The sequence below is a fragment of the Leifsonia sp. TF02-11 genome (assembly GCF_017565305.1).
Classification (GTDB): domain Bacteria; phylum Actinomycetota; class Actinomycetes; order Actinomycetales; family Microbacteriaceae; genus Leifsonia.
The window spans coordinates 1-112,232 of record NZ_JAGEKP010000006.1; the positions used below are offsets into that span (position 1 = coordinate 1).

Annotated in this window: 94 protein-coding genes, 1 tRNA gene, 1 other RNA gene and 1 pseudogene; 34 read left to right on the plus strand and 63 right to left on the minus strand. The window is 70.5% G+C overall.

Features of this window, described 5'->3' with window-relative positions:
• The 19 genes and pseudogenes from JNB50_RS09825 to ffs all read right to left on the minus strand — a co-directional run.
• Positions 1 to 219 (minus strand): annotated as a pseudogene (locus tag JNB50_RS09825) (UDP-glucose 6-dehydrogenase); the annotation flags it as partial.
• Positions 219 to 893 carry a thymidine kinase gene (locus JNB50_RS09830; RefSeq protein WP_208039958.1) on the minus strand — a complete coding sequence of 225 codons (675 nt, stop codon included), beginning with the start codon at positions 891 to 893 and terminating at the stop codon, positions 219 to 221. The gene JNB50_RS09830 and the pseudogene JNB50_RS09825, both read right to left, overlap by 1 nt.
• A 28-nt stretch (positions 894 to 921) precedes the next feature.
• Positions 922 to 1,596 (minus strand): response regulator, encoded by a 675-nt coding sequence (locus tag JNB50_RS09835; protein WP_208039959.1) that lies wholly within the window; start codon positions 1,594 to 1,596, stop codon positions 922 to 924.
• Complete coding sequence (locus JNB50_RS09840; protein WP_208039960.1) at positions 1,593 to 2,804, minus strand: hypothetical protein; 1,212 nt, start codon at positions 2,802 to 2,804, stop codon at positions 1,593 to 1,595. The genes JNB50_RS09835 and JNB50_RS09840 overlap by 4 nt, the downstream gene beginning before the upstream one ends.
• On the minus strand, positions 2,801 to 3,997 hold the full coding sequence (locus tag JNB50_RS09845; protein ID WP_307794675.1) for an ATP-binding protein: 1,197 nt from the start codon (positions 3,995 to 3,997) through the stop codon (positions 2,801 to 2,803). The genes JNB50_RS09840 and JNB50_RS09845 overlap by 4 nt, the downstream gene beginning before the upstream one ends.
• Before the next feature lie 163 nt (positions 3,998 to 4,160).
• Entirely contained in the window at positions 4,161 to 5,270 is a 1,110-nt protein-coding gene (locus JNB50_RS09850; protein ID WP_243768326.1) for an Rv2578c family radical SAM protein, read from the minus strand.
• Positions 5,271 to 5,324: 54 nt separating this feature from the next.
• The gene (locus JNB50_RS09855; RefSeq protein ID WP_208039961.1) at positions 5,325 to 6,950 is read right to left on the minus strand and encodes an ABC-F family ATP-binding cassette domain-containing protein; all 1,626 of its coding nucleotides are present in this window, start codon (positions 6,948 to 6,950) and stop codon (positions 5,325 to 5,327) included.
• A gap of 281 nt (positions 6,951 to 7,231) precedes the next feature.
• Entirely contained in the window at positions 7,232 to 8,734 is a 1,503-nt protein-coding gene (locus tag JNB50_RS09860; protein ID WP_208039962.1) for a malate:quinone oxidoreductase, read from the minus strand.
• Between the two features lie 154 nt (positions 8,735 to 8,888).
• A complete protein-coding gene (locus JNB50_RS09865) occupies positions 8,889 to 9,962 on the minus strand; it encodes an aspartate-semialdehyde dehydrogenase (protein WP_208039963.1) in 1,074 nt (357 codons plus the stop codon).
• 85 nt (positions 9,963 to 10,047) lie between these two features.
• The gene (locus JNB50_RS09870) at positions 10,048 to 11,334 is read right to left on the minus strand and encodes an aspartate kinase (protein ID WP_208040041.1); all 1,287 of its coding nucleotides are present in this window, start codon (positions 11,332 to 11,334) and stop codon (positions 10,048 to 10,050) included.
• Between the two features lie 168 nt (positions 11,335 to 11,502).
• Entirely contained in the window at positions 11,503 to 12,099 is a 597-nt protein-coding gene (gene recR, locus JNB50_RS09875) for a recombination mediator RecR (protein ID WP_208039964.1), read from the minus strand.
• A 4-nt stretch (positions 12,100 to 12,103) separates the two neighbouring features.
• On the minus strand, positions 12,104 to 14,572 hold the full coding sequence (locus JNB50_RS09880; RefSeq protein WP_208039965.1) for a DNA polymerase III subunit gamma and tau: 2,469 nt from the start codon (positions 14,570 to 14,572) through the stop codon (positions 12,104 to 12,106).
• 35 nt (positions 14,573 to 14,607) lie between these two features.
• On the minus strand, positions 14,608 to 15,876 hold the full coding sequence (locus JNB50_RS09885; RefSeq protein ID WP_307794676.1) for an acyl-CoA thioesterase/BAAT N-terminal domain-containing protein: 1,269 nt from the start codon (positions 15,874 to 15,876) through the stop codon (positions 14,608 to 14,610).
• On the minus strand, positions 15,873 to 17,180 hold the full coding sequence (locus JNB50_RS09890) for an acyl-CoA thioesterase/BAAT N-terminal domain-containing protein (RefSeq protein ID WP_208039966.1): 1,308 nt from the start codon (positions 17,178 to 17,180) through the stop codon (positions 15,873 to 15,875). Before JNB50_RS09890 ends, JNB50_RS09885 begins: the two co-directional genes overlap by 4 nt.
• A complete protein-coding gene (locus JNB50_RS09895) occupies positions 17,177 to 18,490 on the minus strand; it encodes an acyl-CoA thioesterase/BAAT N-terminal domain-containing protein (protein WP_307794677.1) in 1,314 nt (437 codons plus the stop codon). Before JNB50_RS09895 ends, JNB50_RS09890 begins: the two co-directional genes overlap by 4 nt.
• Before the next feature lie 63 nt (positions 18,491 to 18,553).
• Positions 18,554 to 19,747: an acetate/propionate family kinase gene (locus JNB50_RS09900; protein ID WP_208039968.1), complete on the minus strand. Its 1,194-nt coding sequence runs from the start codon at positions 19,745 to 19,747 to the stop codon at positions 18,554 to 18,556.
• Entirely contained in the window at positions 19,744 to 21,882 is a 2,139-nt protein-coding gene (pta, locus tag JNB50_RS09905; protein ID WP_208039969.1) for a phosphate acetyltransferase, read from the minus strand. The genes JNB50_RS09900 and pta overlap by 4 nt, the downstream gene beginning before the upstream one ends.
• 2 nt (positions 21,883 to 21,884) lie before the next feature.
• Positions 21,885 to 23,315 (minus strand): DUF1254 domain-containing protein, encoded by a 1,431-nt coding sequence (locus JNB50_RS09910; RefSeq protein ID WP_208039970.1) that lies wholly within the window; start codon positions 23,313 to 23,315, stop codon positions 21,885 to 21,887.
• Positions 23,316 to 23,454: 139 nt separating this feature from the next.
• Positions 23,455 to 23,551, minus strand: an RNA gene (gene ffs / locus JNB50_RS09915) — signal recognition particle sRNA small type.
• 99 nt (positions 23,552 to 23,650) lie between these two features.
• Here ffs and JNB50_RS09920 point away from each other — a divergent pair.
• Positions 23,651 to 23,738: transfer RNA gene (locus JNB50_RS09920), tRNA-Ser, on the plus strand.
• A 49-nt stretch (positions 23,739 to 23,787) separates the two neighbouring features.
• Here the strand turns inward: JNB50_RS09920 and JNB50_RS09925 are convergent.
• A complete protein-coding gene (locus JNB50_RS09925; protein WP_208039971.1) occupies positions 23,788 to 24,708 on the minus strand; it encodes a DMT family transporter in 921 nt (306 codons plus the stop codon).
• Between the two features lie 31 nt (positions 24,709 to 24,739).
• On the opposite strand from JNB50_RS09925, the gene JNB50_RS09930 reads away from it, so the two are divergent.
• Together JNB50_RS09930 and JNB50_RS09935 are read left to right on the plus strand one after the other, a co-directional pair.
• Entirely contained in the window at positions 24,740 to 25,309 is a 570-nt protein-coding gene (locus JNB50_RS09930; RefSeq protein ID WP_243768327.1) for an XRE family transcriptional regulator, read from the plus strand.
• 58 nt (positions 25,310 to 25,367) lie between these two features.
• Positions 25,368 to 25,895 (plus strand): hypothetical protein, encoded by a 528-nt coding sequence (locus JNB50_RS09935; RefSeq protein ID WP_208039973.1) that lies wholly within the window; start codon positions 25,368 to 25,370, stop codon positions 25,893 to 25,895.
• Positions 25,896 to 26,289: 394 nt separating this feature from the next.
• Here JNB50_RS09935 and JNB50_RS09940 read toward each other — a convergent pair whose 3' ends face one another.
• A complete protein-coding gene (locus tag JNB50_RS09940) occupies positions 26,290 to 26,646 on the minus strand; it encodes a hypothetical protein (protein WP_208039974.1) in 357 nt (118 codons plus the stop codon).
• Positions 26,647 to 26,951: 305 nt separating this feature from the next.
• On the opposite strand from JNB50_RS09940, the gene JNB50_RS09945 reads away from it, so the two are divergent.
• Positions 26,952 to 27,992, plus strand: a complete 1,041-nt coding sequence (locus JNB50_RS09945) for an ATP cone domain-containing protein (protein WP_208039975.1) — start codon at positions 26,952 to 26,954, stop codon at positions 27,990 to 27,992.
• Positions 27,993 to 28,005: 13 nt separating this feature from the next.
• Here JNB50_RS09945 and JNB50_RS09950 read toward each other — a convergent pair whose 3' ends face one another.
• Positions 28,006 to 28,701 carry a TetR/AcrR family transcriptional regulator C-terminal domain-containing protein gene (locus tag JNB50_RS09950; protein WP_307794678.1) on the minus strand — a complete coding sequence of 232 codons (696 nt, stop codon included), beginning with the start codon at positions 28,699 to 28,701 and terminating at the stop codon, positions 28,006 to 28,008.
• Positions 28,702 to 28,767: 66 nt separating this feature from the next.
• Between JNB50_RS09950 and JNB50_RS09955 the strand changes: the two genes are divergently transcribed.
• Together JNB50_RS09955 and JNB50_RS09960 are read left to right on the plus strand one after the other, a co-directional pair.
• Positions 28,768 to 30,354, plus strand: coding sequence for an amidohydrolase (locus tag JNB50_RS09955; protein WP_208039977.1), 1,587 nt, complete (start codon positions 28,768 to 28,770; stop codon positions 30,352 to 30,354).
• Positions 30,355 to 30,471: 117 nt separating this feature from the next.
• On the plus strand, positions 30,472 to 31,860 hold the full coding sequence (locus tag JNB50_RS09960) for an APC family permease (protein ID WP_208039978.1): 1,389 nt from the start codon (positions 30,472 to 30,474) through the stop codon (positions 31,858 to 31,860).
• Between the two features lie 60 nt (positions 31,861 to 31,920).
• Here JNB50_RS09960 and JNB50_RS09965 read toward each other — a convergent pair whose 3' ends face one another.
• Positions 31,921 to 32,859, minus strand: coding sequence for a sugar-binding transcriptional regulator (locus tag JNB50_RS09965; protein ID WP_208039979.1), 939 nt, complete (start codon positions 32,857 to 32,859; stop codon positions 31,921 to 31,923).
• Between the two features lie 103 nt (positions 32,860 to 32,962).
• On the opposite strand from JNB50_RS09965, the gene JNB50_RS09970 reads away from it, so the two are divergent.
• The 10 genes from JNB50_RS09970 to JNB50_RS10015 all read left to right on the plus strand — a co-directional run bounded on the left by JNB50_RS09970 (position 32,963) and on the right by JNB50_RS10015 (position 46,041).
• Positions 32,963 to 34,036 (plus strand): NAD(P)-dependent alcohol dehydrogenase, encoded by a 1,074-nt coding sequence (locus JNB50_RS09970; RefSeq protein ID WP_208039980.1) that lies wholly within the window; start codon positions 32,963 to 32,965, stop codon positions 34,034 to 34,036.
• Positions 34,036 to 35,604: a sugar ABC transporter ATP-binding protein gene (locus tag JNB50_RS09975; RefSeq protein WP_208040043.1), complete on the plus strand. Its 1,569-nt coding sequence runs from the start codon at positions 34,036 to 34,038 to the stop codon at positions 35,602 to 35,604. The genes JNB50_RS09970 and JNB50_RS09975 overlap by 1 nt, the downstream gene beginning before the upstream one ends.
• Complete coding sequence (locus tag JNB50_RS09980) at positions 35,601 to 36,587, plus strand: ABC transporter permease (RefSeq protein WP_208039981.1); 987 nt, start codon at positions 35,601 to 35,603, stop codon at positions 36,585 to 36,587. Before JNB50_RS09975 ends, JNB50_RS09980 begins: the two co-directional genes overlap by 4 nt.
• Positions 36,588 to 36,622: 35 nt before the next feature.
• Positions 36,623 to 37,672 carry a substrate-binding domain-containing protein gene (locus JNB50_RS09985; protein WP_208039982.1) on the plus strand — a complete coding sequence of 350 codons (1,050 nt, stop codon included), beginning with the start codon at positions 36,623 to 36,625 and terminating at the stop codon, positions 37,670 to 37,672.
• A 311-nt stretch (positions 37,673 to 37,983) separates the two neighbouring features.
• On the plus strand, positions 37,984 to 38,622 hold the full coding sequence (locus tag JNB50_RS09990) for a response regulator (RefSeq protein WP_208039983.1): 639 nt from the start codon (positions 37,984 to 37,986) through the stop codon (positions 38,620 to 38,622).
• Positions 38,619 to 40,328: a hypothetical protein gene (locus JNB50_RS09995; RefSeq protein ID WP_208039984.1), complete on the plus strand. Its 1,710-nt coding sequence runs from the start codon at positions 38,619 to 38,621 to the stop codon at positions 40,326 to 40,328. Before JNB50_RS09990 ends, JNB50_RS09995 begins: the two co-directional genes overlap by 4 nt.
• A gap of 78 nt (positions 40,329 to 40,406) precedes the next feature.
• Positions 40,407 to 41,078, plus strand: coding sequence for a GAP family protein (locus JNB50_RS10000; RefSeq protein WP_208039985.1), 672 nt, complete (start codon positions 40,407 to 40,409; stop codon positions 41,076 to 41,078).
• Positions 41,079 to 41,107: 29 nt separating this feature from the next.
• Complete coding sequence (locus tag JNB50_RS10005) at positions 41,108 to 42,688, plus strand: carboxylesterase/lipase family protein (protein WP_208039986.1); 1,581 nt, start codon at positions 41,108 to 41,110, stop codon at positions 42,686 to 42,688.
• Positions 42,689 to 42,719: 31 nt separating this feature from the next.
• Positions 42,720 to 44,456: an amidohydrolase gene (locus JNB50_RS10010; RefSeq protein ID WP_208039987.1), complete on the plus strand. Its 1,737-nt coding sequence runs from the start codon at positions 42,720 to 42,722 to the stop codon at positions 44,454 to 44,456.
• A gap of 58 nt (positions 44,457 to 44,514) precedes the next feature.
• Positions 44,515 to 46,041 (plus strand): MFS transporter, encoded by a 1,527-nt coding sequence (locus JNB50_RS10015; RefSeq protein WP_208039988.1) that lies wholly within the window; start codon positions 44,515 to 44,517, stop codon positions 46,039 to 46,041.
• A 77-nt stretch (positions 46,042 to 46,118) separates the two neighbouring features.
• Here the strand turns inward: JNB50_RS10015 and JNB50_RS10020 are convergent, their stop codons facing one another.
• The 8 genes from JNB50_RS10020 to JNB50_RS10055 form a co-directional block, all read right to left on the minus strand.
• Complete coding sequence (locus tag JNB50_RS10020) at positions 46,119 to 47,318, minus strand: AAA family ATPase (RefSeq protein WP_208039989.1); 1,200 nt, start codon at positions 47,316 to 47,318, stop codon at positions 46,119 to 46,121.
• A 42-nt stretch (positions 47,319 to 47,360) separates the two neighbouring features.
• Positions 47,361 to 49,490: an RICIN domain-containing protein gene (locus tag JNB50_RS10025; protein WP_208039990.1), complete on the minus strand. Its 2,130-nt coding sequence runs from the start codon at positions 49,488 to 49,490 to the stop codon at positions 47,361 to 47,363.
• Positions 49,491 to 49,568: 78 nt separating this feature from the next.
• Positions 49,569 to 51,083, minus strand: a complete 1,515-nt coding sequence (locus JNB50_RS10030; protein ID WP_208039991.1) for an alpha-N-arabinofuranosidase — start codon at positions 51,081 to 51,083, stop codon at positions 49,569 to 49,571.
• 28 nt (positions 51,084 to 51,111) lie between these two features.
• Positions 51,112 to 52,395: a family 1 glycosylhydrolase gene (locus JNB50_RS10035; protein ID WP_208039992.1), complete on the minus strand. Its 1,284-nt coding sequence runs from the start codon at positions 52,393 to 52,395 to the stop codon at positions 51,112 to 51,114.
• Positions 52,392 to 53,282, minus strand: coding sequence for a carbohydrate ABC transporter permease (locus JNB50_RS10040; protein ID WP_208039993.1), 891 nt, complete (start codon positions 53,280 to 53,282; stop codon positions 52,392 to 52,394). Before JNB50_RS10040 ends, JNB50_RS10035 begins: the two co-directional genes overlap by 4 nt.
• Positions 53,279 to 54,226, minus strand: coding sequence for a carbohydrate ABC transporter permease (locus JNB50_RS10045; protein ID WP_208039994.1), 948 nt, complete (start codon positions 54,224 to 54,226; stop codon positions 53,279 to 53,281). Before JNB50_RS10045 ends, JNB50_RS10040 begins: the two co-directional genes overlap by 4 nt.
• A gap of 61 nt (positions 54,227 to 54,287) precedes the next feature.
• Complete coding sequence (locus tag JNB50_RS10050; RefSeq protein ID WP_208039995.1) at positions 54,288 to 55,529, minus strand: ABC transporter substrate-binding protein; 1,242 nt, start codon at positions 55,527 to 55,529, stop codon at positions 54,288 to 54,290.
• Positions 55,530 to 55,640: 111 nt separating this feature from the next.
• Positions 55,641 to 56,675, minus strand: coding sequence for a LacI family DNA-binding transcriptional regulator (locus tag JNB50_RS10055; RefSeq protein WP_208039996.1), 1,035 nt, complete (start codon positions 56,673 to 56,675; stop codon positions 55,641 to 55,643).
• Between the two features lie 111 nt (positions 56,676 to 56,786).
• Here JNB50_RS10055 and JNB50_RS10060 point away from each other — a divergent pair, with 111 nt between their 5' ends.
• Together JNB50_RS10060 and JNB50_RS10065 are read left to right on the plus strand one after the other, a co-directional pair.
• Entirely contained in the window at positions 56,787 to 57,020 is a 234-nt protein-coding gene (locus tag JNB50_RS10060) for a hypothetical protein (protein ID WP_208039997.1), read from the plus strand.
• A complete protein-coding gene (locus JNB50_RS10065) occupies positions 57,017 to 57,583 on the plus strand; it encodes a hypothetical protein (RefSeq protein WP_208039998.1) in 567 nt (188 codons plus the stop codon). The genes JNB50_RS10060 and JNB50_RS10065 overlap by 4 nt, the downstream gene beginning before the upstream one ends.
• A 13-nt stretch (positions 57,584 to 57,596) precedes the next feature.
• On the opposite strand, the gene JNB50_RS10070 is transcribed toward JNB50_RS10065, so the two are convergent.
• Positions 57,597 to 58,205, minus strand: coding sequence for a GNAT family N-acetyltransferase (locus tag JNB50_RS10070; protein ID WP_208039999.1), 609 nt, complete (start codon positions 58,203 to 58,205; stop codon positions 57,597 to 57,599).
• Between the two features lie 17 nt (positions 58,206 to 58,222).
• On the opposite strand from JNB50_RS10070, the gene JNB50_RS10075 reads away from it, so the two are divergent.
• Entirely contained in the window at positions 58,223 to 59,086 is an 864-nt protein-coding gene (locus tag JNB50_RS10075; RefSeq protein ID WP_208040000.1) for an aminoglycoside phosphotransferase family protein, read from the plus strand.
• Positions 59,087 to 59,124: 38 nt separating this feature from the next.
• Here the strand turns inward: JNB50_RS10075 and JNB50_RS10080 are convergent, their stop codons facing one another.
• Both JNB50_RS10080 and JNB50_RS10085 read right to left on the minus strand, forming a co-directional pair.
• On the minus strand, positions 59,125 to 59,814 hold the full coding sequence (locus JNB50_RS10080) for a phosphatase PAP2 family protein (RefSeq protein WP_208040001.1): 690 nt from the start codon (positions 59,812 to 59,814) through the stop codon (positions 59,125 to 59,127).
• 71 nt (positions 59,815 to 59,885) lie between these two features.
• On the minus strand, positions 59,886 to 61,115 hold the full coding sequence (locus JNB50_RS10085) for a multidrug effflux MFS transporter (RefSeq protein WP_208040002.1): 1,230 nt from the start codon (positions 61,113 to 61,115) through the stop codon (positions 59,886 to 59,888).
• A gap of 238 nt (positions 61,116 to 61,353) precedes the next feature.
• Here JNB50_RS10085 and JNB50_RS10090 point away from each other — a divergent pair, with 238 nt between their 5' ends.
• Positions 61,354 to 62,559: a Gfo/Idh/MocA family protein gene (locus tag JNB50_RS10090; protein WP_208040003.1), complete on the plus strand. Its 1,206-nt coding sequence runs from the start codon at positions 61,354 to 61,356 to the stop codon at positions 62,557 to 62,559.
• 86 nt (positions 62,560 to 62,645) lie between these two features.
• Here JNB50_RS10090 and JNB50_RS10095 read toward each other — a convergent pair whose 3' ends face one another.
• From JNB50_RS10095 to JNB50_RS10140, 10 genes are all read right to left on the minus strand, one after another.
• Positions 62,646 to 63,827 carry an ROK family transcriptional regulator gene (locus tag JNB50_RS10095; protein ID WP_208040004.1) on the minus strand — a complete coding sequence of 394 codons (1,182 nt, stop codon included), beginning with the start codon at positions 63,825 to 63,827 and terminating at the stop codon, positions 62,646 to 62,648.
• Positions 63,828 to 63,843: 16 nt separating this feature from the next.
• On the minus strand, positions 63,844 to 66,132 hold the full coding sequence (gene yicI / locus JNB50_RS10100; RefSeq protein WP_208040005.1) for an alpha-xylosidase: 2,289 nt from the start codon (positions 66,130 to 66,132) through the stop codon (positions 63,844 to 63,846).
• Positions 66,133 to 67,038 (minus strand): carbohydrate ABC transporter permease, encoded by a 906-nt coding sequence (locus JNB50_RS10105; protein WP_208040006.1) that lies wholly within the window; start codon positions 67,036 to 67,038, stop codon positions 66,133 to 66,135.
• Positions 67,038 to 67,991, minus strand: a complete 954-nt coding sequence (locus JNB50_RS10110) for a carbohydrate ABC transporter permease (RefSeq protein ID WP_208040007.1) — start codon at positions 67,989 to 67,991, stop codon at positions 67,038 to 67,040. Before JNB50_RS10110 ends, JNB50_RS10105 begins: the two co-directional genes overlap by 1 nt.
• Positions 67,992 to 68,079: 88 nt before the next feature.
• Positions 68,080 to 69,390: an ABC transporter substrate-binding protein gene (locus tag JNB50_RS10115; RefSeq protein ID WP_208040008.1), complete on the minus strand. Its 1,311-nt coding sequence runs from the start codon at positions 69,388 to 69,390 to the stop codon at positions 68,080 to 68,082.
• A 206-nt stretch (positions 69,391 to 69,596) separates the two neighbouring features.
• Positions 69,597 to 70,796: an ROK family transcriptional regulator gene (locus JNB50_RS10120; RefSeq protein ID WP_208040009.1), complete on the minus strand. Its 1,200-nt coding sequence runs from the start codon at positions 70,794 to 70,796 to the stop codon at positions 69,597 to 69,599.
• Between the two features lie 67 nt (positions 70,797 to 70,863).
• Positions 70,864 to 71,991: a Gfo/Idh/MocA family protein gene (locus JNB50_RS10125; RefSeq protein WP_374222262.1), complete on the minus strand. Its 1,128-nt coding sequence runs from the start codon at positions 71,989 to 71,991 to the stop codon at positions 70,864 to 70,866.
• Positions 71,976 to 72,668 (minus strand): ThuA domain-containing protein, encoded by a 693-nt coding sequence (locus JNB50_RS10130; RefSeq protein ID WP_208040010.1) that lies wholly within the window; start codon positions 72,666 to 72,668, stop codon positions 71,976 to 71,978. Before JNB50_RS10130 ends, JNB50_RS10125 begins: the two co-directional genes overlap by 16 nt.
• Complete coding sequence (locus JNB50_RS10135) at positions 72,665 to 73,861, minus strand: Gfo/Idh/MocA family protein (RefSeq protein ID WP_243768328.1); 1,197 nt, start codon at positions 73,859 to 73,861, stop codon at positions 72,665 to 72,667. Before JNB50_RS10135 ends, JNB50_RS10130 begins: the two co-directional genes overlap by 4 nt.
• Positions 73,862 to 73,976: 115 nt before the next feature.
• On the minus strand, positions 73,977 to 74,942 hold the full coding sequence (locus JNB50_RS10140; protein WP_208040011.1) for an acetylxylan esterase: 966 nt from the start codon (positions 74,940 to 74,942) through the stop codon (positions 73,977 to 73,979).
• Positions 74,943 to 75,021: 79 nt separating this feature from the next.
• Between JNB50_RS10140 and JNB50_RS10145 the strand changes: the two genes are divergently transcribed.
• From JNB50_RS10145 to JNB50_RS10155, 3 genes are all read left to right on the plus strand, one after another.
• A complete protein-coding gene (locus JNB50_RS10145) occupies positions 75,022 to 76,056 on the plus strand; it encodes a substrate-binding domain-containing protein (protein WP_208040012.1) in 1,035 nt (344 codons plus the stop codon).
• A gap of 81 nt (positions 76,057 to 76,137) precedes the next feature.
• Positions 76,138 to 77,331 (plus strand): xylose isomerase, encoded by a 1,194-nt coding sequence (xylA, locus tag JNB50_RS10150; RefSeq protein ID WP_208040013.1) that lies wholly within the window; start codon positions 76,138 to 76,140, stop codon positions 77,329 to 77,331.
• A 113-nt stretch (positions 77,332 to 77,444) separates the two neighbouring features.
• Complete coding sequence (locus JNB50_RS10155; RefSeq protein WP_208040014.1) at positions 77,445 to 78,872, plus strand: xylulokinase; 1,428 nt, start codon at positions 77,445 to 77,447, stop codon at positions 78,870 to 78,872.
• A 193-nt stretch (positions 78,873 to 79,065) separates the two neighbouring features.
• Here JNB50_RS10155 and JNB50_RS10160 read toward each other — a convergent pair whose 3' ends face one another.
• The 7 genes from JNB50_RS10160 to JNB50_RS10190 all read right to left on the minus strand — a co-directional run bounded on the left by JNB50_RS10160 (position 79,066) and on the right by JNB50_RS10190 (position 88,867).
• A complete protein-coding gene (locus tag JNB50_RS10160) occupies positions 79,066 to 80,223 on the minus strand; it encodes a glycerate kinase (RefSeq protein WP_208040015.1) in 1,158 nt (385 codons plus the stop codon).
• Between the two features lie 286 nt (positions 80,224 to 80,509).
• Positions 80,510 to 81,898 carry an MFS transporter gene (locus JNB50_RS10165; protein ID WP_374222263.1) on the minus strand — a complete coding sequence of 463 codons (1,389 nt, stop codon included), beginning with the start codon at positions 81,896 to 81,898 and terminating at the stop codon, positions 80,510 to 80,512.
• A gap of 176 nt (positions 81,899 to 82,074) precedes the next feature.
• Complete coding sequence (locus JNB50_RS10170; protein ID WP_208040046.1) at positions 82,075 to 83,055, minus strand: LacI family DNA-binding transcriptional regulator; 981 nt, start codon at positions 83,053 to 83,055, stop codon at positions 82,075 to 82,077.
• A gap of 194 nt (positions 83,056 to 83,249) precedes the next feature.
• Positions 83,250 to 84,554: an amino acid permease gene (locus JNB50_RS10175; protein ID WP_307794681.1), complete on the minus strand. Its 1,305-nt coding sequence runs from the start codon at positions 84,552 to 84,554 to the stop codon at positions 83,250 to 83,252.
• Positions 84,555 to 84,717: 163 nt separating this feature from the next.
• Positions 84,718 to 86,853 (minus strand): glycosyltransferase family 39 protein, encoded by a 2,136-nt coding sequence (locus tag JNB50_RS10180; protein WP_208040018.1) that lies wholly within the window; start codon positions 86,851 to 86,853, stop codon positions 84,718 to 84,720.
• 3 nt (positions 86,854 to 86,856) lie between these two features.
• The gene (locus tag JNB50_RS10185; protein WP_208040019.1) at positions 86,857 to 88,164 is read right to left on the minus strand and encodes a bifunctional glycosyltransferase family 2/GtrA family protein; all 1,308 of its coding nucleotides are present in this window, start codon (positions 88,162 to 88,164) and stop codon (positions 86,857 to 86,859) included.
• 91 nt (positions 88,165 to 88,255) lie between these two features.
• A complete protein-coding gene (locus tag JNB50_RS10190) occupies positions 88,256 to 88,867 on the minus strand; it encodes a glyoxalase (RefSeq protein WP_208040020.1) in 612 nt (203 codons plus the stop codon).
• 168 nt (positions 88,868 to 89,035) lie between these two features.
• Here JNB50_RS10190 and trxA point away from each other — a divergent pair, with 168 nt between their 5' ends.
• Positions 89,036 to 89,419: a thioredoxin gene (trxA, locus tag JNB50_RS10195; RefSeq protein WP_208040021.1), complete on the plus strand. Its 384-nt coding sequence runs from the start codon at positions 89,036 to 89,038 to the stop codon at positions 89,417 to 89,419.
• Positions 89,420 to 89,489: 70 nt separating this feature from the next.
• On the opposite strand, the gene JNB50_RS10200 is transcribed toward trxA, so the two are convergent.
• Both JNB50_RS10200 and JNB50_RS10205 read right to left on the minus strand, forming a co-directional pair.
• The gene (locus JNB50_RS10200) at positions 89,490 to 91,862 is read right to left on the minus strand and encodes an arylsulfatase (protein WP_208040022.1); all 2,373 of its coding nucleotides are present in this window, start codon (positions 91,860 to 91,862) and stop codon (positions 89,490 to 89,492) included.
• 135 nt (positions 91,863 to 91,997) lie between these two features.
• Positions 91,998 to 92,966, minus strand: a complete 969-nt coding sequence (locus tag JNB50_RS10205) for an aldo/keto reductase (protein ID WP_208040023.1) — start codon at positions 92,964 to 92,966, stop codon at positions 91,998 to 92,000.
• 89 nt (positions 92,967 to 93,055) lie between these two features.
• Here JNB50_RS10205 and JNB50_RS10210 point away from each other — a divergent pair, with 89 nt between their 5' ends.
• Entirely contained in the window at positions 93,056 to 93,217 is a 162-nt protein-coding gene (locus JNB50_RS10210; RefSeq protein ID WP_208040024.1) for a hypothetical protein, read from the plus strand.
• 180 nt (positions 93,218 to 93,397) lie between these two features.
• Complete coding sequence (locus JNB50_RS10215; protein ID WP_055917737.1) at positions 93,398 to 93,604, plus strand: hypothetical protein; 207 nt, start codon at positions 93,398 to 93,400, stop codon at positions 93,602 to 93,604.
• Between the two features lie 53 nt (positions 93,605 to 93,657).
• Here the strand turns inward: JNB50_RS10215 and JNB50_RS10220 are convergent, their stop codons facing one another.
• From JNB50_RS10220 to JNB50_RS10235, 4 genes are read right to left on the minus strand one after another with little or no spacing between them, the layout of a single operon-like run.
• Positions 93,658 to 93,927, minus strand: a complete 270-nt coding sequence (locus JNB50_RS10220) for a hypothetical protein (protein ID WP_179607928.1) — start codon at positions 93,925 to 93,927, stop codon at positions 93,658 to 93,660.
• A gap of 42 nt (positions 93,928 to 93,969) precedes the next feature.
• On the minus strand, positions 93,970 to 95,082 hold the full coding sequence (locus tag JNB50_RS10225) for a glutamate--cysteine ligase (protein WP_208040025.1): 1,113 nt from the start codon (positions 95,080 to 95,082) through the stop codon (positions 93,970 to 93,972).
• A gap of 59 nt (positions 95,083 to 95,141) precedes the next feature.
• Positions 95,142 to 95,684: a GNAT family N-acetyltransferase gene (locus JNB50_RS10230; RefSeq protein ID WP_208040026.1), complete on the minus strand. Its 543-nt coding sequence runs from the start codon at positions 95,682 to 95,684 to the stop codon at positions 95,142 to 95,144.
• 44 nt (positions 95,685 to 95,728) lie between these two features.
• Positions 95,729 to 96,004: a hypothetical protein gene (locus tag JNB50_RS10235; protein WP_208040027.1), complete on the minus strand. Its 276-nt coding sequence runs from the start codon at positions 96,002 to 96,004 to the stop codon at positions 95,729 to 95,731.
• A gap of 121 nt (positions 96,005 to 96,125) precedes the next feature.
• Here JNB50_RS10235 and JNB50_RS10240 point away from each other — a divergent pair, with 121 nt between their 5' ends.
• On the plus strand, positions 96,126 to 96,950 hold the full coding sequence (locus JNB50_RS10240; RefSeq protein WP_208040028.1) for a hypothetical protein: 825 nt from the start codon (positions 96,126 to 96,128) through the stop codon (positions 96,948 to 96,950).
• A gap of 24 nt (positions 96,951 to 96,974) precedes the next feature.
• Here the strand turns inward: JNB50_RS10240 and JNB50_RS10245 are convergent, their stop codons facing one another.
• From JNB50_RS10245 to JNB50_RS10255, 3 genes are all read right to left on the minus strand, one after another.
• The gene (locus JNB50_RS10245) at positions 96,975 to 97,394 is read right to left on the minus strand and encodes a VOC family protein (protein WP_208040029.1); all 420 of its coding nucleotides are present in this window, start codon (positions 97,392 to 97,394) and stop codon (positions 96,975 to 96,977) included.
• Between the two features lie 107 nt (positions 97,395 to 97,501).
• Positions 97,502 to 98,647, minus strand: coding sequence for a cystathionine gamma-synthase (locus JNB50_RS10250; RefSeq protein WP_208040030.1), 1,146 nt, complete (start codon positions 98,645 to 98,647; stop codon positions 97,502 to 97,504).
• 37 nt (positions 98,648 to 98,684) lie between these two features.
• Complete coding sequence (locus tag JNB50_RS10255) at positions 98,685 to 100,049, minus strand: cystathionine beta-synthase (protein ID WP_208040031.1); 1,365 nt, start codon at positions 100,047 to 100,049, stop codon at positions 98,685 to 98,687.
• Positions 100,050 to 100,120: 71 nt separating this feature from the next.
• Between JNB50_RS10255 and JNB50_RS10260 the strand changes: the two genes are divergently transcribed.
• A complete protein-coding gene (locus tag JNB50_RS10260) occupies positions 100,121 to 100,789 on the plus strand; it encodes a metal-dependent transcriptional regulator (protein ID WP_208040032.1) in 669 nt (222 codons plus the stop codon).
• Positions 100,790 to 100,862: 73 nt separating this feature from the next.
• On the opposite strand, the gene JNB50_RS10265 is transcribed toward JNB50_RS10260, so the two are convergent.
• The 3 genes from JNB50_RS10265 to JNB50_RS10275 form a co-directional block, all read right to left on the minus strand.
• Positions 100,863 to 103,142: a LuxR C-terminal-related transcriptional regulator gene (locus tag JNB50_RS10265; protein WP_208040033.1), complete on the minus strand. Its 2,280-nt coding sequence runs from the start codon at positions 103,140 to 103,142 to the stop codon at positions 100,863 to 100,865.
• 76 nt (positions 103,143 to 103,218) lie between these two features.
• On the minus strand, positions 103,219 to 104,460 hold the full coding sequence (locus JNB50_RS10270) for an Nramp family divalent metal transporter (RefSeq protein ID WP_208040047.1): 1,242 nt from the start codon (positions 104,458 to 104,460) through the stop codon (positions 103,219 to 103,221).
• Between the two features lie 113 nt (positions 104,461 to 104,573).
• Entirely contained in the window at positions 104,574 to 106,448 is a 1,875-nt protein-coding gene (locus JNB50_RS10275) for an ABC transporter ATP-binding protein (protein ID WP_208040048.1), read from the minus strand.
• A gap of 340 nt (positions 106,449 to 106,788) precedes the next feature.
• Here JNB50_RS10275 and JNB50_RS10280 point away from each other — a divergent pair, with 340 nt between their 5' ends.
• The 6 genes from JNB50_RS10280 (at position 106,789) to JNB50_RS10305 (ending at position 111,963) form a co-directional block, all read left to right on the plus strand.
• On the plus strand, positions 106,789 to 107,379 hold the full coding sequence (locus tag JNB50_RS10280) for a helix-turn-helix transcriptional regulator (RefSeq protein ID WP_208040034.1): 591 nt from the start codon (positions 106,789 to 106,791) through the stop codon (positions 107,377 to 107,379).
• Positions 107,376 to 108,665, plus strand: coding sequence for an ABC transporter substrate-binding protein (locus tag JNB50_RS10285; RefSeq protein WP_208040035.1), 1,290 nt, complete (start codon positions 107,376 to 107,378; stop codon positions 108,663 to 108,665). The genes JNB50_RS10280 and JNB50_RS10285 overlap by 4 nt, the downstream gene beginning before the upstream one ends.
• Before the next feature lie 87 nt (positions 108,666 to 108,752).
• A complete protein-coding gene (locus tag JNB50_RS10290) occupies positions 108,753 to 109,790 on the plus strand; it encodes a carbohydrate ABC transporter permease (RefSeq protein ID WP_208040036.1) in 1,038 nt (345 codons plus the stop codon).
• The gene (locus JNB50_RS10295; RefSeq protein WP_208040037.1) at positions 109,790 to 110,704 is read left to right on the plus strand and encodes a carbohydrate ABC transporter permease; all 915 of its coding nucleotides are present in this window, start codon (positions 109,790 to 109,792) and stop codon (positions 110,702 to 110,704) included. Before JNB50_RS10290 ends, JNB50_RS10295 begins: the two co-directional genes overlap by 1 nt.
• Positions 110,705 to 110,708: 4 nt before the next feature.
• Positions 110,709 to 110,945, plus strand: a complete 237-nt coding sequence (locus JNB50_RS10300; RefSeq protein ID WP_208040038.1) for a hypothetical protein — start codon at positions 110,709 to 110,711, stop codon at positions 110,943 to 110,945.
• Positions 110,946 to 110,955: 10 nt separating this feature from the next.
• Positions 110,956 to 111,963, plus strand: coding sequence for a LacI family DNA-binding transcriptional regulator (locus JNB50_RS10305; RefSeq protein ID WP_208040039.1), 1,008 nt, complete (start codon positions 110,956 to 110,958; stop codon positions 111,961 to 111,963).
• Positions 111,964 to 112,232: the final 269 nt, after the last annotated feature.

The window sequence follows — 112,232 nt, forward strand, 5'->3', positions numbered from 1 at the left end:
CACCGCCGCAAAATCCGTCGTGAACGACAACCGGCCACTGGCCAACGCCGAACCCAACACCTCCGACAGACCCGGCTCGAAGAACGGCGCCCGCCCCGCCGACAACGCCGCGACCTTCACCCCATCCACATCCACACCCACCACGGTGTGACCCAAATCAGCCATCGCCGCAGCATGCACCGCACCCAAATAACCGACACCGATCACCGAGATGTGCATCAGGTGAAGTCCGAATCCGGTTCGCTGTCGTAGGCGGTCGCCGCACTCACGGGCCAATGCCTCCGGCCGTTGTTGAGGACGCCCTGGCTCTCGTCCAGGTAGCAGTTGCCGCACAGCGCCTCGTAGCTGACGGCGGCTCCGTCGATGGCGACCTGGTCGCCGTCGAACACGAAGACACCGTCGATCTTGCGCGCGTTGAAGATCGCCTTGCGACCGCAACGGCAGATCGTCTTCAGCTCCTCGAGGCTGTGCGCGACCTCCAAGAGGCGCCTGCTGCCCGGGAACGCGACCGTCTGGAAATCGGTCCTGATGCCGTAGGCGAGCACGGGGATGTCGTCGAGCAGCGCGATCCGCAGCAGATCATCGATCTGCGCTTCCGTCAGGAACTGGGCCTCGTCGACCAGCAGAGCGCTCACGTCACGGTCGAAACGCTTGATCGTGCGTTCCCTGTGCTGCTGGAACTTGCCGTACGCGTCGGTCTCCGGGGCGATCAGGAAGTCCACCTGCCGGGTAACACCGAGCCGCGACAGGATGCCCATGTCGCCCTTGGTGTCGATCTCGGGCTTGGCGAGCAGGACACGATGCCCGCGCTCCTCGTAGTTGTACGCTGCCTGCAGCATGGCCGTGCTCTTGCCGCTGTTCATCGCGCCGTAGCGGAAATACAGTTTTGCCACGGAGCAATCCTATGCGGGCGCCGGCACCCTACGTGAGGTAGCCGTCCTCCGCGGCGCGGCGGATGAGGTCCGCCCGCGAGCTTGTCGGCCTGCCGACCTTGCCGTACTTCTCGCGCACACGCCGCAGGTAGGTCTTGGCGGTCTCGTACTGCACGTTCATCGCACGCGCGACCTCCGATGTCGTGCGCCCGTCCGCGTACAGCACCAGAGCCTGCCGTTCGCCGTCGCTCAGCTTGGGGCGGGAAGCCTCCGGAACCGTCGGCCGCGGACGCCAGACCGGCTTCTGTTCCGCGGCCGAGCCGTCCCTGCCCATGGCGGCGAGCGACACCGCGATCAGCTCCGACATCGGCTGGGTCTTCGTGACGTACGCGACAGCGCCCGCGGCGAGCGCCGCATCCCGATCCTCCTGCGTGTCCACCGCGCTCAGCACCACGACCTTCGCCCCCGCCGCACGGCACGTGCGCACGCGCGCGCCGATCGACACGGACTCGCGCAGCTGGAGGTCCATGATCACCAGGTCGGTCGGGAAGGCGTCGCTGTGCACCAGCTCCAGCCAGCTCCCTGCGCGCACCACGAGGTCGAACTCGGGCGCATTGCGCTCGATCCAGGTGGCGAGACTGTCGAGGAGGATCTCGTGGTCGTCGAGGATGGCGAGCCGGATCGGCGGGGACGACGGTGCAGGGTGTGCTGTGGCGGTACTCATGGTGCTCGCCTTTCAGGGTATGCGAATCGCACGGTGAAGCCTCCATCGCGCACCCGCATCGACGCCACCATCGACACGGACTGCAGCGCGCTGAGGAACGGCACGAGCGCCGACCGGAGCGTGCGTCGCGGCTCCTCCGCTCTGCCCGTGAGCAGGAACGCCGGGCAGTCGGGGTCGGAGACCGCGATGTTCACGCTCGACGGGTCGAGTCCGGGGAGGTCGGCGACGGTGTCGATCAGGGCGCCGACGATCGCACGCTGCTCCTCGCTCAACACCCGGTCGAGCCGATCGGGATCGTCGACCCGTGACCAGCGGTTCTGCTCGTCCGCCACGCCACGGCGGGCGAGCGCCAGATCCACCGTCTCGGCCAACCAGCTCCGGTCGACGGCCTCGACCGCCGCGCTGCGCAGGCGTGTCGCGATGATCCGCGCCCGATCGCGGTCTTCTTGGGTGATCCGACCGGCAGCCAGCAGCTCGGTCAGGAAGGGCACGGCCTCCGCGTTGAGCGCGGTCGCCCGCTCCTGCGCCACCATCCGTTCGGCGACCTGCCTCAGCTCACTCTCCAGCCGGAGCTGCCCTGCGCGGGCGACCTCGCGCCAGCGCAGAGTCTCGCCGGTCATCGTCCAGGCATAGCCGGAGCCGCCGCAGGCGAGAGCCAGCACCGGCGTCGCGGCGACCGTGGCGTAGACGGCGGGGTGAGTGACGACGATGAGGGATGAGGCCTGCGCTGCCGCCAATCCGCCCAAGACGAGCGCGGAGGCCACGGCGGTCGCGAGCACCTCCGGCACCGGCCGGTAGAGAGGCATCGCTGTCAGCAGCAGAGCGACCGCGATCTGGCCCCAGTCGTCCTGAATGCGCTGGTTGTGACCCCACACCGCCGCGTCGAAGAGCACCGCGGAAGACAGCGCGACCCCGACGATGGCGAGGTGCGACCACAGCCCGACGGGCGGGAAACCCGGATGCGTACGGATCGCGGCGACCGCGACCGCTAGCGCCAACACGACGATCGCCCAGATGGCGAGCGCGGGACTCCGGAGCTGCGATTGGTGCACCAGCGTCGAGTACACCGCGTACCCCACCGCGACGACGCCGATCAACGGCACCAGGAGCCACGCGGACTGAACGCCGAGCGGATCCAGCCGCTGCGGGGTCCGCTCGACCGGCACGGACCGGTAGCGGACGATCGTCTCGTCGATCACGGTGTTCATGCGTTGTCCGCCGTCGGCACCGTCATGATGACGGTCGTGCCGACATCCTCGCTCGAGTAGATGGTCACGGTACCGCCGACCTTGCTGATGCGGTCGTGCACCGACTGCCGCAGGCCCAGCCGGTCGCCGCCGGGGGCTGCCACGGCGAACCCGCTGCCGCCGTCCACGACCATGACGGAGACCGACCCGTCACCGGACGACACGGCCACCTCCGCGGTCGCGCTGCCCGAGTGCCGCAAGACGTTCACCAGGCACTGCCGCACGGCGAGGCCGACCGCGCGCCGCGAATCGTCGGCCAACCGGGCGACCGCGTCCCTGTCCCCGGAGACATCGACGGCGAGTCCCTCATCGCGGGCGTCCTCGATGGCGCGCCTCAGCTCGCTCCTGTACCAGGGGTCCCCGTCGGCGGTACCGGCCGGCGGCACGGCGGCCGCGGGGAGGGTTGCGCCGCCGAGCGCGAGCAGGTCGGACTCGATGCGGGCGCGGAGCCGCTGCGGGAGCTCACCGGGCTCGGTCGCGGCGATGGCCGCGAGCTCGCTCAGCACGGTGTCGTGGAGGTTCGCGGTCGACTCCGCCAGCTGCTCGCGGCGCAGGTCGACGAGACGGGCGTCGCGAACGGCACGGTGGAGGGCCGACTGGGTGCGCGACCGTGATCCACGCGTGAGCCCGTCGAAGGCGAGGACGCCGACGAGGAGCAGGTAGGCGCCGAGCGAGATCGCATCGGGCCGGAAGACGCGCCCCGCCGCGGTCGCCCCGACGATCACGGCGCCCTCCGCGAGGGCGAACCCGAGGGTCGCCCAGAGGATCCCGACGAGCGCGCCCGTCCCCGTTCCGCCCACCAGCGTCATCGCGACGACGGGCAGGGCGACGACGAACAGGTTGGTGTCGCGGTAGGCCGGCGTGCTCTCGAAGAGGAGGTAGACGTACAGGAACGTGCACACGGCACCGACGAGCAGGTACGTGACCGTCAGGACCACCGTGCGGCCGCGCGAGAGCAGGAGCAGCAGCAGGATCATCGGCACGAGCACGAGCGTGCTGATCCAGGAGGCGGTGCCGCTCGTCCCTCCCACCGTCGAGATGGCGACGTTGACGATGGCCATCACTAGGCACACCAGCGCCGTCCACCGAGCCGCTGCGGCCAGCGCCTTGGAATTGGCCGCCCGCGAGAGGTGACTGGGAAGACCGAGCGACACCGGGCTCCTTGGGCGCGAGTGGATGGCCGACGGAACCCGCCGGAGGGCAACGCTCGACCGCGACGGCCCCAGAGGGGATTATGGCAGTTCACCCGGCCGCTGTGTACCCCGGGCATGCAGGCTTGTTGTACCCCGCGGACGCGGGAACACGACGGGTGGCCGTTCAGAACAGCGTCGGCTGCACCCCCAGCGTCACCAGCGCCGACTCGGGGGCGACCTCCTGTGGCGCCACGCGCTCAACGATCTGCCGTTCGCCCTCTCCGTCGCGCAGCATGCCGAGCGCCGACGAGCGGACCCCGCCCGTGAGCGGATCTTCCTGCCCCCGCTCCAGGCCGTGTGCGCGGATGAGCGGCTTGATACGCGCGGCGAGCCACGCGCGGTACTCCTTGGGCGCGTACGTGCCCCGGCCGTACATGGCGCGGTACTGCGGGAGAAGTTCGGGGTGCTCGCGCCCGAGCCAGAGGTAGTACCACTCCTTGACCCCCGGCTTCAGGTGCAGCGCCGTGTAGAGAACGCTGGTGGCCCCGGCCTCCTTGGCCTGCCGCAGGGCCTCGTCGAGGTGGGCTCGCGTGTCGGTGAGGTACGGGAGGATCGGCATCAGGAAGACGGAGCAGTCGAGGCCGTGCTCGCGCACGGCGGTGACGGTCGCCAACCGCGCCTTGGTCGTGGGCGTCCCCGGCTCGACCGACTGCTGCAGTTCGTCGTCGTAGACGGCGATCGACATGGCGAGGTCGACGGGGACGCGTCGCGACGCTTCGACGAGCCGGTCGAGGTCACGCCGGAGCAGCGACCCCTTGGTGAGGATGCTGAACGGAGTGCCGGAGTCGGTCAGCGCGTCGATGATCCCCGGCATGAGCGCATAGCGCCCTTCGGCGCGCTGGTAGGGATCCGTGTTGGTGCCGAGTGCGACCGGATGGTGCCCCCAGCTCCGCTTCATCAGTTCTTTGCGGAGGACATCGGCCACATTGACCTTGACGATGATCTCCTGATCGAAGTCTTTGCCCTGGTCGAGCTCGAGATAGCTGTGGGTGGGTCGGGCGAAGCAGTACACGCAGGCGTGCGAACAACCACGGTAGGGGTTGATCGTCCAGCCGAAGGGCATCGGGCCTCCCCCGCCCGGGATCTTGTTGAGCGCCGACTTGGCCAGGATCTCGTGGAACGTGATGCCCGCGAACTCCGGCGTGCGCACAGACCGCACCAGGTTGTTCAACCGGGCGAGACCGGGCAGGGCCGACGGCGTCTCCACCGCCAGCTCCTGCCCGCTCCACCTCATGGGTCTATTCGAACATATGTTCTAATGTTCGTCAAGCGATCAGGCCTCCACCGATCACAGCGCAACCACCTCCCCGCTCCAGCGCTCGCGCAGCCAGCGGTCGTGGCTCGCGACCACGACGGCGCCAGGGTAGCCGCCCAGAGCCTCCTCCAGCTCGGTCGCGAGACCGAGCGAGAGGTGGTTGGTCGGCTCGTCGAGCAGGAAGACGTGCGGCGGTCGCGCCATGATGAGCGCCAGCGCCAACCGGCGCTGCTGCCCGACCGAGAGCAGTCCGACCTCCCTGTCCAGATCGCGCGGGGCGATCAGCCCCAGCCCGGACAGCGGTACGGTCTCCGCCCGCCGCTCGCCGAGCGCCAGTTCGTAGATCCGCCGCGGCGTCTGCGTCGGGTCGGCGAAGCGCACGTCCTGCTCCAAGAGTTCCACCCGCAGACCGCGCCGGCGGTGCACCGTCCCCACGAGCGGGACGATCCGCCCGGCCAGCACCGAGAGCAGCGTCGACTTGCCCGCGCCGTTCGGCCCGGTCACCAGCACGCGCGAGTCGGCCTCGACCGCGAACCTCCCGAGCGTCAGCCGCCCGGGCACGTGGAGGTCGTCCGCCTGCAGAAGCGAGCCGGCCTCCTCGCCCAGGCGGGGAGAACCCAGACGTTGGAACCCCGCGGGGATCCCGGAGAAGCTCAGCGCCTTCGGCGGCTTGCGCACCTGGGTCTTCGTCAGCTCGTCGAGCCGGCCGTCGGCGTTGCGGATCCGCCGGCTGATCTGCCGGTCCAGGGTGTTGCCCTTGTAAGACTTGACGAACTTGTCGTTGTCCCGCACCTTGCCCGACCAGGCGATCGAGCGTGCTGTGACATCGACGGCGTGCTTCAGAGCCGCGAGCTCGGTCTGCTCGTCGGCGTACTGCTTCTCCCAGCGTGCCCGCTCCGCGGCCTTCTCGGCGAGGTAGGCGCTGTAGCCTCCGCCGAACACCGTGGTGCCGGTGCGCGTCGGGTCCAGGTCGAGCAGGGCGGTGGCCGCCGAATCGAGGAAGGCGCGGTCGTGGCTCGCGAAGAGCACCGGACCGTTCCAGCCGACGAGCTGCGACTCCAGGAAGGCCGCCGCCGCGTCGTCCAGGTGGTTGGTCGGCTCGTCCAACAGCAGAGCGTCGGGCCTGCCGAGCAACAGCGCGGCCAGCGCGAACCGGCTGCGCTGCCCACCCGATACCTCGGAAAGCCGCCGGGCCAGCGGGATGGCACCGACGCCGAGGCCGTCGAGCAGCGCGTCGCGTCGCGACTCGGCCGACCAGACCTCTGCGCGTTCCGCGGCGCTCAGAGCCTCGTCGTAGCGCCTCGCCGCAGCCGGATCGTCGTCCGCCAGCGCGAGGGATGCGGCCTCCAGTTCGTTCTCGATCGCGCGCACCTCGGCGAGTGCGTCCTCCATCAGAGCGGCGAGCGTGTCCTCCGGGCGGAAGCGCACCTCCTGCCAGAGGAAGCCGACGCGCCGCGGCCGGGAGACGATGCCCGAGTCGGGCGTCTCGGCCCCGGCGAGCACGCGCAGCAGCGTCGACTTGCCGACGCCGTTCTCGCCGATCAGGCCGATGCGGGCACCGGGAGGCACGGTCAGCGACACGTCGGAGAGGACGCGCCGTTCGCCGTACCGCACTGAGATGCCGTCCGCGCGCAGCGGGGAGAGGGTGAGGGTATGCATGAGATCCACCTTCCGGGCGCTCCACAGGAGCAGATTCCCGCCGGGCGGACTTCCGTCGATGAGCGGTGCCGGAGCGCCCAGTGTTGGATGAGCTCTGTGTCGGCTGACCAGTCAGAGCTGGGCGGCGCAGGACCTATGGGGTCGCTCACTCGATCGACGGCGCCTCGGGCGCGGGACGAGGGGAGGTTCTCACTTCATAGCGTCGCCGACTCTAACAGGTCGGCGACGTGACTGTCCAGTCGATCCGTACCGCGCGGTACGGATCGACGGGCACGAAGAGGTCAGGCCGTGGCGACCTGCCCGGCCGGGTGTCCTTCCAGATCGAGCACCGCTGCCGTCTCGGAGAGGACGCGCGCGGCCTCCTCCGGCCGGTCGTTGAGCGTCGTGCCCACGGTCGGGATCAGCGTCTTCAGCGTCGGCAGCCAGCTGTCGTAGTGATCCGGGAAGCAGGTCTTCAGCAGGTCGACCATGATCGGGACCGCTGTCGACGCCCCGGGGGAAGCGCCGAGCAGGCCGGCGATGGAGCCGTCGGCGGAGGCGATCACCTCGGTGCCGAACTGCAGCACTCCACCCTTCTTCGGGTCCTTCTTCATCACCTGCACGCGCTGGCCTGCGGTGATGAGCTCCCAGTCCTCCATCTTGGCGGTGGGCATGAACTCCTGCAGAGCCTTCAGCTTCTTGGCGCGATTGGCGAGCAACTCCCCGACCAGGTACTTGATGAGGTCGAAGTTGTCACGCGCGACCGCGAGCATCGGCCCGAGGTTGCCTGCGCGCACCGAGCCGGGGAGGTCCCACCAGCTGCCGCTCTTCAGGAACTTGGGGCTGAAGCCGGCGTACGGCCCGAACAGCAGGGAGGTCTCGCCGTCCACGACACGCGTGTCGAGGTGCGGGACGGACATCGGCGGAGCCCCGACCGCGGCCTTGCCGTAGACCTTGGCCTGGTGCTGGGCGACGATCTTCGGGTCGGACGTGCGCAGGAACTGGCCGGAGATCGGGAATCCGCCGAAGCCCTTGATCTCGGGGATGCCCGACTTCTGCAGCAGGTGCAGGGCGCCCCCACCCGCGCCGACGAAGACGAACCGGGCGGTGGCCTCGTGCGGCGTGTGGCCGACCTCGTGACGCACCTTGATGCGCCAGAGGCCGTCGGACGTGCGCTTGATGCTGCGGACGCGGTGGTTGAGCGCGAGCTCGGCGCCGTTGTCGACGATGTCGTCGACGAGCGCGCGGGTGAGCGCGCCGAAGTCGACGTCGGTGCCCGCGGACTGCCGGGTCGCCGCGATGCGCTGCTTGGCGCTGCGCTTCTTGGTGAGCAGCGGAGTCCACTCGCCGATCGTCGCGGGGTCCTCGGAGTACTCCATGCCCGCGAAGAGCGGCTGGTCTTTCAGCGCCTCGTAGCGCTTGCGGAGGTAACGGACGTTGTCGCGGCCGCGCACGAAGGTCATGTGCGGCGTCGCGTTGATGAACGTGCGCGGGTCGGGCAGGTGGCCGGCGGCGACCAGGGACGCCCAGTACTGACGGCTCAGCTGGAACTGCTCGTTGATGCTGATGGCCTTGGCCGGGTCGACGGAACCGTCGGCGGCCTCCGGCATGTAGTTGAGCTCGCAGAGGGCGGCGTGGCCGGTGCCCGCGTTGTTCCACGGGTTGGAGCTCTCTTGGGCGACGGCGCCCAACGACTCGTAGATGCGGATGCTCCAGTCGGGCTGCACGCGCTGGATCATAGAGCCCAGCGTCGCGCTCATGATGCCGCCGCCGATGAGGACGACGTCGATGGGATCAGTGCTCACCAGACAATCCTACGGTGAGCAGCCCGCCAGACCGGCCGTTCCGCCCGCACCTATCTCGACATCAAGACACCTCGCGGTGCGCCGAGGCATCGAGGGGCACGCAAACGCCCCTAAAACAGAGTTTTAGGGGCGTTTGGGTGTCTTTCGGCGGGGGTCAGCCGGCGACGCGGCTGCCCAGGCGCTCGGCGACGAGCTCCGCGATCTGCACCGCGTTGAGCGCCGCGCCCTTGCGGAGGTTGTCGTTGCTGATGAACAGCGCGAGCCCGCGTCCGGCCGGAGCGCCCTCGTCTGCGCGGATACGGCCGACGAAACTCGGGTCCTGGCCGGCGGCCTCCAGCGGCGTCGGCACATCGGTGAGACGCACACCGGGCGCGTCGGAGAGGAGCTCGGTGGCGCGCTCGGGCGAGATCGGCGACGCGAACTCGGCGTTGATCGACAGCGAGTGGCCGGTGAAGACCGGCACGCGCACGCAGGTGCCGCTCACGAGCAGGTCGGGAAGGCCGAGGATCTTGCGGCTCTCGTTGCGGAGCTTCTTCTCTTCGTCGGTCTCGTTCTGGCCGTCGTCGACGATCGAGCCGGCCAGCGGGATGACGTCGAACGCGATCGGGCGCACGTACTTGACGGGCTCCGGCATCGCGACGGCCGAGCCGTCGTGCACGAGCTGCAGCAGGTTCTCGTCGGCGACCGCGGTGCGGATCTGACCGGCGAGCTCCTCCGCGCCCGCGAGCCCCGATCCCGAGACCGCCTGGTACGTGCTGACGATGAGTCGCTCGAGCCCGGCCTCCTCGTGCAGCACCTTGAGCACGGGCATGGCCGCCATGGTGGTGCAGTTCGGGTTGGCGATGATGCCCTTGCGCGCGTCGGCGATGGCCTCCGGGTTGACCTCGGAGACCACGAGGGGCACGTCGGGGTCCATGCGCCAGCCGCTGGAGTTGTCGATGACGATGGCGCCGGCCTCGGCGAACCGAGGGGCCTCGGCCTTCGAGCCGGTGGCGCCGGCCGAGAAGAGCGCGATGTCGATCCCGGAGACGTCGGCGGTCGCGACGTCTTCGACGGTGATCTCCTGACCACGGAACGGCAGCGTCGTGCCCGCCGACCGCGAGGAGGCGAAGAAGCGGATGCTCTTCACCGGGAAGTCGCGCTCCTCCAGCAGGCGGCGCATCACGCTGCCGACCTGGCCGGTGGCGCCGACGACGGCGATGTCGAAGCCGGGGGTGGTCTCGCTCATGGTGTGTTCCTTCGAGTCGTGGTCTGAAGTGTCGAACGGGAGGACGGTCCGGCTCATTCCCCGGAGCCCGTGGCCGCCATCGGGACTAGCGGCCGGTGCCGGCGTAGACGATGGCCTTCTCGTCGCCGTCGAGGCCGAAGGCGGTGTGCACGACCCGCGCGGCCTCCGCGACGGTGTCGGCGCGCGTGACGACGGAGATGCGGATCTCGCTCGTGGAGATCATCTCGATGTTGATGCCGGCCTCGAACAGCGCCTCGAACAGTGCAGCGGAGACGCCGGTGTTGGTGCGCATCCCGGCGCCGACGAGCGCCAGCTTGCCGATCTGGTCGTCGTACTGCAGCGACTGGAAGCCGACCTCGTCCTTCTCGGCGGTGAGCGCCTGCAGAACACGCTGGCCCTCCGACTTGGGGAGGGTGAACGAGATGTCGGTGAGGCTGGTCGCCGCGGCCGACACGTTCTGCACGATCATGTCGACGTTCGCGTTGGCCTTGGCGACGATCTTGAAGATCTGCGCCGCCTTGCCGGGGACGTCGGGAACGCCGACGACGGTGATCTTGGCCTCGCTCAGGTCGGTGGCCACTCCGGAGATGATGGGCTCTTCCACGGTTCCATCCTTCTTGGCGGCCTCGGCCGCCGCTGCTTCGTTGAGCACGTAGGTGCCCTCTTTGTTCGAGAACGAGGAGCGCACGTGCAGGGTCACGTTGTGCCGGCGGGCGTACTCGACGGCCCGGATGTGCAGCACCTTGGCGCCGGCTGCGGCGAGCTCGAGCATCTCCTCGCTGGTGATCCTGTCGATCTTGCGCGCGAGCGGCACCTGCCGCGGATCGGAGGTGAACACCCCGTCGACATCGGTGTAGATCTCGCACACCTCTGCGCCCAGGGCGGCGGCGAGGGCGACGGCGGTGGTGTCCGAGCCGCCACGGCCGAGCGTGGTGATGTCGCGGGTGTCGCGGTTGAAGCCCTGGAAGCCGGCGACGATGGCGATCGCTCCCTCGTCGAGCGCGTCCTGGATGCGGCCGGGCGTGACGTCGACGATGCGTGCGGCACCGTGCTGGGCGTCGGTGATCATGCCGGCCTGGCTGCCCGTGAACGAGCGGGCGTCGTATCCCATGCTCTTGATCGACATGGCGAGGAGCGCCATCGAGATGCGCTCGCCCGCCGTGAGCAGCATGTCGAGCTCGCGCGGCGCCGGGATCGGCGTGACCTCGTGCGCGAGATCGACGAGCTCGTCGGTCGTGTCTCCCATCGCCGACACGGCGACGACGACCTCGTTGCCGGCCTTGCGGGTCTCGACGATGCGCTTGGCGACGCGCTTGATGCTCTCGGCATTCGCGACGGACGAGCCGCCGAATTTCTGAACGATCAGGGCCACAGGCTCTCCAGAACTCACGGGAGTGACCATTCTACCGGCCGGGGATATGCCGGATCGGCCATGTGACGCGGCCGCACCGGGCGCCGAGGGGCACGTTGTTGTCCCTTTCGGGGCCCGAATGGGACAACGACGTGCCCTTCGGCGTAGAGGGGGTGGAAGGGTGGTTGGTCAGGAGACCTGGCGGCGGCCCTCGAAGGCACGGCCGAGCGTGACCTCGTCGGCGTACTCGAGGTCACCGCCGACAGGGAGGCCGGACGCGAGCCGGGTGACCCGGATCTCGAGGGTAGTCAGCAGCCGGCTGAGATAGGTCGCCGTCGCTTCGCCCTCGAGGTTCGGGTCGGTGGCGATGATGACCTCCTGCACCGTGCCGTCGGCGAGGCGCTGCATGAGCTGGCGGATGCGCAGGTCGTCGGGGCCGACGCCGTCGATCGGGCTGATCGCACCGCCGAGCACGTGGTAGAGGCCTCGGAACTCGCGGGTCCGCTCGATGGCGACGACGTCTTTCGCCTCCTCGACCACGCAGATCAGCTCGGGCGAGCGGCGCGGGTCGCGGCAGATCGAGCAGGTCGCCTGCTCTGAGACGTTGCCGCAGATCTCGCAGAACCGCACCTTGTCGCGCACTTCGAGGAGCACCTCGGCCAGCCGGGTGACGTCGAAGCTCTCGGTCTGCAGGATGTGGAACGCGATGCGCTGCGCCGACTTCGGTCCGATGCCGGGAAGGCGACCGAGCTCGTCGATCAGCTCTTGGACGATGCCCTCGTACACGCCGCTACCTCATCCCCGGCGACGGCGGCGCCGGCTGCTCCTCGAGGAACGTCGCCCCGAGGATCTCCCGTACCACGGCCTCGCCGTACCGCTGCGGCGCCTGGAACGTCGGCGTACGCGACCCGGCGGCCGGCGCGGAACGCTCGGGTGCCGGGCGCTCAGCGGCGGGACCTGTCGGTGCGGCGGGGCGGTGCGGTGCGGCCGCCGGCGGCCGCGCGGATGCCGCGGCGCCCTCGGCCGGGGCGGCAGCCCAGTCGCCGGCCGGCTCTTCCGGCACCTCGGACTCGTAGGGAGGCTCGGTCTCCTCCGGAGCCTCCAGGTCGTCCGGCGGCACGTCGTCCGGGGACGTGGACGGCGAGGGCGACATCGATGACCCCGCGGCGGGTGCGGCCTGGCGCTCGACATCGGTCTGCGGCCGCTCCAGGGTGGCGACGGCCGCGGGCGCGGAAGCCGGGATGGCGACCGTTGCCCATTCCGTGACGGCGGCGGATGGTGCCGAAGGCGCCCCGGTCGACGCCGCGGCCAACGTGGGCGCCGCGGACGACGCAGGAGCCGCTGACGACGCAGGCGCCGCGGCTGACGTGGCCGCCCCCGACGGCGCGTTCGCCGCGGGGGTCGACGAAGCGGGACGCTCGGGCGCGGACGCGCCGTCGGCGCCCGGCCAGGTCGGCGCCTCCGGGGCGGAGGGAGCACCCCCACTCGGCCGCGACGGCGCACCACCGGAGGGCGCGCCGTCGGCACGCGCGATGAACTTGACCCGGATGCCCAGGATGTCGATGATCGCCTGGCGCAGGTACTCGCTCACGCCCTGACCGCCCGGCGACTGGGGTTGGCGGAAGCTCTGCACATCGTTGTCGCTGGGGAACGAGAGCGTGAGCACGTCGTCGTTCAGCGAGCGCACCTGGGCGGTGAACACGACCATCCAGGCACTGCGCTTGGCGCGCTGGACCGCGTCGAGGATCTGCGGCCAGGAGTCTTTCACCTGCTGCGTCGTCACCGCTCCGATGGGCGCCGGCGCGGCGGGGGCAGCGGGTGCCGGCTCCTCCGCGGCCGGAGGTGCGGACGGCTCGGACACCGTGGCTGCGGGAGCCTCCGGCGTCGGAGCGGGAGGGTCCGCGACGACCGGTGCCGGCGCAGCCGCCTCGGACGACGCGGGGACCGAGGCCTCACGAACAGCCGGAGCAGCAGGAGCAGCAACAGGAGCCGACGGAGCAGGAGCGGCCGCGCGCGCGGCCGCAGGGGCCGGAGCAGGCGCAGCGGCCGTGCCCCGCGACTCCGGACGCACCTCGTCCGGCCCGCTCGCGTCGCTGACGCCGATGCGGCGCTCGAGACGCTCCACGCGCGCCAGCGCGCCGCGCTCGGTCTCGTCGCTCGACGGCACAAGCACTCGCGCGATCATCAGCTCGAGGTGAAGGCGCGGCGAGGTCGCCCCGGTCATCTCGGTGAGCGCCGCGTTGACGATGTCGGCGGAGCGGCTGAGCTCGGCCGCTCCGAACTTCATCGCCTGCACGCCCATCCGGTCGAGCTCGTCTTGCGGGACGCCGCGCAGCACGGCCGCTGCGCCCTCGACGCTCGTCGCGGCGACCACGATCAGATCGCGCAGCCGCTCCAGGAGGTCGTCGACGAACCGGCGAGGGTCCTGCCCGGTCTGGATGACGCGGTCGACGGCGGCGAACGCGCCGGCGGCGTCGCGCGCGGCGATGGCGTCGATCACCTCGTCGAGGAGGGCGGCGTGGGTGTAGCCGAGGAGCGCGACCGCACGCTCGTACTCGATCACGCTGCCCTCCGACCCTGCCATCAGCTGGTCGAGGAGCGAGAGCGTGTCGCGCGGCGAGCCGCCTCCCGCTCGCACGACGAGCGGCAGGACTCCCGGCGCGACCGTCATGCCCTCGCTGTCGCACAACCCCTGCACGTACTCGAGCATCTGAGCGGGCGGCACCAGGCGGAACGGGTAGTGGTGGGTGCGCGACCGGATCGTGCCGATGACCTTCTCGGGCTCGGTGGTCGCGAAGATGAACTTCACGTGCTCCGGCGGCTCCTCCACGATCTTCAGCAGGGCGTTGAAGCCCTGCGGCGTGACCATGTGCGCCTCGTCGAGGATGAAGATCTTGTAGCGGTCGCGGGCTGGGGCGAAGATGGCCCGCTCGCGGATGTCTCTGGCGTCGTCCACGCCGTTGTGGCTGGCGGCGTCGATCTCGACGACGTCGAGCGACCCGGCCCCGTCGCGGCTGAGCTCGACGCAGCTCGCGCACTTTCCGCAGGGGGTGTCGGTCGGCCCCTCAGCGCAGTTGAGGCAGCGGGCGAGGATGCGCGCCGACGTCGTCTTGCCGCACCCGCGGGGGCCCGAGAACAGATAGGCGTGGTTGACCCGGTTGGTGCGCAGCGCCGTCATCAGCGGCTCCGTCACCTGCGACTGGCCGATCATCTCGGCGAAGGTGTCGGGCCGATATCGGCGATACAGAGCGGTTACCACCCACACATGCTACTTGGCGCCGCCGACATTCCGCCTCAGTGTCCCGGGACCGACGACGGCGCCGTGAGAGCAGTGAGGATGTCCGCCCACAGGGCCTCCCTCGCCCGCTCGGTCGACTGTGCGGCAGGCGGCTCCGGCAGCAGCAGCGGCGTGTACGGCGGCAGGTAGAACAGGTGCGTCGCGCGCGGTGCGCGCAGGTAGGAGTCGCCTTCCCGGGGCGGGCGCTTTCTCGCGGCGGCGTCGAGCCAGGCGCACCCGTTCGTGAGCTCTTCGTCCCGTCCGGCGCAGCCGAGGACCACCGGGCCCGGGATGCGCTCGATGTCGAGCACGGCGGCCGGGACCGGGTCGTGGGTCCCCGTCGTGCAGGGCACCCAGGCGCCGTCGACCGTCACGGCGGGGCTCGGCACCGGCGACGGGCAGATCAGGCCGGTCGTGCCTCCCGGCGCGATCGCCCCGTACACCGTTCCCGGGTAGGCGGCCGCCGCCCAGAGCGCGAGCTGCGCGCCGCGCGAGGTGCCGAAGGTGAAGATGTGCTGGTCGTCCACTCCGGGTTGCGACCGCAGCCAGCCCAGTGCCGTGAGGAAGGTCTCGGCCGGCAGGCTGTGGAGCGGCGCGGACTCCCCCACCGAGCCGTACGTCGACAGGTCGAGCGTGGGGAAGCCGAGCGCGGCGAGCGTCGCCGAGGTGAGCACCCCGGACTGCTCACCGGGATCGGTGCCGTCGAACACGATGATGCCGGGGCGCACGCCCTCCGCGGAACTAGTGGGCTGGAAGTAGTCGCCCGTGATCCCGTCGTCGAAGATCGCGCGGGCGGGCGCCGCCAGGCTGAGCCCGGTGCGCTGCACGCGCGTCTCGGCGACCGGGCGGCCGCCGATGGAGGCCTGGAGGTCGACGGAGAACGACGAGCCGCCCCACATCACGTCGGAGGTCGCCGGCTCGCCGGTCGCGCTCCGCAGGGTCCAGAACAGTCCCATCCCGTCCGCGCCGGTGAACGGCGCCTCCAACGGCACGTCCCTGGCCAGGTCGACGACGCCGTCGGCCGGAACGGCGTAGACGGCCTGCGAGGTCCAGATGCCTCCGGGGCGCAGCGCGGCGTGGACGGTGACCCGCTGGCCGGGAGGGAGCGCGACGATCCGGATGCCGACGGGCTGCCAGACCGGGCTGGGGTTCTCGCCGAGCTGGAAACGCGGCCCCGTGGCGCCCGACGGTGCGCCGCAGCCGGTCAGGACGGCCGCCGTGAGGGCGACGCCGGCCAGCGCCGCGAGGACGCGGCGGCCTGCAGTGCGGACCCGCGCAGTGTTCACGGCCCGATCGCTCCCTCCAGCAGGGCGGTCACCCGCGACCAGAATGCCACGCGCGCGTCCTCCGTCGCCTGCGCGACCTGCGGCGGGAGGTCGTTCAGGCCGACGGGGATCACCGGAGGCGCGCTCACTTCGTCCGCCGAGCCGTCGGCGACGAGCGTCTCACCCGCGGCGCGCGGCCCGCGCGCTGCGGCTCCCGCGCCGAGCCACTCGCAGGCGCTCGGCAACAGCTCGTCCGCCGTCCCGCAGGCCAGCAGCAGCGGTCCGGGGATGCGGTCGAGCGGCAGGATGGGCGTGTCGGCGATGGGCCGGTCGGGGTCGGCGCACGGGACCGGTCTGCCGTCGTCGAGCAGGGACGGCGCACCGGATATCGACGCGCACAGCTCGGCCGTCGGGCCGCCGGCGGCGATGGCGCCGTAGACCGCCCCGCGTTCGGCCACCGCGAACCACAGCGCCAGCGGAGCGGCCGGCCCCGTTCCGTAGACGACGATGCGCCGGGGGTCGACCCCCGGCCGCCGCGCCAGCCAGGCGCGCGCGGCATCGAAGGTCTGCACGGAGAGCGCCGCCGAACCGGGGAGCTGCCCCTCCGGCCCGAACGCGGGCAGCGTCAGCACGGGAAAGCCGATCGCCGCGATCCTGCGCGCGGCGAACGCCCCGGAGGCCGCATCATCGTCCCCGTCGATGAGCAGCACGGCCGGCCGCGGATGGACCAGCGTCGGCAACGGCGTGTACAGGGTCCCGACCCGCAGGCCGGGGCCGTTCGCGGGCGGGACGGCGTCGCCCGCTCCGGCGTCGCTCGAGAGATCGGCCACGCTGACGTCGCGCTCGACGCTCTGCGCGGCCAGCGGCGAGCGCTGCAGCTCCGTCGTCGCGACCTCCACCCCCTGCTGCTGGGCGGTCAGCTCGATGCGGACCGGCCCCTCGGCCCACGCGCGCTCCAGGTCTCCCTGGCTCACCGAGGGACCGCTCATGCTCCAGAGCAGGGCCGCGGCGTCCGGGCGGACGAAGGGGGCGGTGATCGGCTGCTGGGAGGCGGTGTCGACGATGCCGGTCGGCGGCACCGCGTACAGGGCCCGCGACCTCCACTCCCCCGCGAGCGTCGTCGCCGTCGCGGACAACACGACGTCCTGCCCCGGCCGCAGCCCGGTCACCGAGATGACGACGGGATCGGCCGTCGCGTTGCCGAACTGCGCGACGACGATCTGAGCGCCGCCGGCCGGCGCCGCCACGCAGCCGGAGAGTGCGCCGATGGCGAGCACGGCCGCTGCCGCGCCCGTGAGGCCACGACGTCGGGCGCGCCCGTTCACGAGAGCACCGCCCGCAGCAGTTGCTGCCCCACGGCGTTCCAGAACGCGATCCGCGCGGCCTGGGTCGACTCCGCGTCCGCCCCGGACGGGCCGCGCGCGGACGGCAACGCGATCGGGAGGCCGGGCGGGACGGTCACGGCGTGCGCCGCGCCCGAACCGACCAGCAGCTGGTCGCCGGCGCGCAGCGTGCGGGTGTGCGCGAGCGAGCGGAGGTCGTCGCAGGCGGGAGGGAACACCTCGTCGTCGCGGCCGCAGGCCAGTACCACGGGTCCGGCGACCTCCTGGATCGACGGAGGCGTCGTCGCCGGGCCGGGCTCGCGCTCGCACGACAGCCCGACGCTCCCGGCGAAGACCGGTGAGGCGCTCGATCCCGCCAGGCACAGCAGTGCTGACGCGCCCCCTCCGGCGAACACCCCGTGCAGCTGCCGCGGGAACATCGTGGCCGCCCACACGGCGAGCTGCTCGGCCGCGCCCGTGCCGAAGGCGAAGACATGCCGGGCATCGACACCGGTCCGGTGGTCGAGCCAGTCCAGCACCGCCGCGACCGTGCCGCTGTCGATCACGGTCGAGACGTGCACGCCGTCGGAAGAGCTGACGGGGATGACGAACACGGACGCCCCGAACTGCGAGAGCACCGGGGCCGTGAACGCCGACGATGCGCCGGGCGACGGGTCGTCGAACATCAGCACGGCGGGCCCGGTCGGCCGTTCGACGGAGGCGGCGCTCCAGAAGGTGCCGATCTGCTCGTCCTCGTGCGTCTCGTGGGGCGGCGGCTGGCTGCCGACGCCCTCCGGAGCGAGATCGTGCGTGTAGACCGCGGCGGTGTGCGAGGTGCTGGCGAGACCCTGGAGCTCGAAGGTGCGGCGGGCGACGATGCGATCCCCGTCGGACGCGGTCAGCGTCACCGGGCTCGTGTCGCGCATCCACTGCTGCACGAGCGCCTCCGGCCCGAGCGACGGGCCGCGCAGCGACCAGAACAGGCCGGCGGAGTCGGGCTGCGTGAACGGGGCGAGCTGCGGCCGGTCGTGGGCGAAGTCGATCGTCCCGTCACCGCCGACCTCGTACGTGGCGCCCGACGTCCAGGTGCCGCGCGACGAGGTGAGGGAGGCCGTGATCCGCAGCCGGGCGCCGGGCTGCGCCCCGACGAGCTGCAGCGGCACGGGCCAGAGCACCGAGCTGAACCTGATCAGCGGCGGAGTGACGAACCGCGGTCCGGTCGGGGCCGCGGCGGCGGCGCACCCGCTCAGGGCCGCGACGAGCGCGAGTCCGGCGACGACGGCTGTCGCCAGCGCGGTGCGCAGTGCGGCCACCCGGGTGGTCCGTCCGACCCGCCCGGCACCGTCGCCGCGCCGCCGCATGCCGCACCCGCCAGCTCAGCCCGCGCCGACCGCCTGCAGGGACTGGCGGGCGATCTCGAGCTCCTCGTCGGTGGGGACGACGAGCACGGTCACCCGGGAGTCGTCGGCGGAGATCCGCCTGGCCTCCCTCGACGCGGCCCCGTTGCGCTCCGGGTCGAGCCGGATGCCCAGTGCCTCCAGGCCGGCGCAGACCTCGGCGCGCAGCCTCCCGTCGTTCTCGCCGATGCCCGCCGTGAAAGTCAGGACGTCCAGGCCGCCGAGCAGCGCGGTGTATGCGCCGATGTAGTGCTTGAGCCGGTGCACCGTCGTGTCGAGCGCCAGCCGTGCGGCGGCATCCCCCGACTCCGCGGCGTGCCGCACGTCGCGCATGTCACCATGTCCGGACAGCCCGAGCAGGCCGCTGCGCCGGTTGAGCAGCTCGTCGAGGTCGTCGATCCCGAGCCCTGCACGCCGAGCCAGGTGCACCAGGACAGCGGGGTCGAGGTCGCCGGAGCGGGTGCCCATCACGAGCCCCTCCAGGGGCGTCATTCCCATCGAGGTGTCGATCGACCTCCCTCCGTCGACCGCACACGCGGACGCGCCGTTGCCGAGGTGGAGGACGATCTGCTTCAGCTCGCCGAGCGGGCGGCCCAGGAACTCCGCCGCCGCCCCGGACACGTACTTGTGCGACGTCCCGTGGAAGCCGTACCTGCGCACCCGGTGCCGCTCGGCGAGGGCCGCGTCGATCGCGTAGGTGTAGGCCTCCGGCGCGAGGGTCTGGTGGAAGGCGGTGTCGAAGACGGCGACGTGCTGCACGTCGGGGAAGGCCGCCTTCGCCGCCCGGATGCCCTGCAGGTTGGCGGGGTTGTGCAGCGGCGCGAGGTCGGCGAGGTCTTCGATGTTGATCTCGACCAGCGGCGTCACGATGGTCGGCTCGAAGAAGCGCTTGCCGCCGTGCACCACCCGGTGCCCGACCGCGGCGAGCGGATGGTCGTCGAGGCTCGGCCCCTCCGACTCGAACGCGTCGAGCATCACACGGAACGCCGCGGTGTGATCCGGGATGGCGAGCGTGGTCTCCCACTTGCCCCTCTGTCCCGTGTGCCGGATGTGCCCGGACGGCTCGCCGATGCGCTCGATCAGCCCGGAGGCCAGCGCTTCCTCGCTCCCCGCGTCGATCAGCTGGTACTTGAGCGACGAAGAGCCGCTGTTGACCACCAGCACCGCGCTCATGAGAGCGCCGCCTGAATGGCCGTGATGGCGACCGTGTCGACGATGTCGTCGACGGTCGCGCCGCGGGAGAGATCGTTGATCGGCTTGCGGAGGCCTTGCAGCACCGGGCCGATCGCGACCGCGCCCGCGCTCCGCTGCACCGCCTTGTAGGTGTTGTTGCCGGTGTTGAGGTCGGGGAAGATGAACACCGTCGCGCGTCCGGCGACCTCCGAGCCCGGCATCTTGGCCGCCCCGACGGCGACATCGGCGGCCGCGTCGTACTGGATCGGGCCGGCGACGGCGAGCTGCGGCTCGCGCTCGCGCACCAGCTCAGTCGCCGTGCGCACCTTGTCGACGTCGGCACCCGCTCCCGAGTCGCCTGTCGAGTACGACAGCATCGCCACGCGCGGCTCGATCCCGAACTGCTCGGCCGTGCGCGCGGAGGAGACCGCGATGTCGGCCAGCTGCTCGGCCGTCGGGTCGGGCACGACGGCGCAGTCGCCGTAGACGAGCACCCGGTCGGCCAGCGCCATCAGGAAGACGCTGGACACGACGGACACACCGGGGCGGGTCTTGATGATCTCGAAGGCGGGCCGGATGGTGTGCGCCGTCGTGTGCGCCGCCCCGGAGACCATGCCGTCGGCGAGGCCGAGGTGCACCATCATCGTGCCGAAGTAGGAGGCGTCGGTGACGGTGTCGGCGGCCTGGTCGACCGTGATGCCCTTGTGCGTGCGCAGCTTGGCGTACTCGTTCGCGAAGCGCAGTCGCAGCACGTCGTCGAACGGGCTGAGCACCTCCGCTCTGCTGAGGTCGAGGCCGAGCTCGATCGCCCGCGACCGTACCTCGAACGGCTCGCCGAGGATCGTCAGGCGGGCGACCCCGCGCGCCAGGAGCGTCGCCGCCGCGCGCAGGATCCTGTCGTCGTCGCCCTCCGGCAGCACGATGTGCTTGTCGGCGGCGCGGGCGCGCTCGATGAGGTCGTACTCGAACATGAGCGGCGTCACGACCTGGTGCCGCGACACGTCGAGCAGCGCCAGCAGCCTGTCCGCGTCCACGAACCGCTCGAAGAGCGCAAGCGCGGTGTCGTACTTGCGCTGCGAGTCGGCGGCCAGCCGGCCGCGGGCGTGCGTGATGCGCACGACGGTCTCGTAGGTGTCCAGGTTGGTCCGCACGATCGGCAGCGGCGAGCGCAGGCCCGCGAGCAGGCGCTCGATCGGTTCCGGCAGGTCGAAACCGCCGTTCAGCACGATGCCGGCGATGGACGGGAACGTGCCGGAGGAGTTCGCCATCAGCACGGCGAGCAGCACCTCGGTGCGGTCGCCCGGCACCACCACGACAGCGCCCTCCACCAGGCGCGGCAGGACGTTGTCCATCGACATGCCGGCGACGACGACGCCGAGCGCCTCGCGCGCCAGCAGCCCCTCCTCGCCACCGATCAGGGTCGCTCCGGTGACCTCCATGATGGAGCGGATGCTGGGCGCCACCAGGAAGGCGTCCTCCGGGATCGCCCACACCGGCGGTAGCTCCGGCCCCGACGCGACCGCAGGGCCGGCGCCGGCAACCGCCTCGCCGACGGCCGCCACGATCTCGTCGAGGCGCTCGGCGTCGGCCCGGTTGGCGACGACCGCCAGCACGCCGGCGTGCTCCTCGCGCAGCTCGGCGAGGGCGAGCTCGGCCAGCTGGCGAAGCTCTTCCGGCGAGCGCGGGTCGGCCTGGCCGAGCCGCTCGCCGAAGCCCTGGCCGATGCGGCCGCCCAGCACCAGCAGCACGGGTGCGCCGAGGTTCGCGGCGATCCTCGCGTTGTAGCCGAGCTCGGTCGGGCTGCCGACATCGGTGTAGTCCGAGCCGAGGATGACCACCGCGTCGCTGCGCGCCTCCACCGCCCGGAACCGCCGGACGATCTCGCCCAGGGCGGCGTCGGCGTCGGCGTGCACGTCCTCATAGGTGACGCCGATGGCCTCCTCGTAGCTGAGGTCGGTGCTCACCCGGTCGAGCAGGAGCTCCAGCACGTAGTCGCGTTCGACGGCCGACCGCGCGATCGGCCGGAACACGGCGACGCGGCCGACCGAGTGCCGCAGCGATTCGAGCACGCCGAGGGCGACGGTGGACTTGCCGGTGTGCCCCTCCGCGGAGGTGATGTAGAGCGAACGGGCCACGGTCAGCGGGTCTCCTCGTCGATCGGCGGTGTGGTGTCTTCGGGGTCGTCGGAGCTGCGCGGGTCTTCGGTCGCGACCCGCACGATCGGCGAGAGCCGGTAGCTGCCGTCGAGCACGGCCGGACCGGGCGAGTACAGCCGAAGCAGCGGCCGGAACGTGCCGTGCGGGGCGGGAAGCCAGTTGGCCGCAGCGGTGTCGTCGGTCGGGCGCGCGGCGCTCATCGTGATCGTGAGGCCGCCGTCGGCGTCGTACACGATCCCCGAGGTGCGGTCGCCCAGCGAGTAGCGCCCGATCGCGTTGTCGACGAGGTAGTACTGCGGGAGGTCGTACATCGTGACCGACCAGAAAGCGCCGACCGGAGGGGTGGGCTGCAGCCGCAGGCGGTACTCGTGCTCACCGGTGAGGGCCTCCCCGTCCGCGTCGACGTAGGTCGGGAAGTACGCGGCTTCGTAGCCGTGGTTGCCCCAGAGGCCACCGAGCGCCGCCGCCGCGCGGTGCGCGTACCGGGTCGTCGGGTCGGTCAGCTTCCAGGCTGGGCTGTCGAGGGCGCCCACCTCGAAGAAGTCGACGTTGTAGTCGAAGACGTGGAGGTTGACCTGCCAGCCGTCGACGAGCGGGATGGCGGTGTGCAGTGAGGACTCCAGCGCCTGCTTGCCGACGGCGTAGCCCTCCTCGAGCGCCGCGCGCACCTCCGCGGGAAGCCCGCCGACCGGCGTCGTGCCGGTGAGGCCGAGCGGCTCGTAGGTCGCGAGCGTGCGCCCGTCGTGCTCGGCGGGCGGGAAGGCCTGCGACCACACGCGCATCCGCTCGAAGAAGGTGAGCGCCTCGCTCGGGCTCGGCGCGACCTCCGGGACCCCGGCAGCGGGCGCAAGCGACTCGCGGGTCGGCGTCAGCGTCAGCGCGTCCTGCAGGGCGTGCACGGCGGGGAGGTCGTCCTCCCCCGAGACGGCCCAGCGACCGACGATGGTGCCGATCCGGGTGGGGAACCGGACAACGGTCGCGCCGACTTCGCTTTCACCGTGGTGGGGGCCACCGGCCTCCCACTCCGGGGGAACCAGCAGGAAGCGGCCGGCGTCGGAGCCGGTCGCGCGCGTGCCGACATAGGCGAAGTTGTTCGTCCACGCGTCGATGAACTGCAGCACGTAGTAGCGGTCGCCGACGGCGGGCACCTCGAGCAGCAGCGGCCCGACGCCCAGGTCGAGCTGCGCGATGGAGTAGACGGTGTCGTTGTTGACCGACACGAACTCGGTCTCCGGGCCGGCGAGCGTGCGGGCGTGACCGAATGCGTTGTACGGTGTCGGCGGCACGGCCCCGAGCCCGTCGCGCGTAAACCGGTCGACCTGCTCGAGATCGAACACGAGCGGGAAGCCGACGACATACGCCTCGGACGCCAGCTCGGCGATCCCGTGCTCCACGGATACCTGCTCGGTCATGCGCGCACCTCGACTCGTCGGAGTGTCATTCTACAAAGCGTAGAACAGTCTGGAGGGTGATGGGAAGCTGCTGTGCTGCCCACACTCTACGCGGCGCGACCCATCCTCTCCTGAACACGGACCACGGCACCCCGGACACGAAAAAGACCCCCCACGCACCCGCCAGAGCCCGGTTACCCTTGCTGCGTTTCCGCCCTGGGGGAGTTGGCCTGGATGGCGCCACGTGGGGAGCCGCGAACCAGTCTAGCGGGTCCGTCTGGGAGGCCGTGCACAACGGCACCTCCGGCGTCCGCTAAGATATTGTGAGCCGTCGCCCGCAAGGCGAAGGCAACCCAGGAGAATTCGCCTAGTGGCCTATGGCGCACGCTTGGAAAGCGTGTTGGGTGCAAGCCCTCGGGGGTTCGAATCCCCCATTCTCCGCCAGTTTTCCAGAGGCGCCGCGGGATCCCGCAGGGCGGATTATCAACCCCTGCTACTCCGCCGCCACCGGCACGCGCTTCTCCTCCACCGCCCCCGCCCGGCGACCGCGCAGCTCGCTGACGAGCACGCCGGCCACCACGAGGACGGCGCCGACGATCGTGGTCAGTGGCATGCGGTCGCCCGCCAGCCGCCCGACGATGCCGCCCCAGACCGGTTCGCCCGAGTAGATGATCGTCGCGCGGGTGGGAGAGACGTGCCGCTGCGCCCAGTTCATGGTGAGCTGGATCAGGCAGCTCGCGATGCCGAGTGCCAGTGCGGGGATCAGCCAGTCCCACGAGGGCGCGGGCGCTGCCTCGCCGGTGAGGGGCATCGCGACGAAACCGATCACGCCGGCGGCGAGAAGCTGCACGATCGTCACACCTCGGGCGTCGACACGGGAGGCGAACGCACTGATCAGGATGATCTCCGCCGCGATCGGCACGGTGCTCACCAGGGTCGCGATCTCGCCGGGACCGAGTCCGACGGTGAACGCCGAAGGCCCGGCGATGAACAGCAGCCCGATGAACGCGAAGCCGACACCCACGAGAGTCATGCGCCGCGGCGGCCGACGCAGCACCAGCCATTGCAGCAGCGGAACCAGAGGAACGTAGAACGCGGTGATGAATGCGGACGTGCTGCTCGGGATCGTCGCCAGCCCAGCGGTCTGGAGTCCGTAACCGAGGGCGATCGCCGCCCCGATGGCCGCGCCCGCGCCGAGCTCGCGCCACCGGATGCGCACAAGCGAGCGGTGGAACACCGCCACGCTCACCAGCCCGGCCATGGCGAACCGCACCCCGACGAAGAACCAGGGACCGGTGTGCGCCATCGCCAGGTGGACGACCAGGAACGTGGTCCCCCACAGCGCCGTGATCGCGATCAACGCGAGCTCATACCGGCTCACGGAGAACCGGACACGACTCCCGATGTGCAACATAATGCACATCCTATGGTGCAGAATAATGCACATGCAACCCGGCGACACCAGCGTGCTGACCCATCTCGGGGACAGCCTCCGCCGCCTGCGCCGCGACCGCTCGATGAGCCAGGAGGCGCTCGCGAACGCATCGGGGATCAGCCGCCGCACCATCATCAACCTGGAGGCCGGCGAGACGAACGTCAGCCTCGTCGCCCTCGACCGGCTCGCCGGCGCGCTCGGCGCGACCTTCACCGACCTCGTCGTGGCCCACACAGGTTCTGAAGAGCACGCCGCCCCGGCGGAGCTCGACGTCGCGGTGTGGCGCGGCACCGACACCACGAGCATCGGCCGGCTCGTGGGCGCCGTCGCCGCCCGCTCGGAGGTACAGGTGCTGAGTTGGCGACTCGCGCCGGGCGAGTGCTACGACGCCGACCCCGACCCAGCCGGATGGCACGAGATCGTCGTCGTCGTTGCAGGCGCGGTGCGGTTGCGCCTCGGCGCGGGCGGTGCCGTTCTCCTCCGCCAGGGCGACCACACCGTCTTCTCGAGCGCCCAGCCCTACAGCTACGAGGCAGACGGCACGCTGGCGGCCTCGTTCCTCCGCATCGTCACGTCCTGACCGCACTGCGTGCGCTTCGGCTCTACCCGGAACCGACAGCGGGTGCTTTACTTCACGCATGCCAACCGCTCCTGTTTTCGACGGAGGCGCGCTCGTAGCCGAGTTGGACGCCCACCGGGCCGAGCTCGGGTTGCGCTGGCCGGCTGTGGCGGAGGAGTTGACCGAGCAGTCGGGCCGGCTGAGAGCCGCGCTGAATGACAATGCCGTGTGCCCGGGTGCGCTCGTGCGCACGGTGAGACGCGGCTCGATGTCGTGCCAGTACGCGCTGATGCTGCTGCAATGGTTGGGGCGGTCACCCGAGGATTTCCTGTTCGGACAGAGCCGATCAGTCGGAGACACACGCCTGCCTGCCGTCGGGACCGATGCGCGTCTGCGGTGGGATCTACCGGCGCTCTACGACGCCGTCAACGAGCAGCGGCGTGACCGCGGGCTCACCTGGGCAGGCCTGGCCGAGCAGCAGGGATGCACCCCGAGCCGCCTGACGAACCTGCGTACCGCGCGCCTCGCGGACATGGACCTCACCATGCGGCTCACGCAATGGCTGGGCAGGCCCGCGGCGGATTTCGTGCATCCCGCCACCTGGTGAAGACGCGCCTCGCGAAGCAGCCGATCCGCCCGCCGGCGCTCGCGTCGGTCAGCTCGCGTCTCCCGAGCGAATGAATCGCCAGAGGGCGACGAAAGTACTGAAATCCGTTGCGCTGGGCACCGTGGGCGACTACGAGCACAGGCGGCTGCAAGCACAGGGTGCTTGCGAGATCTCGGGTTCGCGGTCTGCGCCGGAAGCCTCCGAGCCGGGTGATCGTCCGGCTTGCCGCGATCTCGGCGAACTGGAAAGCGTGTCGTGTGCAACCCCTTCGGGAGTTCGAATCCCCGGTCTCCGCCATCTTCCTCGATGACGAAGGCCCCGAGATCCGCATGATTACGCGGAAGTCGGGGCCTTCGCTATTTCTTCGATCGGCGATTCAGCTGCCCGTGCGCGCTCAGTAGCTGTAGCAGAACCAGGTGTAGGGGTTGTGGTAGTCGGCGTACGCGGCGTGCACCCTACCCTTGTACTGCGGGTATTGCTGGAGGCACGCCTGCTCGGCATAGAAGCCCCGGTCTCCTGACGGTGTTGCGCACCACCACCCGTAGACCGTGTTGTACCGGACTACGGCGTTAGCGGTTGAGCCGTAGTGCGCTCGGCAGTATGTCTGCACGCTTATCCCGCCGACGATTGTGCCGGCTTGAGCTGGCGGTCCGATGAGCGCCACGCCTCCGAGCACGAGAGCCGCTGCGACGATAGCCGCCTTGACGCGGACTTTCCTCCAGGCCGGTGGTGTCGTTTCCGTTTGAGTCATTGTCTATTTCCCTCCATGGCTTCGTTCCTGTGGGACCGCGTTCACGCCGCCTCGACCGCGCAAGCGCGGGTCGAATCACCGTGTTCTGAGCCGCGGCTGTCGTTCGGGGTGTTGATCGAGCAGAGGATGGTGGTGGCGTCGTCGGCACCTGAAGGAGATACCTCCCAATCCTGCGTTCACGTGCCGACACGTCCACTGTGCCGTGTCCCGCTTTTGGTGGACATAGTCTCCGCAGCCGGAGGCCGCTTCTTGTTCCACGCGGCTACAGGTAGCCAATCGACGGCCAGGCCGGGATCATCATGGCTATGGGTGACACAATTGATCGGACGACGAAGAACCTGGGCATGCCCTGCATCGTTTGCGGTGAACCGACCGAAGTCCTCAACACCCGGAGAAGACCGCCTGAGTCGGAGGTCCACCGGCTTCGCCGGTGCCGGCTTGATCACAGCTTCCGTACCACGGAGACACCGAACGCTCCGGACCTGAGCGCTTTCGCGGTGCGGCGGTCCAGCGACGGTCAGCTGGCGTCGGATCCGTTCAGCAGGACGACGCTGCGAAACGACATCTACGCCATTCTCTTCAAGAAGAAGGGCCCCCTCGATGTTGACGCCATCGAGGCGCTGGTGGGCCGAGTGATCCTGCGTATTGATCGCGAGCTGCCGACCACCCGCACGCATTTGACGGCTGAGGAGTTCCGTCGCCAAACGTCGATAGTCGGGGCGATCCCCGACACGACGATTTCGAACGCCGTGGAGGAGGAACTGCGGAGTGGAGACGGAGGGTCGTTTCGCGTCGCCGAGTTGCTCTATGCGATGGCGATCCACGGTCGTAACGACAACCGTGAGGGGTGGGCCGACGCGACGTCCGTGATGTCCTGGGTTCGCCAGCGCTACCCGGGAATCAGTCCCCGCCCGCAACGGGGCCGCCTCGGGGAACCCGGTGCACCCAGCCTGCCCGCGCCTCGTCGCATGGAGTGGAGACCCGAAACCGTCATGAAGAGGGACGGGACCAGGCCGGACTTCTCAGTGAGGCAGTTGCAGAAGGGCATACATGCGGCGCTCTGGGGTCGCGAGGATGCGGCGGCGAAAGCACTGATGGTCGCCCACCTGGTGCTGAGCGACATTCGTGGGCAACGAATTGTGCAGTCCACACAGCTCTCTGCCTCGGTGCTTGTTCATCTGCGCCGCGTGGACGACATCGGTTACCTCCGTTGGGCCACCATCGTGAAGAACATTCGCGGCGTCAGAGGCCTCACCGAGGAGGCTGCGGATCTGATAGACATTCCTTCTCGTCGAGCACGGGTAACCAAGGACTGGCGCCGATGGGCGCGCTCGCAACACGGTTGAAGCCTGGCCCGCCTCAGCGCCCCGCGGTGATTTCACCGAATCGGGCGCGCAGCCCGTCCAGGATCGCGTGCAGTCCGACCGCGAAAGCTCCGTCAGCCGGGGGTGCGTCTCCGATCGCAGCCGCTCGTGCAGCGTAGGCGGAGGCGAACGCCGGAATCGACGCCTCCTCTCCCGCCGGGTCGAACATGTCGCCGGGGGCGACCGCGTCGAGCGCGGAGCCGAGGATGAACGACTCGACCGCGACGATCGTCGGCAGCACCTCCTCCTCCGGCCAGCCCGCCCGCACCATCGCAGCGACGACCGTGTCGTACATGCGCATCGTGCGGCGCGCTCCCCTGACCGGCAGCGTGGCGAGGAGCGCGATCGTCGGCGGGTGCGTCGCGAACGCGACCCGGTACGAGTACGCCCAGTGCAGCATCGCTTCGTCCCACGGCTCCGTCGCGAACGCGCTCACGTCGATCCGGTCGCTGATGAGTTCGCGGACACCGGCGATCACGTCTTCCTTGCCGTCGACGTGGTTGTAGAGGGCGCTGGGCCGCACCCGGAGGGCCTGAGCGAGCCGGGACATCGTGAAGCCGTCCGCGCCGCTCTCGTCGAGCAGCCGGAGCGCGGCCTCGGCGATCAGCGAGCGGGTCAGCACGGTCGTGGTCGGGCGGCCGACGCGACGTGCCGGTCGATCGATTCCGCCGCTGCTCTTCCCCTGGGGCACGTTCACACCCTAGTATCTGACGAAATAAAAGAACGTCATTCATTTTGTTGACCACACGGAGGTGGGATGGGCGCGACGGTGTTCCTGAACGGGACGATCCTCGACGGGTACGGAGCGGACGCCGCGGCGACGACGGCACTCGCGATCGACGGAGATGGAAAGTGGATCGCGACCGGACCGGAGGCCGAGGCGCTCCGCGGTGACGCCGAGGGTGTCGTCGATCTCGCCGGAGGCGTGCTCGCCCCGGCGTTCGGCGACGGCCACGCCCACCCGCTGCAGGGCGGCCTGGAGAAGCTCGGACCCCAGGTGCGCGCCTGCGCCAGCGTCGCCGAGATCGTCGCGTGCGTCAAGCGCTGGGCCGACGAGCACCCCGAGCAGGAGTGGATCTACGGCGCCAGCTACGACGCGACGCTCGCCCCCGACGGTATGTTCGACGCCCGCTGGCTCGACGAGGCCGTCCCCGACCGTCCGGTCGTACTCCGCGCCTGGGACTATCACACCGTCTGGGTCAACTCGGAGGCCCTGCACCGCGCCGGCATCGACGCCGACACTCCAGAGCCGCCGCTCGGACGCATCCCGCGCCGCGAGGACGGCAGCCCGCTCGGCATCCTCCAGGAGCCGGGAGCGGTCGACCTGCTGCTGCCGGTCGAGCCGGGGCGCCCCCACCACGAGCGCGTCGAGGCGCTGCGGCTCGCGACCGAGGAGTACGCCTCGCTCGGGATCGCGTGGATCCAGGATGCCTGGGTCGAGCCGGCCGAGGTCGAGGCCTATCTCGACGCCTCCGTCCGCGGCCACCTCGCCACCCGGGTCAATCTCGCCCTGCGTGCCGACCCGCTGCGCTGGCGCGACCAGGTCCCCGCGTTCGTGGAGGCCCGCCGTCGCGTGGAGGAGCTGAACGACCCGCTGCTCACCGCCGCGACCGTCAAGGTCTTCGTCGACGGCGTGGTCGAGAACCACACGGCGGCGCTGCTCGACGACTACACCGACGTCCCCGGCGACCGCGGCATGGTCAACTGGGATGCCGCAGAGCTCGCCACCGCGGCCGCGACCTTCGACCGGCTCGGCTTCCAGCTGCACTTCCACGCGATCGGCGACGCCGCCTGTCGCATCGCCCTCGACGTGTTCGAGCAGGTCGAGGAGCAGAACGGTCCGCGAGACCGCCGTCCCGTCATCGCGCACGTGCAGCTGGCCGACCCCGCCGACCTGCCGCGCTTCGCCCGGCTGGGCGCGATCGCGAACTTCGAGCCGCTGTGGGCCCAGCTCGACCCGATGATGCTCGACCTGACGCTGCCGCGACTCGGCCCGGAGCGCGAGCTCCTCCAGTACCCGATCCGCACCCTGCACGACTCGGCGCGGATCTCGTTCGGCAGCGACTGGCCGGTCAGCGACAACGACTGGCGCCCGGGCGTGGCAACCGCCGTGACCCGGCGGACCGCGGCCGGCGTCCCCGCGGACGGCTGGACCCCGGCCGAGCGGATCGCCCTCCCGGACGCGCTGAACGCGTACTCGGCCGGCGTCGCCCACCAGGCTTTCGCCGACGCCCGACGCGACCTCGTCTGGCTCGACCGCGACCCGCGCGCCGTCGCCCCGCACGACCTGCGCGGCATCCGCGTGCTCGGCACCTGGGTCGCCGGCGTGCGCCGCACCCCATGAGCGACACGAACCGCACCATCCAGCAACCCGCCCCTGTCCAGCCGACCACCTCCCCCTGATACCCACCCAACTCATACCCACCCACGCAACTCCTCGACGAAGAGAAGGCACGCAGACATGACCACGACCGACCTGCCCGCCCAGCCGCATCTCAAGCGCGCGCTCGGCCCGACCGCACTCGTGCTGTTCGGGCTCACCTACCTGGCCCCCGTCACCGTGTTCACGACCTACGGGATCGTGACGGAGACGACCGACAACCACCTCCCGTCCGCGTACGTCGTCGCGCTGGTCGCGATGCTGTTCACAGCGTTGAGCTACGGCGCGATGGCGCGCCGCTACCCGGTGTCCGGCTCGGCCTACACGTACACGCAGCAGGCGTTCGGCGGCCACATCGGCTTCCTGACCGGCTGGACGCTGATGCTCGACTATCTGTTCCTGCCGATGATCAACTTCCTGTTGATCGGCATCTACCTGAACACGCAGTTCCCAGCGGTGCCGCAGTGGGTGTTCGCGCTCGCGTCGCTGCTGCTGGTGCTGCTGTTCAACCTGCTCGGCATCACGCTGGTCAACAAGCTGAACATCGCGATCGTCGCACTGTCGGTGCTGCTCGTCGTGGTGTTCGCCGTCCTCGCGATCAAGGAGCTGACCACCAACCCGTCCGCGGCGACGCCGAGCCTGATCGAGCCGTTCCTGCCCGGCAAGGGCGGCCTCGGCCCCGTCTTCGCAGGCGCCGCCGTGCTCGCCCTCTCCTTCCTCGGCTTCGACGCGGTCTCCACCCTGTCGGAGGAAGCCAAGAACCCCCGGCGCGACATCCCGCGCGCGATCGTGCTCACCACGCTCGTGGGCGGCGCGATCTTCATCGTCGTCTCCTGGCTGGGCGCCCTGGTCTTCCCGAACTGGCACGAGTTCCAGAGCGTGGACTCGGCCGGCGTCGACCTGATGGCCAAGGTGGGCGGCAGCTTCCTCACCTCGTTCTTCGTCGCGGTCTATGTGGTCGGCGCGTTCGGATCGGGCATGACGACGCAGGTGAGCGTGTCGCGCATCATCTACGCGATGGGACGCGACCGGGTGCTCCCGGCGATCTTCGGCAAGCTGCACCAACGCTTCCGCACCCCCTGGGTCGCGGCCCTCGCGGTGTCGATCGTCTCGCTCCTGGCGCTGGTGCTGACGCTGGACGTCGCCGCGACGATGATCTCGTTCGGCGCGCTGGCCGCGTTCTCGATGGTGAACCTCTCGGTGATCCGCACGCACCTCTTCCCGAAGGGCGGCCGGAACACGCCGTCGACCCGGGAGTGGCTGCGCTACGGGCTCCTGCCGGCGATCGGCTTCCTGCTGACGGTCTGGCTCTGGACCTCGCTGACCGCGACGACCTTCATCGTGGGCCTGAGCTGGATGGCGGCCGGTGCGATCTACCTGGCGATCCTCACCCGCGGCTTCCGGCGCCGTCCCCCGGTGATGGACTTCTCGGAACAGCACGAGGGGAAGGCGGAGGACACGCTCGTCTGACGCAGGAGATTCGTCACGAATCGCGGGATTCGTGGCACGAAAGTGCGGATTCGTGACGAATCAGACCTCGAGGAGGTGGCGCGCCGTCCCGGCGTCGGTGACCAGGCCGCTCAGGAGGCCGGCGCGGAGCACGGACGCGATCGCCGCGTGCTTGGCGGCGCCGCCTCCGACGCCGATGACGTGCGGCGCGGCGCGGAGCTGGTCGGCGCTGATGCCGATCATGCGCCCGTCCAGGACATCGACGGCGCACCCGTCCGCGTCCAGGAGCGTCGTGCCGACCTCGGCGACGACCCCGCGCGCGATCAGCTCCGCCGCCTCGCCGGTCGGAACGAGACTGTCGTGCAGCAGTGAATCCTCTGGCCATGCTCCGATCGTGACCACCGCGCACGTGAGGCGATCGAGCTGTGCCAGGCTCTGCATGATCCCGGGTTGACGTGCGATCGTCGCCGCCGCCGCATCGTCGGTGACGATGAGCGGGGCCGGAAGGCGGTAGACGGCCCCTCCCGACCTCCGGGCCAGCGTCGAAACGGCCTCGGTGCCGTGCTCGCGCATCGGGTCGGCGACGCCCGTGAGCTGGACGACATCGCAGAGGGCGATCGCGCCGATCGCTCGGGACATCTCGAGGAGCGTGCGGCCTGAGCTCACCCCGAGCCTGTCTCCGTCGACGATCCGGGCGGCGAGCAGCTCGGCCGCGATCGACCCGAGCGCTCTGCGCAGATGGTCGGCGTCCTCCGTCGCACTGGTGATCACGTACGCGTCGTCGAGGTCGAAACGGTCTCGCAGAGCGATCGACAGCTCCGCATCCACCGGACCGGGAGCCGAAATGCTGATCGAGACGATCCCGGTGTCCAGAGCCTTGCGGATCAGCCGGGCGACCGCGAAGCGCGAGATCTTCAGCTCTTCGGCGATCTGCGTGCGCGATCGGGAGTCCAGGAAGTAGCGCTTGCCCACGTACGCGAGGCGGACCGCCTCATCGGGAGCCAACTGCTTGCCGCTCATATGAGCACCGTCACATCTCTTCTGTTTAGTGGTTTATATTTTTGATGATAGTAAGCATCGGGGCTATCTTCATCAGGCCTCGAATCCGCATCGAGAGGACCGAATGACCACGTCCACCCCCGCCGAAACGCCGACCAGGATGGCCGCCAGCGTTCTCACATCGCGCCGCACCATCGAGCTGAAGGACGTGCCGATACCGCCGTTGGAACCCGACCAGGTCCTCGTGCGCATCGAGGCCGTCGGGGTCTGCGGCTCAGACACGCACTTCTATCTCGAGGGCCACATCGGCGACCTCGTGGTCGACGGACCGATCATCCTCGGACACGAATCGGCCGGCCGGATCGTGGCGGTGGGCGACGCCGTCGACCCGGATCGCCTCGGTCGGCGCGTCTCGATCGAGCCGCAGCGGCCGTGCCGCGCGTGCCGGCACTGCAAGAGCGGCGAGTACAACCTCTGCGTCGCGATGGAGTTCTACGGCGCCTATCCCGTCGAAGGCGCCTTCTCGGAGTTCGCCGTCATCCAGGACGACTTCGCGTTCGAGGTCCCCGACAACCTCAGCGCCGACGAGGCCGCGCTGATCGAGCCGGTGTCCGTCGCGGTCCACGCGTGCCGTCGAGCGCAGGTCGCCGCAGCGAGCCGGGTGTTCATCACCGGTGCCGGACCGATCGGGTTGCTGACGGCCCAGGTCGCCCTGGCCTTCGGCGCCGGCGAGGTCGTCATCAGCGACCCCGTCGAATCGCGCCGTCGATTCGCCGAGACGCTGGGCGCGATCTCGACGATCGATCCGCGGGAGACGGATCTCGACGACCTCGAACTGCACTTCGACTCGTACATCGACGCATCCGGAAACGCCCGCGCGATCCTCCAGGCGATCCCGACCCTGCGCAGAGGAGGCCGCATCGTGCTGGTCGGCATGGGAAACGACACCATCGAGCTCCCCATCGCGGTGATCCAGAACCGCGAGCTGGAACTGACCGGCACCTACCGCTACGCGAACACGTGGCCGACCGCGATCGACCTCGTGGCTCGCGGGGAGGTGGCCGTCGCGCCCCTCGTCACCGGCCACGTGGGGCTCGCCGATGTCGAGGCCGCCCTCCTGATGGCCCAGAGCGACCCGTCGTCGATCAAGACCATCGTCGTCCCCGACCGCGCCGTCGCCCACGAATCGGCCCCGTGATGGGCGCAGCGCTGAGCCGGCCGGTCGGGACACCGGCACTGACAGCAGCGGGGCTCACCAAGGCATTCGGCGGCATCCCCGTCCTCCGCGGCGTCGCCTTCGAGCTGTGGCCCGGAACCATCACCGCGATCGCCGGTGAGAACGGTGCGGGCAAGTCCACGCTGATGAAGATCATCTCCGGCCTCTACCCCGCAGACGGCGGGACCGTCTCACGCCACGGCACGGACCTGCCCGCCGGGAACGTGCAGGCGGCGATCGCCCGCGGAATCTCGATCGTCCCACAGGAGCTCGCCTCCATCCCGGAGCTGACGGTCTACGAGAACCTCTATCTGGGGCGCGAACGACGCACCCGCTTCGGCACGCTCGACCGCGCGGCCATGATCGCGGACGCATCGGCCGCGCTGCTCGAGTTCGGCCTCGGCGTCTCCCCGACCGAGCGGATGGGCAGCCTCCCCGTCGGCGTGCGACAGATCATCGAGATCATCAAGGCGACGACGCAGGGCGCAGCGGTCATCCTGCTCGACGAGCCGACGAGCGCCATCTCCGGGCGCGAGGTCGAGCAGCTGCTGCGGGTGATGCGCAACCTGCGCGACGCCGGCGTCTCCCTGCTGTTCACGACGCACAAGATGGAGGAGATCCGCGCGGTCGCCGACCGTGTGGTCGTCCTGCGCGACGGGCGGCTGATCGTCGACGAGCCGGCGCACGCGCTCACCGACGACGACATCGTCACCGCGATGATCGGGCGCGAACTCGACACCCTCTTCCCCGATCTCCCGCCGATCAGCCCCGTCACCGTGCTCGAGGTCGAGGGGCTCGCGGTCGACGGGCTCGCATCGGCCGGGTCCGACTCCACGTTCGACTTCGAGGTACGGCGCGGCGAGATCCTCGGGCTCGCCGGACTCGTCGGCGCGGGACGCACCGAACTGCTCGAAGCGCTCTTCGGGGTGCGCAGAAGGTCGGGCACCGTCCGGGTGAAGGGCGTCGCGGTGGCCGGCGGATCGCCGCAGGCGGCGATCGCGGCCGGAATGGCTCTCGTTCCCGAAGACCGCAAGGAGGCGGGCGCGGTCCTCGCGCTCAGCATCCTCGACAATGCCTCCCTTCCCCGCATCAGCGGCTTCACCCGCGGCGGGGTCATCGCGGCACGACGACGCCGGACGGCGATCCGAACCGCGATGAGCTCCGTCGCCCTGCGCAGCAACGGCCTGGGGCAGGAGGTCGGCACCCTCTCGGGCGGAAACCAGCAGAAGGTCGTCCTGGGCCGCTGGCTCACCGAGGCGGTCGATGTGCTCCTTCTCGACGAACCCACCCGTGGAGTCGACATCGGCGCACGCAGCGAGATCTACGGACTCATCGTCGAGCTCGCCGCCCGCGGAATGGCGGTCGTCATGGCGTCCTCGGACCTCCCGGAGATCCTCAGCCTCAGCCATCGGGCGCTCGTGCTCGCCGACGGCGCCGTCGCCGCCGAGCTCGACAAGGACGACCTCTCCCGTCGCGACGCGCAGGACAGGATCTTCCGCCTCGCGTCCGGCCAACTCTCGACCACCGCATCAGGAAGCACGCACCCATGACCGACACTCCTTCCCCCTCCGCCGTCCGTACGCCCCGCACCGGCCTGCTCGCGACCCTTGCCGTCCGCTACGCGATGGTGCTGGTCATGGTGGCGATCATCGTGTTCTTCGTCGTCCAGTCCAGCCGGTTCGCCACGGTCGACAACCTGATGACGATCCTCGTCGCGGCCGCTCCGTTCGCCCTCATCGCGCTCGGTCAGACGCTGGTCATCCTCACTGGCGGCATCGACCTCTCGGTCGGGTCCGTCATCGCCGCGAGCGGGATGACGGCGGCACTGGTCGCCAAGAGCTTTCCCGGCCAGCTGTGGGTCGCCGTCGCCGCGGCGGTCGCAGCGGGGCTCCTCGCCGGATGCATCAACGGCTTCGTCGTCGCCCGCCTCAACGTTCCCCCCTTCATCGCGACTCTGGGCATGATGACCCTCGCGTCGGGTGTGGCGTTCGTCATCGGAGGCGGTGCCCCGATCAACGGTCTGCCCGCCGACTTCGGCGCGATCGCGAACACCAAGGTCCTGGGCGTGACCGTCCCCGTCATCCTGATGATCGTCGGCATCCTGGCGCTGGCCTTCGCCATGAAGCGCACCTCGTACGGCCTGCGCGTCTACGCCGTCGGCGGCAACCGCCTGGCAGCGGAGATCGCGGGCGTGAAGACCAGGGGCGTCCTGTTCAGCGTCTACGCCGTCAGCGGGGTGCTGGCCGCGATCTCGGGCGTCATGCTCTCGTCACGGGTCATCTCCGGTGCCCCGACGCTCGGCCAGGGCTACGAGCTCGACGCGATCGCCGCTGTCGTCATCGGCGGGGCCAGCCTGATGGGCGGCCGCGGGACCGTCTGGGGAACCGCACTCGGGCTGCTCCTGATCCAGACGCTCAACAACGGACTCGACATCCTGATCGTCCCGGCCTACTGGCAGGACGTGATCAAGGGCGTCCTCATCGTCACCGCCGTCGCCATCGACGTCTGGGCGACCAGGCGGAAGACCCGCTGACACTCCGACCGAACCCCATAAGTAAGGAAATCACCATGAAAACGACCAGCATCCTTCGTGGCCTCGCGCTCGGCGCCGCTCTGACCACAGCCGCCGTGGGACTCACGGCGTGCTCGAGCGGGACCGGCGGCGCGGACACTCTGCGTATCGGCGTGACCGCCTACGAGATGACCTCGTTCATCACGGCAGGGAAGGAGGGCATGCAGGCCTACGCCGACGCCAACGACATCGAACTGCTCTGGAACTCGGCGAACACCGATGTGAACACCCAGGCCGGACAGGTCGACCAGTTCATCTCCGCGGGCGTCGACGCCATCGTCGTCCTCCCGGTGCAGGCCGATTCGCTCGAACCCCAGGTGAAGGCCGCGCAGGCGGCGGGCATCCCCATCTTCACCGTCAACACGCGCATCCTCAGCGACGGCCTCACGGGCAGTGTGCTCCCGGATGATGTCGACTCGGGAGTGCAGGAGGCGCAGGCCATGGTCGACCGCCTCGGCGGGTCCGGCAATGTCGTCATCCTGCAAGGACCTCTCGGCGCGTCCGGGCAGGTGGACCGCAGCACCGGAATCAAGAAGGTGCTCGATGCGAACCCCGGCATCACGGTCCTCGCCGAGGACACGGCGAACTGGAAGCGCGACGAGGCGATCAACAAGACGAAGAACTGGATCTCCGCGTTCGGCGACCGGATCGACGGCGTCATCGCCCAGAACGACGACATGGGACTCGGTGCAGTGCAGGCGCTTCGCGAGGCCGGCATGACGAATGTGCCCGTCGTCGGCGTCGACGGCATCGAAGACGGACTTCGAGCCGTTCAGAGCGGCGACTTCATCGGAACCTCACTGCAGAACGGCACCGTCGAGCTCGCCGCCGGGCTCGCCGTCGCAGCCAAGACCGCGCGTGGCGAGAAGGTGCCGACGCGGATGACGTACTTCATGCCGCAGATCACGGCCGAGAACGTCGATGCGGCATACAAGAACGTCGTCTCCGACCGTAAGGCCTTCCTCTCGAAGCTCACCACCTTGATCGATGACAACATCGCCGCCGACAACCTGTCGTATGAGGGCCTCCCGGGTCAGACCCGGTGATCCTGATGGCGTGAGCCCGCTGCACCGCGCAGCGGGCTCACGCCGCGGCCACAGCTCGTCGACAGTGTCATCCAGAGTGTCGAGGATGATTCGGGCGTATGCCGCGGGCACCTGCTCCCAGGCGAAGTGTCCCGAGTCGAGGGAGACCGGCCGAGCGTGCAGCAGTCGCGCGAGGACCGGCAGCTCGCACGTTCGGGCGGCCTTCGCCCCCGTGGAACTCCCGGGTCCCTCCCCTGTCTCGCAGGACGTTCCGTGACACCCCGCCCCTTCCCACCACAGTTTTCCTCCCCGCACTCCCTAGAGTTGACCTCGTGGGCTCTCGCTGGACTCGTCGTGTGCTCGTCGTCGAGGATCAGGGAGCGCTGCGCACCCTGGTGTGCGATCTGCTCGAACGCCACGGGTTCGAGACCGCCGCGGCCGTGGATGCCGCCGAGGCGATGCGGCGGTTCGCGGAGTTCGATCCCGATGCGCTGCTGACCGACATCGATCTGGGCACGCGTCCGACCGGGGCGGAGCTCGCCTCGATGCTGTCCGAGATCGCGCCGCACCTGGCGATCGTGTTCCTCAGCAGCTACCCGCGTGCGGCCGCCGGCGCCGCCGCGATGGGCGTCGCGCGCGCCGCCTTCATCTCCAAGCAGGACCTCGACTCGCCGGAGACGCTGGTCGACGTGCTCGATCGCGCGCTGGCGGAGCGGCCGGTGCCGGAGGCGCCCGTCGCGCCCCGCGAAGGACTCGGCGCCCTCACCCGTCACCAGCTCGAGATCCTCTCCATGATCGCGAGCGGCCGGTCGAACGAACGGATCGCCGCCGACACCGGCGCCAGCGTCCGCGCCGTCGAGCGATCGATCAGCCGCATCTTCGAGCGGTTGGGTGTCACCGGCGACCCGACCGTCAGCCCGCGGGTCGCCGCCGCCGCCATGTACATCGCGGCCTTCGGTCCGAGCCGATGAGCAGGTTCGTCGGGGAGCTCCGGAATGCCATCGGCGACGGCCGCTTCATCACGGGCTGGTCGCTGCTGGCGTCCGTCCCGCTGTCGCTGCTGCTGATGGCGCCGATCGCACCGGGCGGCGACCTGACGCGGGCTATCGGGGCGACGTCGGCGACCTGGGCGTGCTTCGCCGCCTGGCTGGTGCTCGTCGCATTCGGCGAGCGCGGGAGCCGCAGCAGGTCGGCGCGGTCGGTGATCGTGATCGCGGGCGTCGTGACCTCCGCGGCGCTCCGTCCGGCGCTCCAGGACGCCTGGGCGCACGCTTTCGGGCTGACGACCCTGCCTGGGTGGCAGCTGCCGCTGCGGAGCGCGACGAACGTCGTGGTCTGGGCGGTCACCCTCGGCGCCATCGCCGTCGTCCAGCACATGCTGCGGTCGTTGCGCGTGACCAACGCACGGCTGCGGGTGGTGGCGACGGCGATGGAGGGCTCCCGCGACCGCGCCCAAGCCTACGAAGCCGACGCGAGGAGTGCGGTTCGGACCGCCGCGGCGCAACTCCGGAACGCCGTCGACACCCTTCCCGCCTCCGCGGGGGCCGCCGAGCTGAAGGCCCTGGCCGTGCGCTTCCAGGCCGGGAGTCGTCGGCTGCAGGCCCAGGGAGCCGACCGTGCGGGCACCGTGCCCACGGCAGAGCAGGTCGGCGCAGCGCCTCCTCCGCATCCGCACCGGGTGCCGTTCCGCATCCCGCCGGTCGGCGTCGTGAGCGGCCTCTACATCGCCTGCCTGCTGCCCTATGCCCTCCGCAGCGCGAGCCCCGCTGCCCTGCTCGGCGGGCTGACCGCCGTGGCGCTCGGCGGCCTCCTCCTCGACACCGTGCCCCGCCGCCGAACGGCGATCGAGCACGGGAGCAGCTCGAGGCTGTTCCTCGGGCTCGCACCGGTGATCGGTGTCGGGCTGTCGCTGCTCGCGGCCGTGCAGGGCACCGCGCCGGCCCTCGCCGCGCTGTCGGCCGTGGCGTACGTGGGGTGCGCGGTCGGCGCCGGCCTCTGCACGGGCGCGCTGCACTCCCTGCGCCGCGAGCAGAGACGACTCTCCGGCGCGATCACGACCGCCCAGCGCGCGACGCACGAGGGCACACGGGACACGCGAGCCGGCCTCCGGCGCACGGCCGAGCTGCTGCACCGCGACGGGCAGGGGGCATGCCTCCTCGTCGGTCTGTCCGACCCGGCTCCGACCGCCGGTGACATCGCCGAACTGCGGGAGCGCCTGCGCTCGGTGATCGAACGGATGCCGTCGACCTTCGCCGCCGAATCCGACCGGCCGGCGCCCGACCCCGAGGCCGCCCTCATCGGGCTGGCAGATCTCTGGCGCCACGTCATCGACCTCCGGTTCGAGCTCACCGATGACGCGCGCGCCGCCCTGCGATCATCGCCGCGGACGGCCGACGAGGTGTACGACGTGGCAGCGGAGGGCCTGCTGAACGCCGTCAAGCACAGCACCGAGCGTCGCGCCGAGATCCTCGTCGACGTCGCGGCGACCGGTGCGGGCCCGCGGCTGCGCGTGCGGGTCACCTCGTTCGGCCCGGCCCTCGGTGCGCAGCTGCGCCCCGGGTCGCATGTCCGATCCCTCGGCGCCCGCCTGCTGGCACAGCACGATGGCGCCGTACTCGAGGCCGCATTTCCGATTCGTCGGGAGGCCGCTGTCGTGTCACCCGACCATCCGGGCTGAGGCGGAGTCCACACCCGTAGCGTCGTCGCTGAAGACCTCGGAAGCAGCGTCCGAGACGTTCGCGGCGAAAGGACCGGCGTGGCCGAGTTGCACGACCTCATCCCTCTGACGGCCGGGATGATCATCTCCCCGCTCCCCGTCGTCGCGGTCGTCGCGATCGTCCTCTCGCCGCGCGGGCGCGTGGCCGCACCCGTGTACACCGCTACGTTCACCGTGGCCTCCCTCGTGGCGATCGCGATCGGCGCCATCGGCTCGGCGAGCCTCCCCGCGTCCCGCACGAACGGCAGCCCCGTCAGCTTCGCCCTCGCGATCGTCCTCTTCGTCGCCTTCACCGCTCTCGCGATCGCGAGCTGGGTGACCCGACCGCGAGCGGGGGCGACGCCCGTCGCGCCGAAGTGGCTCGCCGCCATCGACACGATCACGCCGGCACGAGCCGCGAGCCTCGGACTGGTCATGGCGATCGTGAACACGAAGAACATCCCCCTCGATCTCAAGGGAGGGGCGCTCATCGGCGAAGCCCATCTGCCGATCGCCGCCGCCCTCGGCCTGTGCGCGGCGATCGCCGTCGCCGGCTCGCTCCTCCTGATCGTCCCGACGATCGCGGCCTCCGGCGGATCGGCGGCGACGACCCGTCGCCTCGAGCGGCTGAAGGACGACATGATCTCCCACAACTCCGAGATGATGGCCGTGCTCTTCGCCATCCTCGCCGCCAACGAGGCGGCTGCGATCGTCCACCAGCTCACGTCCTGACCGTCGAATCCCCGACCAGAGGAGCACGCATGTCGAACCCCACCGCCCCCGCCACCGAGCCGGCCGCCTGCATCGCGCACGCGCCGGCCGGATCCTTCCGCGGCAGCTCCTCGACGGGCGTGCGCTCGTGGCGCGGTATCCGCTACGCCGTCGCCCCGACCGCAGACCGGCGGTGGTGCGACCCCGTCGCCGCTCCTGCAGCGACGGAAGAGGTCGACGCGACGGCCTACGGCCCGGTCTGCCCCCAGCTCTCGAACCCCGGAGTGCCGCTCGGCGACGACGCCGTGATGGACGAGGACTGCCTGGTGCTGAACGTGTGGTCCCCGGATGCGGACGAGACGGCGACGCCTCGCCCCGTGATGGTGTGGATCCACGGCGGCGCGTACACGTTCGGTTCGTCGAGCCAGCCGCTGTTCGACGCCACCTCGCTCGTCGGGCGCGGCGACGTCGTGGTCGTGACGATCAACTACCGACTGGGCGCGTTCGGCTTCCTCGACCTGGAGGGGCTGCTTCCGGAGGGCGGCTTCGACCGCAACCTCGCTCTCAAGGACGTGCTGCTCGCCCTGCGCTGGGTACAGGACAACATCGCCGGCTTCGGCGGCGACCCCGCGCGGGTGACGGTGTTCGGGGAGTCGGCGGGCGGCGGTCTCGTCACCACGCTGCTGGCGACCCCGTCGGCCGCCGGTCTGTTCCAGCGGGCGATCGCGCAGTCCTCGCCCGCGTCGAGCATGTACGGCGTCGACCGCGCGCGCGATGTCGCCCAGCGGTTCGTCCGCGAGCTCGGGATCGATCCGGACGGAGGCGACACCACAGCGAGCGCGCTCCGCGCCGCCTCCGCCGACGACGTCGTCCGGGCCGGCATGGCCGTCTACGCGGCGGTGCCGGACGAAGCCCCCGGCACCCTCGCCTTCGCGCCGGTCGTCGACGGCGACCTGCTCCCGGAGGCCCCGGCGACGGTGCTGCGCGACGGACGCGGCCTGGCCGTCCCGCTCATGATCGGCACGAACAAGGACGAGGCGTCGCTCTTCAAGTTCATGAAGTCGCCGCTCATCCCGATCACCGACGACCGCATCCGGCAGATGTTCGCCGACATGGCCGCCGACAACCCGACGATCGCGCTGCCCTCGGAGGCCCAGGTGCGCACCGCCTACGAAGACGTTCGCCAGCGCACCGTCGGCCTCGGCATCGCACGCGACATCGGCTTCCGGATGCCGACGCTCTGGATCGCGGAGGGCCACAGCACCGTCGCCGACGTGTGGCTCTACCGCTTCGACCACGCCGCGCCCTTCCTCCGGCTGATCGGCCTGGGCGCGACGCACGCGACCGAGCTGCCCTACCTGTGGGGCAATCTGTCCGCAGGCCCCAAGGACCCGACCTTCCGGCTGGGCGGGCGCCGGGTCGCCCAGGAGATCTCCGAGCGCATGCAGGAGCGGTGGACGGCGTTCGCCCACGGCCGGAACCCGGACGCGGAGGACGCGCCGCACTGGACCCCGTACGCGGTCACCACGGGACGCGAGACTCTGGTCATCGAACGGCACGACACCGTGGTGTCCGACCTCGACGCCTCGCTGCGCGCCGCGTGGGGCGACGACGTGCTCGACTTCCACTGAACGCCCTCCCCGACTCGAGAACAGGAACCCCATGTCCGACAGCTGCGGCTCCGCCGTCCCAGCCTCCCGCGACCACCTCGCGCCGGTCATCACGTCCTCCGGAGAGGGCATCGTGCCCGCCCGGCACGGCGAAGGCCGCGCGCCGGGGCGCGTCGCCGACCTCCTGGTGCTGGGTCGGATCGCGACGGGGCGCCCCGACGCCCCCACCGCCGAGGCGATGGCGGTGTCGGCGGGCCGGATCGTCGGGATCGGCACGCGCTCCGACGTGGAGGGCCTCACCGGCCCCTCGACGACAGTCCTCGCCCCCGACGGCGTGGTCATCCCCGGTCTCATCGAGCCGCACGCCCACATCTGGGTCTCGCTGCTGACGCTGGACTGGACGGACGTCTCGCACGTCGCCTGCCCGCGCTTCGACGACGTCGTCGCCGCTCTGAAGGCCGCGGTCGGGCGCACGGCACCGGGAGAGTACCTCCTGGCCAAGCTGTTCGACCCGAGCCTCTACCCGGGCGAGCCGGCGCTCACCCGCGACATCCTCGACCGCGTCGCCAGCGACCGGCCGGTGATCGTGCTGAACGCGTCCATGCACTTCGCCTACGCCAACAGCGCTGCACTCGCCGCGGCGGGGATCACCGACGACACACCGGCACCCGTCGGCGGGACGCTGGAGAAGGTCGACGGCCGGCTCACCGGCGTCGTCGGGGAGTCGCCCGCCGTCACGATGCTGCTGGCGAACCTCCCGCGGCCGGCCGCTGCGGACGTCGCGCGCGGCATCCGGCAGCTGCTCACCTCGTTCGCCGCGCACGGGGTCACCTCGATGCGCGAGGCGATGACCGGCACGCTCGCGGGAGTGAGCGAGATCGCGCTGCTCCACCAGCTGAACGGCGCTGAGCGGCTGCCGGTGCGGGTGTCGACCGCTCAGTTCTCGACGCTCGCGGGCTGTGCGACCCCCGCCGAGGCGGCCGCCGCGTGGAAGGCGGCCGGCGTGACCCCGTTCAGCGGCGACGAGATGGTGCGCGCCGACGCGTGGAAGATCGTCGCCGACGGCTCGAACCAGGGGCGCTCCGGCTACTTCCTCCAGCCGTACCTCGGCGAGGACACGGGCGGCCACGCGAACTGGACGCCCGAGAGCCTGCGGGAGGCGATGAAAGCCGGACTCGACGACGGCTGGCAGCTGATGGTCCACACCAACGGGGACGCCGCGGTGGAGATGGCGCTGGAGGCCCTCGAGGAGCTCCTCCCCGGCACCCCGGCCGGCTCGCGCCACCGCTTCGAGCACGCGTCCGTGACCACCGACGACCAGCTGCGCCGGATGGCCGCCGCCGGCGTCTCGCCGAGCTTCCTGATGGACCACGTGCTCTACTGGGGCGCGGCCTTCCGCGACACGATCCTCGGCCGGGCGCGCGCCGAACGCCTCGACCGCGTGGCGTCGGCGTACCGCGCGGGGCTGCGGCCGAGTCTCCACTCGGACTACAACGTCACGACAGTGCAGCCGCTCCGCAGCGCGCGGACGGCGGTGCTGCGGCGGCTCGAGGCGGACGGGAGCGTTCTCGGACCCGCCGAGTGCGCGACGCCGGAGCAGGCCCTGGCCGCGATCACGACGAACGCCGCCTGGCAGCTCCACGCCGACGACCGCGGTTCGCTGCACGTTGGCGCATGCGCGGACTTCGCCGTCGTCGACGCGGATCCCTGGTCGAGCGACCCCGCCGGCTGGGATCGCATCGCGGTTCACGCGACGTACATCGACGGCGTCCTCGCTTTCCAGGCGTGACCCCGCCCACCACCCCGCGCACGCGACTCCGGCAGCGCTCCCGAGAGGAACTCCCCCGATGAACACCGCCGTCACGACCACCGCCGCCCGGAGCCGGGCGCTCTCCGCACTCGGCATCCCGCTCCTCGGCGTGCTCGCCGCCATCCAGGGCTCCGCGCCCAACATCGCGGCGACGGCGCTCGTCGGCGCGAGTCGCGGCCTCGACATGGTCGGCGGCGACCAGGCACTCGCCGCCTCCATGCAGACCCTCGCCATCGCCGCGTCGGTGATCACGACCGGGCTGCTGGCCGACCGCATCGGGCGCAGGAGGATGCTGGTGATCGCCCTGCTGGTGGCGATCGCGGGACAGCTGCTCGTGGCTGCAGCGCCGTCGACGATCGTGTACATCGCCGGTCAGGCGGTCTCCGGTGTCGGGCTCGGCGCGGTGTACGCGGCCGCGTTCGCGTACATCCAGGTGCTGGCCGCACCCGGGCGCCTGCCCGCGGCGGTGGCCACCTTCGCCGCCGTCGCCGGCGCCTCGTCCGTCGTCTTCACCTTCGCCGGAGGTCTGCTCGCGAGTGCCGACTGGCGGCTCGCGTTCGTGCTCGTCCCGGTCCTCTCCGCCCTCAGCGCCGTCGCCGTCTTCGCCCTCCTGCCGGCCGTGCCGCCCTCGCTCACCGAGAAGCGGGACGTCTGGGGCCAGCTGCTCCTCACCGCGGGGATGGTGGTCTTCCTCTACGGCGTCTCCCAGCTCGCGACCTCGCTGACCGATCCGCTGACCTGGGGCGTCATGGCGATCGGCGCCATCCTCCTCGCCGGTTTCGTGTGGTCGCAGACGCGCGTCGCCCATCCGTTCTTCCCGGTCGGGCTGTTCCGCCGGCCGCTGTTCCTGGCGGCGCTCTGCGCCGGGTTCGTGTTCAACTTCAGCGTCGCTGCCTCGTTCCTGCAGCTGACCAACCTCTGGCAGTACGTGCTGGGACTCGCCCCCAGTGCCGTCGCCCTCTGGCAGCTCCCGATCACGCTCACCTCCATCGTCGGTGCGATCCTCCTGGGACGTCTGATGACCAAGGGGATGAGCGACCAGACCTCCCTGCTGCTCGGCGGCCTCCTGTCGGCCGTGGGCTTCGTCGCCGCCGCTCTGGCACGCGAGTCGGACAGCCCGCTCGCCTTCGTGCCCGCCGGCATCCTGATCGCGCTCGGCGTCACCGCCGCTGCGCTGCCGTACGGCACCCTGATCCTCAGCGAGGCGCCCGCGGAGTTCTACGGGCCGGTGACGAGTTCGCGCACGACCTTCGGGCAACTGTTCTACTCGCTCGGCACGGCGCTCTCGACGGTCGTCGTGACGCAGCTGACGGTGCACGGGATCGTCGGCCGGCTCAACGCCGGAATGACCGAGTCGGAGGTCGCCGCCGCGCTGAAGAGCGTGGGCACGTACGCGAAAGACGGGGTGCGACCGGACCCCGTCGTCTTCGACGCCGCCGTCGCCGCCTACCGTGACGGATTCGGCATCCTGATGATCTCGATCGCCGTGATCTCGGTCGTCGTCGGCATCGTCGGATCCCGCCTGATCGCACGCGGGCGACGTGCGGGCGTCCCCGCCGAATAGGCCGACCAGACATTCGTGACGAATCGCGACATTCGTGGCACGAATGTGGGGATTCGTGACGAATCGGCGCAGGACAGCTAGCGGCTCGGCCAGTGCCAGGTCGGGCGGTCCAGGAGGCCCTCCTGTCCCCGCACGGTCGTCTCGCCGAAGCTCTTCTCGAGCTCCACGCGCGTCAGGTCGGCCGACGCGCCCGCCCGGTCGGCTGCCGCGGCGATGGCGTCGAGCAGGAGGGCGGAGTGCGTCACGACGACGGTCTGCGCGGCTCGGGAGGCGTCCACGATCAGCGAGCCCAGGGCTGGCAGCAGTTCCGGGTGCAGGCTCGTCTCCGGTTCGTTGACGACCAGGAGTCTCGGCGGGCGCGGAGACAGCAGCGCGGCGGCGAGGAGCAGGAAGCGCAGTGTGCCGTCCGACAGCTCCGCGCCGCCGAGCGGTCGTAACAGGCCGTGCTGGCGCACCCCGATGGAGAACTGCGCCCCGTCGACGACGACCTCGACCCTGCTGCCGGGGAACGCCTCCTCGACCGCCCGGTCGAACGCGTCGCCGCCGCCCAGCTCGCGAATGGTCTGTACGGCCGCGGCGACATCCGAGCCGTCTGCCGTCAAGACAGGCGTGCGCGTGCCCAGCTGCGGGAGGCGAGCGGGCGCCGCGGGATCCGTGCGGAAGTGGTCGTAGAACCGCCACGCGCGCAGCTGCTCCCGCATCCGCAGCACCTCCGGCGCACGGACGGGATCGACCACCTCGGTGAGGATGCTCTCGAACGGCCGGAGCGGCCTGCCCAGCTCGGACCAGCCTCCGTCGTCGCCGCGGACACGCACGTGCGCACCGTGCCGGTCGACCGCGAGCGCCGACGGCCGGGGCGCCTCCCCCGTCCAGATCGTCTCCACCTTCAGCTCGGGATCGCGGCCGAAAGCAGAGACGCTCTTCTGCGGGAGGCCGAGATCGAGCGCGTAGCCGAGGCCTGTGCCGTCGTCGTCGAGTTGCACGCCGAGCCGCAGGGCGACGGGCCCGCGACGGACGACGCCCTGCACTGCGTGCGCGCCGTCCCGCACGGCGCGACCGATCTGCTCGGGGCCGGCCCAGAGGGTCGAGTCGAGCCCGCCCTCCCGCGCGACCGCCACGACGACCTCGTCGCGACCGCACGCCGCGAGGAGTCGCAGCGCACGGTACAGCGACGACTTGCCGACACCGTTGGCCCCGGTCACGACCGTCAGCCGGCCGAGCGGAAGAACGAGGTCGCGGAGCGACCGGTAACCGGAGACGGCGACGGTGGAGATCATTCCGGGATGGTATCGGTCGCCACCGTCACCGCGCCGATCCTGCTACTGGATCCCCTCCCGCACGAACTGCCACTGCTGGTTGGCCGCCCCGGTCGACGGGTTCTGCTGCGCCGCGGCGCCGTTGGCGGTCGAGGAACCCGCGATCTCGAGCACCTTTCCGCTGTTGGCGTTGGTCAGCGTCCACCACCCGCCGCTGGTCGTCAGATTCCAGTTCTGGGTGGCGTTGCCGGTCGGGCCCCACTGGCCGGCCTGCACGTTGTCGCCGGTCTGCGCCCCCGGGATCTCCAGGAGCTTTCCGCTGTTGTCGTTGTACAGCTGCGTGCTCCCCGTCACCGGATGGACGTTCCAGATCTGGCAGGCGTTGGCGGTGTCGCCCCACTGCTGCGCGAGCGCCCCGTCCGTCAGCTGCGCCGACGCGATCTCCAGCAGCTTGCCGCTGGCGCGGTTCACGATCCGGAACTGCGAGTCGAGCTGCGTGCTCGCCTGGTACACCTGCAGCTGGTCGAGCTCCGCGTACGACGTGCCCTTGGTGAAGGCGACCGTGTTCGTGCCCGCGCTCAGCGTCACGGTCTTCTGCGCCCAGCCGAAACGTCCCCAGTCGACGGTGGCGGGATAGCTGATCGACGTCGCCGTCCCTCCGTTGACGGAGACGTTGTGGGTGCTCGCGCCGCCCGTGCCGTTGTCGTAGCGCACGTTGAGGGTGTACGACCCGGCCGAGGGCACACGCACGGTGAAGGTGACAGCGCTCGTCGCCAGGTTGATGTTCCCGACCTTGCCGCCGTTGGCGGCGTTCACGTCGGTCACCAGCGAGGTGTCGGAGGTGCGTGCAGCCTTCTCGGCTTCGTACTGCTGGGCGTCCAACGGGATCGACCCGACCCGGATGTCGTTGTAGGTCGTCGCAGCGTTCTCGACGTTCGTGGCCTGGTAGAGGGTCCGGCCGTCGACGCTGTAGTCGATGCTCTGCGCGAACCCGGAGAATGTGCCGCCGGCGGAGTCGGTCGAGTCGTAGGTCACCGCCATCGGCAGGCGCTCCCAGGGCCCGGCGCCGAGGTTGTAGTTGACGTAGAAGTCCTCGCCACCGCTGATGTTGCCCGAGGCGTCGAGTCCCCATTTGGAGGCGACAACGACCATGCCCTTCGGGCCGCCGGTGGGCACCCACTTGACGTACGGCGACGAGCCGATCCCTCGGCCGTTCGCCAGCGTGATCTGCGTTCCGATGCTCGTGGTCGGAGACCAGGTCACCCCGTCCGGCGAGATCTTGAAGTACACGGGCGCCGTGTTGTTGGACTGGCTCGGCCGGTTGACGACCTCGAACGTGGCGAGGTAGCGCCCGTCGGGGAGCTTGGTGACGGTGATCATCCCCGGCCGGTCGCTGCTGTTCGTCGGCGCCGCGACGTTCCCCTCAGCGCCCCAGGTCAGGCCGCCATCGCTGGACTCCCGGTACGACACGGCCTGCAGCACGCCGTTCGCCTTCTGCCGCTCGTCGGAGAAGTAGGCGGCGAGCTTGCCGTTGCCGTCGACGATGAGCGACGGCTCCCACACCGTGGTGGTGGTGGACGTCGGGGTCGGGTCGTAGGTCGCGGGGCCGCCGGTGTCGATGGTGCTCAGGTACGACCAGCTGGCGCCGTGGTCCGCGCTCTTGTAGACGACGAGCCTGCTGCTCGACCGGTCCGTCGGCATGATCATCCCGGAGAGCAGGATCGTGCCCGCCGGCAGACTCCCGACCTGCTGCGGCAGCTCGTAGAGGAACGGCTGGGCGGTGCGCGCGAGGGTCGGGAAGTCGTTGTTCGGCACGACGTCGGTCAGGTGGCTCCAGGTGGCGCCGTCGTCGGTGCTCCGGTAGATGGGGTACACCTGCTTGCCGTTGACCAGGACGAGCTGGTCGAAGGTGACCAGCTGCGTGCCGTTTGACGACCCGCTGTACTTGAGGACGATGTTCTTGGCGTACGTCGTGCCGGCGGCGCGACCTCCCTCCGGGTTGAACGACGTGCCGGCGGCCGGCGAGTACACCAGCGCCCCGTTCCCCGTCGTGACCGCTTCAGCGGGAGCCGCCACGATCGCCGCGGCGACGAGGGCGCCCGCGGCGGCGACGGCCGCCGCGAGCGTTCGGAGGCGCCTGCGCCGGGACGGACGCGAGCTCCGCGGAGCCGACGTGGTGCGTGATGGAAGCATCTTCGTTCCCTTTCTCACTGCCGACCCGCGCGCGGGCGCGCACGGGCTGTCACGACGCCGGGTCGTCGTCACGATGGGTCAGCCCAGGAGCACCTCTGTCCACGAGACGGCGGGCAGCTCCAGTCGGAGGGTGTCGCCGTCCCTGACCACCGAGAGGTCGGCCGGCGCGACGCGCTCCGGGTCGTCGAGCGTGTTGGCCGCTTCGACGTCCGGATCGGACAGCGTGCGTGCGGTCACCCGCAGCTCGCGGCCCTCCGCGCCGAGCGCTGCGAGGTCGATCACGAGCTCGGTCGGGGCGTCGACCGCGCGGTTGACCGCGTAGACCGCGTAGCGTCCCGCTTCCTCGTCGCGGGTCGCCACGGCATCCACCAGCGGCACGTCCCCGAATCGCTCGGTCGGGTAGGTGCCGGAGACGAGGTCGACGTCGAGCGCGACCCCGCGCCCGTGCGCCGACGTCGCGGCGAACGGGAAGAACGTCGTCTGCCTCCAGGCCGGGCCGCCCGGTTCGGTCATGATCGGGGCGATCACGTTCACCAGCTGGGCGAGGGAAGCGCTGGTGACCCGGTCCGCGTGCTTCAGCATCGTGATCAGGAGGCTGCCGAAGACGACAGCGTCGGCCACAGTGTAGACGTCCTCCAGCAGTCGCGGGGCGATCGGCCAGTTGTCGGTCCCCGTGATCCTGTCGACGTTCTCGAAGCGGGTGTTGTACCAGATGTTCCACTCGTCGAACGAGATGTCGATGCGCTTGTCGCTGCCGCGCACGGCCTTCACGTGGTCGGCCGTGGCGACGACGCTGCGGATGAAGTGGTCCATGTCGACGCCGGAGGCGAGGAAGGAGCCCAGGTCGCCGGTGTTCTCGTAGTAGGCGTGGCAGGAGATGTAGTCGACGAGCTCGTACGTCTCGGTCAGGGTGGTCCGCTCCCATTCGCCGAAGGTCGGCATCGACGAGCTCGACGAGCCGCAGACGACCAGCTCGAGGTCGGGGTCGTACGCCTTCATCGCGCCGGCCGTCTTCGCCGCCAGCCGCCCGTACTCCTCGGCGGAGCTGTGGCCCAGCTGCCAGGGGCCGTCCATCTCGTTGCCGAGGCACCAGATCCGCACGTCGAACGGCTCGCTGCGTCCGTTGGCGATGCGCTTCTCGGAGAGCGCCGTCCCTCCGCGGTGGTTCGCGTACTCGAGCAGGTCGAGCGCCTCCTGCACGCCCCGGGTGCCGAGATTGACCGCGAGCATGAGCTCGCTGCCCACCTTGTCCAGCCACGACTGGAACTCGTGCAGCCCCACCTCGTTGGTCTCTGTCGTGTGCCAGGCGAGATCGAGCCGCGGCGGCCGCTGGTCGCGCGGGCCGACCGAGTCCTCCCACCGGAACCCCGAGACGAAGTTGCCGCCGGGATACCGGATCGCCGAGACGCCGAGCTCCTTCACCAGGTCGATGACGTCAGTCCGGAAGCCCTCCGCGTCGGCCGAGGGGTGCCCCGGCTCGTAGATGCCGTCGTAGACAGCGCGTCCCAGGTGCTCGACGAACGAGCCGTAGAGGCGCGGATTGATGGCGCCGATCGTCGCGGCGGGCTGGAGGGTGAGTCGTGCTGAGTGCATGTGATTCTTCCGGTGTCGTCGTTCTGGGTCAGGATCCGGCGAGCGCAGCCAGGCGGCTGCTGTGCGCGCGATAGCGGTCGGCGACGGGGTTCGCGACGCGCAGGAGGCCGTCGGCGGACTCCACGAGGTCGTGCAGCCCCATCGTCAGCAGATGGTCGGAGCGCGGATTCGCACTGTGCCGCCAGGTCCACTCGTACATGTCGAAGAGCGGCCACCAGGTGTACCCGACGACGGGCGCGCCCTCGGAGCGCATCCGTTCCACGAGCGCGATCGACTGGTCGAGCCACGCGATGCGCTCCTCGACGCCGCCCGTCACGCAGGTCTCGGTGACCGTGACCGGCGCGCCGTAGCGGGCGGCGAACGCCGTCAGCGCCTCGCGCAGCCCCTCGGCGCCGCGATCGACGCTCGGCCGCGGGTCGGCGAAGCCGCCGCCGTGGTGCACACCCGCCTCGAACAGCTCCGTCGAATGCCGGGGGTAGTAGTTGACCCCCATCACGTCCGGCTGCACGGCGTTGTCACGGAACCACTGCAGTTCCCGGTCCGGGACGGCCGGCGCGACGCGGTCGAGCAGCGGGTGCTCCGCATCGACCCGGCCGGTGACGAGGTCTTCGACGAGGTGCACCTGATGCCGGAGCCGCTCGGCCTCCTCCCGATGCTCCGGTGCAGTGTCGTCGCCGATGAAGCTCATCGCCGCGTCCACGTGGACGAAGGTCGCCGCCGCCCCTACGCGGTCGGCGAGCGCGCGCTGGCTGCGCACGAAGCCGCGCGCCAGGTTGGCGGCGATGATGGCGAAGCCTTCGGCTCCGGTCAGATAGGGCGGCCAGTAGCCGTACTCCCCCGAGAACAGCGCGTGGATCACCGGCTCGTTGACGGGGGTGTAGTCGAACACCCGGTCGCCGTAGCGCTCGCCGAATCGTGCCGCGTACTCCTCGACGTGGTGCGGGTAGTCCGGGTTGGCGAACTCCGCGTCCAGCCACAGCGGGGTGCCGTAGTGCAGGAGGTCGATGATCGGGCGCAGCCCGGCGGCCAGCTGGGCGTCGACGGCGCGGTCGGTCCAGTCCCAGTCCCAGCGGCCCGGTTCGGGAGCGACGCGGTACCACGGCACGCCCCAGCGCAGGAACTCGGCGCCGACACCGGCGGCGAGCGCGAAGTCGCCGGCGAACCGCTCGTAGTGCTCTGTCAGCTCGTACTCGTCGATCGCGCGCTCCGCCGGACGTGTCCCCTCGCCCGGCCTCGACTGCGGCACGAAGGTGTCCTCGATGCCGAGCCCGAGGTGGAGGCGACCGTCCTCGAACCAGCGCGGCGCCGTCACTTCAGCCCCGTCGTCGCGACGGACTCGATGAAGCGCCGCTGCATGATCAGGAACATGATCGCGAGCGGGAGCACCGCGATCAGCGATCCGGCCATCATCGTGCCGTAGGGGATGATGCCGCTCGGCCCGGTCAGCAGCGTCAGCCCCGACGTGATCGTCCCCATCTCCGGCGACGTCGTGAACACCAGGGGCCAGAGCAGGTCGTTCCAGTTGTTCACGAAGGTGAAGATGGCGAGGGTGAGGAGGGCCGGCACGGCGTTCGGGAGCACGATGCTGCGGAAGATGCGGAACTCGCCTGCCCCGTCGATCCGTGCCGCATTGTCGAGGTCGCGCGGCAGCGAGATGAAGAACTGGCGGAGGAAGAAGATCCCGAACGCATCGGCAGCACGCGGGATGATCAGCCCGGCGAACGTGTTCACCCAGCCGAGCTGCGCCACCAGCTGGTAGACGGGAATCAGCGTCGCCTGGAACGGGATCATCAGGCTGGCCACGATCACGATCAGCAGCACGCGGCTGCCCCGGAAGTCGATCCGGGCGAGTGCGTAGGCGGCGAGTGAGTCGAACACGAGCGCGAAGACGGTCACACCGCCGGCGAAGACGAGGCTGTTGACGAACAACCGGCCGAACGGGAGGTCGTTGAAGATCTTCGCGAAGTTGTCGAGCGTCCAGGCGCCGGGCAGCAGGGTCGGCGGGAAGGCGTTGATCTCGGCAGCCGGCTTGAAGGCGGTCAGCACGATCACGATGACGGGAAGAAGCACGATCGCGGTCAGCACGAGGACGGCGGCGAACAGCAGCCACCGTTCGGCTCTGCGCCCGATCCGGAGGCGCGAGCGACCGGGCGCCGTGCGCGGCGGCGTCGCGGTGCGCTGGGCGGCGGTGGTCGTCATGCGATGTCCTTCTCGCGTCGTCCGAAGAAGCGGAACTGGATGAGGCTGAGGAGCAGGGTCGCCGCCAGCAGCACGTAGGAGAGGGCGGTCGCACCGCCGAGATCGAGCTTCTTGAAGCCCTCCTGGTAGATCTCCATCACGACGGTCTGCGTCGAGCGGTACGGGCCGCCTCCCGTCATCACGTAGATCTGGTCGAACGCCTGGAGCGCGGCGATCATCGCGAACACCACCACGAACGCCAGGGTGTTGCTCAGCTGCGGCAGCGTCACGCTGATGAAGCGGCGCCAGGCGCCTGCCCCGTCGATCTTCGCCGCCTCGTAGAGCGACTCCGGGATCTCCTGCAGCCCGGCGATGAAGATCACCATGTAGAAGCCGAAGTTCTTCCAGATCGCGACCAGGACGACCGTCGGCATCGCGAGCACGGGGTCCTGGAGCACGTTGCCCAGCTGGATGCCGACGCCGCGGAGCCAGTAGTTCACGAGGCCGACCTGGGGGTCCAGGAGGTAGCTCCAGGCGAAGGCGGCGACCGCGAGGGAGACCACGAACGGCAGGAACAGCGCGGTGCGGAAGAAGCCTCGGGCGATCAGGCGCCGGTTGCCGAGCAGGAGCGCGAGCAGCAGCGCGGCGATCAGCGCCGTCGGCGTGAACAGCACCGTGTAGAGCGCGGTGTTGCCCAGCGTGGCGAGGATCTGCGGGTCGGTGAAGATCCGCGCGTAGTTGTCGAGCCCGACCCAGCTCTCCGCGCCGAATCCACTCGCGTTCGTGAACGAGAGCCGGAGCGCCGACAGCATCGGCCAGCCGACGAAGGCGATGAGGATGACGAGCGCGGGCAGGAGGAACAGGAGCGCCATCGGCGCCCGGCTCCTGGCCGTCCTCGGCCTGCCGCCGAGGGGCGCAGGCGGCCGGTAGGCGCGCCGTGGGCGGTTGCGGGTGAGACTGGTCATGGTGTCTTTCGAGACGAGGCGGGCCGCCGTCCGCCTGGATGGTCGACGGCCCGCCGATGGATCACTTGCCGAGCGCCTGCTGCACCTTCGTCGATGCGTCCTTCAGGAGCTGGGCGGGGTCGCCGCCTGTCAACGCCTTCTGGGTGGCCTCGTCGACGGCGGAGAGCACATCCGTGCTGTTGGCCACGCCGGGCAGCAGCGGCCGGGCGTCGCCGGCGATCTTCGTCAGAGCCTCCACCACGGGGTTGGCGGACACGGCCGACGCGGGGATGTCGGTCCGCAGCGGGGGCCAGCCGGAGCCGAGCGACCACTTCGTGGCGACTTCCTTCGTGAAGAAGTAGTCGAAGAACTTCTTCGCAGCGGCCTGCTTGGCCGGGTCGGCCTGAGCCGTGACCGCAGCCGAGATGCCGATGGCGGACGAGGCGGACGCCTTGGGGCCGGCGGGGATGCCCGCGATGCCGTAGTCGATCTTGTTCGCCTCGGCGACGCCGGCCATCCACGGGCCGCCGATCTCCATGGCCGCCTTGCCGGAGGAGAACAGCTTGTCGGAGGCGACGCCGTCGAGCCCGGTCGGCGAGATCTTGTCGTCGATCACGGCCTTCGACCAGTAGCTCAGCGTCTCCTCGTTGGCCTTCGAGTCGACGACCGACTTGGAGCCGCTCACGATCTCTCCGCCGTTGCCGTAGAAGAGGCTGGCCCAGACCCCGTTGCCGACGGTGGCGTGGTCGGGGAGGGCCAGGCCGTACTGACCGGTGGAGGGGTCGGTGAGCTTCTTGGCATCGGCGACCCACTCGTCCCAGGTCGTCGGGAAGGTGGTGATGCCGGCCTTCTCGAACAGCGTCTTGTTGTAGATCACCGAAAGCGGGACGAATCCGGTCGGCACACCGTAGTAGGCGCCGTCGACCTTCTCCATCTCGACGGCGCGCGGGTTGAGGTTGGCGTTCTTGACGTCGCCCGCGTAGAAGTCGTCGAGCTTGGCGAACGCGCCCTTGGTCGCGTAGACCGGGAGGGTCTCCGCGGGCACGGCGACGATGTCGGGCCCCTTCTTGGCGGAGAGCGCGGGGAGCAGGGTGTCGCCGATGACGGCCCAGGTCTTGGTCGTGGTGGTGATGGTGATGTTCTTCTGCGACTTGTTGAAGTCGTCGACGATCGCGTCCAGGACCTTGCCGTCGGCTTCGGTGTACCCGTGCCAGAACGTGAGATCGACGTGGCCGCTGGACGGTGCCGCGCCGCTTCCGGAGCAGCCCGCGAGCGCGACGGCCGCGCCGGCCGCGAGCGCGACGGCTGCGATGAGTTTCTTCATTGAATGCCTCTCGACGTTGACCGGCTCCGTGCCGACCTCGTTTTTTACAACGTTGGAATTCCAACGTTGTATCGGATTATAGGATCATCGGTTTCCGGAAGTCAATCGCCGTTACGCGGCCGATATCGAGGCGGTCGCGCTCGACGATTCGCGAACGACGGTGGTGAACGGCACCTCGATCATCCGGGGCGCGCCGACCTCCCCGTTGCGGTCGCCGATGCGCTCGATCAGGGCGTCGACCGCCCGCTGCGCGATGCTCGAACGACCCGGATCGATGGTGCTGAGACTCGGCATGGCGAACTGGCCCTCGATCACGTTGTCGAAGCCGATGACCGCCACGTCCTCCGGCACGCGGACGCCCTCCTGGTTCAGCACGCGCAACGCGCCCAGCGCGAGTTCGTCGTTCAGGGCGAAGATCGCGTCGAACGGAACTCCCGAATCCAGGAGCTCCTGCGTGGCCGCTGCGCCGTCGGTTCGATGCCACCCTTCGCGGAACACGACAAGCTCGTCCCCGAGATCGAGACCGTGGTCCTTCAGCGCCGCACGGTAGCCCTCGAGGCGGAGGGAGGCCGAGCCCACCCGCTCGGCCACGTGGGCGCCGAGCGCCGCGATGCGGGTGCGGCCGGATGCGATGAGATGCTCCGTCGCCGCGTAGCCACCCTCCACGTTCTGCATGACGACGTGATCGGTCGGTCCGCCGAAGATCCGCTCACCCAGCAGGACCAACGGGTAGTCGACGTTCAGCGCGTCCACGTCGTCCATCGACATCCCGAGCGGCGAGAACATGAGGCCGTCGAGCATCGACAGCCGCGAACCGCGCAGCAACTCGAGCTCGGCCTCGCGGTCGCCGCCGGTCTGTTCGATCAGTGTGACGAAGCCGAGCCGCCGGGAAGCCTCCAGCACCGCGTCGGCCAGTTCGGCGAAATAGCTGAAGCTGAGCGAGGGAACGGCCAGGCCGATCACGCCGGTCCGTCCCGCGCGGAGGTTGCGCGCCGCGAGATTCGGCTGGTAGCCGAGCTCCTCGATCGCGGCGAGCACCTTCACGCGCGTCGCGGCCTTCACGAAGTCGTAGCCGTTGACGACATTGGAGACCGTCTTCACCGACACACCGGCGGCGCCGGCGACATCCTTGAGCGTCGCGACCATGAGACCCCCTCGTTCCACGCAGATTTACAACGTTGATAGCATCGCACAGTCCGTGCACTCCGTCGGTGGATGCCCAGCGGGGCATGTTAGATATGTTCCGTGACCGGGAAGATGTTCAGCCAGCTCTGCGCCACCCTCGTGTTGGCGGGGGTGACGGTGCTGATCGGCCGTTCCATGCACGACCCGGCGACGATCGTGCTGTTCGCCGTGGGAGTGCTCGTCACGATCCTCTCGGCCTTCCGCGTGCGTTCGCTGCGAGCGCGGTCGCAGGCCGAACGCGCCAGACGTGTCCCCCAAAATGCCGCTACCGACGAAAAGGGTGATCCGTCAGGCTCGAACCGATGAGCAGGCAGCAGGGATCCCAGGTCGAGACGGACGTGACGCCGGTCGTGGTGCTGCGGCCCTACCGCGATCTCTTCGTCCGGGGTCTCACCGCCATCTTCGCGCTGACCACCCCGGTCTTCGCCGTGCTCTACTGGCTCACCATCCCGGACGGCGACTGGACCATCGTCCTCGGTGCGCACGTCCTCGTCGTCATCGCGACGATCGTCGGCGTCTACGGGTTCTTCAGCGCCACGATCTCCCTGCGCCCCGACGGTGTGCGGGAGCGCGGGTTCTTCGGCCACACGCGGCTCGTGCGCCCGGTCGACGTGCGCTCCATCGTGCTGGTGCGGATCTACGACGGCAGCACCCTCGACACCCTCCCGCAGCTCTTCGTCACGGGCCATGACGGCCGGGTGCTGTTGCGGATGCGCGGCCAGTTCTGGTCGGCGGAGGACATCGAGCGCGTCGCCGAAGAGCTCGACCGGCCGGTGACGCGCGCAGAGGACTTCATGACGATGACCCAGCTGCGCCGCACGTCCCCCGAGCTGCTGTACTGGTTCGAGCGGCTGCCGCGGTTGCGGTAGGCCGGGCGCCCGCTCAGAGCTCCGTGTCGGTCGCGATGCCCAGCACCGGCGCTTCCGGACTGCTCGACGGCAGCTCGTGGAAGCCGAGCCGATCGTAGAACGCCATCGCGGAGGTGTTGGCGGACGAGACCCGCAGGTACATCCCTGGCACTCCCCGCGCGCGCAGCGCCTCCAGCTGTGCGCGGATCAGCCTGCGGCCGAAACCTTGCCGCTGCAGCTCGGGGAGCAGGTCGATGTGCAGGTGCGCCGGGTAGCGGTCGACCTCCGGAACGATGCTTCCGCGCGGGTCGAGGCCCCAGCCGATGACCTCGCGCTCCGCGTCGTTCGGGGCGGCGTCGAGCGGATGGGCCGTGCGGAACCGGGGCAACCAGTTGTCGTCGTACCAGCGGGCGAAGGCCAGGCTGTCCTCGACGGCGACGGCGTAACCGGCCACCCGCTCGCCGGTGTCGACCATCAGGGCGAGGTCGGGTCGGAAGGCGACGTAGGGGCCGGCGAAGATGTCGGGAAGCAGCGTGTCGTCGGAGTACAGGCCCGTCGCGTCCGCACCGGCGTCACCCGTGCGCAGGCACACGTCGTAGACGTCGTCGTGGTCGGTCGGTCGGTACGGGCGGATCGAGCTCACCGTGAAAGTATGGCAGGGTGACTTCCCCCGGCGCCGACGACCCGGACGCCGTACTGGCGCCGTGGCGGTCGCGCTGGGGGCTCGTGCCGGACGGCGATGCGTTCGCGACTCCGTCGAGTGTGCTGCAGCCTGTGCTCAGGGACGGCGTGCCCGCGTACCTCAAGCTGGCGACCGTCGCGGAGGAGGCCGCGGGCGGCCGGGTGCTGCGCTGGTGGGCGGGCCGCGGCGCGGCGGCGGTGCTCGCAGCGGACGGCGATGCCCTGGTGCTCGAACGCGCCGGCGGCGACCGCGACCTGGCTGCGCTCGCGGCCTCCGGTACCCACGGTGACGAGACGGCGACCCGCATCCTGTGTCGGGCGGCGGTGCGCCTCCACGCCGTCGACGACCTCCCCAGGCCCGAAGGCCTCGTCGGGCTGCGGCGGTGGTTCGTCGAGCTGTTCGAGCACGCCGCCGCGCATCCGACCGATCGTGGTGGGCTGTTCGCACGCGCCGCGATCGAGGCGCAGGCGCTGCTCGCCGAGCGCGCGGCCGACGTCGTGCTGCACGGCGACCTCCACCACGGCAACGTCCTCGACTTCGGCGACGCCGAGAGCGGCGGACGCGGCTGGCTCGCCATCGACCCGAAGCACATCCACGGCGATCCGGCGTTCGACTTCGCCAACATCCTCTGCAATCCCGATCGGGAGATCGCGCACGCGCCCGGGCGACTCGAGCGCACGGTGAGCATCATCGCCGACGAGACCGGGATCGACGAGCGGCGGATGCTGCGCTGGACGCTCGCCTGGGCGGGGCTGTCGGCGGCGTGGTCGGAGCGGAGCGGCGGCGACGCGGAGATCGCGGTCGGGGTGGGCGAGCGCGCCCGGCGCGCCGTGGACGGCTGAGCCCGCAGAGGCCGTGGAGACCCGCTCGGGCCGCCGGTTCAGCCCGGGCCGGCGCGAAGCCGGAGGAACGGGTGCGGCTTCGTGCTCTCCTCAGCGAGCCGGTAGGCCAGCGGCGCCCACACGATGACGGCGACCCCCGCCCCCAGGAGCAGCCCGCCGATGGTGTCGCTCAGCCAGTGCGCCCCCAGATACGTGCGGCTGACCGCCATCAGCAGCGACCAGGCGGCGCCTGCGCACCACACCCACACCCGCGGGAAGAGGATGGCGAAGACCACGGCCATCGTCGCCGCGTTGGCTGTATGCCCCGACGGGAATGAACCGGTGTCGGAGGTCACCAGGATGTCGGACGGGCGCGCGCGGCCGACGGTGTGCTTCAGCACCTGCACGCAGATCACCGAGAGGATGCTCGCGATGCCGAAGAAGGCAGCGCCCCACGGTCGGCGGAAGGCGAGCAGCAGCGCGAAGATCACCACCGGAATCACCACGGAACCCAGCAGACCGCCCCCGACATAGTTGAAGAACAGGGCGGGCGCGGTCCATACCGGCGAGCGGTGCTCGACGACTTCCGCCATCCACCGGAGGTCGACGGCGAACGGTTCGGCCGGACGCACGGCGATGATCACGCCGAGGACGAGCACCAACCCGACAGCGACCGACGCCGAGATGAGCGGCCAGCGACGCTGGATGCGCGCGGCAGTGTGGACATCGTCGCCTGTGGGTGCCGCCATGCGTCCACCGTAGCCGCCGCACTCCCAGGATTCGCTGAGGCGGGGTCGGCTCTGCGGGCGCGGCGGCTCGCTCAGTGCGCGAGCTCTGGTACCGTCCGCGGCCGGACGATCAGCCACAGCGCGGCGATCGAGACCGTCGCGCAGATCGCCATGATCGCGCCCATCGGCGCGGCGCTCCCGGTGCCGAGGAGGCCCACGATCGGCGAGAAGACGCCGGCCGCGCCGAAGTTGAGGGCGCCGAGAAGGCTCGCCGCCGTCCCGGCCTCGTGACCGTGGCTGTTGAGCGCCAGCACCTGGACGCAGGGGAAGCCGAACCCGCACGCCGCGATGAAGAACCACAGCGGTACGGCGACGCCCCAGATCCCGGCGTGCGCCTGATCGAGGACGACGATGGCGAGCGAGGCGACGAGCATCACGATCGTCGAGACCGCCAGGATCCACTGCGGGCCGAAGTACTTGGTCAGGCGGGAGGCCGACTGGACGCCGATGATGATGCCGATGGAGTTGACGGCGAAGAGCAGGCCGTACTCCTGCGGCGTGAACCGGTACAGGCCCTGGAAGATGAACGGGCTCGCCGACAGGTACGAGAACAGGCCCGTGAAGTTCGCGGCTCCGACGATCGCGATGCCCACGAAGACGCGGTCGCTCAACACGGAGCGGTAGCGCTGGCCGACCGTCGCGTGACCGGCGTCGTGCCGACGCGCCTTCGGGAGGGTCTCGGCGATCCACACCGAGACGCACGCGATCACGAAAACGCCGTAGCCGGCCAGGACGACGAAGATCCCGCGCCACGGCATCACCAGCAGCAGCCACGACCCGAGCACGGGCGCGAGCACCGGAGCGAGCCCGTTGACGAGGGCGAGCCGGCTGAGCATCCGCACCAGGGGCCGGCCTCCGAACAGGTCGCGCACCATCGCCATCGCGACGACACCGCCCGCGGCGGCGCCGACGCCCATCAGGGCGCGTGCGACGCCGAGCAGCTCGACGTTCGGCGCGATCGCCGCTGCGAGACAGGCGAGGATGTGGACTCCGGTCGCCGCGATGAGCGGAATGCGGCGGCCCACCTTGTCGGACCACGGTCCGACCAGCAGCTGGCCGAGGCCGAAGCCGATCGTGGTCGCCGTCAGCGTGAGCTGGATCATCGCCGTCGAGACGTTGAAGTCGGTCTCGAGGGTCGGCAGCGCCGGAAGGTACATGTCGATCGTGAACGGCCCGAGTGCGGTGAGCGCGCCGAGGATGAGGATGTATGCCAGGCGCTGGCGACCGGTGAGCGAGTCTCCGGGATGCACGACGGTGGTCACGAGAAAGACGTCCTTCTGCTGGAGTGCGGGTGGGGAGGGGCCGCGCCCGGCGCTGGACGCAAAAATGACAGCACCGCGGCGGGCGCGGTGCTGGAGATGGTGCTGGAGGTGGTGCGCGAGAGTCGCCCGTTCGAATCGATTCGATTGCGGGCGCACCTACATGCTATCGGATCAACGGTGTTAATGTGAACGTGCACATCGCCCCGTTTTCGCGGGGTGCGCGCGGAAAGAGAGTGACATGACCTTCTCCATCGCCATGGTCGGCGCCGGCCAGTTCGCCGGGCAGTTCGCCAAGCTGTTCGCGCTGCACCCCGGAGTGAGCTCGGTGTACGCCACCGACCTGCTTCGCGAACGCGCGGAGCGCCTGAACACGGAGTACGGCCTGGACGGCACGATCGCGTCGTTCGAGGCGGCCCTCGACGACCCGCGCGTCGACGCCGTCGCGATCTTCACGCAGCGCTGGACGCACGGCCCGCTGGTCGTGCGGGCGCTGGAGGCCGGCAAGCACGTCTACTCGGCCGTGCCGATGGCGATCAGCGCCGACGAGATCGCCGCGATCATCGATGCTGTGCGCCGCACCGGCCTCACCTACATGATGGGCGAGACGAGCCACTACAACCCCGCGACCGTGTACGCGCGGTCGCAGATCGCGGAGGGCGCCTTCGGCCGGGTGTTCTACGCTGAGGGCGACTACGTGCACGACATGGACCTCGGCTTCTACGACGCGTACCGGTATTCCGGAGGCGAGGAGTGGAAGGCGACGGCGAGCTACCCTCCGCTGCTCTACCCGACCCACTCCATCGGCGGCATCCTCGGCGCCTGGGACACCCACGCGGTGAGCGTGTCGGCGATCGGCGTCGTCGACGACCGCGGCGACGGCGTCTTCGACCGCGAGGTGAGCATGTTCGGCAACGACTTCTCGAACGCGACGGCGCTCTTCGAGGTGGCAGGCGGCGGATCGTTCCGCACCAACGAGTTCCGCCGAGTCGGCTATCCGTCGCACATCCGCGAGTCGCGGTTCCGGTTCTTCGGCACCGACGGCAGCTTCGAGCAGCTGGCGACGGTGTCGCACCGCACCGACAAGGAGGGCGTGACCGACATCACCGACCTCCTACAGCCGAAGCCGACCCTGCCGCCGGACGACCCATCGCTCGCGCACGTGTCGCCCGCGCTGCGCGACGCGTTCACGTCGGGAAGCGCGCCCATCCACGACCGCACGCGCCTGCCGCGGGAGTTCGACCATGTGACCAACGGGCACGAGGGCAGCCACCACTTCCTCGCCGACGACTTCGTGCGCGCGGTGAACGAGCGTGCCCTCCCGCCGGTCAACGCCTGGCAGGCCGCCCGCTACACCCTCCCCGGCATCATCGCGCACGAGAGCGCCCTGCAGAACGGCGCCCGCCTCCCCATCCCCGACTTCGGCCCCGCCCCCACCGCCCTCTGACCCGCAGCCATCGATTCCTCACTTTCTCCCGCAACACGCCGGGTGTGAGCGGGAGAAAGTGAGGAATCGATAGCTGCGCGGGGCAGTTAGGGGGACGAGGGGGACGCGAGGAGCGGGGTGAAGGCGAGCTCGGCGGCGCCGATGAGGAGGATGTCGCTGCCGAGGGCGGCGCGCGTGATCGTGAGGGTCTCGGCGGAGGCGGCCAGCGCCTGGGCCGCCACCAGCTCGGGGAGGCGCTCGGGCGCCAGCTCGTGGAGCGCCCCGAGGAAGCCGCCGAGCACGATCCGCTCCGGGTCGAAGACGTTGGTCGCGTTGCGCAGCGCCGTGGCCAGGAACCCCAGTTGCCGGTCGACCTCCGCGGTCACCGCGGCGTCGCCGGCCTCGACCGCGACGCGCAGCGCCCTGGCGAGCTCGTCGGGGTCGGCCGACTCCAGCCCGAGCACGCGCAGCAGGGCGCGCTGGCTCACCTCGGTCTCCAGGCAGCCGATCGCACCGCAGTGGCAGCGCACGCCGCTGGAGTTCACCAGGGTGTGGCCGAGCTCGCCCGCGTACCCGCTGATGCCGGTCAGCGGCGCTCCCCCGACGATGACGCCCGCGCCGATACCGGAGGCTCCGCCGTTCAGGTAGACGAGGTCGGCAGCGCCCTTCCCCGCGCCGAACAGCCGCTCGGCGTTCGCGCCCAGGTGCGCGTCGTTGGCCGCGAGTACCGGGTAGCCGGTCGCCGCGGCGAGCTCGGCGGCGAAGGGCTCCTCCGCCCACTCCAGGTGCGGGGCGAGCCGCACCACCCCGTCGTCTTCCCGCACGAGACCCGGCACCGCGACCCCGATGCCGACGACCCGGGAGGCCGTCGCCAGGTCGGGGCGGAGCCCGTCGATCACCGCGGATGCGATCGCGGCGGCCTCCTGCGCGGTCGGCACGTGCCCGGTGGGATACCGCACCCGGCGGTGCACCTGCGCGTCGAGCCCGACGACGCCGACGGTGACCGCGTCGATCTCGGGGTTCACCGCGAGCGCGACGACGCGGCCGTCCGCGGCCACGACCGGCGACGGCCTCCCGACCCGGTTGCTCGTCTCCGGCTCGCGTTCGAGAACGAGTCCCTGCTCCACCAGCTCGGCGACCAGCGCGCCGATCGTCGACCGGTTCAGCCCCGTGGCCTGGGTCAGCGCGGAGCGCGCGACCGGGCCGCCGCGGTGCACCATTCCGAGCACGGTGGCGAGGTTGTGCCGTCGCACCGTGTCGAGGTTCGTCCCCGTCGTCCTGCCGTTCATGGTCCCGGTTACTGTATTACAGCTCGGCGCGCCCTCCGGACGATGCGGCGGTCCGACCGGTCGCGACGTCGAGCAGCGCGAAGTCGAATCCCTCCGGCCCGGAGGCCGTGAGCGCCGACCCGGTACGTGTCACCGTGTACTCGGCCACCGCGCCGTCCGGCGTCGTCACGCTCACCGTGCGGGTGCCGTCGGGTCCCGCGAACACCGCGAGCGTGAGCCCCTCCCGGTAGTCGTAGTCCGGGCGGTCGTCGCGCGCACCGATGGGGAGCACGGCCCCCTCGCGCACGTACAGCGGGATGCTGTCGAAGCCGTGCGTCTCGCGCAGCCAGCGGCCACCCGACACGGTCTCCACGGACGCGCCGCCCTCGACCAGCGAGCCGAGGTCGAGCGGCAGGCGCGTCCACGCGCCCGCCGGCAGATAGAACGTGACGTCGGTCGGCGAGAAGACCGGAGCAACGAGCACCTCGGCTCCGAGCAGGTACTGCCGGTCGAGGTAGTCCACCGCCGGGTCGCCCGCGAACTCGAGCTGCATCGGCCGCATCACCGGGAGGCCGGAGGCGTGCGCCTCCCGACCGGCCGCGAACAGGTACGGCATCAGCCGCAGCTTCAGCTTGGTGAAGATGCGGGTGACCTCCACGGCCTCCTCGTCGAACGCCCACGGCACGCGCACCGAGTCGCTGCCGTGCAGGCGGGAGTGGCTCGACAGCAGCCCGAACGCCGTCCAGCGCTTGAACACGCCCGGGTCGGGAGTGCCCTCGAAGCCGCCGATGTCGTGGCTCCAGAACCCGAAGCCGCTGAGGGCGAGCGACAGGCCGCCGCGGAGGGTCTCCGCCATCGACTCGTAGCTGGAGGTGTTGTCGCCTCCCCAGTGCACGGGCATCGTCTGGCCGCCGGCGGTCGCCGACCGGGCGAACAGCACGGCGTCGCCCTCGCCGCGCGACTCGGTGAGCACCTCGAACACGGCCTCGTTGTAGAGCTGGGTGTAGAGGTTGTGCATCCGCTCGGGGTCGGAGCCATCGAAGTACTCCACCTCGGTCGGGATCCGCTCGCCGAAGTCGGTCTTGAAGCAGTCGACCCCCTGCGCGACGAGCGCGCGCAGCTTGTCCTGGTACCAGCGCGTGGCGTCCGGGTTGGTGAAGTCGACCAGCCCCATGCCGGCCTGCCAGAGGTCCCACTGCCAGACGTCGCCGTTCGGGAGCTTCACCAGGTAGCCGGCTGCAGCGGCCTCCGCGAAGAGCGGGGAGCGCTGACCGATGTACGGGTTGATCCACACGCAGACGCGGAGGTCCTTGTCGTGCAGGCGGGCGAGCATTCCGTCCGGGTCCGGGAATGTGCGCGGATCCCACTCGAAGTCGCACCAGTTGAACTCGCGCATCCAGAAGCAGTCGAAGTGGAACACCGACAGCGGCAGGTCACGCTCGGCCATCCCGTCGATGAAGGAGGTCACCGTCTCCTCGTCGTACGACGTCGTGAAGCTCGTGCTGAGCCACAGCCCGTACGACCACGCGGGCACCGCGGCCGGCCGGCCGGTCAGCGCGGTGTACCGCTCCAGGATCTGCGCCGGCGTCGGCCCGTAGATCACGTAGTACTCCAGGCTCTCGCCCGCGACCGAGAACTGCACACGCTCGACCGACTCGGAGCCGACCTCGTACGAGACGTGGCCCGGGTGGTTCACGAAGACGCCGTAGCCGCGGTTGGTCAGGTAGAACGGGATGTTCTTGTAGGCCTGCTCGCTGGAGGTGCCGCCGTCGGCGTTCCAGATGTCGACGGTCTGGCCGTTCTTGACCAGGGGGCCGAACCGCTCCCCCAGGCCGTAGACGAGCTCGCCGACGCCGAGCGCCAGCTGCTCGTGCACGAAAGCACCCTCGCCCTCCACGGTCATGTAGCCGAGCGACTTGTGTCCGCTGGAGGTCAGCACGCGCTCCCGGCCCTCCTCGCCCGCCGTGAACGCGAGCGACCAGGGGGCGCCGCGCTTCACCGTCGCGGCGAGCGAGCCGGCGCGCAGCGTCGCCGACTCGTCGCCGGCCTCCACCGTCACGTGGCCCTCCTCGGAGGCGAGCGCGAAGCCGCGCTCGGCGCGCACACCCTGCCAGTGGTCGACGCGCACGCCGATCACGTCGGGCAGCGGCGAGCTGAGGGTCACCGTCAGGGTCGGCCGGTTGAGGGTGTCGCCGCGGCGCTCGATGACTTTGCCCGGCGCGGTGATCGTGACCTCCCCTTCGCCGGCGCACACGTCGTACGCCTCCTGGGCGTAGACCGGCGTGACGCCGTCGCGGAGCTGCCAGAAACCATCGGTGAACTTCATTTACTTGACAGCTCCTGCTGTGATGCCGCGCGTGAGGGTGCGCTGGAAGATGAGGAAGAAGACGAGCGTGGGGATGAGTCCCAGCAACGCCGACGCGGAGGTCGTGGTGACATCCATGAGCCGGTCGCCCTGCAGCACGCTGATGGCGACGGGCACGGTCTGGTTGTCGTTCGAGACGAGGAACGTCAGCGGGATGAGGAACTCGTTCCACGTCCAGATGAAGAAGAAGATGAGCAGCACGCTCAGTGTCGGCCGCGAGATCGGCACGACGACCCGCCAGAGGATGCGCCAGCGGCCGGCGCCGTCGAGCGAGGCGGCCTCCAGCACCTCCCGCGGGAAGGTGCCGTAGACGCTCGACAGCAGGTAGGTGCCGAACGCGCTCTGGATCACCGTGAAGATGATGATGACGCTCCACACGTTGTCGTAGAGTCCGACCTGCTTGAACATGTAGTACAGCGGGTAGAGCAGGGCTTCCTGCGGCAGCATGTTCGCCAGCAGGAACAGGACGATGATCCAGGTGCGGGCCTTCACCCGGCCGATCCCGATCGCGTACGCGTTCAGCACCGAGATGACGACGGCGAGGATCGACACGACGCCCGAGATGAAGATCGAGTTCCAGAGCTTCTGCGGGAAGTTCACCCGGTTCCAGAAGTTCACGAGCCCGTCGGTGTAAAGGTGCGTCGGCAGCTGGAGCGGGCCTCCGGAGTTGTAGTCCGTCGGGCTCTTGAACGAGTTCAGCAGGATCAGCAGGAACGGGAAGGCGATCGCGACGCCGATGACGATGGCGACGACCAGGATGATCCAGTCGGTCGCGGTCTTCTTGGGCTTCTGCCGCTTGAGTTTGCGCTGAGCGGGTGGCTGCGTGGCGGAGGCGGGGGCCGACTCCCTTGAGATCGTGGTGGACATCAGCGCTCGTTCTCCCTGCGCTCGGCCCGGTTCTGGGCGACGATGAAGAGGATGGAGACCGCGACGATGACGACGGTGAGCGCCGTCGCGATCGTGGCTCCGTAGCCGACCTGTTGGCTCTGGAAGAACTCGCTGTACGAGTAGTAGCTGGGCACCATCGTCGCGGTGCCGGGGCCGCCGCGGGTCAGGGTGTAGACCGGGCCGAACACCTTGAGGGCCGCGATCGTGCAGGTGAGGGTGACCACGAAGATCTCGGGCCGGATGATGGAGACGGTGATCGAGCGGAACCGCTGGAACCAGTTGGCCCCGTCGAGCTCCGCCGCCTCGTAGAGCTCCGGGTCGACGCGCTGGAGGGCGGCCATGAAGATGACCACCGGGTAGCCGAGCTGCACCCAGACCATCACGGCCATGATCGACGCGAGCGCGGTGTCCGGGCTGCCCAGCCAGTTGTGCTGGAGGTCGCCCAGCCCGATCGCGGCCAGGATGGTGTTCAGCGCCCCGTTGTCCGGCCGCAGGATCCAGCCGATCACGATGGCCGCGATGACCACCGGCAGGATCTGCGGCAGGTAGTAGGTGGCGCGCAGGAAGCTCGCGAGCTTTCCGCCGAACTTCTTGCCGACGAGGTCGAACAGCATGGCAGCCAGCACCAGGCCGACGAGCGTCGGGATGACGACCATCGCGACGATCATCGCGATCGAGTTGCCGAACGACGTCCAGAACTTCTCGTCGCCGAACAGGCGCACCCAGTTGGTGACGCCGATGAACTTGGGCGGCCGGATGCCGCGGTAGCTGGTGAAGCTGAGGTAGATGTTCCACACCAGCGGGATCAGCACGATCACCGCGAGCAGGACGAACCCCGGCAGCAGGTACCACCAGAACGACCCGCGGCCGCTGTCAGGCAGCAGCGCTTCGCTCCGCCGGCGCGCCGCCCGCCGCACACTCACTACACTCATCGTTTCCTCCGTGCTTCGCCATCCGTTCCTCAGTTCCTCCCGCTCCCACCGGCGTGTCGGCGGGAGGAACTGAGGGAGCGATGGATGGTTACTGGTTGGTGATGTCGTTGACGCCGGACTGGTACTCGGAGCCGAGTTCCTTGTTGACGTCGGCGGGAGACTTCGATCCCGTGATGAGCTCCTGCAGGCCGGCGTTCAGCTGGTCGTAGAAGGTCGGCGTGGGCCAGTCGGGGTAGAAGGCGATGCCGTCCTCACCGGTGAGGGTGTTGAAGTTGGCGATCAGCTCCTTCGACTTGGCGTCGGTGATGTCGCTGAGCTTCGCCGCGACCGGGATGCCGCCGTTGTTGCCGAGGATGGCCTGGATCTTCGGGCTCATCGTGATGTCGATGAACTTCTCGGCCAGCGCCTTGTTCTTGGCGTTCTCCGGGACGACCCACATGTTGCCGGCGGATCCCGGAGACATCTTCGCGCCGGGGAACAGGAAGGTGCCCCACTGGTAGTTCTTGATCTCGTTCACGAAGCGGCCGTACCACCAGCTGCCGGAGAAGAAGATCGGGTACTTGCCCGCGATGAACGCGGTGCCGGCGTCCTCGGCCTTGAGGCCGGAGGCGTCCTTGGAGATGTAGCCCTTGTTCACCCAGTCGTCGATGGTCTTGGTGGCGTAGCTGAGCTCGGTGCCCTGCCAGTTCACCTTGCCCTTGTAGAGCTGGTAGTCGTCCACGAAGGAGCGGTCGGCCTTGGTCAGCGCCAGCTGGTACCAGAGCTGGCCGAGCGGGTACTCCGCGGCCGACTCGGCCAGCGGCGTGATGCCCGCGTCGACGAACTTCTGCATCGCGGCGACGAGCTCGTCCTGCGTCTTCGGCACCTCGATGCCGTACTTCGCGAACATGTCCTTGTTGTAGTAGACCTCGACGTACTCACCGTAGTTCGGGACGCCGTACCAGGAGCCGGAGCCCATGATGCCCTTGTCGTCGTAGCGCGCGGTGGTCTGGAGGCTCTTGGCGAGCTTCTTGTCCCAGCCGTACTTCTTCACGGCGTCGTCGAGGTTGCTGAGCAGCCCCTGGCTGGCGAGGAGGCCCGCTGTGGCGTTGCCCTTGTTGTACTCGAGGATGTCGGGGGCCTGCTTGGAGTTCAGGACCTGGGAGGCCGTGGAGCGGATCTGCTCGAAGCTCTTGGCCTCGAAGTTGACCTTCGCGCCGGTCTCGGCCTCGAAGTCCTTGATCGCCTGGTCCCAGGCCTTGCCCATGGCGGAGTCCGCGCCCTCGTAGTGCCAGAGGGTGAGCGTCTTGCCCTTTCCGTCGGTGCTGGCGGAATCCGAGCCGGACGTGCTGGAGCATCCAGCGAGCAGCAGCGCACCGGCGGCGAGAATCGCGCCGATTGCGAGGTGCTTCTTGCGCATCGATTACCTCCTTGTAGTAGGAGTGGACGCGCGTCTGCAGGCCCCGCAGCCACTCCGATGCAATTTGTTGACGAACACAACATAAGCGGGTCTCGGAGGAAATGCAAGTCGAAACTTTCGGCGCGAACGCCTAGCCGCCTGGTCGAAACGATTAGTTCGCGTGCGCAACAATGCCGACCGGTAGCCGGTGGCTGGGGGACGAACCGCTAGGCCGCGAGCGCCCGGGCCGGATCGGCGATGAGCTCGGCGAAGACCAGCTCCGCCGCGCCGATGAGCAGCTGGTCGGTGCCCAGCTCGGCCTCCACCACGGTCACGCCCTCCCGCGACGAGTGCACGACCTCCCCGAGCAGATCGGGAGCGCCGTGCGCGGTCGCGCCCCGGTAGAGCGCGGCGAGGAACCCGCCGAGGACGACCACGGACGGGTTGAAGACGTTGACCGCATTGCGCGCGGCGACGCGGACGTACTCGTAGGCGCGGGCGACCTCCACGAGTGCAGCGGGGTCGTCGGTCGCGACCAGTCGTTCGGCGAGGGAGGCCGCGTCGGCCGACGCCAGCCCGACCGCGGACAGCAACTCGGCCTGGGTGACCTCGGCCTCCAGACAGCCGCGCGAGCCGCACGAGCACTGCCGGCCGTCGGAGCGCACGAACGTGTGGCCGAACTCGCCCGCGTAGCCGGCGGCGCCCGTGAGCAACCGGCCGCCGCTGATGCCGCCGCCGCCGATGCCGCTCGCGCCGCCGATCATGTAGACCAGGTCGTCGACGCCGCGCCCCGCGCCGAAGGCGCTCTCGGCGCGCAGGCCGAGCACGGCCGCGTTCGCCGCCCACACCCGGTGGCCGGTCGCCTCCTCGAGCAGCTCGGCCAGCGGCTCGTCCACCCAACCGAAGTGGGTGGCCTCGCGCACCATGCCGTCGGAGAGGCGCACCTGCCCAGGCACCGCCACCCCCAGACCGACGATACGGATGCCGGTCTCGCCGGCGAGCATCCCGGCGATGCCCGCGGAGGCGAGCGTGACGGTCTGCGCCGCGGAGCGCGCGGACGGCGTCTCGATGCGCACGCGCTTGAGCACCCGGCCGCCGAGACCGACCAGTCCGACGATCACGGCGTCGACCTCCGGGTTGATCGCGATCGCGGCGACGTTGTCGGCCACCCGCACCAGCGGGCTCGGCCGCCCCCGGCCTCCCGCGGCCGGTGCTTCGTCGACCTCGACGAGACCGAGCGCCGTCAGCTCGGAGACCAGGTCGCCGACCGTCGAGCGGTTCAGGCCGGTGCGGTGGGTGAGCTCGCTGCGCGACAGAGCGCCCTCGCGATGCACCAGGCCGAGGACGGTCGCCAGGTTGCTGCGGCGCAGCGCGTCGGTCGCTCCCCCGCTCGCCGGGCGCACGGTGCTCAGGTCGGTGGCGCTCATGTGATGACAATAGCCCTGCGCGGGCGGCTCGCCGCGCCGACGGTGTCCCGGTCGGTCGGCAGCCGCGTCACCAGCTCTCCGGTCGCGCTGCACGGGGCACGACGGCCGGGCGCTCGACCGTCGACGCCAGCGTGACGACCTCGTGCCGCGCGCCGGCGGCGAGCACGGCCTCCATGATCTCGAGCACGTGGAACGCGAGGTCGCCGGAGGCGCGGTGCGCCCTGCCGGTCTCGATCGCGCGGGCGAGATCGGCGAGACCGTAGCCGCGCCCGGCGTCCGCGTAGCCGGCCGCGACCGGCACGTCGCGGAACTCGCGGTCAGCTGCCGTCGCGATCGCCGGCGTGCCGGAGAAGCCGTTGGGGTCGGGCACCGCCAGCGTGCCCTCCGTGCCGAAGACCTCGAACAGGGGGATGCGCGTGGCCCAAACGTCGAACGACACGGTCACCGTCGAGATCACCCCGGAGGCATGCTCGAGGAGGGCGGTCACGTGGGTGTCGACCGCCACGGGGATGTGCGTCCCCGCCTGCGGTCCGGTCGCGACCGTGCGCTCCCGCGCCGAACGCGACGTCGCACCGGACACCCGCACGACAGGGCCGAAGAACGTCACCAGCGCGGTCAGGTAGTACGGCCCCATGTCGAACAGCGGGCCGCCGCCTGGCTGGTAGTAGAACGCGGGCGCGGGATGCCAGAGCTCGTGCCCCGGCGCCGTCCACGACACCGCTGCCCCGAGCGGCACGCCGATCGCACCGTCGTCGATCACGGCACGGGCGGTCTGGATGCCCGTGCCCAGCACGGTGTCCGGAGCGCTGCCGACCCGCAGGCCCAGCGCCCGCGCGCGCTCCAGCACGGGCGCGGCCTCCGCGGTGCCGAGCGCGAGGGGCTTCTCGCCGTAGACGTGCTTCCCCGCCTCCAGTGCCGCGAGCGCGACGCCGGCGTGCGCCTGCGGGACGGTGAGGTTGAGCACGACGTCGACGTCCGGGTGCGCGAGCAGCGCGTCCACCGTCAGCGCCTCTGCGTCCTGCTCGCGTGCCACCGCCGTCGCGCGGTCGACGTCGAGGTCGGCCACCGCGCGCACGCGCAGGTTGGGGAGGGCGGGGAGGTGCTCGAAGTACTGCCGGCTGATGTTCCCGACTCCGACGACGCCGACGTTCAGAGCCGAGCCGTTCGGAGCCGATGGGTTCAGCGGGCCGCCCACAGCAGTCCCCTCTCGATGATCGTGCGGACCGGTTCGCTCTGCACGATCTCCAGCCGGTGGCCGGGCGCCGAGACGAAGATCCGGCCGGCGCCCCACTGGCGCGTCCAGATGGCGGGAGAGGTGACCGGGCGGTTCCACGCGTCCCACGGGCGCGCCTCCTGCGTGGTGGTCGCCAGCACGTCGTCGTACTCGTCCGACAGCACCCAGTACTGCTCGGTGACGAGGTCGAAGTCGTCGATTCCTGCGGTGATCGGGTGGGTCTTGCCGTATTCGGTGATGTGGACGGTGTACGGGATGTAGTTGTCCTCCTGACCGCCGGTGCGCTCGTCCGGGTGCTTGCCCGCGTGGTGCGCGAACTGACCGCCGATCATGTGCAGGTAGTCGGCGTTGTCGCGGTAGGAGTCGGCGATCCCGCCGTGCCAGCCGCCCATCCCCGTACCGTTCAGGACGGCACGCTGCAGCCCGGCGAACTCCTCGGCCGTGATGCTGCTCATCGTGTTGACCTGCACGATGAGGTCGACGGTCTCGAGGTAGGCGTCGTCGGTGTAGACGGACGTGCCCTCCTCGACGCGCACGGTGAAGTCGTTGGCCTCCAGGAACGGGAGGAAGCTGTCGGTGGTCTCGACGGGCATGTGCCCGTCCCAGCCGCCGCGGACGACCAGTGCGTGCCGTGTCATGATTCCCTCCGGGTCGGGGTCCAGGCGCTTTCGGCGGCGGCGCTCGCCTCGACGGCGGCGAGGACGCGCTGGATGTGGAGGCCGTCGGCGAACGACGGCTCCGGGTCGGTGCCCGCGGTGATCGCGGTGACGAAGTCGACGACCTCGTGGCTGAAGGCGTGCTCGTACCCGATCGCGTGACCGGTCGGCCACCAGTTGGCCATGTAGGGATGCTCGGGCTCCGTCGCAATGATCCGGGTGAAGCCCTGCTCGCCCGCCGGCGCTGTCGCGTCGTAGAACTGCAGTTCGTTCATCGCCTCCAGGTCGAAGGCGATGGCGCCCAGCGAGCCGGAGAGCTCGATGCGCAGCGCGTTCTTGCGCCCTGTCGCGTAGCGGGTGGCCTCGAAGGCGCCGATCGCGCCGTCCGCCGCTCCGCCCGCCAGCTTCGCGGTGAACCAGGCGGCGTCGTCCACCGTGACCCGGCCGCGCTGCTCGCTCGCGGTGCCGGAGAGACCGACGGTCTCGCCGAGGAGCGGGCGCTCTGCGACGAAGGTCGCCAGCGTTCCGGAGACGGCCGACAGTCTGGCTCCGGTGAGGTGCTCGACGAGGTCGACGGCGTGCGCGCCGATGTCGCCCAGCGAGCCGGAGCCGGCCGTCGTCTTGTCGAGCCGCCAGGTCATCGGTCCGTTCTCGTCGCTCAGCCAGTCCTGCAGGTACTGGGCGCGCACCTGGCGGATGGAGCCGAGGCGCCCCTCCTGCACCAGCCGCCGCGCGACGCCGATCGCGGGGACACGGCGATAGCTGAAGCCGACCATCGAACGGACGCCGCGAGCGGCGGCACGTTCCGCGGCGGCGACCATGGCCTCCGCCTCCTCGACGGTGTTGGCCAACGGCTTCTCGCACAGCACGTGCTTGCCCGCGTCGAGCGCGGCGATCGCGATCTCGGCGTGCGACGAGCCGGGCGAGCAGATGTCGACGACGTCGATGGCGGGATCGTCGACGACGCTCCGCCAGTCGGTGTCGCTCCGCTGCCAGCCGAACCGGGAGCGTGCGGCCTCGACCCGCTCGGCGTCGCGACCGACGATCGTCGCCATCACCGGATCGGCGTCGAGGTCGAAGAACCGCGGGGCGACCCGCCAGCCCTGGGAATGGGCCGCGCCCATGAACCCGTAGCCGATCATCGCCACCCGCAGCTCGCGCGTCGCTCGCGTCATCCGTCCCAGCCCCTTCGCGTCCGTGATGGTGCGACGCTATTCGCCGGGGCGAGAGGCGAACAAGTTTCGTGCGGCTATTGGAAAGTTTTCGTGGCGCTGACGGCGTCGCCCTGCGTCAGAGCCGCGCCGCCAGCCACTCCGCCTGCTTCTGCCAGTGCACCGCGTCGCCGCCCTCGTGGTCGTTGAACGGGTACACCTCGATCGCCCGATCGGCGGCCGCCAGCCGGTTGTAGGCGGCGAACGTCGTCGACGGCGGAACGATGCTGTCCATCAGCGCGACCGAGAACAGCGAGGGGGCCGTGATGCGGCGGGCGAAGTTCACGCCGTCCAGGTACGAGAGCGTGCGGAACACCGTGTCCACCTCGTCCCTGTGCACCGACAGGTAGGTCGCGAGCTCCTGGAAGGGTCCACCGATCGCGACCTCCGCACCGCGGCGGTAGGCGCACAGGAAGGCGACGTCCGGCAGCACGGCCTGCACTCCGGCCAGTGCGCCGGCGGCGAGCGCGATGCCTCCGCCCTGGCTGCCGCCGGTCACGGCGATGCGGCTCCCATCGACGAAGGGAAGCGCCCTGGCTGCGTCGACGGCGCGCACCGCGTCGGTGAACACGCGGCGGTAGAAGTGCTCGCGAGGGTCGTGGATGCCGCGGGTCATGAAGCCGGGCGCCGCAGGGCCGGAGCCGTGCGGGTCGGCGGTGACGCCCCCCGTTCCCCAGCCGCTGCCCTGCCCGCGGGTGTCCATGAAGACGTGGACGTAGCCGGCGAGCGCCCAGCGCACGTTCTCGCCCGGCAGGCCGCGGCCTCCGTTGTAGCCCTGGTACTGCACGACGGTCGGCAGAGGGCCGTCGGCATCGCGCGGGCGCGACACCCACGCGCGCACCGGCTCGCCGCCGAATCCGGGGAAGGTCAGGTCCTCGATGACCAGCTGCGTCACCGGGGTGGAGGCCGGAACGAGCGTCGCGTCCCCTCCCACCGCGCGCGCCTCCGCGATCGTCTCGCTCCAGAAGGCGTCGAAGTCGTCGGGCTCCGCCACCTCCGGACGGAAGTCCAGCAGTTCGGGCAGGGTGAGGTCGGTGAGCGGCATGGGTCTCCTCGGCGGGCTTCGACAGGGGTGTCCCGGGCGGTGACGGCCGGGCTGCCCGACATTGTGGCACAGTGTCTGCATGCCGGAACCGACCCAGCGGCCCGCGCCCCTGCCCACCGCCGGCCGGCCCACCCTGGAGGCGATCGCCCGCCGCGCCGCGGTATCGCTATCCACCGTGTCGAAGGTGCTCAACGGCCGGCCCGGCGTGTCCGCGGCCACCCGTAGCCGGGTCGAGCAGTTGCTGCACGACTCGGGCTACGCCAGGCGCGGGCACGATCCGGAGCGCGGCGGGCTGCTCGAACTCGTCGTCGCCGACCTGACGAGCGAGTGGTCGATCGAGATCATCCGCGGCGTGGAGCGGGTGACCCGCGAGGCCGGGCTCGTGCTCGGTCTGAGCGCACTCGACGATCACCTCCGCCCCGGCGCCGACTGGATCGCCGGGGTGCTGAACCGCAAGCCGGTCGCCGTCGTGCTGCAGTTCTCCGACCTGACGGCCACGCACAGGAGGCAGCTGCGCACGCGCAACATCCCCTTCGTGGTCGTCGACCCCGCGGGCGACCCTCCGGGTGACGTTCCGGCCATCGGCGCCACCAACTGGGCGGGCGGCGTCGCGGCCACCCGGCACCTCCTGGGACTCGGCCACCGGCGGATCGCGGTGCTCTCCGGGCCGGCCGACCTGATGTGCTCGCGGGCCAGGGTGGCGGGATACCAGTCGGCGCTGGAGGAGGCCGGGGTCGGTCTCGACCCGACGATCGCGGCCTCCGGAGAGTTCTCCCGCGCCGCGGGCGAGCGCGAGGGCCGTCGCCTCCTGGCGCGGAACGACCGGCCGACGGGGGTCGTCTGCGGCAACGACCTGCAGGCGCTCGGCGTGATGGACGCCGCCTTCGCACTCGGGCTCGCGGTGCCGGACGACGTCTCGGTGGTCGGGTTCGACGATGTGGCGCCTGCGCTCTGGGCGCGGCCTCCGCTCACGACCGTCCGCCAGCCGTTGCAGGAGATGGCGGAGGAGGCCGCACGGCTCGCGCTGCGCCTGCGCGCGGAGGACGTCGAGAACACCCGTCTAGAGTTGGCGACCTCACTGGTGGTGCGCAGCTCGACCGCGGCACCACGGTAGGGAGCCGGTGGCGCTCGGGCGTCACTCCTGGTATAAGTTTAGTGAAACAACAAATCACCGACGACGCTGAAGGAACCCTCCATGAGCCTCACCCCCACCCGCGCCGACAAGTTCTCGTTCGGTCTGTGGACCATCGGCTACAACGGCACCGACCCGTTCGGCGGCCCGACCCGCCCCCAGCTCGACGTGGTGGAGGCGGTGACCAAGCTCAGCGAGCTCGGCGCCTACGGCCTCACCTTCCACGACGACGACCTCTTCGCCTTCGGCTCGACCGACGCCGAGCGCCAGAAGCAGATCGATCGCCTCAAGCAGGTGCTCGCCGACACCGGCGTGATCGTGCCGATGGTCACCACCAACCTGTTCAGCGCACCCGTCTTCAAGGACGGCGGCTTCACCTCCAACGACCGCGCCGTCCGCCGCTTCGCGCTGCGCAAGGTGCTCCGCAACCTCGACCTGGCCGCCGAGCTCGGCGCCAAGACCTTCGTGATGTGGGGCGGCCGCGAGGGCGCGGAGTACGACTCGGCCAAGAACATCCAGGCGGCCTTGGAGCGCTACCGCGAGGCCGTCAACCTGCTCGGCGACTACGTCACCGACAAGGGCTACGACATCCGCTTCGCGATCGAGCCGAAGCCGAACGAGCCGCGCGGCGACATCCTGCTGCCGACGGTGGGCCACGCGCTCGCCTTCATCAACTCGCTGGAGCGCCCGGAGCTCGTCGGTCTCAACCCCGAGGTCGGCCACGAGCAGATGGCCGGCCTGAACTTCGCGGCGGGCATCGCCCAGGCTCTGTACCACGGCAAGCTCTACCACATCGACCTCAACGGGCAGCGCGGCATCAAGTACGACCAGGACCTCGTGTTCGGTCACGGCGACCTCCAGAACGCGTTCGCCCTCGTCGACCTGCTCGAGAACGGCGGGCCGAACGGCGGCCAGGCCTACGACGGCCCGCGCCACTTCGACTACAAGCCGTCGCGCACGGAGGACATCACCGGCGTATGGGACTCCGCTGCGGCGAACATGCGCACCTACCTGCTGCTCAAGGAGCGCGCTGCCGCCTTCCGCGCCGACCCCGAGGTGCAGGAAGCGCTCGAGGCGGCCCGCGTCACCGAGCTGTCGCAGCCGACCCTCGGCGCCGGTGAGAGCTACGACGACCTGCTGGCCGACCGCAGCGCCTACGAGGACTTCGACGCGAGCGCCTACTTCGGCGGCAAGGGCTTCGGCTTCGTGCGCCTGCAGCAGCTGGCCCTCGAGCACCTCCTCGGCGCCCGCGGCTGATTCGCCGTTCTCTGCTGTCGAAGGGCACGTTGTTGTCGCTTTCGGACCCCGAAAGCGACAACGACGTGCCCTTCGGCGGGTGAAAGCACACTGAAGGCACTGAAGGAGTGAATGTGACGTACGTCGCGGGAGTGGATTCGTCGACGCAGAGCTGCAAGGTGGTCGTCCGCGACCTCGAGACCGGTGCGCTGGTGCGCTCCGGCCGGGCGGGGCATCCCGACGGCACCGAGGTCGACCCCGCCGCCTGGTGGGCCGCGCTGCAGCAGGCGATCGAGTCCGCCGGAGGTCTGGACGACGTCGCGGCGATCTCCATCGCCGGCCAGCAGCACGGCATGGTCGTGCTCGACGATTCCGGACGCGTGATCCGCGACGCGCTGCTCTGGAACGACACCCGCAGCGCCCAGGCCGCCCGCGACCTGATCGCCGAAGTCGGGGCCGACGCCTACGCCGAGCGCGTCGGGGTGGTCCCCGTCGCCTCCTTCACCGCCACGAAGCTCCGCTGGCTGCGCGACGCCGAGCCGGCCAACGCCGCGCGAGTGGCGGCCGTGGCCCTCCCCCACGACTGGCTCGCCTGGCGGCTGCGCGGCTACGGTCCCGCGGACGAGAGCCCGCTCGGCCCCGACCTGGGGGCGCTGACGACCGACCGCTCCGACGCGAGCGGCACCGCCTACTGGAGCGCGGCCACCGACGCGTACGACTTCGACCTCTTCGAGCGGGCGCTCGGGCGGGCCGGTCGCGAGGCGGGGACAGCCGGCGACGGCGTCGTCCTGCCGCGCGTGCTCGGGCCGTCGGACACCGCCGGCCGCACCCCGGGCGGCGTGCTGGTCGGCCCAGGAGCCGGCGACAACGCAGGAGGGGCGCTTGGCCTCGGCGCAACCGAGGGCGACGTCGTCGTCTCGATCGGCACCTCCGGCACGGTCTTCGCCGTCACGGCCGAACCCGTCGCCGACGCGAGCGGAACGGTCGCCGGCTTCGCCGACGCGAGCGGCGTCTCCCTGCCGCTCATCGCCACGCTCAACGCGGCGCGCGTCCTCGACTCGATCGCCGGCCTGCTCGGGGTCGACCACGACGGCCTCGCCTACCTCGCCCTGCAGGCCGAGCCCGGCGCTGGCGGTGTCGTGCTCATCCCCTACTTCGAGGGCGAACGCACGCCCAACCTCCCGGACGCGAAGGCCAGCCTCCACGGCCTCACCCTCGCCACGACCCGGCCGGCCAACCTGGCGCGCGCCGCGATCGAGGGGATGCTCTGCGGCCTCGCCGACGGCCTCGACGCCGTTCGCCGGGTCGGGGTCAGGGAGCAGCGCATCCTGCTGATCGGCGGCGCGGCCCAGAACCCCGCCGTCGCGGCCGTCGCGGCCCAGGTCTTCGACGCACCGGTCGTGATCCCCTCCCCCGGCGAGTACGTCGCCGACGGCGCGGCGGTGCAGGCGGCCTGGGCACTGACCGGCGCCCGCCCGAGCTGGACCGTGGAGTCGGCGGCGCCGCTCCCGGTCGACACGCGCGCGGTCATCCGCGAGCAGCGGGCGGGGTACCTGCCGTAGGGCTCGGCGCCGCACATTCGTGACGAATCGCGTGATTCGTGGCACGAATCAGCACATTCGTGACGAATCGCGCGACGAGTCTCGCGATGCGAAGCGATCGGTCGGTTCCCACAGATTCGTGACGAATCTCGCGATTCGTGCCACGAATCAGCACATTCGTGACGAATGTCGCGTTTGGCACGGGCTCGGGAGGTCAGTGGGAGGCGGTGTGGGCGCGCGCCAGGGCGGCGCCGGCGGCGCGAGCCCAGGGCAGGGGGTCCGCGATCGCGGGGGCGGAGCCGCCGGCGAGGGCGGCGAGTTCGGCCGAAACGGCGAACCCCGTCGGCTCCGCGGCGATGGAGCCAGCAGCCAGGTAGGCCGGCACTCCGGCCGCCCGGGCGAGGCCGGACACGTACTCGGGGACCTTTCCCGCCGCGGACTGACTGTCAAAGCGGCCCTCGCCCGTCAGGACGGCGTCGGCCGAGGCGATCGACGCCGGAAGACCGATGGCCTCCCCTACCGCTGCGGCACCGGCCGACAGAGTCGCGCCCCAGAGCAGGAGACCATAGCCGGCACCCCCGGCAGCACCGGCGCCTGGCGTGGCGGGATCCACCGCGGCCCCCACCGCCGCGAAGCGCGCTGAGCCCGCACCCGGGACGCCGGGGTCGACCGACGCCCCCGCCGCCGCCGCGAAGCGCGCCAGCCCCTCCTCGAGCGACACGACGTCGCCGGCCGACGCGCCCTTCTGCGGGCCGAAGACCGCCGCCGCGCCCGTCGGCCCGAGCAGCGGGCTGGTCACGTCGCTCAGGATGTGTGCGCCGCCCGCGGGCAGGGCGCGCAGGCCGGACAGGTCGACGCGGGCGACCGCTGCGAGCCCGCGGTTGCCGGGAAGAACTGGGCGGCCGGCCGCGTCGAGCAGCCGTGCGCCAAGGGCTGTGAGGGCGCCGGCGCCGGCGTCGGTCGAAGCGCTTCCGCCGATCGCGAGCAGAAGGCGCGTCGCTCCGGAGTCCAGGGCGGCGGCGATCGCCTGGCCGAAACCGATCGTGTGCGCGTCGAGCGGAGCGAGTGCGTCGAGGAGGCCGATACCGCTGGTCTCGGCGAGCTCGACGACCGCGGAGCCGTCCGGGAGTTCCAGCCAGCTCGCGTCGACGGCGCGGCCGTCCGGCCCTTCCACGCGCACGCAACGGCGGACGGCACCCGGCACGGCGACCGCGAACGCGTCGAGGGTGCCCTCGCCGCCGTCGGCCATCGGGGCCAGGACGATTCGGTCGGCCGCCCGCACCGAACGCCAGCCGTCGGCGAGCGCGCCGGCGATCGCCGCGGCGGAGGCACTCCCCTTGAAGGAGTCGGGGGCGACGACGACGGTGCTCATCCCGCCCAGCCTGTCACAGAATGGGTCTGTCACGGGTTGGGCCTGTCACAGGATGGGCCTGTCACAGGATGGGCCTGTCACGGCATCAGGCCGCGTTGAAGATCTCCACCTCGGTGTCGCCGTCGTAGCCGGTCGCCGCGACGGCGGAGGTCAGGCTCGCGAAGTCGACGTGACCGTCGCCGGGCAGCGGCGGGCCAGCAGCGGGTCGGCGGGGAGCGTTGTCAGGAAGTCGCGCAACCGACGAGTCCGGCAGCTCGGTGTGCAGGCCGTTCTGCGCGTCGTCCCTTCAGCGCGCCAGGATGCGCGGGCCGAACAGCCACGCCGCGACACACAGCGCCGCGTTCACGGCGAACACGCCCGCGAACGCGATCGGCGACGTCGCACCGCCCAGCGCAGAGAAGGCGATCGCCGTCGCGGCGAGGGCGATGGCAGACCCGGTCGAGTCCGCGATCGAGAGCGCCGAGCTGTTGAAGCCCTGGTCGGCGGGGGTCGAGTACTCCAAGGTGAGTACGCCCAGCCGGGGATACAGCAGCCCCATGCCGGCGCCGGCGAACGCCCAGCCGACGACGATGACGATCGGGGAGGCTCCGGTCAGCGCGGTCACCAGCAGTGATCCGATCGCGATCGTCAGGCCGAGCGCCCCGAGCCGGGCGGCGAGCCTGTTCCCGATCGCGGGGAACCGACCCTGCGCCCACGACGCGGCCGCCCAGCTGAGCCCGGCGGCCGTCAGGGCGAGGCCGGCGATCGCCGGCGACGCGCCATACTGCGTCACCATCATCAGCGGTACGTACACCTCGGCGGAGAAGAACGCCCCCGCCACGATCGCCCGCACCAGGATCACGCTCGGCAGCCCCCGGCGCGCGAGCAGGACCCCGCGCGGCAGCAGCGGCCTCAGCGCCGCGACGGCGATCACCGCCGCGACCACGGGGACGATCCACTGCACGGGCCCGCGGGCCTCCGCCGCGAGCGTCAGGCCGAGCACGGCCACCGCGACCAGAACTGCCAGGCCGACCCGCGTGAGTTCGCGTCCTCCGCCCTCCGGCCGGTGATCGGGGCCGTGGACCCCGCGCATGGCGGGGACGACCATCAGCATCGCCAGGAACACCAGCACGACGACACCGAGGAACACCCACCTCCAGCCCACCGTTTCGGCGACGGCACCGGCGATCACCGGGCCGATCAGCGACGGGACGACCCAGGCGGCGGCGAAGCCCGCGAAGATGCTCGGGTGGAGCCGGGCCGGATAGACGCGCGCGACGATCACGTAGAGCGCCACGGTCAACGCGCCGCCGCCGAGCCCGTGCACGAGCCGGCCGATGACGAAGAGCGGCATCGTCGGCGCGGCTCCGGCGAGGGTGAGGCCGGCGGCGAACAGGACGACGGACGCGTAGAGCACGGTCCGGGGGTTGCCGCGGTCGCACCAGGTGCCCGCGAGCACCATCCCGACGACGCCGACGGCGAGCGGCCCGGCGAACGCGAACGCGTACAGCGCGGCGCCGTCGAGCTCATGGCTCACGGCAGGCATGATCGTCGTGACGGCGAGCGCCTCGAACGCGGCCAGGGTGACGAGCAGGCACATGCCGATGCTCACCCAGCGATAGTGGGGCGCGAGCACCCCTTCCGGCTTCGAGAGCTGCCCGGCCGCCGTCGTGGATCCCCGGTCGGTGCTCATCACTCGAGCCTATGGCCTGCGGGCGACATCCGGGGAGGTGCGGCCGGGTGGCCTGAGCGGGAACTGGCGGCTGGGTACCGGTCCGGAACTACGGAGATCGCACGCCCGAATCCGCGATGTGATCCGTAACTCCGGAATCGACGCGCCCGCGCCGCGTCTACCGTCCGGAACTCCGGAACCTACCGCGCGCTCGTCGACGCCCGAACGATCAGCTCCGGGACGAGGCTGACCGGGCCGGGGGCCTCTCCGCCCTCGATCTCGGCGATCAGGCGCTCGACGCTGCGGCGGCCGAGCTCGGTGAAGTCTTGCAGGACGGTCGTCAGCGGCGGCCAGAAGTGGGCGGCCTCCGGGATGTCGTCGAAGCCCACGACGCTCAGATCGTCGGGGATCCGACGTCCGGCCTCGCGCGCCGCGTGGTAGACGCCCAGGGCCATCTGGTCGTTCGAAGCGAAGACCGCCGTCGCGTCGGTGTCGCTGAGGAGCTCGCGGGCGGCGCGGTAGCCGGACTCGGCCGACCAGTCGCCCTCCCGCAGCGGAGGCACGGGTACCCCGGCGGCCTCCAGCTCGCGCGCATAGCCGGCGGCCCTGGCCTGCGACTCGAACCATTCGAGGGGGCCGGTGATGTGGTGGATCGAGCGGTGACCGAGCGCGACCAGGTGCGCGGTCGCCGCGCGGGCGCCGGCCTCCTGGTCGACGGTGAGGACGCGCGCGTCGTACTCCGCGCCGCCCTGGAGGGTGACGTACGGCACCACGAGTCCCGAGCCGGAGAGCTGCTCGATCACGAGTTCCTGCGGGGCGATCACGATGATGCCCTCCACCGCCTGGGCGAGCAGGTGGTCGAGGGCGGCAGCGATCCCCTCGGCGTTCAGCTCGGAGAGCTGGGCGACAGCGAGGTAGTACCCGGCGTCGCGCGCGGCGCTCTGCACCGCGTTGATGCTCGAGACCGGTCCGTAGAGCGCCGCCGCCGTCGTCGAGAGCACGCCGAGGGTGCGCGATCGGGCCGTGACGAGGGCGCGCGCGGCCGGATTGGGGCGGTAGTGCAGGGCCTCCATCGCGTCGAGGACCCGCTGCCGCGTCGTGTCCCGGATGCTCGGGTGGTCGTTGATGACACGAGAGACGGTCTGGTGTGAGACGCCGGCCAGCTGCGCCACGTCCCGCATGCTCGCTGCGCGCACGATGGGAATCGAGGCCGTGGTGGGGGCCACGGCGCTCTCACGCGTTGCGGGGTCCGCCGTCGCAGCGTCCGCCGCCGCGGGGTCCGGCGTCGCAGGGTCGTTGCTCACGGCGCCCTCCCCGCGGTTCGCCTGCGGGTTCAGGCCCGCGCCGCTCCTCCGGGTGAAGAGCGTGAACCCCATTATGCGCGAACGGGCCTCCGGCGTCGGGCGAACGCTCCGACCAGCACCGCTATCGCCGCGATCGCCGCGGGGAAGACGAGGTGCCACCCGGCCAGCACGAGCAGGCCGGCGGCGAACACGCACGACAGCACCGCCATCCACCACCCGACCGAGCGGGTGGGCAGCAGGACGATCGCGCTCGCGACACCCAGGCCGTAGACCGCCGCGGCGATGCTGGTGTGCACGAGGATGAACGGCTGGAGGTCGCCGCTGGCCAGCACGACCACCGAGTAGATCGCCATGACCACGGCCGACAGCAGCAGCCCGCGTCGCGCGACCGCGCCGTTCTCTGCGCCGCGGCCGAACCAGCGCGGGAGGTCGCCGTCGCGGCCCATCGCGGCGCCCAGCTTGCTGAAGGCCGCGAGGTATGCGTTGAAGACGCCCGTCACGACGATCGCCGCGATCACGGCGACGACGACACCGCCTCCGGAGCCCGTCGCGGTGTCGACGAGGTCGAGCAGCGGCACGGCGGAGATCGTCGCCGCATCGCCCAGCACGGTCACGGTGACGGTCTGGATGGCCAGGTAGGCAACCGAGACGATCACGAGCGCGAGCGCCGTCGCGCGCGGGATGTCGCGGCGGGGGTTGCGGAACTCGCCGCCGATGCCGGCGACGGCCTCCCAGCCGGCGAACGCCCAGATGTAGAGGCTCATCGCGAGCCCGACGCCGGACCAGCCGTGCGGGAGCAGGGGCTGCAGATTCTCGACGCTGCCGTGCGGCGCGGCGGCGGCGAGGACGAACACGAGCACCGCGACCAGAGCACCGGACAGCACCAACTGCACTGAGGCCGCGAACCGCACCCCGAAGGCGGTCACCGCGACGGGGATCACCATGAGCGCGATCGCGATGAGGATCGTCTGCGCGGCGTCGCCGCCGATCACGGCGACGACGTAGCGCGCCGTCATCAGTGCCGCGATCGGGGCGCCGATCGGCGTGCCGAAGAAGAACCAGTAGCTCACGATGCGCGCCGACGTCGGACCGTACGCGCGCCGGGCGAAGGTCGCGACGCCTCCCGCGTCGGGATGCCGCCGGGCGAGCGCTGCGAAGGTGGCCGCGAGCGGTATCGAGATGAGCGCGAGGGCGGCGACAGCGAGGATGGCGCCCGGCCCGGCGGCCGCCGCTGCGAGCGATGGGAGCACCAGGATGCCCGTCCCGAGCACGGCCGCGACGTAGAGCGCGGTGCCCCCGGCCACGCCCAGGTGACCGCGAGGCTCGACGGGCTGCCCTGTCGGCAGTGGCGTGGTCGATGGTGCGCTCTTGGTCACTCGACCATCCTGGCGTGGACCGCTGACATCGTGCCGTCCATCCGCTGCCATCCTTCGCGCATCCGCGGCCAGCACACGCGCGCACGCGCGAGCCCTCCGCCGAGGGGCACGCGGACGCCACTATCCCGGGCCGGATAGGGCGTCTACGTGCCCTTCGAGGGCGCTACTTCGTCAGGTCGTAGAGGGTGACTCCTCCGACCGTGGTAGCGGTGAAGTTGGCCTCGACCCAGGCGGCGATCCGGCTGGAGGCGTTGCTACCGCCGTTCGACTGGCCGACGCCGCCCGCGATGAAGTAGTGGATCCTCCCCTGGGCCACATACTCCTTGAACTGCGCCAGTGTGGGCGACGGGTCGGAGCCGTTGAAGCCGCCGACCGGCATCACGGCCTCCTGCGTCGCGAGTTGGTACCCCGCAGCCGAGTTGGAGCCGACGGCCGCCGCGACCCAGGTGTACTTCGAGGCGTCGGCCTTCAGCAGCGCGCTCAGCTCGGAGCCGACGGTGCTGGAGCCCAGGAGTCCGCCCATCGCGCCCGCGGCGCCCTGCGCGGTGCCGCCCCCGCCGACGCCGTTGGCCGTGCCGCCCTGCGCGCCACCGGTCTGACCACCGGTCGCACCGCCGGTCCCGCCGGTCGCCCCGCCCGGGAACCCACCGGCACCGCCGCCCGGCGCCCCCTGACCACCGCCCGGCGCACCGCCGAATCCGCCCTGGCCGCCCGTGCGCGCCCCACCGAAGCCGCGTCCTCCTCCCGGGCCGCCCATGGCGCCGGACACCGTCGGCCCCGCCGTGACGATCGACCCGGTGTGGCCCGTCGTGACCGTCTGGAGCGTGTACGCGGTCGGCGCCAGCAACGCTCCGACGAGCGTCGCCGCGATCGTCGCGCCCGACAGCGCCCGGCTTCGCGGGGGAAGGAGCAGCAGCGCGGACGCCGCGAGCGCGACGACGAGGACGACCACCTTCAGCCACGGGAGCCAGTCGGTCGCCCGGTCGAGCAGCACCCACGCCCAGACGGCGGTGCCTATCATCGTCGACGCCGACAGGATGCGCACCCACAACCGCTCGCGGGCGCCCCAGACGGCCGAGGCGCCGATCGCGACCACCACGGCGAGCGCCGGTGCAAGGGCCACGGTGTAGTACGCGTGGAAGATCCCGGCCATGAAGCTGAACGCCAACGAGGTCACGATCAGCCAGCCGCCGAAGAGCAGGAGGGTCGCCCGGCGGGCATCCGTGCGCGCGACCCTCCCGCCGAGCACCAGCGCGACGACGAACAGCACGAGCGCCGCCGGCAACAGCCAGGTGATCTGCCCGCCGATCTCGTTCTCGAAGAGCCGGAGAATGCCGGTGGCGCCCCACATACCGCCTCCGGTCGCGCCCCCGCCGCCCCCGGTGACGCTGCCGGTCTCGTTGCCGGTGAGCCGGCCGAGCCCGTTGTAGCCGAAGGTCAACTCCAGGAAGCTGTTGGTCTGCGAACCGCCGATGTACGGCCGCAGAGACGCGGGGACGAGTTCGACGATCGCGACCCACCAGCCGGCGGCGACGACCACCGCACCGAGCGCGGCGAACAGGTGACCGAAGCGCTTGGCCCAGGAGGTGCGCGCCGCGGCGAGATACACCCCGGCCAGCACCGGCAGGATGAGGAACGCCTGCAGTTGCTTGGTGAGGAAGCCGAAGCCGACCGCCACGCCCGCCCAGATCACCCAGCGGATGCGGCCGGACTCGATGCCGCGCAGGGTCAGGTACGTCGCGAGCGTCAGCAGCAGCACGAGCAGCGCGTCCGGGTTGTTGAACCGGAACATCAGCGCCGCGACCGGCGTCACGGCGAGCACACCGCCCGCAAGGAGGGCCGTCCGAGCGCTGAAGTTGCGACGCACGGTCAGGTAGACCAGCCAGACGGTGGCGACGCCCATCAGCGCCTCCGGCACCAGGATGCTCCACGAGCTGAGCCCGAAGATCCGCACGGAGAGCGCCATGATCCAGAGGCTCGCCGGAGGCTTGTCGACCGTGATCGAGTTGGCCGCGTCGCTGGAGCCGTAGAAGAAGGCCTCCCAGTTCACCGACCCCGCCTGCACGGCGGCCGAGTAGAACGAGTTGGCCCAGCCGCTGGCGGCGAGATCCCAGAGATAGAGGAGCGCGGTCACGGCGAGGAGGCCGAGCAGCGCAGGGCGCTCCCAGGCCGCGGCGTCCTCGCGGCCGCGGATCAGCCGGCGGAGGACCGCGGCCGGTCCCCGGGCCGGAGCCGCGGGGGTCGTCTCCGGCGACGCGGTCGCAGACGGGGTCGAGGTGGATGCGGTGGTGGCGGACATCGGTCACTTCTCCGTTTCGTTCGGGGTGAGGACGAGGGCGGCGCCCGCGGACGCCGAGGGGACCGGCCGCGGCTCGCGGGAGGCCGCCGCATCGGCGGCCTCCCGAGCGGCCGTGCCCCGCGCCGTCGCCCTGCGCGACGCGCGGAACACCCAGAGCCGCAGCAGCACGAAGCGCAGCAGGGTCGCGGCCAGGTTGGCCACGGTGAGCACGATCAGCTCCACGCGGGAGGACGCACCCGGCGCCGTCGCGTGCAGAACGGCCAGCGAACCTCCGGTCAACGCCCAGGAGATTCCGAAGACGACGAGACCCTGGAACTGGTGGCGGACCATCCCCGGCCGGCCCCGCACGCCGAACGTGAAGCGCCGGTTGGCCCACGTGTTGGCGACCGCGGTGAGCAGCAGTGCCGCGAAGTTCGCGACCTGACCGCCGAGCACGCCCGACAGCAGCAGGTAGAGGAGCGCGTACGCGGCGGTGGAGAGCACGCCGACGATCGCGAACCGCACCACCTGCCCGAAGAAGCTCGGCGGGGTCGGCGGCGCGAACGGTCGGCGCCCCAGCTCGGCGTAGACGGCCTCGAGCGGGATCCGGCCGCGCGCGATGTTCGTGCCGACGCGCAGCATCCCCCGGAGATCGTCGCGTGCCGTGCGCACGACGTCCACCGAGCTGTGCGGGTCGTCCACCCAGTCGACGGGGATCTCGTGGATCCGCAGTCCCGCCCGCTCGGCGAGGATCAGCAGCTCGGTGTCGAAGAACCAGCCGTCGTCCTCCACGAGCGGGAGGAGGCGCTCGGCGACCTCCCGGCGGATCGCCTTGAAGCCGCATTGCGCGTCGGTGAACCCGACCGACATCGTGCGGCGCAGCAGGAGGTTGTAGCTGCGGGAGATGAACTCGCGCTTGCCGCCGCGCGTGACCCGCGAGCTCCTCCCGAGCCGGGTGCCGATCGCGAGATCGGAGTGGCCGGAGAGCAGCGGCGCCACGAGCGGCGGCAGGGCGGCGAGGTCGGTGGAGAGGTCCTCGTCGAGGTAGACGAGGACCTCGGCGGGCGAGGAGCCCCACACCGCTTTGAGGGCGCGACCGCGCCCTTTGAGCGGGAGGTGCACGGCGGCGACCCCGCCCAGCTCCGCGGCGAGGGCGTCCGCGATGGCGGGCGTCTCGTCGGTGCTGGCGTTGTCGGCGATCGTGATCCGCCAGCTCGCCTGCACCGCGTCGGTCAGGTAGGCGTGCAGCCGGCGGAGGGACGTGTCGAGCGTCGCCTGCTCGTTGTACACGGGCACGACGATGTCGAGCGAGAGGGTCGTTGGCTGGGACATGACAGCACCCTGGCGCCGTTACATTCCCGTGACCTTTCGCGGGCTTGTGCCTCCCAGATGGGTCTTCTGAGGGGTTGCTATGCGGGTGCCCTCAGACCGCTCCGGCCTCCCACGCGAACCCGTCCGGGTCCACCACGCTGTCGGAGCCGCCGCCGATGACGATGCGGTGCGAGCCGTCGCCGTCCTCCGGGACGCCGGCGTCCTTCGCGAGCGCCCGACGCTTGTACAGCCCCAGCTGCACCGGGCTGTCCTTCAGGTCGAACTGCACGTACGAGCCGAAGCTCTTGCCGACGGGGAAGCCCCGGTCGGCGTAGAACTGCTTGCTGGCCTTGACGTCTTCGGCGCCGAGCAGCAGCACGACGGACTCCGGCCGGCGGGTGGCGGGTCCGGTGTTCTTCTTGGCCGATGTCGCGATCTTCCAGATCGCCCCGTCGGGAGCCTGCACGGTCGCGCCGACGCCCCAGAGGGAGGCGGTCACCGGCTTGATGACGGTCGCGCCGGCGGCAACGGCCGAGTCGACGTACGCCTTCACGTCGGCGGGCTGTGCCACGGTGATCGACATCGTGTAGCCGCGGAAGCCGGAGGTCGGTGCGTCGGAGGCGCGGACGCGCACGCGGTCGCCGAGCCCGAAGGCGACGGAGTAGAAGCGTTCGGCGGCGGACGCGTCCGCCACCTCGAGGGTGATGTGGTCGATGGAGGTCATGACCCTCACGCTACGAGCGGTGGAGCGGACGGTGCTTCTCCATTCCTGCTCGACTCCTGCTCGACCGCTCCGGCCGCGGGGAATTCAGCGGGAGGGCGTACCGTTCCATTCAGTGCGGCCGGTTGCACCCGACGGCCGCGGCACCCCCTCGACCTCAAGGAGACACCCATGGCCACCGTCGAGCTGACCGCGCAGAACATCGAGTCGAAGATCACCGAGAACGACATCGTCTTCGTGGACTTCTGGGCGGAGTGGTGCGGCCCGTGCCGCATGTTCGGCCCCATCTTCGAGAAGGCCTCGCAGGAGCACACCGACGTCGTGTTCGGCAAGGTCGACACCGAGGCGGAGCAGGCGCTCGCGGCCTCCGCCGGCATCACCTCCATCCCGACGCTGATGGCGTTCCGCGACGGCATCCTGGTCTTCTCGCAGCCGGGCGCGCTGCCCGCCCCCACCTTCGAAGACCTCATCGGCCAGGTGAAGGCGCTCGACATGGACGCCGTCCGCGCCTCGATCGCCGAGGCCCAGGCCGCCGAGCCCGCCGCCGAGGGCTGACCCGCCGCCGAGACGTGAGCAGTCGCGGGAATCCGACCCCGGGTTCCCGCGACTGCTCACGTCTGGAGGCTCATTGGCGGAGCAGGGCGATGTGGTACGCGTGCTCGGGGTCGACCAGGTGGTCGTGGCTGTCGTCGCCGACATCGAGACGCACCCAGGCGATCGCGCCGGTGAACCGGCTGCCGCGCGCGTCGTAGTCGCCGGAGACCGTGGTCGCCGTCTCGGCGCCGACGTCCGTCGTCTCATCGCCCGAGAAGATGAAGGGATGCGTGGCCTCCACGCGACCTGAGCCGACGGCCTCCCCGTCGACGTACAGCGTGACCGTGCCGCCCTTGCCGAGTCCACCTCCGTCATAGTCGAACTCCGAGCGCACCTGGTGGGTGCCGGGAGGGAGGGGTCGCCCGGCGCGGGTGCGGTACCAGTCGACTCCGAGCACGTTGTAACAGAAGCACAGGGTGTTCTCGACGGTGTACAGCGCCCAGCCGCCGAAGCGGCCGCCCTGCGCCACGATCGTCCCGGTCACCCCGCGGTCCGGGATCGTGACCTGCGCCGTCACAGAGAACGACCGGTTCTTGATGTTGAGCACGGTGTTCTCTGCGAGCCGTCGCATGGCGGGGAAGAGCGTCTGCGTCGTCCCGGTGATCAGTTCGGGTCGGCCGGCGATCGTGGCGTTGAGCCGTTCGGCCTTGCGGTCGTCGAGCGGGAACACGTTGTAGCGGTCGGCCTGCAACAGGAACAGCCGCTGCAACTCGGCGAGCCGCTCGGGATGCTCGGCCGACACGTCGTGGGCCTGCGACCAGTCGGACGCGCCGTCGTACAGCTCCCATCTGTCGTCGTCGAAGCCCGTCGTGAGCTGGGTGATCCCGGGGAGACCCGGGTAGCGGTGCAGGGTGACCGCCGACCAGCCCTTGTGATAGATACCGCGGTTGCCGAGCAGCTCGAAGTATTGGGTCTCGTGGCGTTCCGGAGCGGCTGGATCGTCGAACGTGTAGAGCATCGACGTTCCGTGCAGCGGCTCCTGGGTGACGCCGTTCACGGTCGACGGCTCTGGCACGCCGACGGCCTCCAGCACCGTTGCGGCGACGTCGATGACATGGGTGAACTGCTCGCGCAGGGCGCCTCCCTCGGCGATCCGCGCCGGCCAGTGCACGATGGTCGCGTTCCGGGTGCCGCCCCAGTGCGACGCGATCTGCTTCGTCCACTGCAACGGCGTGCAGAACGCGTGCGCCCAGCCGAGCGCGTAGTGGTTGTACGCGTCGGGACCGCCGAGATCGTCGATCTTGGACGCGAGGAACTCCGGCGTCTCGATGTCGGCGCGGTAGTTGATGGAGATGATCTCGCTGAAGGTGCCGTTCAGCGTGCCTTCCGGCGAGGCGCCGTTGTCGCCGATGATGTAGTAGATCAGGGTGTCGTCGAGGATGTCGAGCTGCTCCAGCGCATCGAGCAGCTCGCCGACATAGTGATCCGCGTACTCGAGGTAACCGGCGTACACCTCCGCCTGCCGACGGAGCACGGGGAGGAGCTCCTCCGGCATGTCCGCCCATGCCGGCATCACCGGGTCGCGCGGCGTGAGATCTGTGCCCTCCGGCACGATCCCCAGCTCCTTCTGCCTCGCGAAGGTGCGTTCGCGGAGCGCATCCCAGCCGTCGTCGAACGCTCCCTTGTACTTGTCCGCCCACTCCTTCGGCACGTGGTGCGGGGCGTGCGTCGCGCCAGGGGCGAAGTAGACGAAGAACGGCTTGTCCGGCGTCATCGCCTTCTCGGTCTGGATCCAGCCGATCGCCTTCTCGGTCATGTCGGCCATGAAGTGGTAGCCCTCTTCCGGCGTCTTCTCGGGCTCGATCGGGATGGTGTTCTCGTAGATGGCCGGGTAGTACTGGTTGGTCTCGGCGCCGAGGAACCCGTAGAAGTACTCGAACCCGCCTCCGGGGCTGGGCCAGTGGTCGAACGGTCCGGTCGGGCCGGTCTCCCAGACCGGCACCTCGTGGCACTTGCCGAACTGGGCTGTCGAGAAGCCGTTCAGCTTGAGGATCTCCGCCAGGGGAGCACAGGTGTTCGGGCGGATGCTGGTGGTGCCGGGCGCCGACGTCGCCATCTCGGTGATGCCGCCCATCCCCACGGTCTGGTGGTTGCGTCCCGAGAGCAGCGCCGCCCGGGTCGGCGAGCACATGGCGGTGGTGTGGAATCGCGTGTAGCGGAGGCCGGAGGCAGCGAGCCGTTCGGCGTTCGGCATGGCGATCGGGCCGCCGAACGCGCTGGACGCCCCGAAGCCGACATCGTCGAGCAGGATGACGAGGACGTTCGGTGCGCCCGCGGGCGGCCGGAGCGGCCGGATCGGCGGGAACTGCGTGTCCGGATCCTTCGCATCGAACGTGGTCACCGTGGTCGGCCGCCGGTCCGGGATGGGGAGGATCGTCCGCTGCAGGTCGTCGCGCTCGGTCATCTGCCGTCCCTTCGCCGCTGTTCGCCGCGAGGCTAACGCCAGCCGCTCCCTCGGGTCTACCCCCGGCCGCGGCGCCGAGACGTGAGCAGTCGCGGGAATCCGCCCCCGGGTTCCCGCGACTGCTCACGTCTCGGCTCAGTATCCGGTGGGCAGGGTGACGGTGTAGGGGGCCTCCAGCTGCCGAGCCTCGTCGTCGGTCAGCTCCAGGTGCACGGCAGCAACCGCGTCGGGCAGGTGGTGCGGCTTCGTGGCGCCGACGATGGGCGCGTCGACGACCGGGTTGCGCAGTACCCACGCGAGCGCGATCTGCGCCATGGGGACGCCGCGGGCCTCCGCGACCCGCTGCACGGCCTCCGCGATCGGACGGTCGTGCTCCTCGGTGTACCGCGCCTGCAGTGGATCGGTCTCGCCGCGCAGCGTCTGCTCGCCCCACGGTCGCGTGAGCCGGCCCTTGGCCAGCGGGCTCCACGGAAGGCTGCCGACGCCCTGGTCGGCCAGCAGCGGGAACATCTCGCGCTCCTCCTCGCGCATCATCAGGCTGTACTGGTCCTGCATGGTCACGAATCGCGTCCAGCCGCCGAGGTCGGCCGCGTGCTGGAGTTTCGCGAACTGCCACGCCCACATCGAGGAGGCGCCGAGGTAGCGGGCCTTGCCTGCCTTGACCACGTCGTGCAGGGCCTCCATCGTCTCCTCGACCGGTGTCAGCGGGTCGAAGCGGTGGATCTGGTAGAGGTCGACGAAGTCGGTGCCGAGCCGCTGCAGGGAGGCGTCGATCTGCTCCAGGATCGCGCGGCGGGACAGGCCGGCGCCGCCGGGTCCGTCGTGCATCCGGAAGTTCAGCTTGGTCGCCAGCACGACGTCCTCCCGGCGCGTGTACTCGCGGATGGCGCGGCCGACGATCTCCTCCGAGCTTCCGAAGCCGTAGACGTTCGCCGTGTCCCAGAAGGTGATCCCCGCCTCCACGGCCTGGCGGAAGATCGGGGCAGCGCCCTCGTCGTCGAGCGCCCACTCGTTGAAGCCGCGCGAGGTGTCGCCGAAGCTCATGCAGCCCAGCGCGAGGCGGCTGACCGTGAGGCCGGTCGAGCCCAGTCGGGTGTATTCCATCGTTCGTTCTCCTCTCCGTCCCGACGCTACGCGGCGACGGCGCAGACTGGGAGGTTCTGCCGGTGCCCCGTTCGGCCTACCATCACGGCATGACCGATGCGAAAGAGAACTGGCCGGAGACGCCGTCCGGCGAACCGATCGACGTCGACGCGCTCGCGGAGGGCGAAGGCGGCGGCCCGTACGACGCCGACGGCGTCTTCGAGCCGGAGGACGACGCGGCGGCGGACGACGAGGACGACCCGACGATCTGACGGCACCGACCGCAGGATCGCCGTCCCGAAGCCGACCCCTCCCGTTCATCTGAACCCCCTTGTCCCCCGGGCTTGTACCCCACTAGGGTCTAGTGCAGGAGCCAGTCCCGAGATGGCGGAGGGGCGATAGGGCGCGCCTCCGACGTTGGGACCGGCTGCACAACTGGGGAGGGGTGCAGCGTGACGACCTATGACACGCCGATCGGCAACGCGCCGAAACCGGGGCAGGACATCCATCTGGTTCGATGGATCCGCTCCGCGGACGGCTGGAGCAGCGAGACCGTCTTGTGCACGTATCTGGCGGGGACGCCGTCGCACTGGGTGGTGGAGCGGCACGGCGAGCGCGTGAATCTCGCGCGAGCAGAGTGGGCGCAGTTCGCGTTCTGAGGCGAGCGGTCGCGGTTCGGATTCTGACGGGCTGAGGGTCTGACGGCTCAGCGCTACAGTCCAGCGCGCGCCGCCAGCAGCTCGACGGCCACGCGCCAGTCGCGAGCGGGGATGCCGTCTCCGGTCTCCTCCTCACCGGGAGGCCGGGCGACGAACGACGGCCAGGGGTCGCCGGCGGTGTGCGCCTCCTCGACGAGTCCGAGGTAGTCGCCGCCGAAGTACACCTCCCACGCCGCCGTCGCCGTCGGGCTGTACATGAGCGTCAGCGGAAGCGAGCCGTACGTGTAGACGGCGTGCTGGTGGGCGAGTTCCTTCCCCGTCATGACCGAAGAATAGGCGCGTCGCGGCGCGTGCGGAAGGGATTGCTACGCGACGAAACGATCGTCGCCTTTTTCGCCGGCCACGTGCGTCAGTGCGATCGCCTCCGTGACCACGTCGGCCATCCTCCCGCGCCGCTGGAGTGCGGCCCGCTGCCTGCCGGCTCCCCCGCCGTTCCGCAGGATCCGGACGACTCCGCGCCGCACCAGCGCGAGGTCGCCATTGGCTTGCAGAGCGGCGGCGGTGTGCTTCAGAAGGGCGTCGATGGCGGCGACGGCGGTGCCTTCGCGCCCGCTCACCGGATGCGGGAGCATCCCGCCGACACCGGTGAGCGCCGCCTGCCATTCGGCGAGCCGGAGCGCCGCGGACGGGATGGGCAGGGGTGCGACGCCCGAACGCCACTCATCGACGGCGGTGTCGACGAGGGCGCGTACCAGGGCGGCGAGCACGACGGTGTCGCGGGCGTCGAGGCAGACGTCGGCGACACGAACCTCGACGGTCGGCTGCTTGTGCGACACACGCGCGTCGAGGTACAGCATCGCCTTGTCGAGGATGACGCCGGTCTCGACCAGCAGCCGCTCGAAGCTGTCGTAGGCTTCGACGGAGCCGAAGACGTCGGTCGGTCCCGCGCTCTGCCACTGGTGCCAGGCGACGAACCGGTAGCTGGCGTGCCCGGTGTCGACGCCGCCGACGAACGGGGAGTTCGCGCTGAGCGCCAACAGCGTCGGCAGCCAGGTGCGGATGCGGTCGAGGACGGCGACGCCCTCCTCGCGCGAGTGGATGGCGACGTGCACGTGACAGCCGCAGACCAGGGTGCCTTTGGCAGTGAGCCCGTAGCGCGCCATCATCTGGTCGTACCGCGGGTCGGGGGTCGCGTGCGGCCGCAGCGGCAGCGGCGACATCGCAACCGCGACGGCGCGGGCGCCGTGCCGCCGGGCGAGCGCGTCGGCCAGCGTGCGGCCCTCCACGATGTCGGCGAAGAGCTCGTCGGCCCCGAGTTGCGGACGCGTCTGGGTCTCGATCATCTCCTGCTGGATCTCGGCACCGAGACGATCCTCGGATCCGGCCGGAGCGTCGGCCAGCGCGAACGGCGCGACCGGTGTCGCCACACCGCGTTCGTCCACCAGGAGGAGTTCCTCCTCCACCCCGAAAGTCCTCACGCCTCCACTATCGGTGCGGGGTCCTCAGCGGGCAATACCCTGAATGCCGTGAATCCGCTCTATTCGCGACCGTCGCGCGGCTCGCGCGAGCCTCGCGGTTCGAGGGTCCGCTCGAGCACCTGCCCCGGCCAGGCGCCGACGGTGAACCTCGTCGTCGGGCGATAGCCGCACGACTCGTAGAACCGCACCAGGTCGCCCGTCCCTCCCGCGTAGCAGTCGACCCGGAGCAGGTCGACGCCGGCGGCGCGAGCCTGCTCGTCGGCGAAGCCGAGCAGCCGACGCCCTGTGCCCTTCGCGCGCGCATCGCGCGAACCGATGAGCACGCGCACGTAGACCTCCGGCTGCGTCGCCGCCGGGACATAGTCGGTCGCCCCACCGAGGGCGAGAAAGCCGACCACGCCCGCTTCGGGATGCTCGGCGACCCAGGCTCCGGGCTCCGTCACCCAGCCGCGCACCCGATCCACCTGCTTCTGCTGCGACGAGAACGGCTCGCTGCCCCACTGCCCGGTGTTGCCGGTCGCGACGAACCAGGCGATGGCGTCGTCGAACAGCCGGAGGACGGCGTCGGCGTCGGCGCTTCCCGCCTGGCGGATGGAGGTCATTCCCCCATCCTCCCTCACCCGCGTCGTCGGCTGCGCCAGAGGGCTCAGTGACACGCGAGCGACTCGGTGGCGATCGCGCCGACGGCGAGCACGCCCACCGCGACGATCCCGCCGGTGAGCACGCCGACCCGCGCCGCTTCGGCGAGGCCCCGGTCGCCTGCCGAGAGCAGTGCGCCCAGCGAGACGCCGATGCTCACGATGCCGGTGACGGCGGCGGCCACGGCGCCGTCACGTTCGCGACGCTGTCGTGTCGTCCTGATCGACCAGTCGCGGCTCGAACCGCCGGCATCCACTGTTCGCCGCACTCTGCGTGCACGCACGTCGTCACCATCCCCTCACGGCACGACCGCTTCCGGACAGGAGCGGCCTCCGTCCGCTCTGTGAGACGTGACCCGCGCGGATTCGTCACGCGGCGTGGCGTCGGCGATCTAGACTCCCGGCATGGACGCCCTCCCCGATCCGGACCGTTCGGAGCTCGCCGCCCTGTGGGCCGGCGCCCTCGGCGGTGCCCCTTCCCCGCTCGAACGTCGGCTCGCCGAGTCGAGCAGGCTCCCCGGGCCGCGCGCGAACCTCGAACTCGCGGCACGCTTCGCCGACCTCGTCGCCGCGACGGCGGACGACGGCCGCGACGCCGCCGTCGCACTGCTGGGCGACTGGCTCACCGGTCGCCTGTCGAGCCCGGGTCTTCCCGAGGGCGACGAAGAGTTCTTGGCCGCCTGCGCTGCACTGGCGGCGGGCTCGGTGACGGCGACCTCGTCCGCAGAGGCCGCCGACCACCTCCTCACCTCCGCTGCCGGCGACGAACGCTGGCGGGTTCGGGAGATGGCCGCGACCGGGATGCAGCGGGTGCTGCGCGCAGACTGGAACACCGGACTGCGTGCAGTGCGGGGCTGGCTCCGGTCCGGCGATCCGCTGGAGGCGCGGGCCGCCGTCGCCGCCGTCGCCGAGCCTCCGCTGCTGAAGGACGCCGGCCACGCCACAGAGGCGGTCGCGGTCGTCGGAGATGCCGTCGACCTGCTGCTCGCGATGCCGGCCGACCGACGAGCCGACGACGATGTCCGCGTGCTGCGCAAAGCGCTGGGCTACGCCGTCAGCGTCGTCGCCGTGGCACACCCCGATTCCGGCCTCCCGATGCTGGAGCGTCTGGCGACGTCGACCGACACCGACGCCCGCTGGATCGCCCGGGAGAACCTGACCAAGGCGCGCCTGACCCCGTTCGCCGACCGCCTGACCGTCGCTCGGGATGCCGCAGCGCGCACCCGCTGACCGCGGTCGAGGGGCAGGGTGAGCTCAGCCGACCGTGAGGGTGCCGTCGTCGGCGAGCGTCCACCCCGGGTTGTACGCGATCTCCCACACGTGCCCGTCGGGGTCGGCGAAGTAGCCGGAGTAGCCGCCCCAGAAGACGCGCTCCGCCGGCTTCAGGATGCGCCCGCCCGCCGCTTCCGCCTGGGCGAGCACGCGATCCACGGTCGCCTCGTCGCGCTGGTTGCAGGCGAGGGTGATGCCGCTGAAGGTGCCGTCGATCGGCAGGCGGGCGTCCTCGGCCAAGTCGTCGCGGCCGAACAGCGCGAACGCCATGCCCGGCAGCTGATAGAAGACGACGCCCTCGGGAGCGTCCGCGGGCGTCCAGCCCAGGCCGTCTTCGTAGAAGGCGCGGGCGCGAGCGAGGTCGCGGACTCCGAGGGTGACGAGGCTGATGCGCTGATCCATGCGAGGAGGCTAACGCGCACCGGCGACATCGCACGAGGCGGCGGATTCTGCGCCGCCTCGGGTGATTCGACCCCATTTCGCTCCGCCTCGCGGGCGGCGCGCGTACGCTAGCGCTCCAGCGCCTGCTCCACGTCGGCGAGGAGGTCGGCGACGTCCTCGATGCCCACCGAGAGCCGGATCACGTTGTCCGGGACCTCCAGCTCGGTGCCGCGGACCGACGCGTGGGTCATCTCCGACGGGTAGCCGATGAGCGACTCGACGCCGCCGAGCGACTCGGCCAGCTGGAACACCTCCGTCGACTCGGCGAACCGGCGTGCGGCCGCCGCTCCCCCGCTCAGCGCGACCGACAGCATGCCGCCGAAACCCCTCATCTGGGCGGCGGCGAGGGCGTGACCCGGGTGGTCGGACAGCCCGGGGTAGTAGACGGCGTCGATGCCGGGACGGCCGACCAGCGCCTCCGCGATCGCCTGGGCGTTGCTGGTGTGCCGTTGCATCCGCACGGCCAGGGTCTTGATGCCGCGCACCGTGAGCCACGCGTCCATCGGCGAGGAGACCGCGCCGGCGGCGAACTGGATGAACTGCGCCTTCTCGGCGAGCTCGGCGTCGGCGAAGACCAGCGCGCCGCCGATGACGTCGGAGTGGCCGCCGAGGTACTTCGTGGTCGAGTGGACGACGACGTCGGCTCCGAACGAGAGCGGCTGCTGCAGGGCGGGAGACGCGAAGGTGTTGTCGACGACCACGAGCGCTCCCACCGCGTGGCCGAGCTCGACCAGGGCGGCGAGGTCGCTGATCTTCATCAGCGGGTTGCTGGGCGTCTCGATCCAGAGCACGCGCGTCCCGTCGACGGCGAGCGCCGAGCGCACGGCGTCGAGGTCGGCGAGGTCGACGGTCGTGTTCCGCACCTGCCAGGCGCCGTGGATGCGGTTGATCAGCCGGTGGGTGCCGCCGTACACGTCGTTGCCGAGCACCACGTGGTCGCCCGGGCGCAGCACGGCGCGCAGCAGCGCGTCCTCCGCGGCCAGGCCGGACGCGAACGACAGCGCGCTCACGCCGCCCTCGAGAGAGGCCAGCAGCGTCTCGAGAGAGGTGCGCGTCGGGTTGCCCCCGCGACCATACTCGTAGCCGCCGCGCAGCCCGCCGATGCCGTCCTGCACGAACGTCGACGTCTGGTAGATCGGCGGGATGATCGCCCCGGTGGTCGGGTCGAACTCCTGGCCGACGTGGATGGCGCGCGTGGCGAAACCGTGGGTCATCGGGATCCTTTACTACGAGGTCGAGGGATGCGAGCGGTTACTCGCTGAGATAGGTGAGCAGGTCCTGCCGGGTCAGCACGGCGACCGGCTTGCCGTCCTCCGTGACCAGCAGGGCGTTGGCGACGGCGAGCGCCGCCCGTGCGGCGGTGACCGACTCGTTCACGCCGATCAGGGGCAGCGCCTCGCCCAGGTGCGCGCCGACGGGGTCGTTCATGCGCGCCCGCCCGCTGAAGACGGCGTCGACCAGCGAGCGCTCGTCGAGCGCGCCGGCCACCTCGCCCATGACGACAGGGGGTTCGGCCGTGAGGACGGGCAGCTGCGAGACGCCGTAGGTGTTCATGATCTCGATGGCGTCGTGCACTGTCTCGGTGGGATGGGTGTGGACGAGGTCGGGCAGGCCGCCGCGCTTGGTGCGGATCACGTCGTGCACGGTGGCCTCGTCCGGCACCTCGCTGAACCCGTAGGAGCGCATCCACTTGTCGTTGAAGATCTTCGCCAGGTAGCCGCGACCACCGTCGGGGAGGATCACGACGACGATGTCGTCGGCGCTGAGCTCCGCGGCCGCGCGCAGGGCGGCGACGACCGCCATGCCGCTGGAGCCGCCGACGAGGATGCCCTCCTCGCGCGCGAGCCGCCTGGTCATGTGGAACGACTCCGCATCGCTGACCGGGATGACCTCGTCGACGACCGACGGATCGTACGCGCCGGGCCAGAAGTCCTCGCCGACGCCCTCGACAAGGTAGGGACGGCCGGTGCCCCCGGAGTAGACGGAGCCTTCGGGATCGGCGCCGACGATGCGGACGCGGCCGTCGGAGACCTCCTTCAGGAACCGGCCGGTTCCCGAGATGGTGCCACCGGTGCCGACACCCGCCACGAGGTGCGTGATGCGACCGTCCGTGTCGCGCCAGATCTCGGGACCGGTGGTCTCGTAGTGGCTGCGCGGCCCGTTCGGGTTGAAGTACTGGTTCGGCTTGAACGCACCGGGGATCTCGGCGGCGAGCCGGTCGGAGACCGAATAGTACGAGTCCGGGTGCTCGGGGGCCACCGAGGTGGGGGTGACCACGATCTCCGCACCGTACGCGGTGAGCACGTTGCGCTTGTCCTCGCCGACCTTGTCGGGCAGCACGAACACGCACCGGTAGCCGCGCTGCTGAGCGACGAGCGCCAGCCCGACGCCGGTGTTGCCGCTCGTCGGCTCCACGATGGTGCCGCCGGGCTTCAACAGCCCCTCCTGCTCCGCAGCGTCGATGATGCGGGAGGCGATGCGGTCCTTCGACGAACCTCCGGGGTTCAGGTACTCGAGCTTGACGAGCACCGTCGCCGCGATCCCTTCGGTCAGCTTGTTGAGCTTCACGAGCGGGGTGTCGCCGACCAAGTCTGTAATGGTCTCTGCGTACTTCACGCCGTCAACCGTAACAGGGCGCGTCGCGGCACGTTCGCTCTGTTTCAGCTCCGCTGCCTAGACTCGTTCCTATGCCGGTGTCCGATCTCTCCCCTGTGGCACAGGACTACCTGAAGCTGATCTGGTCGGCGACCGAGTGGTCGGGCGACCCGATCACGGTCAAACAGCTCTCGGAGCGGATGGGCGTCCGCGCCGCGACGGTGTCCGACGCGATCCGCCGCCTCGTCGAGCAGGGACTCCTGGTGCACGAACCGTACGGCGGGATCGAGCTCACGGAGGCGGGCCGACACGGCGCGGTGGCGATGGTACGCAGACACCGGCTCATCGAGACCTTCCTCGTGGAGGAGCTCGGTTACGGCTGGGACGAGGTGCACGACGAGGCCGAGGTGCTGGAGCACGCGGTCTCCGACGGGCTCGTCGATCGCATCGACCGTCGCCTCGGATACCCCGCGCGAGACCCGCACGGCGACCCGATCCCCACGGCCGACGGAACTCCGCGGCGTCCGGAAGCCGAGCCGCTGCTGTCGGCGCAGACCGGCGTTCCGCTCACCGTCGTGCGCATCTCCGACGCCGACCCTGCCGTGCTGCGCTATCTCGGCGAGCGCGGGATCGGCCTCGACGTGACGCTCACCGTGGACGAGCATCGCGCGTTCGCCGGCGACGTGACGGCGGTCATCGGCGGCGAGCCCGTCGTGCTCGGCGCGACCGCCGCTGCCGCGGTGTGGGTGGCGGTGGGCTGAGAAGCACCCGGCGCTCACCGCTTCGTCGGGTCGGTGCGCTACAGCGCGCCTGTGCCGCGCCGCTCCGACGCGTTCATTCCGCGCTCGCTGCGATCTGAGCAGTCCACGCAGCCAGTTGCGCCCGAGAGCTGAATCCGAGCTTCATCAAGCTGTTGGCGACGTGGCCCTCCGCTGTGCGGCGCGAGATGACGAGGCGTTCCGCGACCTCACGGTCGGTCAGTCCTTGGCCGACGAGCGCCGCGACCTGGCTCTCCCGTGGGCTGAGCTCGGACGACGCCACGGCGCGCCGTCTGGACGAACCGTTACCGGGAAGCTGGGCGCCCAGCGCGTACGCCACCCCCTCTTCCTCCGTCATTCTCGCACCGCGATCGAACGCAGCCCGGTACGCGCGGTCGCCGAGATCGGCTCTGGCCATCGCGACGATCTGCGCCCGGGCACCGGGGAACTGCGGGAATGCCGCCTTGAGCGCCCCCTCCGTTCCCACTGCAAGGTCGGTGACCCCGAGCAGGGTCGCAGCCCTCACCGCATCCGGCATCGCCGAAGCGGCGTACGCGAGCGCCTCTTGCGCGAGTGCCCGGATGAATGGCTCGGCGAGGTTCTGAGCCAGGCTGAGCGCCTGCCTGAGCATCGTCACCGCTTCGTCGGACGAGGCGTGCGGTGAGCCCAGTCCGGAGCTCAGGAGCAGGTAGGTGGTTTCGAACGACTCGCCCACTCGCAACGCACGGTCGATGAGCTGCTGCCGGCGCCGGGCCGCCTCTTCGACGTCACCGTACAGGCATTCGCCGATCGCGATCCGCTCCTCGAGGTTCGTCCGCCCGTGGAGCGCCGTGACGTCTCCTGCGACCTCGAGCGCACGCTTCCACATCACCGGCATCTCGCGGTCGAATCGCAGCGTCCCGCGTTCGTCGATGATCCAGGCGCGGCAGAAGTCGTCGTCGAGCGCCTCCGCGAGGATCGCAGCCCGTTCGAGGAGGCGCTCGGCCGCGTCGCGGTCGCCGCGCGCGGCCTCCAACGCGCCCACCTTGATCAGCAGTTGACAGCCCTCGGCGGTGGACGGATCGGCGAGTGCCAGAATGCGGATCCCCCAGCGATGGAACTCGTCCATCAGACCGTGGGCCTGCCAGACGATGCGCCAGCCCGAGATCAGGAGCCGAGCCCCCCGCTCCGCGTCGCCATGCGCGACGCAGTATTCGAGCGCTGCCCGGATGTTCGGCAGCTCGATCCTGGTCATCGCGAGCCAATACGCCTGATCCGGCCCGTACCATTCGGTTTCGAGGCGCTCCAGACGCTTCAGATACCAGTCGCGCTGCGCTGCACCCTCGTCGTCGAGCTCTGCCTCCGCCGCCGCTTCGAGGCCGAAGCGCCTGACCGTGTCCAGCATCCGGTAGTAGACGATGTCAGCGTCCGGCCCGCGCGCGACGATCGACTTGTCCATCAGGGACTGGAGGAGGTCGAGAACCGACACACCCGACCCGACCTCGATCATCGCCTCGGCCGACTCCACGTCCCAGCCGGCCGGGAATACGGACATGCGTCGCCACAGCAGCTGCTCCTCCGGCGTGCACAGGTCATAGCTCCAGCTGATCGCGTTGCGGAGGGTCTTCTGGCGAGCCGGAGCGTCGCGAACGCCGTTCGCGAGAAACGTGAGCGGCGACTCGAGCCGCTCGAGCAGGTCTGCGGGTGCAAGCACCCGCAGTCGGGCGGCGGCGAGTTCGATCGCCAGTGGAAGGCCGTCCAGCCGCCGGCAGATCTCCGCGATCGTCTCTCGCTCGGATTCCGTCGGAGCGGCCCTCGCCGAACACGCTCGTTCGACGAAGAGAGCTGCGGCAGGCGACCACGTGTCCGCGCCGGCGTTCCCGAGGTCGAGCGGCTCGAGCCCGAAGACCGTCTCGGCGCCGATGCGGAGCAGTTCGCGGCTCGTCGCGATCACTGTGATCTGCGGGCACTCCGCCAGAAGCTCCGCGACGAACGTCGCGCACTGATCGATCAGGTGCTCACAGTTGTCGAGGATCAGAAGCCCGTGCTTGTCGCCGAGATGGCGAGTGACCGCAGCGAACGCGTCGTGGGAGACCCGGGCGTCGATAGCCCTCGCCACTTCGTCGGCCACAGAACCGGAGGCAGCGAGTCCGCTCAGGTCGACGAACCAGCACCCGCCCGAGAATTGCCGGCGCGCCGTCTGCGCCAGCCGGATGGCGAACCGCGTCTTGCCGACACCGCCTGCTCCGACGACCGTCAGCAGCCGGGTCTGTCCCAGCGTGGCCTTGGCCGCTGCGAGCTGCGCCTTGCGGTCGACGAACGAGGTGTACTCGACCGGGAGGGCACCTCGACGGCGCGCCTCAGGCTCTGCCGTCACCGGAACCCCCACGCGTTCTCACCTGCGATGTGTGGTTATGAATATCGGAAGCTGTAATCAAATCGCAGAAGCGAATCTACAGCGCGACCAGGGTGAGCACCACCAGAGCGAGGTTGAGCACCACGACGAGCCCGGCGATGCCCGCACCGCCCCAGCGAACCCAGCGCCGATCGACCTGCGTGCCCATGACCTCCCGTGATCCGGTGAGACGCAGCAGCGGGATCATCGCAAACGGGATGCCGAGGCTCAGCAGCACCTGCGACAGCACCAGGGCCCACGTCGGGTCCACCCCCAGCGCGAGGATGATCACCGCAGGGATGAGGGTGACGACTCGCCGCACGAGCAGCGGGACGCGCACGTGCAGCAAGCCGCTCATGATGGTGGCCCCCGCGTAGCTTCCGACCGAGGTGGAGGCCAGCCCCGACGCGAGCAGCCCGATCGCGAAGACGGCGGCGACGACAGGCCCGAGCGCCGCTCCGATCGCGGCGTGCGCTCCTTCGATGGTGTCCGTCCCCGCCACCCCGGGCAGCGCCGCTGCCGCCAGCAGGAGCATCGCGATGTTGACGGCTCCGGCCAGCACCAGGGCGAGCACGACGTCGAGACGCGTGGCGCGCAGCAGCGTGCGGACCCGCCCGGCGTCGTCGCTGGATCCATGGCGGTCGCGGGCGAGCGCCGAGTGCAGGTAGATCGCGTGCGGCATGACGGTCGCCCCGAGCATGCTCGCGGCCAGCAGCACGGTGGGCGCGCCGTCGAAACGTGGGACGAGACCGTTCGCCGCCGCCTTCCAGTCGACCGGGCTGACCACGAGCCCGGCGAGGAACCCGACCGCGATCACGCCGAGCAGCGCGAGGATCACCGCCTCGAACGGCCGCTGACCCCGACGGGACTGTACGGCGAGGATCCCGATCGCCGCAGCACCGACGATCAGGGCGCCGAGCGGCAGCGGCAGCCCGAACAGGAGGTTGAGCGCGATCGCGCCGCCGATCACCTCCGCGATGTCGGTGGCGGCGGCGACCAGCTCGGCCTGCGCCCAGTACAAGCGCCGGCCGGCAGTGCCGAGCCGGGAGCCGAGCAGCTCGGGAAGGCTGCGGCCGGTCACGATGCCGAGCTTGGCGGACTGGTACTGCACGAAGACCGCGATCGCGTTCGCGGCGACGAGGACCCAGACGAGCAGGTATCCGTATTTCGCCCCGGCGGTGAGGTTGGCGGCGACGTTGCCCGGGTCGACGTAGGCGATCGCCGCGACGAACGCGGGGCCGAGGAGGAGCCAGAGCCGTGGGCGTGCGCGCGCCTTCCGCTCCGCGACCTCTACCGCCATCATCGCCTCCCCTGATCCGAATGTTAGGCGAGTCTAACATTATCGGACAGAGCGGATCGAGGGCTCGCGAACACCCCCGGAACGACGTCGAAAGGGCGCGTGCGCCCCTCGCGCTACTCGCGATCGAGGATGGCGGTCTCGGTCTGCTCGAGGTACAGGCGCGCGTAGACGCCGTCGAGCTCGAGCAGCTCGCGGTGGGTACCGCGCTCGACCACGCGGCCGTGATCGATGACGAAGATCACGTCCGCCGCGACGATCGTCGAGAGCCGGTGCGCGATCGCGATCGTCGTCCGGCCGCGGGAGGCCGTGTCGAGCGCCTGCTGCACGACCCGTTCCGAGATGGTGTCGAGCGCGCTGGTGGCCTCGTCGAGGATCAGCACCTCCGGGTCCTTGAGCAGGACGCGCGCGATCGCGATGCGCTGCTTCTCGCCGCCGGAGAGGCGATAGCCGCGCTCGCCGACGATCGTCTCGTACCCGTCGGGGAAGCCGACGATCGTCTCGTGGATGTTCGCCCGCCGTGCCGCGGCCTCCAGCTCGTCCCGCGTAGCGTCCGGTCGCGCGTACCGCAGGTTCTCGGCGATGGAGGCGTGGAAGAGGTAGGTCTCCTGGCTCACCACCCCGATGTGCGAGACCAGCGAGTCCTGCTGCAGGCTGCGCAGCTCCGTGTCTCCGAAGAGGATGCGTCCGGAGGTGGCGTCGTAGAAGCGCGGGATGAGGTAGCTCACCGTGGTCTTGCCCGCCCCGCTCGGGCCGACGAACGCCGCGAACTCGCCGGGCTCGATCACGAACGACACATCGTCGAGCGTGTTGCGCTCCCCTTCTCTGGCGTCGGGGTAGCGGAAGACGACATGGTCGAACTCGATGCGGCCGAGATCACGATCGGGGTCGACGGGCGTGGCGTCGGGAGCATCCGCGATGGCGGGCTTGAGATCGAGGTACTCGAAGATCCGGGCGAAGAGCGCGCCGGAGGTCTGGAGGTCGAGCGCGACCCGCATCAGCGCGAGCAGAGGGAAGAGCAGCCGGGCCTGGACGGTCGTGAACGCGACGATGGTCCCCGCCGTGATGTCGGTCGCCCCGCCGAGGATCAGCCAGCCCGAGACCAGGTAGACGATCGCCGGGATCGAGGAGAGGAAGATGTTCACCATCGCGAAGAACCACTGGCCGCTCATCGCCTGCGAGACCTGCAGCCGGATCTGCGTGCGGTTCTCGTCGGAGTAGCGCTCCACCTCCGCTGCCTGGCGGTTGAAGCTCTTCGACAGCAGGATCCCGGACACGCTCAGCGTCTCCTGCGTGATCGCGGTCATGTCCGACAGCGACTCCTGGGTCTTCGTCGCGATCCGTGCGCGCACCTGACCCACCCGCCGCTGCGCGATCACCAGGATCGGCATGAGGATGACCGCCACGACCGTCAGCTGCCAGTTCAGCAGCAGCATCGCGACGAGCGCGGCGATGACGGTCACGGTGTTGCCGAGGATGCTCGACATCGTGTTCGTGAGCACGCTCGCGACGCCCCCGACGTCGTTCTGGAGGCGCGACTGGATGATGCCGGTCTTCGTCTTGGTGAAGAAGCTCAACTCCATCGACTGCAGGTGCGAGAACAGCCGCACCCGCAGCGCCCCCATCACCCGGTTGCCGACCGACGCGGTCAGGTAGGTCTGCCAGACTCCGAGAAGGGCGGAGCCGACGAAGACCACGATCATCAGCACGACGATCTCGGTCAGCACGGGGAGGTCGGGCTTGCCGCTCTTCGGGAACAGCCCCTCGTCGAAGGCGCGCTGCGTGAGCAGCGGGGGGACCACCGACAGCGCGGCCCCGACCAGCACCAGCACCATCGTCACGACGATCGCGCCCTTGTGCGGCGCGAAGAGCGCCACGATCCGGCGGAAGAGGTTCGGGATCCGCGGGGCGTCGGCGTTGAGCGCACGCTGGGCGTCGACATCGCTCGCGCTGACGCGGGAGCGCATCCCGCCTCCGCCCATCCCACGCATACCGCTCACAGACGAAAGCCTAACTCCGTGGCGCGACACTTCCGCCTCGCCCATGCTCCCGGGCGGCGGCACTCCATTTCGGCCGCCGATGCCCCTAGTCGCGGCGTGGACACGCTATCGCACTCCGCGCTCGCGAGCGAAACGCATCGACTCGCTCCGGCGCCCAGCGCGTTCTTCGGCACAGGCGTCGATCTGGCCCACACCGTGCTGAGCGACCCGGACCGCGACCCTGAGGGCTTCGGCGCCGCGCTAGCGCGCGCCGGCGCCCGCTCGCGGCGGCCGAGCTCATGCGGGCCGTCGCCGAGCTGACCGCTCCGCCTTCCACCGAATCGGCCGCCTGGTGGAGCTGCTCGCCTCCGGATCCGCCGCCGCCCTGCGCACGAGGGCGAACGCCGGTGTCGACGGCCCGGCGTTCCCGATGGGCGATCTCGCGCTCGCGGCGGCACGACGCGAGACGGAGGCCGACCGCCGTGACGCGCTCCTCGGGCTAGCCGACGCCCTCGGCGGCCACCGGATGCCGGGCGTCTGGCCGCCGCGTGTGTCCGTCGCGGCCCGCGACGGACACGGCGCAGGGACGCTCACCGGCCGCGAGCAGGAGATCGCGATGCTCGCCGGCCGTTTCACGAACGCGCAGATCGTCGAACTGCTCTCGATCAGCGGCCGCACGGTCGAGAATCACCGGGCCAGGGCGATGCGCAAGAGCGGCGTCCGTTCCCGCGCCGACCTCTACGACCTCGTGAGCGCGCCACGCGGTTGGCATCCGCGGCGCGGCGGCCCTGGCAATCCTCCCCCGCCCGCGGGTAGACGCCCTCGTGACCCAATCGCAATGCAAGCGCTTGACGTAAACGCTTGCATCGAGTGTCGACCCGGGAGTACGTTGAGCCCGGGCGCACCCGCGCCTGCACCAAGAGCTCAACGAGGAGTGAAATGAAAGCAGCACGTCTCTCCGTGATCGCGGGGATGGTGGCCATCACGGGCCTCGCCCTTGCGGGATGCACCGGCGGCGGATCGGGAGGCAGCGGGGGCGGAGACGCCAACGCCAACCTCGACGGCAAGGGCCCCATCACCTACGTGCAGGGCAAGGACAACTCCAACGTGGTCCGTCCGCTCATCGAGAAGTGGAACGCGGCACACCCGAACGAGAAGGTCACCTTCAAGGAGCAGACCGACCAGGCCGACCAACAGCACGACGACCTCGTGCAGCACTTCCAGGCGAAGGACGCGAACTACGACGTGGTCGATGTCGACGTCGTGTGGACGGGCGAGTTCGCCGCGAAGGGCTGGCTGCAGCCGCTGACCGGAAACTTCAAGATGGACAACTCGGCCCTGCTCGCCCCGACCGTCAAGTCGGGCACCTACAACGGAACGCAGTACGCGGCCCCGCAGACCTCCGACGGCGGAATCCTCTACTACCGCAAGGACCTCGTCACCTCTCCGCCCAAGACGTGGGACGAGATGCTGAAGGACTGCGACATCGCCAAGGCGCAGAACATCGGCTGCTACGCCGGTCAGTTCGCCCAGTACGAGGGCCTGACGGTGAACGTGGCAGAGGCCATCAACACCAACGGCGGCACCATCGTCGGTGACGACGGCAAGACCGTCACCGTCGACAGCTCACAGGCCAACGCGGGTCTGACCCGCCTGGTGGACGGCTTCAAGAACGGGCAGATCCCGGCTGAGGCCATCACCTACCAGGAGGAGCAGGGCCGCCAGGCGTTCGAGGCCGGCAAGCTGATGTTCCTGCGCAACTGGCCGTACGTGTACAGCCTGGCCAAGACGGACGGCTCCTCCACGGTCAAGGACACCTTCGGCATCGCGCCGCTGCCCGGAATCACCGCGGACAAGCCGGGCGTCTCGAGCCTGGGCGGCCACAACGCCGCGATCAGCGTGTACAGCAAGCACAAGGCGACGGCCTTCGAGTTCCTGAAGTTCCTGCAGAGCGAAGAGACCCAGAAGTTCTTCGTGACCCAGGGCTCGCTCGCTCCCGTGCTCACGTCGCTGTACGACGACGCGTCGCTGAACAGCCAACTGCCGTACCTGTCGACCCTGAAGACGTCGATCGCCAACGCGGTTCCGCGTCCGGTGTCGCCGTTCTACCCGGCCATCACCAAGGCCGTGCAGGACAACGCCTACGCGGCGCTGAAGGGCGACAAGTCGGTCGACCAGGCGCTGAAGGACATGTCGGCGGCCATCAAGACCGCGAGCTCGGGCCAGTAGCACCCGAGCCCACCACGGTCGCCGGGCGGCGGGACCCTTCCCGCCGCCCGGCTCCTCCACTTCCCGCTCTTCCTTTCGGAGGCACACATGTCAACGCCGAACGTCGTCGCCCCCTCATCAACGAACAGCGCCGGTAAGCAGCCTGAGCAGCGCGCCGGGGTCAAGCACAATCGTCGCCAGCAGAGCCGCTGGGCCTTTTACCTGATCATCCCCACGATCATCCTGCTCGCTGTCGTGATCGGGTACCCGATCGTCAGCGCCGTCGTGATGTCCTTCCAGAAGGACCCGGGACTCGACCCGGCGACCGGCCTGTTCGTGCAAGGCGGCTTCGCAGGGTTCCAGAACTACGCGCACTGGCTGTTCCAGCAGTGCGCGGGCCCGAACGGCACCACCGTCACGTGCCCGCCCGGCAACCTCGGCTCCACGTTCTGGAGCGCCGTCGGGGTGACCTTCTTCTTCACCGTCACGACCGTGATCCTCGAGACCATCCTCGGCCTCTGGTTCGCCCTCATCATGAACCGCGCATTCCGCGGCCGCGGCTTCGTCCGCGCGGCCATCCTGATCCCGTGGGCGATCCCGACCGCCGTCACCGCGAAGCTGTGGTTCTTCATCTTCTCGGTCGCCGGCGTCGCCAACGCCATCCTCGGCGCCCACATCCTGTGGACGAGCGACGAATGGGCGTCCCGGTTCGCGGTCATCATCGCCGACACCTGGAAGACGACGCCGTTCATGGCACTGCTCATCCTGGCCGGTCTCCAGATCATCCCCGAGGACGTCTACGAGGCGGCGAAGATGGACGGCGCCAGCACCTGGCAGCGGTTCTGGCGGGTGACCATGCCGCTGCTGAAGCCGGCCCTGATGGTCGCCGTGCTGTTCCGCGTGCTCGACGCGCTCCGCATCTACGACCTGCCGCAGATCCTGACAGGCGGTGGAGGCGGAACAGGCCATGCCACGACGACCCTGTCGATCCTCGTGGTCGATCAGATCAGGCAGGGCTTCAACAGCGCGGCAGCGCTCTCGACCATCACGTTCATTCTGATCTTCCTCGTCGCGTTCATCTTCGTGCGGTTCCTCGGCACGAACGTGGTGCGAACACAGGAGACACAAGCGAAGGGAGCGAAGTGATGACCACCGTCGCCGGCCCCGCAGCGGCCACGGCAGAGGCGAACGCCCTGCCGAAGACCCGCACGAAGAACCGCTCGAAGCGCCGCAACAGGAACCAGAGCATCCGCACGGGCGTCCAGGCGATCGTCGTCGTGCTCTGGTGTCTGCTGCCGTTCTACTGGATGGTCGTCACCTCGTTCCGCGACGTCGGCTACACCAGTGACAACACGCCCTGGTTCACGCACGTGACGCTCGACAACTACGTGACCGCGCTCTCGACCAAGCTGGGGAACAACCTGCCAGGCGCCCTGCTGAACTCGCTGTTCATCGGCGTCTGCGTGACGCTGATCTCGCTGGCCGTCGGCATCTTCGCCTCGTACGCGCTCGCCAGGCTCGACTTCAAGTTCAAGGGCGTCATCCTGGGGATCATCCTGGCCGCATCGATGTTTCCGGGCGTCGCGCTCATCACCCCGCTGTTCCAGCTGTTCACGAAGATCGGCTGGATGGGCACGTACCAGGCGCTGATCATCCCGGAGATCTCGTTCGCGCTCCCGCTCACGGTCTACACGCTCGTCTCGTTCTTCCGCGAGATGCCGTGGGACCTGGAGGAGGCCGCGCGGATCGACGGCTGCTCGCAGGCGCAGGCGTTCCGCAAGATCATCCTGCCGCTGGCCGCGCCCGCCGTGTTCACGACCGCGATCCTCGCGTTCATCTCCTCGTGGAACGAGTTCCTGATCTCCAGCCAGCTGTCGAGCGACGCGACGCAGCCGGTGACGGTGGCCATCGCCTCCTTCACAGGAAGCCAGCCGCACCAGGAGCCGTACACGGCGATCATGGCTGCCGGTACGATCGTGACGGTCCCGCTCATCATCCTGGTGCTGATCTTCCAGCGCCGGATCGTCGCGGGCCTGACCGCAGGTGGAGTGAAGGGCTGACCCGATGCGCAGGAACGACCCGAAGGAGTACATCGATGTCGGTCTCGGCTTCGTCGGCTTCTTCGGTGTCGCGTTCGTGATCATCACCGCCGTCTGCGAGCTCACCGGACAACAGGCGCTCCCCTGGGCGCTGGTCTCACTCACGCTCGTCGTCGTCTTCGTACTGCTCCTCCAGGCGCGCCGCCGAATGGCGGCGGCGCGCCTGAGGGCGGAAGAGGCGCGGGCGACCCAGGACTCCTGACGGGACGCGCATGGCTGGAATCGAGGAGGTCGCGCGCGCGACCGGCGTCTCCACGGCGACGGTCTCGCGGGCGCTGCGGGGGCTCCCGAACGTATCGGACACCACGAGAGCCGCGGTGCGCCGTGCCGCCGACGAGCTCGGCTACGTCGCGTCGTCCAGCGCGTCCGGGCTGGCCAGCGGACGGACACTCGCCCTGGGCGTGGTCGTCCCGTCGGTGAGCCGGTGGTTCTACACGCAGGTGCTGGAGGGGGTCGACTCCGAGCTTCGGTCCGCCAGCTACGACATGATCCTGTTCAACCTCGGCGGCCACCGCGGAGACCGCGAGCGCGTCTTCCACCGCAGCATCCTGCGCAAGCGCACTGATGCCCTCCTGGCGCTGTGCCTCGACTTCACGCCGGACGAGCGCGAGCAGCTGGCCTCCCTCGGCCACCCGACGATCGTCGTCGGAGGTCCGGTGAAGGGACTGCGCAGCGTCGGCATCGACGAGAAGGCCACCGCGCGCGCGGCGACGGAGCACCTCATCGGCCTCGGCCACACCGACATCGCGCACCTCGGCGGGGAGGACGAGGAGGGTTTGAACAGCAGCGTCCCGACCGGGAGGCTGCGCGGCTTCGAGAAGGCCATGCGCTCGGCGCACCTGCCGGTCCGGCCCGAATGGGTCATCCCGGGCGGCTTCACGCTTCCGGACGGCCGTGCGGCGATGAACCGGCTGCTCGACCGGCCGGGGCCGCGGCCGACCGCCGTGTTCGCCGGCTCGGACGAGATGGCGATGGGAGCGATCCTCGCCGCGGGAGACCACGGGCTGCGGGTGCCGCAGGACCTGTCGGTCATCGGCATCGACGACCACGACTTCGCCGAGTCGTTCGGCCTCACGACGATGGCGCAGAGCCCGTTCGAGCAGGGAGCGACGGCCACCCGCATCCTGCTCGACGAGCTCGGCGGAGCAGAGCCGAGCCCGCGTTCGGTGCGTGCGGATGCGACGCTGGTCGTCCGCGCATCCACAGCACCCCCGCTGTGACGCCGAATTCATCGATTCTCAGGACGAATTCACCCGGATTCGAGCGAATCGGGCCGGATGTGAACGATCGAACCCTCCTGATCTGAAACAATGTGTCAACCGGCCGTTGGCCGATCGCGCCTTTCGGGTAGGCACGATCGCGCGCCGACGGCCGTCCGTGCCCGCACTCCTAGTGCGAGCACGGGAAGAGCCGCCCTGACTAGGGCGTGTTGATTAAGTAGATCGACCGGAGGGCAGAGCGCGGACGAGCTCGCGAAGCCGACGGTAGT

What these genes read in the sequence shown, in the direction of transcription:
- JNB50_RS10290 (WP_208040036.1), top strand. Translation starts at nt 108,753, where the DNA reads ATGTCAACGCCGAACGTCGTCGCCCCCTCATCAACGAACAGCGCCGGT.
- JNB50_RS09955 (WP_208039977.1), top strand. Translation starts at nt 28,768, where the DNA reads ATGGGCGCGACGGTGTTCCTGAACGGGACGATCCTCGACGGGTACGGA.
- JNB50_RS10045 (WP_208039994.1), bottom strand. Translation starts at nt 54,226, where the DNA reads ATGACCAGTCTCACCCGCAACCGCCCACGGCGCGCCTACCGGCCGCCT.
- JNB50_RS09970 (WP_208039980.1), top strand. Translation starts at nt 32,963, where the DNA reads ATGACCACGTCCACCCCCGCCGAAACGCCGACCAGGATGGCCGCCAGC.
- JNB50_RS10105 (WP_208040006.1), bottom strand. Translation starts at nt 67,038, where the DNA reads ATGTCCACCACGATCTCAAGGGAGTCGGCCCCCGCCTCCGCCACGCAG.
- xylA (WP_208040013.1), top strand. Translation starts at nt 76,138, where the DNA reads ATGAGCCTCACCCCCACCCGCGCCGACAAGTTCTCGTTCGGTCTGTGG.
- JNB50_RS10025 (WP_208039990.1), bottom strand. Translation starts at nt 49,490, where the DNA reads ATGCTTCCATCACGCACCACGTCGGCTCCGCGGAGCTCGCGTCCGTCC.
- JNB50_RS09840 (WP_208039960.1), bottom strand. Translation starts at nt 2,804, where the DNA reads ATGAACACCGTGATCGACGAGACGATCGTCCGCTACCGGTCCGTGCCG.
- JNB50_RS10080 (WP_208040001.1), bottom strand. Translation starts at nt 59,814, where the DNA reads ATGGCGGCACCCACAGGCGACGATGTCCACACTGCCGCGCGCATCCAG.
- JNB50_RS09900 (WP_208039968.1), bottom strand. Translation starts at nt 19,747, where the DNA reads ATGAGCGCGGTGCTGGTGGTCAACAGCGGCTCTTCGTCGCTCAAGTAC.
- JNB50_RS10065 (WP_208039998.1), top strand. Translation starts at nt 57,017, where the DNA reads ATGAGCAGGCAGCAGGGATCCCAGGTCGAGACGGACGTGACGCCGGTC.
- JNB50_RS09965 (WP_208039979.1), bottom strand. Translation starts at nt 32,859, where the DNA reads ATGAGCGGCAAGCAGTTGGCTCCCGATGAGGCGGTCCGCCTCGCGTAC.
- JNB50_RS10020 (WP_208039989.1), bottom strand. Translation starts at nt 47,318, where the DNA reads ATGATCTCCACCGTCGCCGTCTCCGGTTACCGGTCGCTCCGCGACCTC.
- JNB50_RS10090 (WP_208040003.1), top strand. Translation starts at nt 61,354, where the DNA reads ATGACCTTCTCCATCGCCATGGTCGGCGCCGGCCAGTTCGCCGGGCAG.
- JNB50_RS10110 (WP_208040007.1), bottom strand. Translation starts at nt 67,991, where the DNA reads ATGAGTGTAGTGAGTGTGCGGCGGGCGGCGCGCCGGCGGAGCGAAGCG.
- JNB50_RS10095 (WP_208040004.1), bottom strand. Translation starts at nt 63,827, where the DNA reads ATGAACGGCAGGACGACGGGGACGAACCTCGACACGGTGCGACGGCAC.
- JNB50_RS09850 (WP_243768326.1), bottom strand. Translation starts at nt 5,270, where the DNA reads ATGAGGTGGAGCGGGCAGGAGCTGGCGGTGGAGACGCCGTCGGCCCTG.
- JNB50_RS09945 (WP_208039975.1), top strand. Translation starts at nt 26,952, where the DNA reads ATGGGTGACACAATTGATCGGACGACGAAGAACCTGGGCATGCCCTGC.
- JNB50_RS10040 (WP_208039993.1), bottom strand. Translation starts at nt 53,282, where the DNA reads ATGACGACCACCGCCGCCCAGCGCACCGCGACGCCGCCGCGCACGGCG.
- JNB50_RS10200 (WP_208040022.1), bottom strand. Translation starts at nt 91,862, where the DNA reads ATGACCGAGCGCGACGACCTGCAGCGGACGATCCTCCCCATCCCGGAC.
- JNB50_RS10275 (WP_208040048.1), bottom strand. Translation starts at nt 106,448, where the DNA reads ATGCGTGGGATGGGCGGAGGCGGGATGCGCTCCCGCGTCAGCGCGAGC.
- JNB50_RS09935 (WP_208039973.1), top strand. Translation starts at nt 25,368, where the DNA reads ATGCCAACCGCTCCTGTTTTCGACGGAGGCGCGCTCGTAGCCGAGTTG.
- JNB50_RS10210 (WP_208040024.1), top strand. Translation starts at nt 93,056, where the DNA reads ATGACCGATGCGAAAGAGAACTGGCCGGAGACGCCGTCCGGCGAACCG.
- JNB50_RS10050 (WP_208039995.1), bottom strand. Translation starts at nt 55,529, where the DNA reads ATGAAGAAACTCATCGCAGCCGTCGCGCTCGCGGCCGGCGCGGCCGTC.
- JNB50_RS10240 (WP_208040028.1), top strand. Translation starts at nt 96,126, where the DNA reads ATGGACGCCCTCCCCGATCCGGACCGTTCGGAGCTCGCCGCCCTGTGG.
- JNB50_RS10305 (WP_208040039.1), top strand. Translation starts at nt 110,956, where the DNA reads ATGGCTGGAATCGAGGAGGTCGCGCGCGCGACCGGCGTCTCCACGGCG.
- JNB50_RS10130 (WP_208040010.1), bottom strand. Translation starts at nt 72,668, where the DNA reads ATGACACGGCACGCACTGGTCGTCCGCGGCGGCTGGGACGGGCACATG.
- JNB50_RS10220 (WP_179607928.1), bottom strand. Translation starts at nt 93,927, where the DNA reads ATGACGGGGAAGGAACTCGCCCACCAGCACGCCGTCTACACGTACGGC.
- JNB50_RS09855 (WP_208039961.1), bottom strand. Translation starts at nt 6,950, where the DNA reads ATGCATACCCTCACCCTCTCCCCGCTGCGCGCGGACGGCATCTCAGTG.
- JNB50_RS10230 (WP_208040026.1), bottom strand. Translation starts at nt 95,684, where the DNA reads ATGACCTCCATCCGCCAGGCGGGAAGCGCCGACGCCGACGCCGTCCTC.
- JNB50_RS09865 (WP_208039963.1), bottom strand. Translation starts at nt 9,962, where the DNA reads ATGAGCGAGACCACCCCCGGCTTCGACATCGCCGTCGTCGGCGCCACC.
- JNB50_RS09960 (WP_208039978.1), top strand. Translation starts at nt 30,472, where the DNA reads ATGACCACGACCGACCTGCCCGCCCAGCCGCATCTCAAGCGCGCGCTC.
- JNB50_RS09975 (WP_208040043.1), top strand. Translation starts at nt 34,036, where the DNA reads ATGGGCGCAGCGCTGAGCCGGCCGGTCGGGACACCGGCACTGACAGCA.
- JNB50_RS10180 (WP_208040018.1), bottom strand. Translation starts at nt 86,853, where the DNA reads ATGTCCGCCACCACCGCATCCACCTCGACCCCGTCTGCGACCGCGTCG.
- JNB50_RS09925 (WP_208039971.1), bottom strand. Translation starts at nt 24,708, where the DNA reads ATGTTGCACATCGGGAGTCGTGTCCGGTTCTCCGTGAGCCGGTATGAG.
- JNB50_RS10295 (WP_208040037.1), top strand. Translation starts at nt 109,790, where the DNA reads ATGACCACCGTCGCCGGCCCCGCAGCGGCCACGGCAGAGGCGAACGCC.
- trxA (WP_208040021.1), top strand. Translation starts at nt 89,036, where the DNA reads ATGGCCACCGTCGAGCTGACCGCGCAGAACATCGAGTCGAAGATCACC.
- JNB50_RS10115 (WP_208040008.1), bottom strand. Translation starts at nt 69,390, where the DNA reads ATGCGCAAGAAGCACCTCGCAATCGGCGCGATTCTCGCCGCCGGTGCG.
- JNB50_RS10190 (WP_208040020.1), bottom strand. Translation starts at nt 88,867, where the DNA reads ATGACCTCCATCGACCACATCACCCTCGAGGTGGCGGACGCGTCCGCC.
- JNB50_RS10030 (WP_208039991.1), bottom strand. Translation starts at nt 51,083, where the DNA reads ATGCACTCAGCACGACTCACCCTCCAGCCCGCCGCGACGATCGGCGCC.
- JNB50_RS10205 (WP_208040023.1), bottom strand. Translation starts at nt 92,966, where the DNA reads ATGGAATACACCCGACTGGGCTCGACCGGCCTCACGGTCAGCCGCCTC.
- JNB50_RS09940 (WP_208039974.1), bottom strand. Translation starts at nt 26,646, where the DNA reads ATGACTCAAACGGAAACGACACCACCGGCCTGGAGGAAAGTCCGCGTC.
- JNB50_RS10145 (WP_208040012.1), top strand. Translation starts at nt 75,022, where the DNA reads ATGCCGGAACCGACCCAGCGGCCCGCGCCCCTGCCCACCGCCGGCCGG.
- JNB50_RS10285 (WP_208040035.1), top strand. Translation starts at nt 107,376, where the DNA reads ATGAAAGCAGCACGTCTCTCCGTGATCGCGGGGATGGTGGCCATCACG.
- JNB50_RS09985 (WP_208039982.1), top strand. Translation starts at nt 36,623, where the DNA reads ATGAAAACGACCAGCATCCTTCGTGGCCTCGCGCTCGGCGCCGCTCTG.
- JNB50_RS09980 (WP_208039981.1), top strand. Translation starts at nt 35,601, where the DNA reads ATGACCGACACTCCTTCCCCCTCCGCCGTCCGTACGCCCCGCACCGGC.
- JNB50_RS10120 (WP_208040009.1), bottom strand. Translation starts at nt 70,796, where the DNA reads ATGAGCGCCACCGACCTGAGCACCGTGCGCCCGGCGAGCGGGGGAGCG.
- JNB50_RS10185 (WP_208040019.1), bottom strand. Translation starts at nt 88,164, where the DNA reads ATGTCCCAGCCAACGACCCTCTCGCTCGACATCGTCGTGCCCGTGTAC.
- JNB50_RS10010 (WP_208039987.1), top strand. Translation starts at nt 42,720, where the DNA reads ATGTCCGACAGCTGCGGCTCCGCCGTCCCAGCCTCCCGCGACCACCTC.
- JNB50_RS10135 (WP_243768328.1), bottom strand. Translation starts at nt 73,861, where the DNA reads ATGACGCGAGCGACGCGCGAGCTGCGGGTGGCGATGATCGGCTACGGG.
- yicI (WP_208040005.1), bottom strand. Translation starts at nt 66,132, where the DNA reads ATGAAGTTCACCGATGGTTTCTGGCAGCTCCGCGACGGCGTCACGCCG.
- JNB50_RS10140 (WP_208040011.1), bottom strand. Translation starts at nt 74,942, where the DNA reads ATGCCGCTCACCGACCTCACCCTGCCCGAACTGCTGGACTTCCGTCCG.
- JNB50_RS10260 (WP_208040032.1), top strand. Translation starts at nt 100,121, where the DNA reads ATGCCGGTGTCCGATCTCTCCCCTGTGGCACAGGACTACCTGAAGCTG.
- JNB50_RS09930 (WP_243768327.1), top strand. Translation starts at nt 24,740, where the DNA reads ATGCAACCCGGCGACACCAGCGTGCTGACCCATCTCGGGGACAGCCTC.
- JNB50_RS10245 (WP_208040029.1), bottom strand. Translation starts at nt 97,394, where the DNA reads ATGGATCAGCGCATCAGCCTCGTCACCCTCGGAGTCCGCGACCTCGCT.
- JNB50_RS10250 (WP_208040030.1), bottom strand. Translation starts at nt 98,647, where the DNA reads ATGACCCACGGTTTCGCCACGCGCGCCATCCACGTCGGCCAGGAGTTC.
- JNB50_RS10060 (WP_208039997.1), top strand. Translation starts at nt 56,787, where the DNA reads ATGTTCAGCCAGCTCTGCGCCACCCTCGTGTTGGCGGGGGTGACGGTG.
- JNB50_RS10055 (WP_208039996.1), bottom strand. Translation starts at nt 56,675, where the DNA reads ATGGTCGCGACGCTCAAGGATGTCGCCGGCGCCGCCGGTGTGTCGGTG.
- JNB50_RS10170 (WP_208040046.1), bottom strand. Translation starts at nt 83,055, where the DNA reads ATGCGGGACGTGGCGCAGCTGGCCGGCGTCTCACACCAGACCGTCTCT.
- JNB50_RS10270 (WP_208040047.1), bottom strand. Translation starts at nt 104,460, where the DNA reads ATGGCGGTAGAGGTCGCGGAGCGGAAGGCGCGCGCACGCCCACGGCTC.
- JNB50_RS09835 (WP_208039959.1), bottom strand. Translation starts at nt 1,596, where the DNA reads ATGAGTACCGCCACAGCACACCCTGCACCGTCGTCCCCGCCGATCCGG.
- JNB50_RS10015 (WP_208039988.1), top strand. Translation starts at nt 44,515, where the DNA reads ATGAACACCGCCGTCACGACCACCGCCGCCCGGAGCCGGGCGCTCTCC.
- JNB50_RS09995 (WP_208039984.1), top strand. Translation starts at nt 38,619, where the DNA reads ATGAGCAGGTTCGTCGGGGAGCTCCGGAATGCCATCGGCGACGGCCGC.
- JNB50_RS10160 (WP_208040015.1), bottom strand. Translation starts at nt 80,223, where the DNA reads ATGAGCACCGTCGTCGTCGCCCCCGACTCCTTCAAGGGGAGTGCCTCC.
- JNB50_RS10300 (WP_208040038.1), top strand. Translation starts at nt 110,709, where the DNA reads ATGCGCAGGAACGACCCGAAGGAGTACATCGATGTCGGTCTCGGCTTC.
- JNB50_RS10005 (WP_208039986.1), top strand. Translation starts at nt 41,108, where the DNA reads ATGTCGAACCCCACCGCCCCCGCCACCGAGCCGGCCGCCTGCATCGCG.
- JNB50_RS09910 (WP_208039970.1), bottom strand. Translation starts at nt 23,315, where the DNA reads ATGACCGAGCAGGTATCCGTGGAGCACGGGATCGCCGAGCTGGCGTCC.